At 72.8% G+C, this 115,343-nt stretch carries 89 protein-coding genes and 1 tRNA gene (1 of these 90 cut by a window edge); 40 read left to right on the top strand and 50 right to left on the bottom strand.

The features are described from left to right. The 3 genes in view from DB32_RS22395 to DB32_RS22385 are tightly spaced (at most 2 nt apart) and all read right to left on the bottom strand, a layout consistent with a single transcriptional unit that may run on beyond the window. A protein-coding gene (locus DB32_RS22395) for a translocation/assembly module TamB domain-containing protein (RefSeq protein WP_053234683.1) crosses the window boundary here: on the bottom strand, positions 1–4,558 show its 5' portion. The gene continues 194 nt to the left of window position 1, outside the view; only the first 4,558 of its 4,752 coding nucleotides appear in the window; its start codon is at positions 4,556–4,558; its stop codon lies beyond the left edge, outside the window. A gap of 1 nt (position 4,559) precedes the next feature. After that, entirely contained in the window at positions 4,560–7,724 is a 3,165-nt protein-coding gene (locus tag DB32_RS22390; RefSeq protein WP_053234682.1) for a BamA/TamA family outer membrane protein, read from the bottom strand. 2 nt (positions 7,725–7,726) lie between these two features. Beyond that, complete coding sequence (locus tag DB32_RS22385; RefSeq protein WP_053234681.1) at positions 7,727–10,231, bottom strand: HEAT repeat domain-containing protein; 2,505 nt, start codon at positions 10,229–10,231, stop codon at positions 7,727–7,729. Positions 10,232–10,407: 176 nt separating this feature from the next. On the opposite strand from DB32_RS22385, the gene DB32_RS22380 reads away from it, so the two are divergent. Next, entirely contained in the window at positions 10,408–11,346 is a 939-nt protein-coding gene (locus DB32_RS22380; protein ID WP_053234680.1) for an alpha/beta fold hydrolase, read from the top strand. A 52-nt stretch (positions 11,347–11,398) separates the two neighbouring features. Here DB32_RS22380 and DB32_RS22375 read toward each other — a convergent pair whose 3' ends face one another. The 3 genes from DB32_RS22375 to DB32_RS22365 all read right to left on the bottom strand — a co-directional run bounded on the left by DB32_RS22375 (position 11,399) and on the right by DB32_RS22365 (position 15,597). After that, positions 11,399–13,465, bottom strand: a complete 2,067-nt coding sequence (locus DB32_RS22375; RefSeq protein ID WP_157069287.1) for a S9 family peptidase — start codon at positions 13,463–13,465, stop codon at positions 11,399–11,401. 74 nt (positions 13,466–13,539) lie between these two features. Beyond that, positions 13,540–14,544 carry a hypothetical protein gene (locus DB32_RS22370; RefSeq protein ID WP_157069286.1) on the bottom strand — a complete coding sequence of 335 codons (1,005 nt, stop codon included), beginning with the start codon at positions 14,542–14,544 and terminating at the stop codon, positions 13,540–13,542. A gap of 108 nt (positions 14,545–14,652) precedes the next feature. Then, the gene (locus DB32_RS22365) at positions 14,653–15,597 is read right to left on the bottom strand and encodes a transglutaminase family protein (RefSeq protein ID WP_075097594.1); all 945 of its coding nucleotides are present in this window, start codon (positions 15,595–15,597) and stop codon (positions 14,653–14,655) included. Positions 15,598–15,683: 86 nt separating this feature from the next. On the opposite strand from DB32_RS22365, the gene DB32_RS46960 reads away from it, so the two are divergent. Next, positions 15,684–15,908, top strand: coding sequence for a hypothetical protein (locus DB32_RS46960; protein WP_157069285.1), 225 nt, complete (start codon positions 15,684–15,686; stop codon positions 15,906–15,908). 152 nt (positions 15,909–16,060) lie between these two features. Further along, on the top strand, positions 16,061–16,390 hold the full coding sequence (locus DB32_RS22360) for a hypothetical protein (RefSeq protein WP_053234677.1): 330 nt from the start codon (positions 16,061–16,063) through the stop codon (positions 16,388–16,390). A 107-nt stretch (positions 16,391–16,497) separates the two neighbouring features. Here DB32_RS22360 and DB32_RS22355 read toward each other — a convergent pair whose 3' ends face one another. From DB32_RS22355 to treY, 10 genes are all read right to left on the bottom strand, one after another. Next, positions 16,498–16,956, bottom strand: coding sequence for a DUF2383 domain-containing protein (locus DB32_RS22355; RefSeq protein ID WP_053234676.1), 459 nt, complete (start codon positions 16,954–16,956; stop codon positions 16,498–16,500). Between the two features lie 63 nt (positions 16,957–17,019). Continuing rightward, the gene (gene glgX / locus DB32_RS22350; RefSeq protein ID WP_053238910.1) at positions 17,020–19,128 is read right to left on the bottom strand and encodes a glycogen debranching protein GlgX; all 2,109 of its coding nucleotides are present in this window, start codon (positions 19,126–19,128) and stop codon (positions 17,020–17,022) included. A gap of 220 nt (positions 19,129–19,348) precedes the next feature. Beyond that, entirely contained in the window at positions 19,349–19,615 is a 267-nt protein-coding gene (locus tag DB32_RS49625; RefSeq protein ID WP_053234675.1) for a hypothetical protein, read from the bottom strand. A 40-nt stretch (positions 19,616–19,655) separates the two neighbouring features. Further along, on the bottom strand, positions 19,656–20,660 hold the full coding sequence (gene ligD, locus DB32_RS22340; RefSeq protein ID WP_053234674.1) for a non-homologous end-joining DNA ligase: 1,005 nt from the start codon (positions 20,658–20,660) through the stop codon (positions 19,656–19,658). A gap of 17 nt (positions 20,661–20,677) precedes the next feature. Further along, positions 20,678–21,628: a non-homologous end joining protein Ku gene (gene ku, locus DB32_RS22335; RefSeq protein ID WP_053234673.1), complete on the bottom strand. Its 951-nt coding sequence runs from the start codon at positions 21,626–21,628 to the stop codon at positions 20,678–20,680. 50 nt (positions 21,629–21,678) lie between these two features. Continuing rightward, complete coding sequence (locus DB32_RS22330) at positions 21,679–21,894, bottom strand: hypothetical protein (protein WP_157069284.1); 216 nt, start codon at positions 21,892–21,894, stop codon at positions 21,679–21,681. A gap of 18 nt (positions 21,895–21,912) precedes the next feature. Continuing rightward, entirely contained in the window at positions 21,913–23,172 is a 1,260-nt protein-coding gene (locus DB32_RS22325; protein ID WP_053234671.1) for a DNA topoisomerase IB, read from the bottom strand. Positions 23,173–23,375: 203 nt separating this feature from the next. Next, positions 23,376–23,774 carry a hypothetical protein gene (locus DB32_RS22320; RefSeq protein ID WP_053234670.1) on the bottom strand — a complete coding sequence of 133 codons (399 nt, stop codon included), beginning with the start codon at positions 23,772–23,774 and terminating at the stop codon, positions 23,376–23,378. 58 nt (positions 23,775–23,832) lie between these two features. Beyond that, positions 23,833–24,099: a GlsB/YeaQ/YmgE family stress response membrane protein gene (locus DB32_RS22315; protein WP_053238909.1), complete on the bottom strand. Its 267-nt coding sequence runs from the start codon at positions 24,097–24,099 to the stop codon at positions 23,833–23,835. A 161-nt stretch (positions 24,100–24,260) separates the two neighbouring features. Then, complete coding sequence (gene treY / locus DB32_RS22310; protein WP_083457629.1) at positions 24,261–27,083, bottom strand: malto-oligosyltrehalose synthase; 2,823 nt, start codon at positions 27,081–27,083, stop codon at positions 24,261–24,263. Between the two features lie 44 nt (positions 27,084–27,127). Here treY and DB32_RS22305 point away from each other — a divergent pair, with 44 nt between their 5' ends. Both DB32_RS22305 and DB32_RS22300 read left to right on the top strand, forming a co-directional pair. Continuing rightward, positions 27,128–27,460, top strand: a complete 333-nt coding sequence (locus tag DB32_RS22305) for a PilZ domain-containing protein (RefSeq protein ID WP_157069283.1) — start codon at positions 27,128–27,130, stop codon at positions 27,458–27,460. A gap of 43 nt (positions 27,461–27,503) precedes the next feature. After that, positions 27,504–27,971, top strand: a complete 468-nt coding sequence (locus DB32_RS22300) for a hypothetical protein (RefSeq protein WP_053234667.1) — start codon at positions 27,504–27,506, stop codon at positions 27,969–27,971. 70 nt (positions 27,972–28,041) lie between these two features. Here DB32_RS22300 and DB32_RS22295 read toward each other — a convergent pair whose 3' ends face one another. Further along, positions 28,042–29,016, bottom strand: a complete 975-nt coding sequence (locus DB32_RS22295) for a cation diffusion facilitator family transporter (protein WP_053234666.1) — start codon at positions 29,014–29,016, stop codon at positions 28,042–28,044. On the opposite strand from DB32_RS22295, the gene dnaG reads away from it, so the two are divergent. Then, on the top strand, positions 28,951–30,984 hold the full coding sequence (gene dnaG, locus DB32_RS22290) for a DNA primase (RefSeq protein ID WP_169791514.1): 2,034 nt from the start codon (positions 28,951–28,953) through the stop codon (positions 30,982–30,984). The genes DB32_RS22295 and dnaG overlap by 66 nt on opposite strands. Before the next feature lie 108 nt (positions 30,985–31,092). Beyond that, positions 31,093–33,090, top strand: a complete 1,998-nt coding sequence (rpoD, locus tag DB32_RS22285) for an RNA polymerase sigma factor RpoD (RefSeq protein ID WP_240481237.1) — start codon at positions 31,093–31,095, stop codon at positions 33,088–33,090. Positions 33,091–33,217: 127 nt separating this feature from the next. Here the strand turns inward: rpoD and DB32_RS22280 are convergent, their stop codons facing one another. Next, positions 33,218–33,571 carry a four helix bundle protein gene (locus DB32_RS22280; protein WP_075097592.1) on the bottom strand — a complete coding sequence of 118 codons (354 nt, stop codon included), beginning with the start codon at positions 33,569–33,571 and terminating at the stop codon, positions 33,218–33,220. Positions 33,572–33,728: 157 nt separating this feature from the next. On the opposite strand from DB32_RS22280, the gene DB32_RS22275 reads away from it, so the two are divergent. Both DB32_RS22275 and DB32_RS22270 read left to right on the top strand, forming a co-directional pair. Beyond that, positions 33,729–33,802 (top strand) — tRNA-Ile (locus DB32_RS22275). A gap of 110 nt (positions 33,803–33,912) precedes the next feature. Next, the gene (locus tag DB32_RS22270; protein ID WP_053234663.1) at positions 33,913–34,614 is read left to right on the top strand and encodes a zinc ribbon domain-containing protein; all 702 of its coding nucleotides are present in this window, start codon (positions 33,913–33,915) and stop codon (positions 34,612–34,614) included. Positions 34,615–34,676: 62 nt separating this feature from the next. On the opposite strand, the gene DB32_RS22265 is transcribed toward DB32_RS22270, so the two are convergent. From DB32_RS22265 to DB32_RS22255, 3 genes are all read right to left on the bottom strand, one after another. Further along, a complete protein-coding gene (locus DB32_RS22265) occupies positions 34,677–35,102 on the bottom strand; it encodes a hypothetical protein (RefSeq protein WP_053234662.1) in 426 nt (141 codons plus the stop codon). A gap of 4 nt (positions 35,103–35,106) precedes the next feature. Continuing rightward, the gene (locus DB32_RS22260; protein ID WP_053234661.1) at positions 35,107–36,027 is read right to left on the bottom strand and encodes a branched-chain amino acid transaminase; all 921 of its coding nucleotides are present in this window, start codon (positions 36,025–36,027) and stop codon (positions 35,107–35,109) included. A gap of 98 nt (positions 36,028–36,125) precedes the next feature. Continuing rightward, entirely contained in the window at positions 36,126–39,851 is a 3,726-nt protein-coding gene (locus DB32_RS22255; protein ID WP_157069282.1) for a serine/threonine-protein kinase, read from the bottom strand. Between the two features lie 185 nt (positions 39,852–40,036). On the opposite strand from DB32_RS22255, the gene ruvX reads away from it, so the two are divergent. From ruvX to cysC, 4 genes are all read left to right on the top strand, one after another. After that, a complete protein-coding gene (gene ruvX / locus DB32_RS22250; RefSeq protein WP_169791513.1) occupies positions 40,037–40,531 on the top strand; it encodes a Holliday junction resolvase RuvX in 495 nt (164 codons plus the stop codon). 92 nt (positions 40,532–40,623) lie between these two features. Next, positions 40,624–41,673, top strand: coding sequence for an endolytic transglycosylase MltG (gene mltG / locus DB32_RS22245; protein WP_053234659.1), 1,050 nt, complete (start codon positions 40,624–40,626; stop codon positions 41,671–41,673). Beyond that, positions 41,670–42,704, top strand: a complete 1,035-nt coding sequence (locus DB32_RS22240) for a DUF72 domain-containing protein (RefSeq protein ID WP_053234658.1) — start codon at positions 41,670–41,672, stop codon at positions 42,702–42,704. Before mltG ends, DB32_RS22240 begins: the two co-directional genes overlap by 4 nt. After that, the gene (gene cysC / locus DB32_RS22235; protein WP_053234657.1) at positions 42,701–43,309 is read left to right on the top strand and encodes an adenylyl-sulfate kinase; all 609 of its coding nucleotides are present in this window, start codon (positions 42,701–42,703) and stop codon (positions 43,307–43,309) included. The genes DB32_RS22240 and cysC overlap by 4 nt, the downstream gene beginning before the upstream one ends. A gap of 19 nt (positions 43,310–43,328) precedes the next feature. On the opposite strand, the gene DB32_RS22230 is transcribed toward cysC, so the two are convergent. Further along, positions 43,329–43,721 (bottom strand): VOC family protein, encoded by a 393-nt coding sequence (locus DB32_RS22230; protein WP_053234656.1) that lies wholly within the window; start codon positions 43,719–43,721, stop codon positions 43,329–43,331. Positions 43,722–43,793: 72 nt separating this feature from the next. On the opposite strand from DB32_RS22230, the gene DB32_RS22225 reads away from it, so the two are divergent. After that, positions 43,794–44,609 (top strand): TetR/AcrR family transcriptional regulator, encoded by an 816-nt coding sequence (locus DB32_RS22225; protein ID WP_053234655.1) that lies wholly within the window; start codon positions 43,794–43,796, stop codon positions 44,607–44,609. A 76-nt stretch (positions 44,610–44,685) separates the two neighbouring features. Further along, complete coding sequence (locus tag DB32_RS22220; RefSeq protein WP_053234654.1) at positions 44,686–45,783, top strand: hypothetical protein; 1,098 nt, start codon at positions 44,686–44,688, stop codon at positions 45,781–45,783. A gap of 49 nt (positions 45,784–45,832) precedes the next feature. Here the strand turns inward: DB32_RS22220 and DB32_RS22215 are convergent, their stop codons facing one another. After that, the gene (locus tag DB32_RS22215) at positions 45,833–46,588 is read right to left on the bottom strand and encodes a sterol desaturase family protein (RefSeq protein ID WP_053234653.1); all 756 of its coding nucleotides are present in this window, start codon (positions 46,586–46,588) and stop codon (positions 45,833–45,835) included. Between the two features lie 204 nt (positions 46,589–46,792). Between DB32_RS22215 and DB32_RS22210 the strand changes: the two genes are divergently transcribed. Beyond that, positions 46,793–47,647, top strand: a complete 855-nt coding sequence (locus tag DB32_RS22210; protein ID WP_053234652.1) for an MBL fold metallo-hydrolase — start codon at positions 46,793–46,795, stop codon at positions 47,645–47,647. A 38-nt stretch (positions 47,648–47,685) separates the two neighbouring features. Next, on the top strand, positions 47,686–49,146 hold the full coding sequence (locus DB32_RS22205; protein WP_053238906.1) for a sigma-54-dependent Fis family transcriptional regulator: 1,461 nt from the start codon (positions 47,686–47,688) through the stop codon (positions 49,144–49,146). Between the two features lie 4 nt (positions 49,147–49,150). Here DB32_RS22205 and DB32_RS22200 read toward each other — a convergent pair whose 3' ends face one another. From DB32_RS22200 to DB32_RS22180, 5 genes are all read right to left on the bottom strand, one after another. Then, on the bottom strand, positions 49,151–50,548 hold the full coding sequence (locus tag DB32_RS22200; protein ID WP_053234651.1) for a phospholipase C: 1,398 nt from the start codon (positions 50,546–50,548) through the stop codon (positions 49,151–49,153). Between the two features lie 18 nt (positions 50,549–50,566). Beyond that, a complete protein-coding gene (locus DB32_RS22195; protein WP_053234650.1) occupies positions 50,567–51,103 on the bottom strand; it encodes a hypothetical protein in 537 nt (178 codons plus the stop codon). 65 nt (positions 51,104–51,168) lie between these two features. Beyond that, positions 51,169–51,798: a hypothetical protein gene (locus DB32_RS22190; RefSeq protein WP_053234649.1), complete on the bottom strand. Its 630-nt coding sequence runs from the start codon at positions 51,796–51,798 to the stop codon at positions 51,169–51,171. Positions 51,799–51,879: 81 nt separating this feature from the next. Next, complete coding sequence (locus tag DB32_RS22185; RefSeq protein ID WP_157069280.1) at positions 51,880–56,496, bottom strand: Lhr family helicase; 4,617 nt, start codon at positions 56,494–56,496, stop codon at positions 51,880–51,882. After that, on the bottom strand, positions 56,493–57,269 hold the full coding sequence (locus DB32_RS22180; protein ID WP_053234648.1) for an Fpg/Nei family DNA glycosylase: 777 nt from the start codon (positions 57,267–57,269) through the stop codon (positions 56,493–56,495). Before DB32_RS22180 ends, DB32_RS22185 begins: the two co-directional genes overlap by 4 nt. Here DB32_RS22180 and DB32_RS22175 point away from each other — a divergent pair. Genes DB32_RS22175 through DB32_RS22165 form a run of 3 tightly spaced genes read left to right on the top strand, consistent with a single transcriptional unit; the run spans position 57,246 to position 59,670 of the window. After that, a complete protein-coding gene (locus DB32_RS22175; protein WP_157069279.1) occupies positions 57,246–58,535 on the top strand; it encodes a M28 family metallopeptidase in 1,290 nt (429 codons plus the stop codon). The two genes, DB32_RS22180 and DB32_RS22175, sit on opposite strands and share 24 nt — an antisense overlap. Beyond that, positions 58,532–59,083 (top strand): GNAT family N-acetyltransferase, encoded by a 552-nt coding sequence (locus tag DB32_RS22170; RefSeq protein WP_053234646.1) that lies wholly within the window; start codon positions 58,532–58,534, stop codon positions 59,081–59,083. The genes DB32_RS22175 and DB32_RS22170 overlap by 4 nt, the downstream gene beginning before the upstream one ends. A gap of 11 nt (positions 59,084–59,094) precedes the next feature. Further along, positions 59,095–59,670, top strand: a complete 576-nt coding sequence (locus tag DB32_RS22165; protein WP_053234645.1) for a hypothetical protein — start codon at positions 59,095–59,097, stop codon at positions 59,668–59,670. 96 nt (positions 59,671–59,766) lie between these two features. Here DB32_RS22165 and DB32_RS22160 read toward each other — a convergent pair whose 3' ends face one another. From DB32_RS22160 to DB32_RS22145, 4 genes are read right to left on the bottom strand one after another with little or no spacing between them, the layout of a single operon-like run. Further along, positions 59,767–60,261 carry an endonuclease V gene (locus DB32_RS22160; protein ID WP_053238905.1) on the bottom strand — a complete coding sequence of 165 codons (495 nt, stop codon included), beginning with the start codon at positions 60,259–60,261 and terminating at the stop codon, positions 59,767–59,769. A 7-nt stretch (positions 60,262–60,268) separates the two neighbouring features. Next, a complete protein-coding gene (locus tag DB32_RS22155; protein ID WP_053234644.1) occupies positions 60,269–63,118 on the bottom strand; it encodes a TIGR03960 family B12-binding radical SAM protein in 2,850 nt (949 codons plus the stop codon). A 60-nt stretch (positions 63,119–63,178) separates the two neighbouring features. After that, complete coding sequence (locus DB32_RS22150) at positions 63,179–63,571, bottom strand: response regulator (RefSeq protein WP_240481236.1); 393 nt, start codon at positions 63,569–63,571, stop codon at positions 63,179–63,181. Further along, positions 63,568–66,474 (bottom strand): PAS domain-containing sensor histidine kinase, encoded by a 2,907-nt coding sequence (locus DB32_RS22145; protein ID WP_053234643.1) that lies wholly within the window; start codon positions 66,472–66,474, stop codon positions 63,568–63,570. Before DB32_RS22145 ends, DB32_RS22150 begins: the two co-directional genes overlap by 4 nt. A 189-nt stretch (positions 66,475–66,663) precedes the next feature. Between DB32_RS22145 and DB32_RS22140 the strand changes: the two genes are divergently transcribed. Continuing rightward, on the top strand, positions 66,664–68,334 hold the full coding sequence (locus tag DB32_RS22140; RefSeq protein WP_157069278.1) for a sensor histidine kinase: 1,671 nt from the start codon (positions 66,664–66,666) through the stop codon (positions 68,332–68,334). 3 nt (positions 68,335–68,337) lie between these two features. On the opposite strand, the gene DB32_RS22135 is transcribed toward DB32_RS22140, so the two are convergent. The 3 genes from DB32_RS22135 to DB32_RS22125 form a co-directional block, all read right to left on the bottom strand. Beyond that, a complete protein-coding gene (locus tag DB32_RS22135) occupies positions 68,338–69,657 on the bottom strand; it encodes an esterase/lipase family protein (RefSeq protein WP_053234641.1) in 1,320 nt (439 codons plus the stop codon). Positions 69,658–69,842: 185 nt separating this feature from the next. Continuing rightward, positions 69,843–71,252, bottom strand: a complete 1,410-nt coding sequence (locus tag DB32_RS22130) for a hypothetical protein (protein WP_053234640.1) — start codon at positions 71,250–71,252, stop codon at positions 69,843–69,845. Further along, positions 71,245–72,510 carry an alpha/beta fold hydrolase gene (locus DB32_RS22125; RefSeq protein ID WP_053234639.1) on the bottom strand — a complete coding sequence of 422 codons (1,266 nt, stop codon included), beginning with the start codon at positions 72,508–72,510 and terminating at the stop codon, positions 71,245–71,247. The genes DB32_RS22130 and DB32_RS22125 overlap by 8 nt, the downstream gene beginning before the upstream one ends. Before the next feature lie 163 nt (positions 72,511–72,673). On the opposite strand from DB32_RS22125, the gene purN reads away from it, so the two are divergent. Beyond that, positions 72,674–73,324, top strand: a complete 651-nt coding sequence (purN, locus tag DB32_RS22120) for a phosphoribosylglycinamide formyltransferase (protein ID WP_053238903.1) — start codon at positions 72,674–72,676, stop codon at positions 73,322–73,324. Continuing rightward, on the top strand, positions 73,306–75,117 hold the full coding sequence (locus tag DB32_RS22115; RefSeq protein ID WP_169791512.1) for a M20/M25/M40 family metallo-hydrolase: 1,812 nt from the start codon (positions 73,306–73,308) through the stop codon (positions 75,115–75,117). Before purN ends, DB32_RS22115 begins: the two co-directional genes overlap by 19 nt. Positions 75,118–75,121: 4 nt before the next feature. Here the strand turns inward: DB32_RS22115 and DB32_RS22110 are convergent, their stop codons facing one another. Continuing rightward, positions 75,122–76,159, bottom strand: coding sequence for a YkgJ family cysteine cluster protein (locus tag DB32_RS22110; protein ID WP_053234637.1), 1,038 nt, complete (start codon positions 76,157–76,159; stop codon positions 75,122–75,124). A 64-nt stretch (positions 76,160–76,223) separates the two neighbouring features. Between DB32_RS22110 and DB32_RS48420 the strand changes: the two genes are divergently transcribed. Then, positions 76,224–77,606: a hypothetical protein gene (locus DB32_RS48420; protein ID WP_053234636.1), complete on the top strand. Its 1,383-nt coding sequence runs from the start codon at positions 76,224–76,226 to the stop codon at positions 77,604–77,606. A gap of 16 nt (positions 77,607–77,622) precedes the next feature. After that, complete coding sequence (locus tag DB32_RS22100) at positions 77,623–79,452, top strand: SEL1-like repeat protein (RefSeq protein ID WP_053234635.1); 1,830 nt, start codon at positions 77,623–77,625, stop codon at positions 79,450–79,452. A 551-nt stretch (positions 79,453–80,003) separates the two neighbouring features. On the opposite strand, the gene DB32_RS22095 is transcribed toward DB32_RS22100, so the two are convergent. After that, on the bottom strand, positions 80,004–82,607 hold the full coding sequence (locus DB32_RS22095) for an Hsp70 family protein (RefSeq protein ID WP_053234634.1): 2,604 nt from the start codon (positions 82,605–82,607) through the stop codon (positions 80,004–80,006). A gap of 106 nt (positions 82,608–82,713) precedes the next feature. Between DB32_RS22095 and DB32_RS22090 the strand changes: the two genes are divergently transcribed. After that, complete coding sequence (locus tag DB32_RS22090) at positions 82,714–83,793, top strand: polysaccharide lyase family 20 protein (RefSeq protein WP_053234633.1); 1,080 nt, start codon at positions 82,714–82,716, stop codon at positions 83,791–83,793. A gap of 4 nt (positions 83,794–83,797) precedes the next feature. On the opposite strand, the gene DB32_RS22085 is transcribed toward DB32_RS22090, so the two are convergent. Together DB32_RS22085 and DB32_RS22080 are read right to left on the bottom strand one after the other, a co-directional pair. Next, positions 83,798–84,178: a hypothetical protein gene (locus DB32_RS22085; RefSeq protein WP_053234632.1), complete on the bottom strand. Its 381-nt coding sequence runs from the start codon at positions 84,176–84,178 to the stop codon at positions 83,798–83,800. Beyond that, complete coding sequence (locus tag DB32_RS22080) at positions 84,175–85,440, bottom strand: hypothetical protein (RefSeq protein WP_157069275.1); 1,266 nt, start codon at positions 85,438–85,440, stop codon at positions 84,175–84,177. Before DB32_RS22080 ends, DB32_RS22085 begins: the two co-directional genes overlap by 4 nt. Before the next feature lie 66 nt (positions 85,441–85,506). Here DB32_RS22080 and DB32_RS22075 point away from each other — a divergent pair, with 66 nt between their 5' ends. Continuing rightward, on the top strand, positions 85,507–87,378 hold the full coding sequence (locus tag DB32_RS22075; protein WP_053234630.1) for an adenylate/guanylate cyclase domain-containing protein: 1,872 nt from the start codon (positions 85,507–85,509) through the stop codon (positions 87,376–87,378). Positions 87,379–87,381: 3 nt separating this feature from the next. On the opposite strand, the gene cheB is transcribed toward DB32_RS22075, so the two are convergent. The 8 genes from cheB to DB32_RS22035 form a co-directional block, all read right to left on the bottom strand. Continuing rightward, positions 87,382–88,431 (bottom strand): chemotaxis-specific protein-glutamate methyltransferase CheB, encoded by a 1,050-nt coding sequence (gene cheB / locus DB32_RS22070; RefSeq protein WP_053234629.1) that lies wholly within the window; start codon positions 88,429–88,431, stop codon positions 87,382–87,384. After that, positions 88,428–89,237 carry a CheR family methyltransferase gene (locus DB32_RS22065; protein WP_053234628.1) on the bottom strand — a complete coding sequence of 270 codons (810 nt, stop codon included), beginning with the start codon at positions 89,235–89,237 and terminating at the stop codon, positions 88,428–88,430. The genes cheB and DB32_RS22065 overlap by 4 nt, the downstream gene beginning before the upstream one ends. Continuing rightward, complete coding sequence (locus tag DB32_RS46955) at positions 89,234–91,588, bottom strand: HEAT repeat domain-containing protein (RefSeq protein WP_053234627.1); 2,355 nt, start codon at positions 91,586–91,588, stop codon at positions 89,234–89,236. Before DB32_RS46955 ends, DB32_RS22065 begins: the two co-directional genes overlap by 4 nt. Beyond that, on the bottom strand, positions 91,585–94,137 hold the full coding sequence (locus DB32_RS22055; protein WP_053234626.1) for a methyl-accepting chemotaxis protein: 2,553 nt from the start codon (positions 94,135–94,137) through the stop codon (positions 91,585–91,587). Before DB32_RS22055 ends, DB32_RS46955 begins: the two co-directional genes overlap by 4 nt. Continuing rightward, positions 94,127–94,564 (bottom strand): chemotaxis protein CheW, encoded by a 438-nt coding sequence (locus DB32_RS22050; protein WP_053234625.1) that lies wholly within the window; start codon positions 94,562–94,564, stop codon positions 94,127–94,129. The genes DB32_RS22055 and DB32_RS22050 overlap by 11 nt, the downstream gene beginning before the upstream one ends. Then, positions 94,561–96,609, bottom strand: coding sequence for a chemotaxis protein CheA (locus DB32_RS22045; protein ID WP_053234624.1), 2,049 nt, complete (start codon positions 96,607–96,609; stop codon positions 94,561–94,563). The genes DB32_RS22050 and DB32_RS22045 overlap by 4 nt, the downstream gene beginning before the upstream one ends. Beyond that, positions 96,606–96,986, bottom strand: a complete 381-nt coding sequence (locus tag DB32_RS22040) for a response regulator (protein ID WP_053234623.1) — start codon at positions 96,984–96,986, stop codon at positions 96,606–96,608. The genes DB32_RS22045 and DB32_RS22040 overlap by 4 nt, the downstream gene beginning before the upstream one ends. Before the next feature lie 96 nt (positions 96,987–97,082). Beyond that, the gene (locus tag DB32_RS22035) at positions 97,083–98,678 is read right to left on the bottom strand and encodes a response regulator (protein WP_157069274.1); all 1,596 of its coding nucleotides are present in this window, start codon (positions 98,676–98,678) and stop codon (positions 97,083–97,085) included. Positions 98,679–98,858: 180 nt separating this feature from the next. On the opposite strand from DB32_RS22035, the gene DB32_RS22030 reads away from it, so the two are divergent. From DB32_RS22030 to DB32_RS22020, 3 genes are all read left to right on the top strand, one after another. Continuing rightward, complete coding sequence (locus tag DB32_RS22030) at positions 98,859–99,824, top strand: acetyl-CoA carboxylase carboxyltransferase subunit alpha (RefSeq protein ID WP_053234621.1); 966 nt, start codon at positions 98,859–98,861, stop codon at positions 99,822–99,824. After that, complete coding sequence (locus DB32_RS22025; RefSeq protein ID WP_083457621.1) at positions 99,824–101,017, top strand: PrsW family intramembrane metalloprotease; 1,194 nt, start codon at positions 99,824–99,826, stop codon at positions 101,015–101,017. Before DB32_RS22030 ends, DB32_RS22025 begins: the two co-directional genes overlap by 1 nt. 134 nt (positions 101,018–101,151) lie before the next feature. Further along, entirely contained in the window at positions 101,152–101,973 is an 822-nt protein-coding gene (locus tag DB32_RS22020) for a carboxypeptidase-like regulatory domain-containing protein (RefSeq protein ID WP_053234620.1), read from the top strand. Here the strand turns inward: DB32_RS22020 and DB32_RS22015 are convergent. Then, positions 101,960–102,481, bottom strand: a complete 522-nt coding sequence (locus tag DB32_RS22015) for a hypothetical protein (RefSeq protein WP_053234619.1) — start codon at positions 102,479–102,481, stop codon at positions 101,960–101,962. The two genes, DB32_RS22020 and DB32_RS22015, sit on opposite strands and share 14 nt — an antisense overlap. A 202-nt stretch (positions 102,482–102,683) precedes the next feature. Beyond that, positions 102,684–103,565 carry an alpha/beta hydrolase gene (locus DB32_RS22010; RefSeq protein ID WP_053234618.1) on the bottom strand — a complete coding sequence of 294 codons (882 nt, stop codon included), beginning with the start codon at positions 103,563–103,565 and terminating at the stop codon, positions 102,684–102,686. 60 nt (positions 103,566–103,625) lie between these two features. Here DB32_RS22010 and DB32_RS22005 point away from each other — a divergent pair, with 60 nt between their 5' ends. The 3 genes from DB32_RS22005 to DB32_RS21995 are packed head-to-tail and all read left to right on the top strand — an operon-like array spanning position 103,626 to position 105,609. Then, the gene (locus DB32_RS22005) at positions 103,626–104,339 is read left to right on the top strand and encodes a M14 family metallopeptidase (RefSeq protein ID WP_053234617.1); all 714 of its coding nucleotides are present in this window, start codon (positions 103,626–103,628) and stop codon (positions 104,337–104,339) included. Continuing rightward, entirely contained in the window at positions 104,336–105,352 is a 1,017-nt protein-coding gene (hemB, locus tag DB32_RS22000; protein ID WP_053234616.1) for a porphobilinogen synthase, read from the top strand. The genes DB32_RS22005 and hemB overlap by 4 nt, the downstream gene beginning before the upstream one ends. Positions 105,353–105,357: 5 nt before the next feature. Beyond that, complete coding sequence (locus DB32_RS21995; RefSeq protein WP_053234615.1) at positions 105,358–105,609, top strand: hypothetical protein; 252 nt, start codon at positions 105,358–105,360, stop codon at positions 105,607–105,609. A gap of 30 nt (positions 105,610–105,639) precedes the next feature. Here DB32_RS21995 and DB32_RS21990 read toward each other — a convergent pair whose 3' ends face one another. Then, positions 105,640–106,359, bottom strand: a complete 720-nt coding sequence (locus tag DB32_RS21990) for a hypothetical protein (RefSeq protein ID WP_053234614.1) — start codon at positions 106,357–106,359, stop codon at positions 105,640–105,642. Between the two features lie 71 nt (positions 106,360–106,430). Between DB32_RS21990 and DB32_RS21985 the strand changes: the two genes are divergently transcribed. The 7 genes from DB32_RS21985 to DB32_RS21955 all read left to right on the top strand — a co-directional run bounded on the left by DB32_RS21985 (position 106,431) and on the right by DB32_RS21955 (position 114,781). Continuing rightward, on the top strand, positions 106,431–107,411 hold the full coding sequence (locus DB32_RS21985) for an FKBP-type peptidyl-prolyl cis-trans isomerase (protein ID WP_083458542.1): 981 nt from the start codon (positions 106,431–106,433) through the stop codon (positions 107,409–107,411). Between the two features lie 359 nt (positions 107,412–107,770). After that, entirely contained in the window at positions 107,771–108,616 is an 846-nt protein-coding gene (locus DB32_RS21980) for a fatty acid desaturase family protein (protein ID WP_083458541.1), read from the top strand. Between the two features lie 16 nt (positions 108,617–108,632). Next, entirely contained in the window at positions 108,633–109,640 is a 1,008-nt protein-coding gene (locus tag DB32_RS21975) for a fatty acid desaturase family protein (protein WP_240481235.1), read from the top strand. Positions 109,641–109,644: 4 nt separating this feature from the next. After that, the gene (locus DB32_RS46950; RefSeq protein WP_053234612.1) at positions 109,645–110,439 is read left to right on the top strand and encodes a hypothetical protein; all 795 of its coding nucleotides are present in this window, start codon (positions 109,645–109,647) and stop codon (positions 110,437–110,439) included. A 53-nt stretch (positions 110,440–110,492) separates the two neighbouring features. Further along, on the top strand, positions 110,493–111,383 hold the full coding sequence (ybgF, locus tag DB32_RS46945) for a tol-pal system protein YbgF (protein WP_053234611.1): 891 nt from the start codon (positions 110,493–110,495) through the stop codon (positions 111,381–111,383). A gap of 2 nt (positions 111,384–111,385) precedes the next feature. After that, positions 111,386–112,558, top strand: coding sequence for a LysM peptidoglycan-binding domain-containing protein (locus DB32_RS49120; RefSeq protein WP_157069273.1), 1,173 nt, complete (start codon positions 111,386–111,388; stop codon positions 112,556–112,558). Positions 112,559–112,882: 324 nt separating this feature from the next. Beyond that, positions 112,883–114,781, top strand: coding sequence for a sensor histidine kinase (locus tag DB32_RS21955; protein ID WP_053234609.1), 1,899 nt, complete (start codon positions 112,883–112,885; stop codon positions 114,779–114,781). Positions 114,782–115,343 lie beyond the last annotated feature (562 nt).

Below are 115,343 nucleotides of genomic sequence, written 5' to 3'. Positions count from 1 at the left end.
CGTCGGGGATGATCGCGTCCGCGTTGAAGCCCGCGCGGATGCGCGTGTCGCCGAGGTTCGCGCCCGTCTCGATCGCGATGAGCGGGAACGCGTCGCCGAACTGCTCGCGCAGGCCGAGCGTGAGGATGCCCGCCGCGATGCCGGTCACGACGCGCGCCGCCTGCTCGGTCGCCGCCTGCGTCTGCGCGCCGGTGTCGTCGCCGAGCGTGCGGCGACCGCTCACCAGCAGCGCGATGATCTCGCCCTGATCGCTCGTCTCCGTCGACGAGAACTCGATGCTCAGGTTGCTCAGCGTGCCGCCCGCCGTGACCGTGATGCTCGCGCCGCCCGCGCCCGGCAGCTCGTAGACCGCGACGAGATCCACCTGGGGATCGAGCTCCTCGGTGCCGCCGAACACCAGCGAGCCACCCTGCACCTCGAAGCGCTTGCCGAACACCTCGAAGTAGCCGCGCTCGAGGTTCGCGATGCCGCCGACGTAGAGGTTCGGATCGAGGTAGCGCACGTCGAGGTGCGCGCTCACCTGCACCGCGAAGTCGTTGCGCCGTACCCAGAACGGATCGCTCGCGTCGACCGAGAGGTGCACCGGGTATCCCGGGCCCGCTTCCATGCTCAGCTCGCGCGCCTGGGTGCCGATCACCAGCAGGTCGGGGTGCTCCTCGAGCGACTGCACCGCGCCCGCCATCTGCTCGGGCAGTCGGATCGTCAGCTCCTCGGTCGTGACCGTGCCCTCGAGCCCGTCGCTCTCGATCGTCACGCGGGTGTCGCCGCGCCCGCTGATCGTCGCGAGCACCGCGCCCTCGCGGCGCACCGGGAACTGCGCGGGTCGCACGTCGAGGTACGCGTACGTCGGGAGCAGCCCGCGCAGCCCGATCTCGCCCGATACCTCGAGCGTGCCCTCGCCGTCGCGCGCGAAGAGCGCCTCGCCCTCCGGGATCGTCACGCGATCCCCCGCGAAGCGCAGCGCGCCGCGCACGTCGACCAGGTGCTGGCCGAGCGGCACCACGCGCACGCGCCCCTCGCGAAGCGACACGCCCCCCGCGACCTCCAGCGTCTCCCACGGGCCGTGCGCGACGAGGCGCCCGTCGGCGATCACGTCCGACTCCGCGATCTGCGGGATCAGCGCGAGCACCGGCTCGAGGTGCGCGTCCGCCATCAGCATCGTGAGATCGAGATCGCGATCGAGCAGCACCTCGGGCACGACGCTGCCGATCGAGAAGCGCAGCGGCACCGAGCCGCGCACCACGACCTCGGTGTCCTCGGGCAGCTCGGTCGAGCCGCACTCGGCGAACGGCGTCGTGAGCCGGCCCTGCGCCGCGATGATCGCGCACGCCTCGGCGCGCTCCTCCTCCGACGTGCCGCCGATCCGCGCCGCCGCGAGCACGTGATAGGGCATCGTGCCCTGGCCGCCGTCCTCGCCGTGCGCGACGCGCAGCTGGGTGATCTCGAGCCGCGCGTCGAGCTGCGGCGAGTCGCCGAGCACGTCCTGCACGATCACCTCCGCGGTCGCGATGCCCGACGCGCGACCGCACGTCCACGGCACGTGCTCGAGCGGCATGTCGAGCAGCTGCACAAGGAGGTCGGGCTGCGGCAGCGTGAACGCGCCGTCCGCCAGCCAGTCGTCGAGCGGCGTCTCCGCTTCCGCGCGACCGAAGGCGATCATGCGGCCCTCGCTGAACCCGCTGAGATCGATGCGCGTCGTGCCCTCGTGCAGCGTGCCCTGGAGCTGCACGATCGGGCGCAGATCGCGCGCGCAGGGATCCTCGAGCGGCGCCTCGACCCACTCCATCGTGCCCGTGAGCTCGGCGCGCGCGGGCTGGCCGTCTCCGCCCGCCGCGGAGAGCGCGAGCGCGCCGACGACGCCCGCGGGGACGCGACGCTGCAGCGGGCGCGGCCAGCTCGAGAGCAGCCGCGGCGCGATGCGCGCGGCGAAGCTCCACGGCTGGTCGCTCAGCGTGCGCAGGAACGCCGGGAGATCCGCGGGCGGATCGTCCATCGAGATCGGCACCTGCGCCTCGACCATCGCGAGCTCGCCGGTCGTGTCCGCGAGCCACACGCGCTGCACCGTGAGCTGATCACCGACGAGCGCGAGATGGATCTTCGCGCGCAGCTCCGACCATCCGGGCAGCGCGAAGCGGTCGAGGATGATGACGCCGGGATCGATGCGCGGCTCGGCGACGGTGCCGCCGATGCGCACGTCACCACCGATGCGGCCGGTGATGCCGAGCGCCTGGAGCTGCTCGCCGAGGAAGGGCGTGAGGAACGCGAGGTTGAGGTGACCGGCGTAGACGTGGAGGCCGAACTCGGCCTCGCGCGCGAACCGACCGGGATCGGTGAGCGCGGCGAAGGGCACCGCGATCGGGCCCTCGACGCCGAGCGTGCCGCGGGTGCCGAAGTCGCCCTGCACGTTCGTCGTGAGCACTCCGTCCGAGTACGCGAGGTCGTACGCGATGTCGGTGTTGCGCACGCGATCCCAGCTGAGGTCCTCGACGCGGCCGCGCAGGGTCACGTCGGGATCGCGCAGCGGGCCCTCGAGCTCGAGGTGCCCGCTCGCGGTGCCGCGCAGGGTCTCGAGGCCGCCGCCGACCAGCGCGCCCACGCGCTCGAGATCGAGCCCCGCGACGTCGACGCTCGCGGTGCTCGGGCCGCCACCGGTCGCGATGCGCGCCTCGCCCGCGAGCCGCTGTCCGCTGCCCTCGATCTCCGCGCCCTCGATCGACACCGCGCCGCGATCGATGCGCACGGTGCCGATCGCGCCGCGCATCGGGCCGAGGCCGACGTCGAGCGCGGCCTCGGGCACGTGGATCTCCCAGCGCTCGCCGTGGCGATGGACGCGCGCGTCGACGTCGAGCGCGCGCACGTCGCGACCGCGCGAGCTCCACTGGAGCACGTACTCGCTCGGGCCTCCGTCGATGCGCGCGTCGACGGTGCCGAGATCGCGCCCCGCGATCGCGACGCCTTGGCCGTCGACGTCGAAGTGCGCGATCGGTCGCGCGAGCTCGCCGTGCGCGCGGCCGCGGATCACGAGGCTGCTCGCGCGCACCGTGCGGTAGCGGAACCCGCGGAGGCGCAGCTGCGTCGTGAGCGCGAGGTCGGTGCCGCGCGGCCCCGACTCGACGTCGAGCGTGCCCTCGGCCGCGCCGTGCAACCCGGGCACGAAGTCGGCGACGTTGGGATCGCCGCCGAGATCCTCGACGTCGATGCGCGCGTGCACGTCGAGGCTTCCGTCGAAGCCGACGCGCCCGTGCCCCTCGATCACGCCGCCGAGGTGCGGCGCCTCCACGCGATCGATCACGACCGCGTCGGGCTCGATCGCGCCCTCGGTCTCGAACGCGGGCACGAAGATCCCCGCGACCTCGAGCGGGTGCGCGGTGACGCGGAAGCGCGCGCGCTGCGGCGCCGCGGGATCGCGCGCGACGTCGACGTGCATCGTGCCGCCGATCGCGATCGGTGGTGCGCTCGGCACGAGCTCCTGGAGATCGAAGTCGGTGGTCTCGGCGTCGATCGCGAAGTCCTGCTCCTGCGCGATGCGGCCGTGCACCTGGAGCGGCCCGGCGTCGTGGGTGATCCACGCGTCGAAGCGCAGATCCGCGACCGGGCCCTGCATGCGCGCGTCGCCGCGCATCGTGCCCGCGAGCTGCTCGGTGCCCGGGATGCCCATCTCGTGCAGCGTCTCGAGGCCGAGCTGATCGACGTGGACCTCGAGGTCCATGTGCATCGGCGTGTCCTGCGGGCCGGGCAGCGTGGGATCGGGCGCGTCGGGGCGCGTGAGCGAGAGGCGCGCGCGCGCGCGATCCTCGCCGCGGTGCGCGCGCATGTACGCGCGCATCCCGACGCGCCAATCGGTGTCGAGATCGAGCGTCGCGTGATCGACGTGGGTGACGCCGCCGTACGGGCCGGTCATGCGGCCCTCGAGGTGGTGCACGTTCACCACGACGGTGCGCGCGATCTCGAGCCGGCCGCGCGCGTCCGCGCCCTCGACGTGCAGGTCCTCGTAGTTCGGGAGATCGCCGCGGATGTCGGCGCCCACGACGTGGAGGCCGTCGAGCACGATCGGGATCGCCGACGCCGGGCCGCCGCGATCGGGGCCGGGGCTCGCGGGCTCGAACGCCTCGAGGAGCGACACGGTCTCGCCCTCGGCGCCCGAGACGTAGAGCTCGATCTCGACGTGATCGGCGCGCGCCGCGAGGAAGTGGATGCGCCCGCCGAACAGGATCTCGCGGTAGTTCGGCCAGATCTGCAGGCGATCGACGCGGATCACGGCGCGGCCCTGAGGATCCCGGAGCACGACGTCGCGCGCGATGATGCGATCGGTGTCGAGCTGCTCGATGGTGCCGACCTCGAGATCACCGCGCAGCGCGCCGCTCGCGAGCCGCTCGATCAGCTCGCGCGCCACGAGGCGGGTGCGGCCGGTCAGCGAGTGCAGCGCAGCGCTGACGACGAGGCACGCGACGAGGACGAGCGTCCACCCGAGCCCGCGCAGGAACACGATCGGCGCGCGACGGAGCGCGCGCACGAAGAGCGAGCGCTCCGGAGGCTCGGTGCGGCTCGCCTCCGTCATCTCAGAAGGCCTCGCCGATCGTCAGGTGGATCGCGCCGGGGAAGCTGAGGTCGCCGATGTCGATGACGGGGATCGGCGTGCAGCCGTCGTTCTGATCGTCGCTCTGGCAGAACCGGCGCGGATCTTCGCCGCCGACGTACTGCAGGGCGTCGGGACGGAACGCGATGTCGAAGCGGAGCGGGCCGACGATGGTGCGGTATCGGATGCCGAGACCGAACGCGAGGTTCAGCGCCATGAAGTCGAACGCGTCGCGCGAGACGTTGCCGACGTCGGTGAAGAGCACGAGGCCGAGCTCGGTGGTGATCGGGAAGCGCAGCTCGAGCGAGCCCTCCCAGCGGTACGTGCCGCCGGAGATGATGATGGGACGATCCTGCGGGCCGCCCGGCACGTAGGTGCCGCGCACCTTGATCTCGTCGCGGCGCACGTCGCCGAGCAGACCGGGCGGGAAGCCGCGGTTCGAGATCGAGCCGCCGCCCTGGAGCTGCTGCGAGAGCGGCCCGAGCACGTCGAGGTCGTAGATGTCGTCGACGCCGTCGTTCCGGAAGTACGTGTCGCCGATGAACATCGCGCCGACCGCGAAGCGCGCGGCGAGCACGATGCCGAGGCCGAGCGGGACGTAGCCGCGGCCCTCCGCGGTGATGCGGAAGTAGTCCCACGACGACACGCCGCCGAAGCCCGCCTCCTGGAGGCCCACCGAGAAGAACGCGCCGAGCGAGGGATTGCGCGGATCGTCGCGGAGATCGAGGGTCGCGATCTGCTCGAGGAAGAGCACGCGCGTGCTCTCGCGGCGCGACGCGTACTGGAGGTTCTGGCCCTCGTCGGGCACGAAGAGGTTCCCGCGGATCGCGCTCGAGACGTAGAGGCGCCCGTCGAAGAACGTGCGCTCGAGGCCGATGCGTCCGTCGAGCTCGTGCCGGAAGAAGCCCCACAGCGGGATCGGGCCGTAGTCGTGGGTGAGCCCGGCGAAGAGCGCGGTGCGGGCCTCGATGAACGCGGGCCAGCGCACGGTCACGCCGATGCGGTTGCCGAGCGTGGGGCCCTCGCCGGCGTCGCTGGTGACGCCGGGAAACTGCGCGGGGAAGATGAGCCGCGGGCGCTCCTCGAGGCGCACCCGCAGCATGTTGCCGAAGAGGTTGCGCCACTCCGCGACGAGCAGGAGGTGGATGTCCCACTGCTGCAGCGCGATCTGGTTGACGGTGGTGACGCCGCCCTGCGACTGGTTGCCGAAGCTGAGCGTGTCGCCGGCCTGGATGCCCACGCCGAGACCGAAGCGCTCGAGGCGGCCCGCGGACACGCGGATCTCGAGATCGACCGCGCGCGCGCCGTCGGGCACCGAGGTCGGCGCGTCGGTGCAGTACGGCGTGGAGGGCGGCGAGACCGCGGTGTCGGGCGACGCGTTGAGGCCGGTGTCGGTGTCCTCGGTGGCCGAGGAGATCACCGCGGCGTCGGGCGCGTCGTCGGCGGGCTGCTCGTCGGGCGGCGGCGGGTCGGTCGCTTCGGGCGAGGCCTCGGACGCGGGCGCGTTCGGATCGGGCGTCTCGCTCGTCGGCGCGACGTCCTCGGCGGGCTGCTCGGGGGCCGGCGCCGGCGCGGTCTCGGCGGCGCCGGTCGGCTGATCGTCGCGCGGCCTCGCTTGGTCCTCGGCGGCGCGCTCGGCCTCGGCGCGCTCCTCCTCCATCGCCTCGAGCGTCGTGTGGCGGATCTCGACCGAGCCCATCGTGCCGAGCGCGAAGATCGCGCGCTGCGCTTCCTCGATCTCGCTCAGCCGGAACTCGTCGCCGGGAGAGAGGTACGTCGCCGCGAGGATCGGCCCGGGCGGCAGCTCGCCGTAGCCCGTCACGCAGATGCGCCCGAGCACGCCGCGCGGCCCGGTCTCGATGCGGAAGAGCAGGTACGCCTCGTGGCGCGCGGTGTTGAGCTTCACCTCGCCCTCGACGCGCGCGTCGGGATATCCGCTGTCCGCGAGCACGCGCACCATCGCGCGCTTGGTGCGCTCGTAGAGCGCCTCGTCGAAGGGCATGTCGCGGCGCAGCTCGAGCGCGGCGCGCAGGCGCAGGCGCAGCGACTCCTCGATCTCGCGCTCGCCGCGGAGCGTCACGCGCGCGACGCGCACGGGCTCGCCCTCGTCGACGGTGATCGAGACACGCACCTCGCAGCCGCGCGTGTCGTCGGCGACGCACGAGGAGGGCTCGCGGGTCGCGACGGTGCCGCCCTCGCCGAGCGCCTCGACGGGCTCGACGCGGCTCGCGACGACGCGACCCTCGTAGTAGCCGCGCGCGCGCAGCCAGCGCTGCACGCGGAGCATGTCGCGCTCGAACACGCTCGCGTCGAAGAGGGGCCAGTCGGTCCACGGCCACGAGAAGAGCTCGACGCGCAGTCGATCGCCGTCGAAGGGCGGCTGCCCGCACTGCAGCGAGGAGGACGTCACGATGTCGAGCGCGAACGTGCCGCGCTCGCGCGTCCCGAGGCACGCGCGCAGCGCGGCTTCGTCGAGATCCTCGAGGCCCTCGATGTGCACGTCGGAGACGCCGTAGCGGCCGTTCGGGATCACGCCGACCGTGACCTCGAAGGAGAGCGACACGCCCAGCGTGAGGAGGAGATCGACGTCCGACTGCGCGCCCTCGCCGAAGAGCCCGAGCACCGCGCGCGCGTAGAGGCCCGCGGAGACGGGGCGCACCAGCGAGAGCTCGTACCCGAGCGCGAGATCGATCGCGAGCTCGGGCCCGTGCCACGCCATCGCGCCGACGTGCGCCGAGATCCAGAGGCTGCCCGCGGCGCTGCCGCCCGACTGGTCGAGGTACCCGCTCTCGTCGTCGACGAGGCGGAGGCGGCCGCCGATGCCGCCGTGCACGAACGTCGCGCCGGGGATTTCCTCGTCCGTGCCGTCGGGGAGCAAGCGCGGCGGCCCGAGGGACCACATGTGCCCGCCGCCGACGATCAGCTCGAGCGCGAACGGGCGCGCGAGCTGCCAGTCGACGCCGCCCCACACGAACAAGCCGGCGCCGCGCAGCCCCGCGTCGTCGGGCGCGAGCAAGCCGATCGCCGGTGTCGCGAACGCGGGATCGAGGTGGAGGTTCCACTCCGACGAGTCGGCGCGCGCGACTGGGACCGCGGCCAGGAGCGCCAGCGCGAGGCCGAGCGCGAATCGCTGCAGGGCGGCGCGCATCGTCAGGGCTCGAGCGGCAGGCTGGCGGGACGGTCGAGGGCGAGCGCGCCGCGCGGCACGCCGTCGAGCTGGATGCGTCCGAGGTCGTCGGTGCGCGTGACCATCACGCTGCCGTCGGGGAGGCGGAGCGCGAGCGTCGCGCGGCGCAGCACGTCGCGCCCGTCGGCGCTCCACGCGATCACGTCGGCGCGATCGTCGGGGGCGGGCAGCGCAGGCGCGCGGCAGGCGTCGCGCGCGGTGCTGGGGATCGGATCGCGCGCGCAACGAGCGAGCGCCTCGCGCGCGCGGTCCGCGTCGATCGTGCCGCGCTCGGCGGCGGCGTGGGCCCAGCGCGCGGCAGCGGCGCGCACCACCGCGGCGTGCCCGGGCGCGAGCCACGCGATGGGATCGGCGCCGTCCGCGCACGCACCGGCGCCGAGCGCGGCGCGCGCGATCGCGGCGTTCGCGCGGATCCACGGATCGCGCGAGCGCGCGAGCGAGCAGGGCACGGCTTCGTGCTCGCGGGTGAGCACGCCCCGGCGCGCGAAGCGCGCGATCGCGAACGAGGCGGCCGCGGAGCGCGGCCACGCCATCGAGGGCGTCTCGCCGGCGAGCCACGCGAGGCTCGCCGCGTCGCCGTGCTCGCCCAGCCGCGAGAGCGCGACGAGGCCGGCGGCGTCGTCGCGTCGCGCCGCTTCGATCACGGCGCGTCGCGCGCCCGGCGCGTCGATCGACGCGAGCGCGGCGACGATCGGCGCGCGCCGGCCCGGCGCCGCGGCCTCGAGCATCGCGATCAGCGCGGGCTCGAGCGCGGCGTCGGCGGGCATCGCCGCGAGCGCCGCCGAGGCGAGCTCCGGATCGGGCGACCGCGCGAGCTCGAGGAGCGTCGCGCGCACGTGCTCCGAGGACGCCGCGCCGAGCGCATCGTTCGCGCGAAGACGCCGCGCTCCTGCGCCGATCGCCACGAGCAGCGCCTGGCGATCGACCGGCGTCGTCGCGACCGCGCGCGTCGCGAGCGTGCCGATCACGTCGTCGCTCGCGGACGCGCCGATCGCGCGCGCGGCGGCGTGGCGCACGCGCGCATCGGGCGCATCGAGCAGCGGGATCAGCGACGACGCGCCCTCGGGCGCGCCGATCGCGCCGATCGCCTCGACCGCGGCGAGGCGGACCGCGTCGTCGCCCTCGAGCGCACGGTGGAGCGATGGCAGCGCGCGCGGTGCGCCGATCGCGCCGAGCAGCCGCGCGATCGACGCGCGCTCGGCCGCGGGCGCCGTGCGATCGAACGCCTCGAGCAGCGGATCGGCGGCGCGCCCGTCGGGGCCGCGGAGCGTGGTCCATCGGGCGAGCGCGTCGATCGCCGCGCTCCGGAGCTCGGCCGCAGGCGCGCGGAGCCGCTCGAGGATCGGCAGCAGCGCGTCGTCGCTCCCGGTCGCGCCGAGCGCCGCGAGCACGCGCGCCGCGTCGCCGCGGCCGTCCTCGAGCGCGCGCGTCAGGGCGGGGGCCGCGGGCGCGAGCGACACGTCGGGCGCGAGCTCGAGCATCGTGCGCGCGAGGGCGTCCACGCTCGATCGCGCTTCCGCCGCGTCGAGCGCCTCGGCGAGCGCGGGCACCACCTGATCGTCACCGCGCGCCGCCCGCTGGCGCAGCGCCTCCGCGGCGATCGGCGCGAGGGCAGGGCGCGCGAGCGCCTCGACGAGCGTCGTGCGGGCGCGCGCGCTGGGCAGTCGTCCGAGCGCGGCGGTCGACGCGCGCGCGATGCGCTCGTCGGGCACGCTCACGCGCAGCGCGAGCGCGTGCGCTGCGTCTTCGTCGCCGATGCGCGCGAGCGCCGCGATCGCAGCGAGCTGCACGTCGGCGCTGGTGTCGTCGAGCGCCTGCACGAGCGGCGCGATCCCGCGCGGATCGCCGAGATCGCCCAGCGCGGAGGCGACCGCGGCGCGGACCTCGGGCGCGTCGTCGCGGGCGCGGGCGACCAGCGGCACGATCGCCCGCCCGTCGCGCAGCGCGACGAGCGCATGCACCGCGGCGATGCGCACGTCGGGATCGCCGTCGTCGAGGCGCGCGACCAGCGGGACGATCGCCTCGTCGCCGCCGATCGCCGCGAGCGCGTCGACCGCCGCGCGCCGCACGTCGGCGCGTGCGTCGCCGAGCGCGCGCACCAGCGCGGTCACCGCGCTCGCATCGCCGATCGCGCCGAGCGCCTCGGCCGAGACCGCGCGCAGATCGGCGTCGGGATCCGCGAGCCACTCGGTCAGCCGCGGCACCGCCGCGACGACGCGCGCGTCGCCGACCGCGCGCACCGCCTCGACGCGGACCTCGCGCTCGCGATCGTCGAGCGCTCCGAGCAGCGCGTCGCGCACCTCGTCCCCGGGGAGCCGGGCGAGCGCGCGGAGCGCCTCGATGCGCTCCGCCGCCTCGGGTGACCCGAGCGCACGCCGCAGCCGAGCCGCGCGCCCCTCCCACTCGAACCCGAGGTGGAGCAGCGTCGCGAGCGCGAGCAAGAGAGCGAAGCAGCGGCGTCCGAGCACCGTGCGAGGGTTGTAGCGCGCGAGCCGCCTCGCGCGCGAGGGAGCCCGCCCACGCGCGCCCCTCGTCTCTCCGATCGCAGCCGGCCGCGACACCCGCCCTCACATGGGCACGGGCCTCGACGTGGCGAGCCTGGCGCTCTCGCGAGCGCGCGGCCCCGCGGCTACGCTCGCGCACCATGCACCCCGCGCTGACACGCTTCCCCGCGATCGACGTCCCCTCGAACGGCCTCCGCTTCCGCGTGCACACCGCCGGCGAAGGCGATCGTGTCGCGCTGCTCCTGCACGGGTTCCCGGAGAGCTGGTTCTCGTGGCGCGATCAGATGCCGCTGCTCGCGCGGCTCGGGTATCGCGTCTGGGCGCCCGATCTGCGCGGCTACGGCGGCACCGAGAAGCCGAAGGACGTGCGCGCGTATCGGATGGAGACGCTGCTCGACGACGTCGCGGGGCTGGTCGACGCCGCGAAGCCGCGCGAGCTGCTCCTCGTCGCGCACGACTGGGGCGGCATGGTCGGCTGGGAGTTCGTGCGGCGGCGGGTGCGTCCGGTCGACCGCTTCGTCGCGCTGAACATCCCGCACCCGGTGCTCATGCGGCGGGCGCTCCGGAGCAACCCGCGCCAGCTCGCGCGCAGCTGGTACATGTTCATGTTCCAGCTGCCGTTCGTGCCCGAGTGGTACCTCGCGCGCGGCGATTACCGCGCGATCAAGGGCGCGTTCATGTCGATGGCGATCGATCGGAAGCGCTTCCCGAAGGAGGTGCTCGACGTCTATCGCGACAACGCCGCGCAGCCGGGCGCGCTGCGCGGGATGCTGAACTGGTACCGCGCGGCGCTGCGGCATCCGTCGCCGGCGAAGGGCGCGGCGCGCGTGATCGAGACGCCGACGCTGATGCTCTGGGGCGAGGAGGACAAGGCGCTCGGCAAGGAGCTCACGTTCGGCACCGAGGATCTCGTCCGCGATCTGACGGTCCGCTACATCCCGGAGGTCTCGCACTGGGTGCAGCAGGAAGCGCCCGAGACGGTGAACGCGATGCTCGAGGCGTGGCTCACCGGCAAGCAGGTGCCGCAGGCGTGGGAGGTCGCGCGCGCGTCGGGCGGCGAGGCGTTCGCGAGTCGGTGAGAGGGACGGCCGAGCACGTGCACGTACGTGCACGTGCTCGGCCGTTCGGCGATCAGCGCGCCGCGAGGTGCTGCTCGAGGAACATCACCGCGAGCTCCGTGAACACGTCGCGGTTCTCCTTCCTCAGGAAGCCGTGCCCCTCGTTGCGCGCGAGCATGTACCAGACGTCGTGCCCGCTCTCGCGCACCGCGCGCACGATCTGCTCGGCCTCGCTCGCGGGGACGCGCGGGTCGTTCGCGCCGTGCGCGACGAAGAGCGCGCTCTGGATGCGATCGACGCGCGAGATCGGCGAGATCTGCGACAGGAACTCGCGCATCTCGGGGTCTGACTCGTCGCCGTACTCGACGCGGCGCAGGTCGCGCCGGTACGCCGCCGTGTTCTCCAGGAACGTGACGAAGTTCGCGATGCCCACGATGTCGACGCCCGCGCGCAGTCGATCGCCGAAGTGCACGAGCGACGCGAGCACCATGTACCCGCCGTAGCTGCCGCCGTAGACGGCGGCGCGCGAGGCGTCGAGCTCGGGCTGCTGCGCGATCCAGTCGAGCAGCGAGCCGATGTCGCGCACCGAGTCCTCGCGGCGACGCCCGTCGTCGAGCGCGAGGTAGCCCTTGCCGTACCCGTCGCTGCCGCGGACGTTCGGGACCAGCACCGCGATGCCCGCCTCGCTCGCGAGGAACTGCACGATCGGGATGAACCACGGGCGCGACTGCGCCTCGGGGCCGCCGTGGATGTAGACGACGACGGGCGCGCGCTGACCCTCGGGCACGCCGCGCGCGCGGTAGTAGAACGCGGGGATCTCGCGGCCGTCGAAGCTCTCGTAGTGGATCAGCGAGGGCTCGACGGAGGCGCTCGCGTCGAGACCGCCGATCTCGCTCTCGGTCCAGCGCTCGAGACGACGGCGGCGGAGGTCGAGCACGTACGCGTCGGTCGGCGTCGTCGGCGTGCCCATCGAGACCGCGACCACCGGCGCGCCGCGCGCCGCGACGAGCGACGCGACCACGCCGCGCGGCGTGCCCTCGATCGCCGTGATGCGGCGCGTGCGCGTGTCCATCGTGCGCAGCACGGAGATGCCGTCCTCGTTCGTCGAGAAGACGAGCGTGCGCCCGTCCGCCGAGAGCACGACGTCCTCCACGTTCCACGGGATCGCGCGCGAGAGCGGGCGCCACTCGCTCGACGGATTCGCGAGGTCGACCTCGTAGAGCTCGACGAACTCGCTGCCGCGATCCGACGCGACGTAGGCGCGCTGCCCGCTCGCGTCGAACACCGCGGCGCGATCGGCCGCGACCACGCCCTCGGGCGAGACGCGGCGCACCTCGCGCGTCGCCACGTCGAGCACGTGGATGCGCGAGTCGGTGATCGACACGTACTCGAGCAGCAGGATGCGCGCGCCGTCGCGCGACCAGTCGAGCAGGTGCCAGTCGCCGGTGCGCTCCACGAGGAGCTGGCCCGGCGCGCGGCCGTCGCCGATCCACACGTCGATGTCGCGCTCGTTGCGCGCGTTGCTCGTGTACGCGAGGCGGGCTCCGTCGTGCGAGAACAGGAAGCCCGGGTGGCGGTGCGTGCCGTCGGTGAGCAGCGTCGAGCGTCCGGTGCGGCGATCGAGGCGATACAGCTGGTAGTTCTCCGAGCCTCCGACGTCGGCTTGGTAGAGCACCGCGCTCTCGTCGTTCGGATAGAACGCCGCGGCGCGCACGGGCTCTTCGCGGAACGTGAGCTGGTGTCGATCGCCGAGCGGCGCGCTCACCTGGTGCACCTGCGCGGTGTCGGCGAAGCGCGTGGTGATCAGCAGCGAGGAGCCGTCGGCCGCGATCGACTCCGCGGTCGCGGCGCGCGTCTCGAGGTACTGCTGCAGGCGCGTGTGCAGCGCGGGCGGGATCGCGGGCGTGCCGTCGAGCACGACCATCGCGCTCGCGTCGGCGGTCGGCGTGGTCTCGCCTCCGGTCTCGGCCGCGGGCGTGGGCTCGGGCGCGGGGTCCTCCGCGGCGGTCGTCGCGGTGGTGTGCGTCGAGGGTGGGCACGTCGCGCCGCAGCCCGCGATGGTCGTCGCGAGGAGCAGCGCGAAGAGGGCGTGTCGGCTGGCGCGCGGCCGGTACGCCGCGAGGAGTCGTGTGCTCGTCATGTCGCGCGCGACCATAGCGCGCGCGTCACGAGTCCGGGGACCTGGACTCGGAAGTCCAAGACCTGGACTCCCGCTCAGGGCGCCGCCTGCGCCACCTGCGAGAGCGCCATCAGCCCGAGCATGCGGCGCAGCTCCTCGGTCGTGAGGTGCGTCCCGAGCGCGACCTGGGTGCCCTGCACCGCGACGGTCGCCTCCTCGAGCGGTCGGTGCATCCCGATCGCGCGCACCATCATCTGCGACGCGTAGTAGGCGCGCTGCTGATCGAGCCACGCCTGCGCCGCGCTCGCCTCGGCCTCGCTCGCGAACTGCGCGTCGATCGCGATCACGGCGCGTCCGTCGGCGCCCTCGTCGACGAGCACGTGCGTGCGCTGCGGCGGGGTCGGATAGCCCTCGCGCGCGGGGAGCGGCACGCCGACGAGCATCGTCGCGATCTCCGCCTCGCGCATCGACGTGAGCTGCGGCTCGATCGCCTCTTCGCTGCCCGCGGGCCGGCGCATCGCGTGGTCGCGCGCGACCGACGCGATGCGCTCCAGATCGTCGTCGGGCGCGAGCACCAGCTCGTGCGGCGCCGTGATCACGAGCGAGTAGGGGATCGTGGTGCGCTCCATCGGCCACGCGATCGCCGCGAAGCCCCCGACGTCGCGCCACGCGGGCTGGAGGCCGCGATCGACGGCCATCGCGAGCAGGCGCTGTCGCACGTCGGCCTCGGTGTGCGGGTGTCGCAGCACGACGACGCGACGATCGGTGTAGACGGCGTCGCCGCCGACCAGGATCGCGTCGAAGTCCTGCACGGGATCGACGCCGGAGCTCCCCGCGAGGCGCTGCCAGGTCGTCGTCGCGCGGATCGCGGACGCGATGTCGAGCGCGAGCGGCGAGCGCCGCACCCGCGACATGTCGAGCCGCGCGATCACCTTGGTGCCCGCGGGCAGGAAGCTCGGCGGCGGCCCGCTCGGTCCGCGCGCGACCTCGGTCTCGCTCCCGCTCGTCGCTTCGCTCGCGGGCTCCTCGGCGGAGCCACCGCCGCAGCCGACGAGGATCGCGAAGAGCACGAACGAAGCACGCAGAGTGGCTCGCGTCATGGCGAGCAGGCTAGCAGCACGCGTCGAGGCGAGCCGACCGCACCTGCTCGTGCGAGCAGGCGAGACCGACGTCGTCCGACATCGAGGCTCGGGCTCGGACTCGGCTCTCTATCCTGCCCGCCGCGGCGCGATCTCTTCCTCCGCGCGCCTTCCGGGCAGGCGCCGCGCGCCCGACTCGTCGACGTCGCGCATCGCGCGCACTTGCACGTCGACCTCCATGCCGATCGCATCGCCCGGGAAGCCGATCCACGTGCCCGTGATCGGCGCGAGCGACGCGGGGTCCCGCGCGACGGCGACCCGCACGAGGTGCGCGTTGCCGACGCGGCCGTGTGTCGGATCGAGCTCGATCCATCCCGCGCCCGGCAGATAGACCTGCACCCACGCGTGCGTCGCGCCACCGCGCGGCGCGGGGTCCACGTCGCGGCTCGGGTCGTACAGGTACCCGCTCACGAAGCGCGCGGCGAGACCGAGGCTGCGACACGCTTCGATCACCAGCAGCGCGAAGTCCCGACAGGCGCCGACGCCGCGCGAGAGCGTCTCGATCGGCATCTGCGTGCCCTCTTCGTCGCGCGGCTCCCAGCGCAGCTCGTCGTGGACCGCGCGCACCATGCCCTCGAGCAGCTCGAGCGCCGGCGTGTCGCCGCTCGCGCGCACGAAGCGGCGCGCCCACGCGTCGATGCGACCCTCGGGGTCCGGGTGATGACGCGCCATCGAGCGCTGCAGATCGGGCGCCTCGATCGCCGAGTAGCTCACCGGGAGCTTCACCGATGCGCACGCGAGCTGGGCTGGCGACTCCTCGCCCGCGTGCTCGACCTCGAGCGTGCTCTCGATGACCAGCGTGCGCGCGCGTTGCGCGAACGTCGCGTGGGCGACGATGTTGCCCAGCGCGTCCTCGCTCCAGCGCAGCGACGCCCCGGGGATCGCCTGGATGCTCGCGCGCAGGACCCGGAGGTCGGGGCCCTCCTTCGGCCGCAGCAGCAGTCGGTGGGGCCCGAAGGAGACCGCGCGCGCGTAGCGGTACACCGTCCGGTGCTCGATCCTGAACCGCCTCATCCGCTCTGTTCTCCGAGCCACGCGTCGTTCGCAGGTCGCGTGCCGCTCGCCTCGTGCGCCTTCGCGCCCCGTGAACGCGGGCGAAGGTGGCATCCACCGTGCACCCACACGCCCGGCTCGAGGCAGCCGAGGAGCCGTGGATGAAGGCCTGGATCGCCGTGTTCGTCGCCGCCGCGCTGATCGCCGCATTCTTCGGATTCGCGGGGATCGTCGAGGGAATCGGCGCGCTCGCGGGGGCGCTGGCGGTCGGCTTCGTCGTGCTGACGATCATCGCGCTGCTCTCGCCGCCGCGGCCACGTCGGGAAGCGTGACGGGGCGAAGCGCCTCGTCGCGGTGATGCGCGCGTGGCGGCGCGGACCATCGCCACGTGTGAGCCCGTGGCGGCCGCGACGACTCGGGCGAGACCACGAGACACGGACGGGAATCGACGAACGAACGAACGAACGGCGAAGGAGGCACTGCTGTGAGGATCGACCTCGCTGACGACCCTGGGATCGACATCGAACGCCACGACGCGCCGGACCCGGCCGTCCTACGCGCGCTCGCGGCGGCGCTGCGCTCGCTGAGCAAGGGCGGGCGCGAGAGCGTCTACGAGGTGGACGTGATCATGCGCTGCTCGCCGGTGCCGCCGTGGCGCGTGCACGCGGCGTTCTGGTGGTGCGTCGATCGCGGATGGCTCACGCCGGCGTCGCGCGAGCCGGACGCCTTCGTGGTCGCCCCCGGCGCGTGGAGCGCGCTCGAGAGCGGAGCGTTCCAGCGAGAGCCGTCGCCGATGTTCGTCGCGCAGGCGTGACGACGAGCCGGCGCAGAAAGAAGAAGGGCCGGACGCGAGGCGTCCGGCCTTTTTCGTTCTCGCCTCGGCTGCGCGAGCCGTGCTCGTGCACGGCTGTCGCGGCCTCCTCAGGGGAGCATCCGCTTCAGCCGGCTGATCACCGCGTGCGTCCTGAGCTGCTCGGGCAGCAGGTACTGCTCGACCAGGATCTTCCCCTCGCGCGAGAGCGCGCCGAGGTCGCGCTGGTAGTCGTTGCGCCCGTGATCCTCGCCCTGCTCGAGCACCGCGATCGCCGCCTTCGGGCCGAACGCCTTCGCGCCGCCCTCGATCATCTTCACGAACGCGCCCCACGGCCCCGAGCTCTCCGCGGCCGTGCCGCCGCGTCGCTGGATCTCCTCGCGCAGCCGCATCACGCGATGCTCGTGCGAGCGCATGCAGTCGCGTAGCTCGGCCGCTTCGGGGAGGCTGCCGAGGCGATCGATGACCTGCCGGTAGGTCTCGACCGCGCTGATCTCACCGCGCAGGAACGAGTTCAGCTGATCGATCTCGTTGCCCGCGGTCGTGCGCGTCACCTGCACGTTCTGCATCGCGTCCTCCTTCGCTTCTGACGTGTTTCGACACGGGGCTGCGGTGCATCGCGCGTGCCCGCGTCACGCGCTCGATCGCGGCCGCCGGAAGAGCTTCAGCGATCGCCCGACGAGCTTCGTGACCTCGCCCGGCGCGCGCTGCTCCTGCGCGCCGTCGTTCGTCGTGTCGACGAGCAGCTCCCACGAGCGCTTCGTGCCGACGTCGGCGACCCTGAAGTCGAGATCCGCGCCGCTGCCGTTGAGCAGGAGCAGGAGATCGTCGTCGAGCTGCGGATCGCCGTTCTCGTCGACCGCGCCGACGCCCTCGCCCGCGAGGAACACGGCGAGGCTCGACGTGACCGGGTTCGCCCAGTCCTCGTCGCTCATCTGCGCGCCGTCGTGCCGGAAGAACATGATGTCGTGCACGTCGGTGCCGCGGATGCGGCGGCCGCGGAAGAAGTCCTCGCGGCGCAGGTTCGGGTGCTCGCGGCGGATGCGCAGCACGCGCTGCGTGAACGCGAGCAGCGCGCGCCCCTCGTCGTCGAGGCTCCAGTCGATCCAGCTGATCTCGTTGTCCTGGCAGTACGCGTTGTTGTTGCCGCCCTGGGTGCGCGCGAATTCGTCGCCCGCGACGAGCATCGGCGTGCCGCACGAGAACGCGAGCGTGGAGAGCAGGTTGCGCATCTGGCGCGCGCGCAGCGTCTTCACGCTCGCGTCGTTCGTCTCGCCTTCGGCGCCGCAGTTCCACGAGTGCTCGTTGTCGTTGCCGTCGCGGTTGTCCTCGCCGTTCGCCTCGTTGTGCTTGTGGTTGTACGAGACGAGGTCGCGCAGCGTGAACCCGTCGTGCGCGGTCACGAAGTTGATCGACTGATAGGGCGCGCGACCGTTGCGCTCGTAGAGATCGCTCGATCCCGTGAGGCGATAGCCGAGGTCCGCGGCGATGCCGCCGTCGCCGCGCCAGAACGCGCGCAGCGTGTCGCGGTACTTCCCGTTCCACTCGGCCCAGCGCACCGGGAAGTGGCCGACCTGGTAGCCGCCCGCGCCGACGTCCCACGGCTCCGCGATGAGCTTCACCTGCGAGAGCACCGGGTCCTGGTGGATGATCGTGAAGAAGCTCGAGAGCTGATCGACCTCGTGCAGACCTCGCGCGAGCGCGCTCGCGAGGTCGAAGCGGAACCCGTCGACGTGCATCTCCTCCACCCAGTAGCGCAGCGAGTCCATGACGAGCTGCAGCGTCTGGGGATGACGCATGTTGAGCGTGTTCCCCGTGCCCGTGTAGTCGAAGTAGAAGCGCGGATCGTCGGGCACGAGCCGGTAGTACGTCGGGTTGTCGATGCCCTTGAACGACATCGTCGGCCCGAGGTGATTGCCCTCCGCGGTGTGGTTGTAGACGACGTCGAGGATCACCTCGATGCCGGCGCGGTGGAGCTGCTTCACCATCTCCTTGAACTGCCGCACCTCGGTCGCGAGGCCGTCGCCGGAGCGATAGCGGACGTCGGGCGCGAAGAAGCTCAGCGTGTTGTAGCCCCAGTAGTTGCGCAGCCCGCGATCGACGAGGAACCCGTTGTCGGTGAACGCGTGCACCGGCATGAGCTCGACCGCGGTGACGCCGAGCTTCTGGTAGTGCTCGACCATCGCGGGGTGCGCGACGCCGAGGTACGTGCCGCGCACCGGGTCGGGGATCTCGGGGTGGCGGAACGTGAGGCCCTTCACGTGGGCCTCGTAGATGACGGTCTGCGCGAACGGCGTGCGCAGCGGCGCGTCGCCCTCCCAGTCGTACTGCGAGTCGCACACGACCCCGAGCGGCGCGCCGTTCGCCTCGTTCTGCGAGGGCACGAGGTCGCGATCCTTGTGCAGCAGATCGAACGCGAAGAGCCCCGCGTCGCGCCGCTCGAGCCCGTCGATCGCGCGCGCGTACGGATCGAGCACGCGCACCTTCGGGTTGAAGCGCAGCCCGCGCTTCGGATCGTACGGGCCGTGCACGCGGAACGCGTAGCGCTGGCACGGGCTCACGCCCTCGACGTACGCGTGCCACACGAACGCGGTCTGGTAGCGCAGCGGGACGCGCGTCTCGTGTCCCTCGGGGTCGACGAGGCAGAGCTCGACCGCCTCCGCGTTCTCCGAGTAGATCGCGAAGTTGGTGCCTGCGCCGTCGAACGTGGCGCCGAGCGGGTAGGGCGATCCGGGCCGCACGCGGCGCTCCGCGGGGGTCGGCGGAGCGGGTGAAAAGACGACGTCTCCGGGGTCCTTCGCGATCACGTGGTGAGCTCCATCCTGGGCCCCGCGCCAACGGGGGGGCGGAGGGCGGATTGCAGCGCTCGTGCCTCGCGAGAAACGAGCCACATGCGTGCTCTGGTGCGTCACCGAGTGGGGCGCGTGGCCTCGATGGGAGGCGAAGCGCCCCAAGCGCGAATCAACGCTGACTCGACTCGCGCAATGCTGCTCGAAGCGCCCGGAGCTCCGCCACCAGCCGCGGCATGTCTTGACGGGCGTGGGCGATGAAGTCGTAGTCGGCGTCCGAGGCGCCCGACATCTCGATGTCATCGCTCGCAGTGCGAATGAAGCTGGAGCCTGCCAAGTGATCGCGTCCTTCGACGAACGCGGTCCACGGCCCGGGGGTGGCCGCTGCGCAGCGGTGCTCGATCTCGTCGAGCTCGGTTTCGGTCAGTGTGTCGGTCACGGGCCATGCGTAGCGGACCGACGTGCGCCGGTCCCGTCGCTCAGCGACGACGCGCGCGCCCCGTCGTCGTGGTCGCGCGCTCTCTCCGCACGTCGCTCGCGCGCTTGTCCTCGCGCATTCCGAGGAACGCGGGGTGGCGCAGCTTTCCGTCGCGCGTCCACTCGGTGTAGCGGACCTCGGCGACGAGCTCGGGGCGGATCCACGTCGCGCCCTTCTCGCGCGGCGGATCGATCACCGGAGGCTCCTCGACGCGCAGCGGGATCATGCGCTCGTAGAGCTCCTCGAGCGTGCGCGAGTCGAACCCGGTGCCGACCTTGCCGGCGTAGCGCAGCGCTCCGTCGCGCTCGGCGTCGACGGTGCCGAGGAGCAGCGAGCCGAAGCGCTGCCGCGCGCCCTTCGGCGGCGTGAACCCGACGATCACGAGCTCCTCGCGCCGCTGGACCTTCACCTTCTGCCAGTCGAGCGATCGCCCCGAGACGTACGGGCGATCGAGCCGCTTCGCGATCAGGCCCTCGAGCCCGAGCTCGGCTGCGGCATCGAGGAACGACGCACCGCCGCCGCGCACGTGCTCGGCGCGCCGCACCATCCCGCGCGAGGTCTCGGGCAGGACGCGCGCGAGCCGCTCCTTGCGCTCGATCAGCGGCAGCTTGCGCAGATCCTCGTCGCCCTCGAAGAGCAGATCGAACACGAAGTACACGAGCCCCTCGCGCCCGCCCTGCTGGAGCGACTCGAAGCGCGTGCGCCCCGCCTCGTCGATCGCGCAGAGCTCGCCGTCGAGGATCGCGCGCTCGATCGGCAGTCGCGAGAGCGCGGCGCACACCGGCGCGAAGCGCTCGTTGAACGAGAGCCCGTTGCGCGACACGAGCCGCACCTCGCCGTGATCGAGGTAGGCGAGCGCGCGATACCCGTCGAACTTGATCTCGTGGAGCCACGCGTCGCCCTCGGGCGGCTCGTCGACGAGCGTCGCGAGCTGCGCGTCGACCTCGGGCAGCGCGCCGCGCTTGCTCGTGCGTCGCGAGGTCGTCGTCGAGAGCGCGCGCGGCATCGCGTTCCTCTACGGCGTCACGCCGCGCGACCCTTCTTCTTACCGGTCTTCTCGTCGCCCGTGCTCTCGAGGCTCTTGCGCAGCAGCGCGACGAGATCCGAGGCCTTCGCCGGCGCCTCGCGCTCGGTCGGGTGGCGCACCTCGGTGACCTTCCCGCTGCGCGCCTTCTCCTCGATCATCTGGAGCACGGCCTCGCGGTAGTCGTCGGTGTAGCGCGCCGGATCCCAGTCGCTGCTCATGCGCGTGACGAGCTCCTCGGCCATCTCGAGCTCGCGGTCCCCGACCTTCAGCGACGAGAGATCCTCCTCGGGCAGGTCGAGCCCCTTCGGCGATCGCAGCTCGTGCGACCAGCGCAGGATCTCGAGCACGAGCGCGCGCTTGTGCGGATAGACCATCGCGAGGTGCTGCCGCGTGCGGATGACCACCTTCGCGATGGCGACGCGGTTCGTGCGCACCAGCGCCTCGCGGAAGAGCGCGTACGCGCGCTCGGCGCGCTTGAGCGGCGCGAGGTAGTACGGCTTGTCGAACCACACCGGCTGCACGGCCTCGCGCTCGACGAAGTCGACGATGTCGATCGTCTGCGTCGCTTCGACGTCGGCGGCCTGCATGTCCTCGTCGGTGATGACGACGAACTCGCCCTTCTCGACCTCGTAGCCGCGGACGATGTGCTCCCACTCGACCTCTTCGCCCGTCGTCTTGTTCACGCGCTTGTAGCCGATCGGATCGAGCGTGCGGTCGTCGAGCTGGTGGAAGCGCAGCTCCTGCGTCGCGCTCGCGGTGTGGAGGCTCACCGGGATCTGCAGCAGGCCGAACCCGATCGAGCCGGTCCACAGCGCGCGCGGCACGCCCTTGGCGCCGCCCTCGGCGCTCGCCGGCTCGTCGTGCGCCTTCGCGGTGCGCGCGGCGGTCTTCGAGCTCGCGCGCTTGGTCTTCGTGGTGGTGCTGCTGCGGGTGCGTCGGGTCGCCATGTGCTGACTCCGGAAAGCGGATTCGAAAGGACGACGAAGCAACTTCGCGATCAGACGCCGCGCGGGGGCGGCTCGATCGTGGGCAGGCGCGGATCGCAGAGCGGATCGTCGACGCGGGGCTGCTGCGGCGAGGGGACCGGCGGGCCGGGGTCACCCGGGTTCGGCGCGTCGGGATCGTTCTCCGGCGAGTGCGCGGGATCGACCGGCGAGGGCGGCGGAGGCTGGACGTCCGCGGCGGTCGCGTGCGTGGCTCTCGTGGTCTGCATGACCTCGCGGATTCGCAATCACCGATCCACGGAGTGTGCACGAGTGGATCGAGGGCGAGCGCCACGTGCGAGGCGGCGTGCCTCGCGATCGGTCGCACGCGGAGCGCGAGGGCGCGTCGTTCGCGACGCCGTCACGCGCGCCGCGGCGAGCGCCGGCGCGACCTTCTTCGACCGCGCGCGCACCGTGCCGTCGACGTGCAGCCGGCGCTGGAGGAACGCGAGCACGGCGGCCTCTTCGGGGCGCAGCCCGTGCGCGACGGGCTCCTTCACGCGCGCGAGCGAGCGCTCCATCGCGACGAGCAGCGCACCGTCCTTGTGCGCTTCGACGACGAGCGGGTGCACGTAGCACTTGCGGCAGACCGCGGGCGTGTTGCCGAGCACCTCGGCGACCGCTTTGATCGCCGCGACGACCTGCTTCTCGACCGAGCGCGGAGGCGCCTCTCCGCTGCAGATCCGCCGCAGCGCGAGGCCGGCGAGCACGGTCGCGGACCACGTGCGGAAGTCCTTCGCGGTGAACGCGTCACCCGCGGCCTCGCGCAGATACTCGTTCACGTCGTGCGAGTGGATCGCGTGCAGCGAGCCGTCCTCGGCGCGGTACTTCAGGAGCACCTGTCCGGGCAGCTCGGCGCACTTGCGCACCACGCGCGCGACGCGCGGATCGCGCACCGACACGAAGCGCTCCTTGCCGCTCTTTCCGCGGAAATGGAACGCGATCTCGTCGCCCTGCAGCTTCACGTGGCGGCGCGTGAGCGTGGTCAGACCGTACGAGTGGTTCTCGCGCGTGTACTCCTCGTTGCCCACGCGGATGGCGGTGGTGTCGAGCAGCCGCACCGCGGTCGCGAGCACGCGCGCGCGGGACAGCTCGCGCTGCGCGAGGTCGGCGGTGACGCGCGCGCGGATGGTCGGGAGCGCCCGCGCGAAGTCGAGGATCTTCTCGAACTTCGTCGCGTCGCGCACGTCGCGCCAGCGCTCGTGATAGCGGTACTGCTTGCGCTTTCGCGCGTCGCGGCCGGTCGCCTGGATGTGCCCGCGCGGGTCGCGGCAGATCCACACGTCGGTCCACGCGGGCGGGATCCGCAGCGCGTCGATGCGCGCGAGCGTCGCCTCGTCCTTCACGTCCTTTCCTGCCGGATCGACGTAGCGGAAGCGGCGCGGCGAGCGCGTGGGGAGCCGGCGAATGCCGGGCTGCTCGTCGCTGACGTAGTGCAGGCCGGCGGAGCGCGCGGACTCCACCGCGTCCGCGAGGAGCTGCGCGGCCTCGGAAGGGTGTGCGCCCATGACGTAGGGCGCATCGCAGCGGACGTGCCACCGAGAGCGCGGCGCGTCGTGCCTCGCCAGGGCGCACCGCGACGCGCGTCGCCCCGCACGCGGTACGGAATCTGCTCGATGGCGCCCCCGCAGCGTGCCCGTCGCGGTGGCGGCGCGCGCACGAACGAATCGAACGAAGGAGAGCGTGAGATGGCCGGAGCGAAGAAGACTTCTCAGCAACGCGGCTCGGCACGTCGCGCCGCGCGCACGATCAGCGCCTCGAAGAAGACCGCGAAGCGCGGCACCGCTGCGACGAAGCGCGCGCCGACGAGCACCGCGAAGCGCGCGGGCGCGACCAAGCGCGCCGCGACCGGCACCGCCAAGCGCGCCGCGACCGGCACCGCGAAGCGCGCCACGACGAGCACGCGCAAGCGCGCGACGACGAAGCGCGCGGCGACGGCGACCACGCGCACCAAGGCGAAGAGCGTGCGCGGCGCGGTCAAGAGCGCGGTGCGCAAGGTGTCGGCGGCGGCGGGACGCGCGAGCTCGCGCTCGAAGCGCACGTCGCGCAGCGTCGCGAAGAGCGCGCGGATCTGAGAGCGCCCGAGCCCCTTGCGTCGAGACCGGCGCAAGGGGGCTGCGCCGAGCACGCCGTCGTGGCCCCGGCCACGGCGGCGCTCGCGCGTTCGATCAGGTGGCGAGGCGGCGCGAGCCCATGCCGACGATCGCGAGCACGATCAGCGCGCCCACGACGCTGCCGATGAAGCTCGCGGGGTGCAGCGCGAGCACGGTCTGCCCGACCAGCAGGTTGCCCACGAGCCCTCCGATGAACGCGCCCACGATCCCGAGCAGCGTCGTCGGGACGAGGCCCATCGACTGCCGTCCCGGCATGATCGCGCGCGCCATCAAGCCGACGAGCAACCCGAACGCGATCCACGTGAGGACGAGGACGATCATCGTGTGGTGACCCCTTCCGGTCGCGCCGTGATCGCGCTCGATCACGCGGAGGACCCCGCGCGCCTACCGAGCAACCGCAGGGCCATCGCGACGCGGCTCGGAACGCGCGAGCGCGCGCGCCGTGGGCGCGGCGCGATGTCGCGCGTGTGGCGCGCGGTGCATCAGCTCCCGACGCGCTCGAGCACGGCGCAAGGCAGCACCGCGAGCACGTCGGCGAGGCGCAATCCGTCCTGCGCCTGGTGCGTGCGTCCGGTGAGCACGTCGGCGAAGCGCATCCCGTCCGCGAGCGCGTCGCCGCGCACCCGGCGCTCGCCCCACGCCTCGCCGATCGGCGCACTCTCGCCCGCCAGCGCGAAGGGCAGGCGCGTGGTGATCGCGAGGTGCACGCGCTCGTCGAGCACCCGCGCGAACGCGACGGTGTGCTCGTCTCCCGTGAGCGCGACGTACGCGCCGCGCAGGTAGAGCTCACGCTCGCGACGTCGCGCGTCGAGCGCGCGATGCGTGACCCAGAGCTTCACGCGACCGTCCTCGGGCGCGCCGAGCAGCGCCTCTGCGAGCGCCTCGGGATCGCGCGCGCCGCGCAGCTCGGTCAGCGCCTCGCGCAGCGTGTCGAACGCGACCGGTCGCCGATTGTCGGGATCCACCAGCGAGAGGTTCCACGCCTCGGAGCCCTGATAGAGATCGGGCACGCCGGGGCTCGCCGTGCGCAGCACGACCTGCGCGAGCGAGTTCGAGATCGCCGCGCTCCGCATCGTCGCGAGCAGCCCCTCGAGCTCCGCCACGAACGACGCGTCCTCGAGCAGGCGCTCCACGAACCGCTTCGTCGCGCCTTCGTACTCCGCGTCGGGACGGATCCACGACGAGAGCTCCTTCGCCTCGCGCAGCGCCTTCTCGACGAAGCCGAGCATCCGGTCGCGAACCGCCGCGCGCTCCTCGCGCACGTGCGGCCACGCGCCCACGAGCGCCTGATAGACGAGCATCTCGTCGCGCGGCACCGGCGCCACGCTCCCGTCCTCGAGCTGCGTGCGCTTGTCCGCATGCGCGCGCGACCAGCGCGTCACCGCGTGCCGCCACACGTCGGGACGCTCGGCGAGCACCGCGAGCCGCGCGCGCGCGTCCTCGCCGCGCTTGGCGTCGTGGGTCGACGTCGTCGTCATCGAGGCCGGCCATCGCTCGAGCCGCTCGAGGTTCGCGCGGTGGAAGTCCTCGACGGACACCGCGGGCGCGCCGGGCTCCGCGCCGACCTCGTTCGCGGCGAGGAACGGCACGTAGCGATAGAACGCGGTGTCCTCGATCGCCTTCGCGGTCGCCGGGCCGGTGAGCTGCTGGAAGCGCATCACGAGGTGCGCGCGCGTGCCGCCGGGCTCGAGCGACGGATCCATCAGCAGCTGCTCGAGGAAGTCGAACGCATCCGCGACGCGCTCCGGGCTCCGCTTGCGGGCGCGCCGCAGCGCGCGGTTGATGAGCGCGTCGTCGTCGCGCTCGCGCGCGCCGTCCGGACGCACGTACGAGCGATAGGTGGGGAACGCCGCGATCGTCTCTTCGAGCGCGACCGTCAGCGCGCTCGGCGTGAGATCGCACCACTGTCGATCGGCCGCGGCGAGGCGCTCGAGATCGTCGGCGAGCGCGCGCACCTCGCTCGCGAACGTCGTGCGCAGCACCATGCGCTTCGACACGTACGAGTGCTCCTCGAACGAGAGCCCGTCGCCCGTGAAGCGCCGATAGAACGCGAGATTGCGCGCGACGCCGCGCGGATCGACGAGCACCCCCGTGAAGATCCGCGCGGTCTCGTATCCCGTCGTGCCGTCGATCGCCCAGCCCGACGGGAGCTTCTCGTGCTGCGCGAGGATCTTCTCCGCCACGACCCAGATCGCGCGTCCGTCCTCGCCTCGCGCGCGCGCCGCGCCCTCCTGCAGCGCGACGAAGTACCCCGCGGGATCGGCGAGCCCGTCCGTGTGATCGAGCCGCACTCCGTCGACGAGCCCGCGGCCGATCCAGGACAGCAGCGTGCGGTGCGCGGCGTCGAACACCTCGGGCCGCTCCATCCGGATCGCGGCGAGGTGATCGACGTCGAAGAAGCGCCGGTAGTTGATCGACTCGAGCGCGAGGCGCCACGCGCTCGGGCGATAGACCTGCTGCTCGATCATCGCGTGCAGCGCGTCGAAGCTCGCGGGATCGCCGGGCGAGCCGTTGTACTCCGCGACCGCAGCGTCGATCGCGCCCGCGATCTGCGCATCGTCCTCGATCGCCTCGGCGAGCGCGCGATCGAGCTCGCGTGCGCGCCGCGCCGCCTCGGGATCCGCCTCGCGCGGCCCCGGCAGCTCCGCGAGCGCACGCGCGATCTTCGCGAGGCGCGCGCGCGACGGATCGATCTCGGGCAGTCGCTCCACCGCGCTCGCGACGACCGGCGCGAGCGTCGACGGCGCGAGCGGCAGCGCGCGCTCCCAGTAGTCGAGCCGCACGTGCCCGCCGTGCCGCGCGAGGCGCAGCTCGCCCTTCTCGAGCACGCGTCCGTACATGTCCCCGAGGACCGGCAGCAGGATGCGGCCCTCGAGCCCGATCCGCGGCGGCGACCACTCGACGTCGAAGACCGACGCGGCGCTCGACCCGCGCCCGTACGTGAGCAGGTCCTGCCACAGCGCGTTGCGATCGCTCGCGACGCTGACGTGGTTGGGCACGAAGTCGACGATCACGCCCATCCCGCGCGCGTGCGCGTCGCGCGCGAGGGCCTCGAGGTCGCGCTCGCCGCCGAGCACGGGATCGATGCGCTCGTGCGAGACGACGTCGTAGCCGTGTGTGCTCTCGGGCTCGGCCTCGAGGATCGGCGAGAGATAGACGTCGGTCACGCCGAGCGCCTCGAGGTAGTCGAGCAGCGCGCGCGCCGCGCGCAGATCGACGCCTTGCCGGAGCTGGATTCGATAGGTGGAGAGCGGGACGCGCATGAGCGGTGCCCACCACCTGGGCACCAGGAGGCGCGATCCCATGCCCTCGCGACTGCGATACGCTCTGGTGCTCGGGGGAGGTGGCGATGCAGGAGCGACGCGAGCACGAGCGTCACGCGGTGTGGTTCCCGATCTCGGTGAGCAGCGCCGACGGATCGGGCATCGCCATCAGCTACGACGTGAGCTCGGGCGGGCTCTTGATGGCGTGCCCGGGGCGCATCGAGCCCGGCGCGGAGGTCACCGTCACGTTCCGCCTGCGCGAGGGCACGCCCGAGCAGAGCGCGCGCGGGCGCGTGCTGCGCGTCGAGGAGAACCAGCCGGACGGTCCGTGGCGCTGGCGCATCGCGGTCGAGTTCGAGCGCGCGGTGCCCGAGATCGAAGGGCTGCTGGCGCGCTCGCCCGCGGTCGCGACGGCCTGACCTCGCCAAACCTGGATCGCGGCCACAGGCTCTGGTCCGCTCGATGTCCGACCGCTCGCGCTACCACCTGCCCACCTTCGGCGCCGTGCACGTCCCCACGCGCGCGCCGACCGTCGACGAGGCGCGCGCGTCGCTCGGCGGCCGAGCGTCGACGTCGCCCGAGGCCGGCGCGCTCGTGCAGGTGATCGAGGCGTCGTCGCGCGTGTCGGGCGTGATCGTGTTCGCGTCCGCCGAGGAGCGCGACGTGTGGATCGGGGAAGGGCGCTTGCGTCGTGTCGCGCGCTCGAGCTGCGTTGACGCCGAAGGACCGATGGATCCCGCGCTCGCGCCGGTCGCGGCCGATGCCTCGCGGTTCGCCGCGCTCAGCGAGGGCACGCGCGTGCGCTACCACGATCGCCGCGGCGTCGCGCACGAGGGCACGCTCGTCGAGAAGTGCCGCTACGGCGCGCTCGTGGAGTCGAGCGCCGGCCGCGTGCTCGCGGTGAGCTTCCGTCGCATCGAGCGCGCGTGACCTAGCCGCACGACGTCCAGCATCCGACGATGCCGGCTCCGCTCCGATGCCGGCACCGGCCAGCGGGCTGCTACGGTTTCGACGCGCGCCGCGTCAGCGCGCTCACCGGCACCAGCTCGCTCTCGCGCGAGGGCGCTTCGGGCTGCACCGTCACGTGCTGGATCCCGTGCACCTCGTGGATGCGCGACGACACCTCCGACGCGACCTCCACGCCGTGCGCGCCCGGCACGAGCACGACGTGCACCGTCACCGCGTCGAAGCCTTCCTCGATGCGCCACGCATGCAGGTCGTGCATGTCCGCGACTCCGCGCGTCTCGCGGATCGTCCGCTCGAGCGCGTGCACGTCCAGCCCGGCGGGCGCGGCCTCCATCAACACGCGCGTCGCCGCGCGCACCAGCCGCCACGACGCGATCGCGATCAGGATCGCGATCAGCAGCGAGCTCGCCGCGTCCGCCCACGTCCAGCCGAGCCAGATCACGGCCGCGCCGGCCGCCATCGCCGCGACCGAGCCCGCCGCGTCCGCGAGCACGTGCGCGAGCGCGGCGCGCACGTTCACGTTCGCCGTCGTGCGCCCGCGCGAGAGCACCCACGCGCACACGAGGTTGACCGCGAGGCCCACGGTCGCGACGACGAGCATCCACCCGCCCTCGATCGGCTGCGGCGTCGCGAAGCGCCGCATCGCCTCGACGACGACGAGCACCGCGCTCGCCGCGAGCGCCGCGGCGTTCGCGAGCGCGGCGAGCGTCTCGGCGCGACGGAACCCGAACGTGCGCTCTCGCGTGCGCGGTCGCTCCGCCATGCGCTGGGCTGCGAGCGCCAGCGCGAGCGCGCCCGCGTCGGAGAGCATGTGCCCTGCGTCCGAGAGCAGCGCGAGGCTGTTCGAGACCACGCCCCCGACCGCCTCGACGATCATGAACGTGGCGGTCAGCGCGAACGCGATCCCCAGCGCGCGCGCCGGCGCCGAGCGCATCTCCGCCGCGTGGTCGTGCCCGTGATCGTGCGCGTGGTCGTGATCGTGGTGGTGGTGATCGTGGTGGGCGCCCACTCGACCGATCCTATTGCCCCGCGCCCCGCTCCGCGCACGCGCACGGGCGCTCGCTCACGCGCGCCCACCTCGTCCCCGTTGCTGATCACGCATCCATCCACCAGAGTCCCCGGTCGCGTGATCGCAGACGACAAGATCGCGGAGATCCGCGAACGAACCGACGTCGTCGCGCTCATCGGCGAGTACGTCGCCCTCAAGCGGGCGGGCGCGCAGTTCAAGGGGCTCTGCCCGTTCCACTCCGAGAAGACGCCGTCGTTCCACGTCCATCCGGAGCGCCAGTTCTTCCACTGCTTCGGCTGTCAGGCCTCGGGCGACGCGTTCGCGTTCGTGATGAAGCTCGAGGGCCGCAGCTTCATCGAGGCCGCGCGGATGCTCGCGGAGCGCGCGGGGATCGAGATCGCCCCCGAGGACGCGCGCGAAGAGGCCGCGCACCGCCAGGCGCGCCAGGAGCGCGATCGCCTGCTCGCGTGCACCGAGGCCGCCGCGGGCTTCTTCGTGAAGATGATCGACGAGCACCCGCTCGGCGGCATGGCGCGCGACGCGATCCTGAAGCGCAGCGTGACGCTCGAGACCGCGCGCACCTACCGGCTCGGATACGCGCCGCACGGCTGGGATCACCTCGCGCGCTTCCTCGCCGAGCGCGGCTTCTCGGCACGCGACGCGGAGAACGCGGGCCTCATCGTCCCGCGCCGCAGCGGCGACGGGTACTACGACCGCTTCCGCCATCGGCTGATGTTCCCCATCGCCGACGTGCACGGGCGCATCGTCGCGTTCTCCGGCCGCATCCTCGATCCCCCGCCGAACGATCCGCCCCGCGAGGGCCAGGACCCGCCCGCGAAGTACGTCAACTCGCCCGAGGGCCCGCTCTACAAGAAGGGCGAGCTCCTCTTCGGCCTCCACGAAGCGCGCGTCGATCTCCGCCGCGAGTCGCACGCGATCCTCTGCGAGGGCAACTTCGACGTGCTCGCCGTCCACCAGGCGGGCCACAAGAACGTCGTCGCGCCGCTCGGCACCGCGTTCACCGCGATGCAGGCGAAGCTCCTGCGCCGCTACGTCGCGAAGGTCACGCTGCTGTTCGACGGCGATCGCGCAGGGCGCAAGGCAGTCGCCGCGGCGCACCCGCTGCTCTCGGGCGAGGCGCTCGTGACGAAGGTCGCGTCGCTCCCGCCGGGCGAGGATCCCGACAGCTACGTGCGCGCGAAGGGCCCCGAGGCATTGCGCGACCTGATCGCGGCCGGCCTGCCGATCGTCGAGCACCTGATCGAGTCGTCCGCCGCCGACGCCGGTGCCGATCCCGCGGCGCGCGCTGCCGCGATCGAGTCGCTCGGCCCGGTGCTGATGGCGATCCGCAACCCGGTCGAGGCGCGCCTGTGGGTCGAGCGGATCGCCCAGGCGTTCGAGATCCACGACCTGGAAGCAGTTCGGCGACAACTCCGCAAGGGAATTCGTCAGCCGACGCGAAAGCCCACCCAAGGGTCCCCCCCCGACACCGCTCCGAAGCCCCCGTCGCCTCCTCCCGAGTACCCGGAGATAGAGAAAGATGTCGTCGGCGCGATGCTCGATCACCCTGGCCTCCTGGGATCCAGTGAGGCCGCAATGCTCGACGCCCTTTTGACGTCCGAAGATCTTCGGGCCATTCTTCGCCACGCGGCGCATCTGGTGGGCTCGCGTGGGGTGGTGGACGCTGCGGCGCTGCTCGCCTCGATCGGGGAGAGTCCGGCCCGCACTTGGCTCGAGGAGCGTTTGTCGGTCCAGACCTTCGATGCAGCAGGCGCCGAGTCGTTCCTCCGGACGGCATTGCCGCATTTGCGGAAGCGCCGCATCGAGCGGGAGCTGCGAGCGCTCGCGCCGCTGATCAAGCAGGCGCTGGTCCGTGGAGACGTGGAGCGCGCGACCGAGCTGATGCGACGTCGCGACGAGCTCTATCGCATGGCCGCGCAGCCGCAGCCGAGCGCCGAGAAGAGTTAGTTCGAGGGGCCGTGCTCACCGTGGGGGAGAGAGCGCGGCGACGAGGGACGGGGACGCGAGGACGATCGACCAGGGACCCGTGAGCGCGGGCACCACGAGGTGAAGATGGTGGAGAGGAACGGGGCGTCGGGGCGCAAGCCGGCGAAGGCGAGGGATGCGAAGTCCCAGGACGCCGAGGCGGACGACGACGGCGAGGAGTTCGAGCCTCGGGCTTCGAGCCTGCCTCCGCCTCCGAGCAGCGGCGGTCGCCGTCTCCTCGGTCGCGAGCGCAAGGAGGTCCAGGCGCTGCTCGACAAGGGCCGCAGCAAGGGCTTCCTCACCTACGACGAGGTGAACGAGGCGCTGCCGCCGGAGATGGTCAGCTCCGAGCAGATCGACGACCTCATGATGCTGCTCGGCGACGAGTCGATCGACGTCGTCGACAGCGCGAACGAGGGCAAGGCGACCGCCGCGAAGGCGCGTCGCGAGCGCCCCGACCGCGAGGTCTCGGGCGTCCAGCGTCGCCCCGAGGCGTCGGACGACGACGACGACGACGACAGCCCCGCGCCCGAGCGCCGTCAGGCCACGTCGGCGGCGCCGCCGAGCGTCGACGACGCGATGAACACGAAGAGCAACGACCCGGTCCGCATGTACCTGCGGAAGATGGGCTCGGTCTCGCTCCTCACGCGCGAGGGCGAGGTCGAGATCGCGCGTCGCATCGAAGAGGGCGAGAACAAGGTCTTCGAGGTCATCCTCTCCTCGAAGGTCGGCCTCGGCGAGGTCATCGAGCTCGGCGAGAAGCTCAAGAAGGGCAAGATCCGCGTCCGCGAGATCTGCAAGGAAGAGGAGACCACCGAGGAAGGCCAGGAGGTCGACGAGGAGGAGTGGAAGAACCGCGTCGTCCGCCTCATCGACAAGGTCAAGCGCCTCGAGGGTCAGCACCAGAAGATCAAGGAAGAGCTCGAGGCTGCGAAGAAGGTCAGCGACCGCGCGCGGAAGCAGGCCGAGCAGCAGATGGACAAGATCCGTCGCGAGCGCTTCGACACGCTGCGCGAGCTGCGCCTGAACCGGAAGCAGATCGACCGGCTCGTCAACACGATCAAGGGCTTCGTGCGCCGCGTCGAGCGCGCGGAGACGCAGATCAACGAGGCCGAGCGTCGCGCGGGCGGGCTCACGGAGAAGGCGATCCGCCAGGCGCTCCGCGAGATGCAGGACAACGCGGCGACCGCGAAGCGTCTCTCGAAGAAGATCGGCGCGGAGCCCGATCAGCTGAAGGAGATCCTCGAGGAGATCGCGGAGGCGCGTCGCGGGATCAAGAAGGTCGAGGAGGAGCTCGGTCTCCCCGTCGACAACCTGCGCGCGACGTACCGCGAGCTGCACGAGGGTGAGCGCGACGCGGAGAAGGCGAAGGCGGAGCTCGTCGAGGCGAACCTTCGCCTCGTCGTGAGCATCGCGAAGAAGTACACGAACCGCGGCCTGCAGTTCCTGGATCTGATCCAGGAGGGCAACATCGGATTGATGAAGGCGGTCGACAAGTTCGAGTACCGCCGCGGCTACAAGTTCAGCACGTACGCCACGTGGTGGATCCGGCAGGCGATCACGCGCGCGATCGCCGATCAGGCGCGCACGATCCGCATCCCGGTCCACATGATCGAGACGATCAACAAGCTGATCCGGACCTCGCGTTATCTCGTCCAGGAGCTCGGCCGCGAGCCGACGCCGGAGGAGATCGCCGAGAAGATGGAGATGCCGCTCGACAAGGTCCGCAAGGTCCTGAAGATCGCGAAGGAGCCCATCTCGCTCGAGACTCCGATCGGCGAGGAGGAAGACTCGCATCTCGGAGACTTCATCGAGGACAAGTCGGTGGTCAGCCCGATCGAGGCGGTCATCAACATGAACCTCGAGGAGCAGACGCGTCGTGTGCTCAAGACGCTGACGCCGCGCGAAGAGAAGGTCCTCCGCATGCGCTTCGGCATCGGCGAGAAGAGCGACCACACGCTCGAAGAGGTCGGTCAGGACTTCGAGGTGACGCGCGAGCGCATCCGTCAGATCGAGGCGAAGGCGCTGAGGAAGCTGAGGCATCCCTCGAGGAGCAAGCAGCTTCGGTCGTTCATCGAGAACAACTGAGCGAGCGAGAAGGAGCCCCGGGGTCGAGAGACCGCCGGGGCTTCGAGCTTCTGCGAGCGGTGGAACAGCCGTGCACGAGCACGTGGCACGTGCACGTGTACGAGTCACGACGCGGCGTCGCGGCGGGTCAGGTCTCGGTCGGCGCCGCGCCCATTCGAGTCAGCATCGCGACGACGCGTCGGACGAGCTGCTTGGCACTCTGCGCGCGTTCCGGGCGTGTGTCGGGCAAGCGTGCGAAGACGTCGAAGAGCGCGCCGCATTCCATCGCTGATCCGCGGGCGATGGTGAAGCAGCGTCGTCGATCCTTGAAGTCGTGCCGCCCGACTCCCTCCGCGATGTTGAGCGGCACCGAGAGCGCCGCGCGACGGAGTTGATCCGAAACGGGGCCATAGCCGCGCGGGACCTGCGAAGCGATGACGAGCGCTTCGGAGAGGAGATCGAGCGAGACCTGATAGGCGTCCAGCTTCTCGTAGTCGAGCATGAGGCGCGTATCGACCCGTGATGCGGAGCGCTGCGCCGCCGACCGCGTGAGCCGCGTCGTGACTCGTCCACGTGCACGTGCCACGTGCTCGTGCACGGTTGTTCCACCGCCGCCGACTCGCTAGAACCTGACGCGCTCGAGAACCTCTCGAGCGGACGGGCCCATAGCTCAATCGGTCAGAGCTCCCCGCTCATAACGGGGCGTGTCCTGGTTCGAGTCCAGGTGGGCCTACTGTCGATCGCGTCGTCCGCACCTCGGGGTCGGCGGCGCCCGACTTGCTTCCGACCGCGAAGAGGGGTACACGCCCGGGCCACGAGGAGCGGACGACTTTGCGGGAACAGTTGAGGGCGCTGGTCAAGCTCGCGGAGATCGATTCCCAGGCCCGTGGAATCGATGATCGACTGAAGGGCATCCCGGCCGAGCTCGACGAGCGCCGCGCCGCGGTTCGCGCCCTCGAAGCACTGGTCGAGCGTCAGCGCTCGACCATCACCGAAGCCGAACGCCTGCTCGCGCAGCAGGACAACGACATCGCCTCGCGCAACGACGCGCTCTCGAAGGCGAAGGGGAAGAGCGCGAAGGCGCGCACGATGCGCGAGGCCGAAGCGGCCGAGCGCGAGCTCGACTCGATCCGCAAGTCCATCAAGGACGGCGAGACCGAGAAGGAGCGGCTTCGCGAGAAGATCGCGCAGATCACCGCGGCGCTCGCGGATCCGACGAAGACGCTCGACGAGCAGAAGGCCGAGCTGGCCGCGTCGGAGGCCGCCGCCGAGACGAAGCTCGGAGAGCTCCGCGCAGAGCGCGAGCGCGTGGTCGCGGGTCGCGACGACTACGCGAAGAAGATCGACAAGCAATACATCCGCCTCTACGACCGGCTGCGTACCAAGCTGACGCCTGCGGTCTGCGAGGTCGTCGGCGAGACGTGCGTCGGCTGTCGCATGCAGATGCCGCCGCAGCGCTTCATCCAGCTACAGCGCGGCACCGAGATCATGCAGTGCCAGATGTGCCAGCGGATCGTCTTCCACAAGGACGTGCTCGGCGACTGAGCGCGTCTCGCGCGACGAGCGAACGAACGCCCGTGACCGCGAGGTCGCGGGCGTTCTTCTTTCTACGCTCGCTCGCGCGCCGCGACGACGAGCAGCGGGACTCCCGCGAGCGCGATCGCGATGCGCGCTGCGACGAACACCTGCTCGCCGAAGAGCGCGCTCTCGCGCGTCATCAGGTAGTCCGTGAGCAGGCCGTCGGTGAGCACCACGAGCGACCACGCGATCGACGCGACACCGGTCGCGATCGCGAACGTGCGCGCGCGTGGTCTCGCGCTCCACGCGCCGGCGATGCCGATCGCCGCGAGCACGATCGCAGTGGGCACGAACATCAGGCCCCACGAGTGGTGCGTGATCCCGGTGTGCAGCAGACGCTCGTCGCCGCCGGTCGTCGCGACGACGACGTGATGGAACGGCTGCGTGAGCGCCCACGCCGCGACGAGCGACGCGAGCGCGACCACGAGCGAGAGCGCGCGGCGGATGCGGGTCACGCGCTCAGACGTACGTGAGCCACTCCGCGACCGGCGGACGAACGCCGCGCACGACCTCGAAGTAGCGGTCCTGCACCTTCTTCGTCAGCGGGCCGCGCGCACCGGCGCCGATCTGTCGGTCGTCGATCTCGCGCACCGGCGTCACCTCCGCTGCGGTGCCGCACATGAAGACCTCGTCGGCGATCCAGAGCTCGTCGCGCGTGATGTCGCGCTCCTGCACCTCGAGGCCGAGATCGTCGCGCAGGATCGTCAGCAGTGTGTCCCGCGTGATCCCGCCGAGGATCGATCCGCCGTACGGCGCGGTCGCGACGACTCCGTCGCGCACGAGCCACACGTTCTCGCCGGTCGCCTCGGACACGCGGCCCTGCGCGTCCAGCATGATCGCTTCCTGGTAGCCCGCGGCGATCACCTCGCGCTTCGCGAGCACGCTGTTCACGTAGTGGCCCGAGACCTTGCCCTTCGACATCAGCATGTTGATGCCGGGGCGCGTGAACGAGCTGACCTTCGCGCGGATGCCCTTCGCGAGACCTTCTTCGCCGAGGTACGCGCCCCACTTCCACACCGCGATCGACACGCGTGTCGGGTTGATCGCGCCGAGGCCCATCGCGCCGTCGCCGAGGAACACGAGCGGGCGCAAGTAGCAGCTGCTGAGGCCGTTCGCGCGGACCGTCTCGATGCACGCATCGACGATCTGATCCTGCGTGTACGGCATCGGGATCGTGCAGATCTTCGCCGAGTCGAAGAGGCGGCGGACGTGCTCGCGCAGCCGGAAGATCGCGGTGCGCCCGTCGTGGGTCTCGTAGGCGCGGATGCCCTCGAACGTTCCGAGGCCGTAGTGGAGGGTGTGCGTGAGCACGTGGACCTGCGCGGCGTCCCAGTCCACCAGACGCCCGTCCATCCAGATCTTCGCCACCCGATCCACCATCGCGCTGCCTCCTCGGAGACGGGCGTTCTAGCAACCGACGATGGGCGCTCCAAGGTCCTTTTCGCGCAGAACCCAGGGCCTGCGAGCGACGCGATGCGTCACGCGACGTCGTCGCTCGAGAGCCACGCGTGCTCGGGGAGCGCATCGAATGCAGCGCGCCAGTGCGGATCGTCGATGCGCGCGGCGCGCGTCGCGAGGCGCGCGCGTGCTTCGGTGAGCGCGGCGCGCGCAGCGTCGTGATCTCCGCGGGCGACGAGCGCTGTGATGCGCGCGCGAGCGATGACGCCGTGCGCGATCTCCGGTGCGCCGGTGAGCGCGAGCGATCGCCACGCATCGTCGGCGAGGTTGCACGCGGCGTCGACGTCGCCGCACGCGAGCGCCGCGCTCGACGCGGTCGCGGCCGCGTACGCGCGCGTCGTGGGCGGGATGGGCGCGGCGAGCGCTTCGTCGGCGAGGCGGCGTGCTCGCTGCGCGTCGCCCTCCGCGAGCGCGACCGTCGCGAGCAGGTTGCGCGCGAAGCCCTGATTCACTCCGTCGCCCGCGGCATCGGCGCGCACGATGCAGCCCTCGAGCTCCGCGCGCGCTTCGGCGAGGCGCCCGCGACGCGCGAGCGCGAGCCCGAGCACGCCGCGCGCGTACGCGACGAGGAAGCCCGCGCCGTGCGTCTCGCCGGCGTCGACCGCGAGCCGCGCGGCATCGAGCGCTTCGTCGACGAGGCCGAGGCCGAGGCTCGAGTACGCGACGTCGATCCGCGCGAGCCCGAGCGCGCCCGCATCACCGGCGCGCTCGGCGTGGCGCGCGGCGCGCTCGGCATGGGCGCGCGCGGCCGCGGGATCGCCGTCGCCGAAGCGCGCGCGATAGACGCGCACGAGCTCGATCCACGCGAGCGTGCCCGGGTCGCGCTCGGGGTCGTCGATCCGCGCGAGCCGCGCGAGGATGGGATCGGCGATCGCGATCTGCCCCGCGCGATAGAGCACGATCGCCGCGATCGCGTGGGCGCGCACCTGCACCGAGCGCGCGTCGTCGGGGAGCTCGGCCGTGATGATCTGTCCGATGATCTCGGCCGCTCGCGCGATCGGGAGCGCGCTGCCCGCGAAGAGCAGCGCGGACGCCGCGCGGCTCCACAGCGGGCTCCCCGGCGGTGCTCCGCTCATGACCGCGCGCGCCGCGTCGTGAAGCTCGGCGAAGCGCCCGCTCCACGCGAGCGCCTCCACCTCGATCATCGCGATCGAGCCGACGCGCTCGGCGGCACCGAGCGCGAGGGCGCGACGTGCGTGCTCGACCGCGCCTTCGAAGTCGCCGCCCTCGAGCGCCTGCTCGCCCGCGCGCTCGAGCCACACGATCGCGAGCGTCGGCTCGCTGCCGCGCTGCAGGTGCTCCGCGAGCAGCGTCGCATCGTGCGCGCCGCTGCGCTCGAGCCACGCGGCCGCGAGGCGATGACCGAGGCTGCGATCCTCGTCGGTGAGCATGTCGTACGCGGCCTCGCGCACGAGCTCGTGGCGGAACGAGAGCTCGCGATCGCGCGCGAAGCCGGTGCCGCGCTGCTCGAGGACCTCGTGCTCGACGAGCTCGCGGAGCGCGTCGTCGATCGGATCCGTGGTCCCGAGGAGCGCGATCACGCCGGCGAGCGGCGCGTCCCTCCCGAACACGCTCGCCGCGCGCGCGAGGCGGCGCGCCGGGCCCGAGAGCGACTCGAGGCGGACCTGGAGCATCGCGAGCACCGACTCGGGCAGCGCGTCCTCACCCGGCTGCTGCGCCACGCGCCGCAGGATCTCCTCGAGGAAGAGCGCGTTGCCCGCGCAGCGCTCGACGACGCGCGCGACCAGCGCCGCGGGCGCGTCGTCGCCGAGCACGCTGCGCGCGAGGCGCTCGCACGTGCGACGCCCGAGCTCACCGAGGCGCAGCTGCGACGCGCCGCGCTCCGCCCAGAGCGCGGGGAACTGCTCGTGCACCTCGGGGCGCGCGAGGCCGAGCACGAGCACCGGGCGCTCCGCGAGCGCGCGCAGCGCGCCGTCGAGCAGGCGAATCGAGGGCAGATCGGCCCAGTGCAGATCCTCGAGCACGAGCATCAGCGGGCCGCGATCGCACGACGCGGCGAGCAGGTCCTGGAACGCGCGGCGGAGCTGATCGCCCATGCGCATCGGGTCCTGTCGCGCCGCGGCGAGGAGCGCGTCTCCGGCGTCGTCCGGGATCCGCGCGCCGACGAGCTCCGCGAGGAACGTCGCGGTGCGCGCGCGATCGGGCTCGGGCATCGCGCGCGCCGCCCATTCGGCGATTCGCTCGCGCTGCGCGGTCACGTCCTGCGCGGCGTCGATGCCGAGCACGCGTCGCGCGATGCGCGCCGCGAGCTGCCACGCCGATCGCCGGCCCACGCTGTCGGCGCGCGCGGGCACCACCGCGACGTCGCCGCGCGCCTCGACGCGCATCACGAGCTCCGCCGCGAGCCGCGACTTGCCCACGCCCGGCGGGCCGGTGACGAGCACCACGCGCGCGACGCGCGCCTCGATGCACTCGTCGAGCGTCGCGTCGATCATCGCGAGCTCGCGCTCGCGACCCGCGAACGGCAGGCGCGTGCCGAGCGCGCGCCCTTCGTCGGGACGCGCGACGTCGCGCATCGCGCGGAGCTCGAGCCCCGCCTCGTGCTTCGCGACCTCGAAGCGCGCATCGAGCAAGCCCGCGGTGGCGTCGTCGATCGCGACCGTCGCGCCGCGGGTGTCGCGCAGCAGAGCCTCGGCGCGATCGCGCGCCTCGCCGAGGAGCGTCGACGCCGCGAACACCGCGCGGCCCGTCGCGATCGCGATCGGCGACTCGGGGAGCACGGCTTGGAGCACGAGCGCGCATCGCGCCGCGCGCGCCGCGAGATCGGTCGCGGTGCTGGTCCCGCGCAGCGTGACGAGCACGTGATCGGACAGCCACTCGGGCTCGACCCCGAGCGGACGCAGCGCGGCGACGACGGCGCGGCGCGACGCGGCGCGCGTGATCGATGCCAGCACCACGGAGACGAGCCGCTGCTCGTCCTCGCCGAGCACCGCCGTCGCGAGCGGCAGCTCGTGACGCGGCAGCGCGGGCTCGAGCGCGTCGAGCGCGGCGGCGACCTCGCGCGCGTCGAGCGGACGGCGCGCGGGATCACGATCGAGCATGCGCGCGACGAGCGCGAGCAACGGTCCCGGGAGCCCCGGTCGGACACGGTCGAGCGGCTCGTAGCGGCCCGCCGCGAGATCGACGAGGACGTTCACGATCGCGTCGCCCGGGAACGCGGGGCGATGCGCGAGACAGCGATAGAGCACGCAGCCCAGCGCGAACACGTCGGCTCGCGCGTCGATCACGAGCTCGCCGCGCGCCTGCTCGGGCGCCATGTACCCCGGCGTCCCGATCAGCGCGCCGGTGGCGGTGACGCGATCGCCGAGCCCGTGCCGCGCGATGCCGAAGTCGAGCAGCTTCGGCCCGTGCTCCGTGAGCATCACGTTCCCGGGCTTCACGTCGCGGTGCACGATGCCGCGCGCGTGCGCGACACCGAGCGCGTGCGCGATCGCGGCGACGAGGCGCACCGACTCGATCACGGTGAGCTCGCGCTGCGCGAGCCGCGCCTGGAGCGTCTCGCCTTCGACCCACTCCATCGCGAGCCACGCGTCGCCGCGCTCGGTCGTCCCGTGCGCGACGTATCCGACGATCCCGGGATGCGTGATGCCCGCGAGCAACACGTGCTCGCGCACGAAGCGATCACGATCGGCATTCGTCGTGACCGCGATCAGCTTCAGCGCGACGTCGCGACCGGTGACGCGATCCCGCGCGCGCCACACCTCCGACATCGCGGTCGACGTCACGTGCTGTCGCAGCTCGAAGCGTTCGTGCTCTTCCCGTGCGACCACCGTGCCGTCCGCGGCTCGAAACGCGCGAATATACCAGAGCCGACGGAGCGCGCGCCTTCGACGCGATGGCCCCGATCGCGCGCGCCCGGGCGCGCTGACCCGACCTCGTCGGACGGGCGGGACGGACGTTGGCCAGCTGCGTGCGTCGCTGGTACACCGACGCGCGAGGGCGTTTGCGACGGCTCGGCATCGATCCCGGCACGCGGCGCGTCGGCGTCGCGGTCGCCGACGACGAAGGGATGCTCGCGTCCCCGCGCGACACGATCGAGCACGTGTCGGACGAGGCGACCGCGCGCGCGATCGCGAAGATCGCCGAGGAGGAGGACGCGGGCGAGATCGTCGTCGGCCTGCCGCTCGGGCTCGACGGTCGCGAAGGGCCGTCGTCACGCCACGCGCGATCGCTGGCACGCGCGATCGCGAAGGCGAGCGGTCGTCGCGTGGTGCTCTGGGACGAGCGCATGACGTCGCAGGCTGCGCATCGCGCGCTCGCGGCCGGTGGCGCGTCGAGCCGTGATCGGCGCGGCAAGGTCGATCGCATCGCCGCCGCGCTGTTGCTCGAGTCGTACCTCGAGGCCCAGCGCGCGAAGGCGGCGCGCGAGGCACGCGCACGTCGCGAGGACGACGAGGATCCGTGAGCGCGCGCCGAGCCGCAGGACGAGGCCCGCGGCGCGGGTCGCGGGCAGGGCGCTCCTCGGAGCCGCGTGCGCTGCGCGTCGCGTCCTTCGCGTTGCTCGCGCTCGTCGGCGTCGCGGTCGCGGCGATCGCGGCGATCCTGATCGTCTATCCGAAGCAGCGCGCCTCGGGCACGGGTCGCGCGACCGAGATCACGATCGCCTCCGGCGAGCGCTTCGGCGATCTCAACGCGCGGCTCGCGAGCGCGGGTGTCGTCGAGCGCCCGTGGCTCTTCGCGATCTACGCGCGCCTCGTCGGCGCGGACGAGCACCTCCGCGTGGGCACGGTCGTGCTCACCGACGACATGAGCCCGCGCGAGGTCGTCCAGCGCATCGCGCACGGGTTCGGCACCGCGTCCGTCGAGGTGCTCGTCCCCGAGGGCTTCCATCGCTACGACCTCGCGGCGCGGCTCGATCGCTGGGGCGTGTGCTCCCGCGACGCGTTCCTCGAGGCGACCGAGGATCGCGCGCTCCTCGACGAGCTCGAGATCCCGGGCCCGACCGCCGAGGGGTACCTCTTCCCCGACACCTACGAGCTCTCCGAGGGCATGGCCGCGCACGACGTCGTGCGTCGCATGGTGACCAACCATCGGCGTCGCACCACGCCGGTCCTGCGCGAGCTCGCGTCGGGGCTCGCCGAGCTCGAGCGCGATCTCCGCTGGAGCGCGCACGAGGCGATCGTCCTCGCGTCGATCGTCGAGCGCGAAGCGGTCGCGCGCGAGGAGCAGCCGATCATCGCGGGCGTGTTCCTCAATCGCCTGCGCGATCCCACGTTCGTGCCGCATCGGCTCGACGCCGATCCCACCGTCTCGTACGGCTGTCTGGCGTTCCCCGATCTCGCGCCTTCGTGCGCGGGGTTCCGCGGTCGCATCAGCCGCGCGATGACCCACGATCCCGCGAACCCGTACAACACGTATCGCCGCGAGCAGCTCCCGCCCGGGCCGATCAGCAACCCCGGGCTCGACGCGCTGCGCGCGGTGCTCGCGCCTGCGCGCCACGACTACCTGTTCTTCGTCGCGCGCGGCCGAGGTCGGCACGCGTTCAGCCGCACGCTCGGCGAGCACAGCCGCACGACCGCGCGCGTGCGCGACGCACAGGGCGAGTGATCGTGCACCGCAAGGGCACGCAGCTCGATCTCTTCGGGGCCGAGACGCCGCCGCCTGCGCCCGCTCCGCGCCCGATCGCGCCGCCGCGTCCTCGTCGCGGCGAGCTCGATCCGATCCCCGCGCCCGATCCGACGCTCGTGTCGATCGCGTCGCGCCTTCCGCGCCACGTGCGGCTCGGCACCTCGAGCTGGACCTTCCCGGGATGGGCCGGGCACGTCTATCGGCGTCGTTATCCGAACGAGCGCGTGTTCACGCAGCGCTCGCTCGAGGAGTACGCGCGCTTCCCGCTCTTCCGCACCGTCGGCATCGATCGCAGCTTCTGGGCGCCGATCCCCGAGCACGAGCTCGAGTCCTACGCGGCGCAGCTCCCGGATGGCTTCCGCTGCGCGATGAAGGTCTGGGAGGAGATCACGACGGTCTCGTATCCCTCGCACCCGCGCTACGGCGCGCGCGCCGGGCAGCTCAACCCGCACTTCCTCGATGCGCGCGTGTTCCGCGAGCTGATCGCGGAGCCGGTCGCGCGCGCGTTCGGACGTCACCTCGGCGCGTTCGTCCTCGAGATCCCGCCGCCGCCGAAGCTCCCGCACCGACCGACGTTCGAGCGCCAGCTCGCGCGCTTCTTCGAAGAGGTGCCGCGGCAGTTCCACTACGCGGTCGAGCTGCGCGACAAGCGCCTCCTCACGCGACGGCACGTCGAGCTGCTGCGCGCTCACGGCGCGAGCCACGTGTGGAACCACTGGTCGCGCATGCCGCCGATCTCGGTGCAGCGCGACATCGCGGGCGCGCCGCTCGGTCCGATCGCGATCGCGCGGCTCATGCTCCCGCAGGGCGCGCGCTACGAGGAGCAGAAGGCCGCGATGGAGCCCTTCGACACGCTCGTCGCGCCCGATCCCGAGATGCGCGACGACGTGATCCGTCTCGCGCGCGAGTGCGAGGACGCGGGCGCCGAGCTCTACGTGATCGTCAACAACAAGGTCGAGGGCAGCTCACCGTGGACGGTGCGCGCGCTCGCGGAGAGATTGGCTCGATGAGCGGATCGGATCGCAACCTGACGTGGCACGCGGGCGAGGTGAGCGCGTCGGATCGTGCGCGCGCGCTGGGGCACGGCGCGGCGACGGTGTGGCTCACCGGGCTCTCGGGCTCCGGCAAGAGCACGCTGTGCCGCCGCGTGGAGCGCACGCTCGTGGAGCGCGGCGTCGGCGCGTACGTGCTCGACGGCGACAACGTGCGCATGGGGCTCAACGCGGACCTCGGCTTCGGCGCGAAGGATCGCGAGGAGAACATCCGGCGCATCGGCGAGGTCGCGAAGCTGATGACCGACGCGGGCCTCGTCGTGCTCACCGCGTTCATCTCGCCGTTCCGCGCGGACCGCGCGCGCGTGCGCTCGATCGTGCCCGCGGGGCAGTTCCTCGAGGTCCACGTCGCGACGTCGATCGACGAGTGCGAGCGGCGCGATCCCAAGGGCCTCTACGCGAAGGCGCGCCGTGGCGAGATCCGCGACTTCACCGGGATCGACTCGCCGTACGAGCCGCCCGACGCGCCCGAGCTCGTGGTGGGCCACGACGGAGTGAGCGCGGACGTGAACGCGGCGCGCATCGTCGAGATGCTCGAGATCCGCGGGATCGTCCCGCGGTGACGCGCGCCGCGCTCGGTGCTCACGCCTGCGGCGGATCGACCCACTGCACGAGCTGCAGGATCACGCCGTTCGGATCCTGGACCTGGAAGTACCGCTCGCCCCACGCCTCGGTCTCGATCGGCGTGACGATCGGGGCGCCCTCCGCGCGCAGCCGCGCGTACTCGCGATCGACGTCGTCGACGACGAATGCGACGAGCAGTCCGTCGGCGCGCCGGCCCTTCATCGACTCGGGCTTGAACGAAGCGAGCCCGGTCCGGAGGAAGATCAGGTTGAACCCCGCATCGCGCCGCGAGAGCGACACGAAGCCGTCCGCCGCCATGTCCTCGGTGAACCCGAAGTGCTTCTTCACGAACTCCGCCGACGCGAGGACGTCGTCGACGTTGAGCGAGACCGCCGAGCGAGTGATCTGCATGCCGTCTACCTCCGTACGCCGTACGCTATACGGTGTACGGAGATGTTCGGCAAGGGCGCGAGGAGGGGGCTGATGGCGCGCGAGCGCACCGGTGCGGGCGATCCTGCGCGCACGCTCGAGCTGCTCTGGCGCGCTGCGCGCGAGCCCGACGCCCCGCAGCGCGGGCCGCGTCCGACGCTGTCGATCGACGCCGTGATCGACGCGGCGATCGAGCTCGCCGACGCCGAAGGGATCGACGCGCTCAGCATGCGCGCGCTCGCCCAGCGCTTCGGCGTCGCGCCGATGGCGCTCTACACGTACGTGCCCGGCAAGGCGGAGCTGCTCGATCTGATGGTCGACCACGCGTACCGCCGGATGGCGCGCAGCACGCCGCGCGAGGCCTCGTGGCGCGCGCGGATCGCGGCGGTCGCGGACGACAACCTCGCGCTGCATCGACGGCATCCGTGGCTCGCGCGCATCGCGACCCATCGGCCGCCGCTCGGGCCCGGGGTGATGGCGAAGTACGATCACGAGCTGCGCGCGCTCGAGGGCACCGGGCTCGACGACGTGGAGATGGACGCGGCGCTGACGTTCGTGCTCGGTTTCGTCGCGTCGTGCGCGAGCGCGGCGGCCGACGAGCGCGCGGCGGAGCGTGAGAGCGCGATGGCCGACGAGACGTGGTGGGCGGCGCACGCGCCGCTCCTGGCGCGCGTGCTCGACGCGACGAAGTTCCCGGTCGCGGCGCGCGTCGGCGCGGCAGCCGGCGAGGCACACGGCGCGGCGTACTCGCCCGATCACGCGTACGCGTTCGGGCTCGAGCGCGTGCTCGACGGGCTCGAGGCGCTGATCACACGGCGCGCGTCGGGGACGTCGGCGACGCCGAAGCGCTCGAAGCGCCGTCGCACCTGACGAGTCACACGCGGCGCGATCGAGACGGCGCGGCGCGTGTCGTGCGATCCTCCTCGTCACGCGAGAGGGGGTGGGGATGCGCGACGGACGGGCGATCGGGATCGCGACCTGGCTGGTGATGTGCGCGTGGACGGCGGGCTGCGACGGCGGCGGGAGCCTCACGCTGGACGAGTACGGCGCGGAGTCGGCCGAAGCGACCTGCGCGACGATCGAGCGCTGCTACGGACCGGATCTCGTCGAGGCGCTCGCAGGGCCCGACTGCGTGGGCAGCGCGCGGCGCACGCTCGAGCAAGCGTCGCTCCCGCAGATCGAAGCGGCGATCGCGGCGGGCACGGTGCAGTACGACGGCGCGGCGGCGCGCGAGTGCGTCGACGCGGTCGCGGACGCGTCGTGCGCGGCGATCGATCGCGCGTCGCTCCCGGCATGCGACGACGCGTTCGTCGGCACGGTCGCGGCCGGCGGCGCGTGCGCGCTGAACGAAGAGTGCGCCGGAGACGCGTTCTGCCGCATCGAGCTGATGTGCCCGGGCACGTGTCAGGCGCGCGTCCCGAGCGGCAGCGCGTGCGAGGGCGACGACGACTGCCAGGCCGCGCTGCGCTGCCTCGGGGGCACGTGTCGCGCGCCGGCGGGCGACGGCGCTGCGTGCGGTGGCGGCACCGGGATCCAGTGCGCGGCCGGCCTCGTGTGCCTCGGCCAACAGGATCCCAGCGCGACGATGCCCGACGGGGTGACCGGGCTCTGCCGCTCGTTGCCCGCGACCCAGACCGCGGCGATCGGGACGGCGTGCAATCCCGACGACGGTCCGCTCTGCGTGAGCGGCGCGTCGTGCGCGCTCATCGGCGTGACCGGCGGGACCACGCCGGTGTTCGAGTGCGTCGCCGCGTCGAGCTCGGGCGGCGCGTGCAACCTCGGGTTCCCCGATCCGTGCCCGTTCGATCACGTCTGCGAGGGCGTCACGCTCGCGACCGGCGACTTCGAAGGGACGTGCGTCGCGCTGCCGGGGCCGGGCGACGCGTGTCCGGGCGGCCGCTGCGCGCGTGACGCGTGGTGCTCGAGCGGGACGTGCCGCGCGGTGCAGAGCGTGGGCTCGGCGTGCGGCAGCGACGCGGACTGCTTCTCGGGGTTCTGCGACGGCGGGACGTGCGCCGAAGGCGTGCTCTGCACGGAGCGCTGACGTCGAGACTGGCACTCTCGAGGTCGAGAGAGTGCCAGTCTCCATTCTCTCAGCGCAGGACGCCGTCGGGGATCTCGCCCGACTTCTCGGCGACCTCGGGGTCCTTCCACGTGCCCATCAGACGATCCCAGAACGTGAAGAACTGCCCGTAATTGTAGTCGTAGTACCAGTGGTGCAGCGTGTGGTGGCCCGTGTAGTTGATCCACTTGAACCGCACGAACGAGACGCGGTCGTGGATCATCACCGACCACACCGACACGAAGCTCACCATCACCAGGTAGATCGGCCCGTAGAGCGGGAAGATGAAGCCGAAGAGGTGATGCGGGAGCGCCTGCAGGAACGAGTCGAGCGGGTGGAACGCCATGCTCACCCACGACGTCGTGACGCGCCACTCGTGGTGGTACTTGTGGAGCCAGTGATAGCCCCTGTCCGTGTGCAGCCAGCGATGTGCCCAGTAGATGCACGTCTCGGTGAACACGAGATAGAGGAAGAAGCTCGCGATGAGCCAGCCCCAGCCGTACTCGCCGATGTCCCAGTAGATCTGGCTGTGCCCGCTCGCGATGAGGATGTGGAACGGCATCATCAGCACGACGTTGCCGATCGTGCCGATCACGCCCCACTTCTGCGCGTTGCGATTGGCCTGCTGGTCCGGGAGGTACGTCGGGTGGAAGCGCTCTTTGCCCCAGACGAAGAAGATCAGATAGCTGAGGCCGGACAGCGTGAAATAGAGCGTGAGACCCGCGACAGTCAGGAAGACGAACTGGTTCAGCGGAGTCTCTGGGATGCCGAGCAGACGCAGGATCATGGCGGCCGAGACTACGACCGAGCGGGGGGATCGGTCGAGCCGCGTCGGGCCTGCGCCGTGAGAGAGCAGGGTGCGCCGTATCGATGCTCCAGGATGGCGCGGCGCGCGCGGATCATCGTTGTTTCGTCAACGGATCGCGCGCGGCACGCGCATCGCAATCGACGCTTCACGAGGCGTGACCGAGCCCTCGGGAAGGCGGCGGAGATGGGCATCGACATCCGGTTCTGGGGCGTGCGCGGGAGCATCGCGTCGCCGGGCCCGCGCACCGCGGGCGTGGGCGGCAACACGAGCTGCGTCGAGGTGCGATGCGGTGATCGCGTGCTCGTGCTCGACGTCGGCACGGGCGCGCGCGCGCTCGGGGAGCGGCTCGCGCGCGAGGGCGTCGAGGACGTGCAGGTGCTGCTCTCGCACCTGCACTGGGATCACATCCAGGGGCTGCCGTTCTTCGCGCCGGCGTGGATCCCGGGGCGGCGGGTGACGGTGCGCGGCGCGCCTTCGACGTCGACGCCGGGGCTCTCGCTCGAGGGCTCGATCGCCGCGCAGATGATGCCGCCGCACTTCCCGGTGCGGCTCGAGGACATGCGCGCCACGATCGGGTTCGAGGAGATCGCGATCGGACGCGACCTCGCGCTCGACGACGTGAGCGTGCGCGCCGCGCGCCTCGCGCACCCGGGCGGCGTGCTCGGATGGCGCATCGAGCACGCGGGGCGCAGCGTGGTGTACGCGACCGACACCGAGCACGTCGCGGGCGGCGAGCCCGACGCCACGCTCGTCGAGCTCGCGCGCGATGCCGACGTGCTCATCTACGACGCGATGGACACCGACGCGGAGCACGCGGCGCGCGTCGGGTGGGGCCACTCGACGTGGCGCGCGGGCGTGGCGGTGGCGGACGCGGCGCGGGTCGGGCAGCTCGTGCTCTTCCATCACGATCCGCAGCGCGACGACGAGGCGGTCGAGGCGATCGAGCGCGCTGCGGCGGAGCGGCGCCACGGCACGATCGCGGCGCGTGAAGGCATGGTGATCGGGCTCGGAGGGAGGCGCGAAGCGAGGGCGGCGTGAGCGCGTACGACGAGCGCGCGTCGTATGATCCGCGCTCGATGACCCGGCTGTCGCTCCTCGTCGAGCTCGCGTCCACCCTCGCGCGCGAGATCGATCTCGACGCGTGGCTCGCGAGCGCGGCGCACGCCCTCGCGTCGGCGATGAGCGCGGAGCGCGCGTCGATCTGGCTCGTCGACGCGGAGGAGGGCGACCTCGTGACGCGCGTCGCGGTGCTGCCCGAGGTGCCCGCGCTGCGACAGCGCATCGGCGCGGGCGTGGTCGGCACCGTCGCGCGCAGCGCCGAGGTGCTGCGCATCGACGACGCGTCGCGCGATCCGCGCTTCGATCCCAGCGCCGATCGCGTGACCGGGTTCACCACGCGATCGATCCTCGCCGCGCCGATCCGCGAGGACGCGAGCGCGCCGGTGCGCGGCGTGGTGCAGGTGCTGAACGCGAGCGCCGGGTCGTTCGACGCGGAGGACGCGGCGTACCTCGAGGTGCTCGGTCGCGAGCTCGGTCGCGCGCTCGCGATGACGACGCTGCGGCCCGACGACGCGAGCGGGCCCGGGCTCGTGCTGCGCGGTCCGTTCAACCGCATCGTCGGCCGCGGCGCCGCGATGGAGGCGGTCTACGAGCGCGTCGGGCTCGCGGCGCAGACCGACGCGACGGTGCTGCTGCGCGGCGAGACGGGGACCGGCAAGACGCTGCTCGCGCGCGCGATCCACGTGAACTCGCCGCGGCGCGACGGGCCGTTCGTGACGGTCGACTGCACGACGCTGCCGCCACAGCTCGTCGAGAGCGAGCTCTTCGGGCACGAGCGCGGCGCGTTCACCGGCGCCGATCGACGGGTGCGCGGACGCGTCGAGATGGCGAGCGGAGGCACGCTGTTCCTCGACGAGATCGGCGATCTTCCGCCGGAAATTCAAGGAAAACTGCTGCGTTTCGTGCAGGATCGCGTGTTCGAGCGCGTCGGTGGGCGCGAGACGCTGCGCGCGGACGTGCGCTTGCTCTGCGCGACGCATCACGACCTCGAGCGCGCGGTCGACGAAGGGCGCTTCCGGCGCGACCTCTACTATCGGATCCGCGTGCTCGAGATCGAGGTGCCGCGCCTCGCGTCGCGCGGGCCCGACGAGATCGAGCGGCTCGCGCGGCACTTCGCGGATCTGTACGCGAAGCGGCACGGACGTCCGGAGCCGCGCTTCGAGGAGGACGCGATCGACGTGCTGCGCGCGCACGCGTGGCCCGGCAACGTGCGCGAGCTCGAGCACTGGATCGAGAGCGCGCTCGTCCTCGCGCCCGACGGAGTGATCCGGCGATCGCGCTTCCCCGCGCAGCGTGGCGGCGCGGAGCCGAAGCGCGAGGCGCGCGACGCCGTCGTGCTCGCGCCGAACCAGAAGCTCGACGACGCGATGCGCGAGTACGTGCGCGCGACCGTGCAGGCGCTCGGCGGAAACCGCAGCGAGGCCGCGCGCCGGCTCGGTGTGTCGAGGAACACGATCGCACGCGCGATGCGCGGCTGAGCGCTCAATCCTCGGGGAATGCGGCGCGGCACGCGGCGAGGCGCGCTTCGTCGATCGGTGCCTCGGCGAGCTGGGGCGGCGTCTCGAACGCGGCGTTCGAGAAGTCGAACATGTCGAGCAGCGGCCACGCGTTCGCGTCGCGCGCGCTCATCGCGGGCAGCAGGTAGCGCGCCTGCAGCAGGCGCACGACGCTCGAGAGATCGGTGACGCGATCGGACACGTGCGCGGGGCGCGAGTAGGGGCTCACGACCACGAGCGGCACGCGGAACCCGAGGCGATCGAAGCCGCCGGGCTGATGCGAAGGACCGAGCGCGGGCGCGTGATCACCGGGCGGGCACGCCTCGGGCGGAGGCACGTGATCGTAGAAGCCGCCCCACTCGTCGTAGGTGAGGATGATCGCGGACTCGCGCCAGATCGGGCTCGCCATGATCGCGGTGACGATCTCGCGGATCCACGCCTGACCGTTCTGCACGTCGGCGTGCGGGTGCTCGTCGTGCGCGTCGATGCCCTGCGCGAAGTCCCACGAGGGATCGATGTACGTGACCTCGGCGACGTCGCCGCTCGCGAGATCGGCTGCGAAGTGGTCGTACGAGCGGATGCGCGCGCGCTGCGCCGGCGCGAGCGCCCAGTGCGGATAGGCGCCGTACACGAAGGGCACGGTCTCGTAGTAGATGCGCCACGACACACCGGCGCGATCGAGCTGCTGGTAGATGATGTGATCGCCTTCGGCGGGCAGGTTCTCGCGCGGGACCGGATCGTTCGAGACGAGGCCGAACGACGTGCCGCTCAGGTAGTACTCGCGGTTGACCCACGTCGGCCCGAGCATCGAGCAGTGGTGGTGATCGCTCATCGCGAACGTGCCGTAGAGGTCCCAGTAGAACGGCAGATCGGAGCCGTCGTACCAGCCCATCGCGCGGCGCCCGTCGGGATCGTTCTGGCGCACGAAGCCGTCGTTCGCGCCGCCGTTCCACTGCGTGTGACCGGCGTTCCAGCTGTGGCCGGTGTCGACGGTGCAGTACTCGGTCTGGTGGAACGTGGAGACGGGCGTGCCGCTCGTGTCGGGGTTCGTCGCGCCTTCCGCGGGGAGACCTTCGACGCCGGGCATCGTGCCGAAGTAGTGATCGAACGAGCGGTTCTCCTGCATCAGCAGGAACCAGTGGCGGATCGGGATGTCGCCGCCGATCGGGTGCTCTGCGCCGATCGTCTCCCACGGCATCGCGCCGCGCGCGAACGCGCAGGATGCGCGCCCTGCGGCGGCCTCGCTCTCGGGGATGCGCTCGTAGGGACCGGCGTCGTAGGGCGGGCGGTACGCGTCGACGCCGGCGTCGATCGGCGCAGCGGCGTCGTCGTCGCCGCACGCGAAGAGGAGCGCTGGAACGAGAAGGAGCGTCGTGCGTCGCATGGTGGCCTCGTCGTCGGATCAGAAGGCGCGGAGATCGAGCTCGTCGCCGAGCACGAAGTCGTTCGCGTCGGCGGTCGAGTGGCAGTGGTTGCAGCTCAGCAGCGCGCCGCCTTGCGGCGCGGTGTAGCCGTCGCCCATCGGCGGGCTCTCGCCGCGCCACGAGATCGTGGGCACGCGGACGCCGTCGTCGCCGAGGTCGAGGTGGAGCTCGAAGAACTCCCAGCCGCGCGCACCCGTCGGGTTGTACGCGGCGCCGCGCTTCACCATCGCGTGCGCTTCCCAGCGCGCGTCGTCGCCGCCGCGCGTGACGCGGACGATCATCGTGCCGACCGGGAACGCGCGCGCGCCCTGCGGCGGTCGTGCGCTCAGGTAGACGGTGCTGACGCCGCCGGGGTGGATCGGCGGCACCGAGTCGGGACCGCGATCGAACGCGAGCCAGCGATCGAAGTGCGCGAAGTCGGCGTCGGCGGCGACGTGCTCGCGTGGGGCCTCGGACGCGCGCGTGCCGCACGCGACGAGCGCGAGCGCGAACAACGCGGTGCCGGGGCGAGCCATCCGCCGCGATGATGCGTCAGATCGCTGACCCGTTGGTCACGGTTGTGCGACAAGCGTCACGCGACTCAGCCGACCGGCATCTTCGGCAGGCCGAGGCGCACCGAGAGGCCCTGCTCGTCGACCTCGAAGCGCTCGATCACCAGCGCGTCCATCACGAGCGCGGCGGCCGGCGCGCTCTGCGACGCGGCGCGCACCGCGGGGCACGTGCGCAGATCCACGCGCAGCTTCTCGCCCTCGCGATCGACCATCGCGCCCGCGTCCACGCCGCCTTCGGTCGGCGGCAGGAACGGGCCCCACACCGCGCGCGCGACGAGCGCGGCGATCATGCCTGCGACGTCGCGCAGCTTCGCGTCGCCCGCGGCCTCGGGCGGATCGACGGCGAACACGATCTCCTTCGCGCCGCGGGGCGCGAAGCGCGCGCTCTCGGGGATCAGCGCCGCGGCGATCGCGCGGCCGGACTCGAGCTCCGCGGTGATCTCGATGCGCCCGTCCCGCGTCCGCACGCTCGCGGCGCTCACGGTGCCGGCGCGCAGGACGGCGCGCGCGAGCTGGCGCTCGGGGATGCGCGCGCGTCGATCGCGGAGCTCGCGCAGCACGTCGCGCGCCTTCGCGAAGGGCGTGTTGCCGAGGGCCTCGCGCGCGCTGGCGGCAGCGTCGCGCACGCGGCTACGGAAGCGATCGAGACGGTCCCCCATCGAGCCGGCGGACCCTAGCACGCGCGTGCGAGCGAGACCCGGTGGTCTCGGCGCTCGGGAGGGACTGGGCCCAACACCGCTTCAATCGTCGTCGAGATCGGCGTCGTCACCCTCGTCGACGTCCGCCGTCGCGAACGGCTCGACCGGCATCGGCACCACGCGCGAGGGCATCACCGGCATCGCGCTGCGCTTGAGATAGCCGTGCAGGCCGTGCGTGAAGCCTTCGTCGCGCAGCGCGCCGACGATCGGTGAGCCGTGCGTGGGCTCGCCGTCGACGCTCGCGATCAGGATCGCCTTGCGACGTCCGCTCTCGACGAGCTCCGCGAGCGCACGCGCGATCGCGCGGATCGCGTGGCCGCGCTCGGGCTCGGCCTCGGGCAGGAACGTGATCAGGCTGCGCTCGGTGCGTCCCATCCACGCGATGGGCCGACCTTCGCGGAGCACGACCTGGGCGCCGCTCGCGCGCTGCGGGCGCGCAGTCGCGCGCGTCTCGGGCCACGGGAGCGCTGCACCGTAGGGCTGCGCGGGATCCGTCGCGGCGATCACGAACGTGCGCGCAGGCTCCGCCGGATCGCGATGCGCACGCAGTCGATCGTCGGCGCCCGGCAGCGCGAATTGCGCCGCGCCGAGGCCCGCGACGAAGAAGCCGCGCCGCACGCGCCCAGCTTCCTCCATCGTGCGCAGCACCGGGTACACCGCGCCGAACCCACCGACCACGCCTTCGCGCTGCACGCCCTCGCGCGTGACCACGCCGTGTCGCTCGAGCAGCGTGCGCGCGAGCGCGGCGCGTCGCTCGGTCTCGCTCGGTCCCGCGATCGACGGGAGCAGGGACCAGCGTCCTTCGCTGCCCGGCGGGCCCACACGACGCGCGGCTTGGAAGCGCGAAGGACGACGTCGATCGCGCTTGCTCGCAGCGCTCGCCGCGCCGAGCGAGCGCAGCGGCGCGAGCGTGTCGTTCGTCACCTCGCCGGACCACACGAGATCCCAGAGCGCGCTCAGCGCGTCCTGCGGGAAGCCGCCGACCTCGCGCGCGATCTCGGCGAAGAAGAGCGCGCCGCGCCGCGAGAGCACGTCGCGCACCTTCGCGGTGAGCGCGCCCTCGGCGGGCACCGGCGGAGGTGCGAGCAGCGGGTACGAGCTCGCGAAGTAGATCGCGACGCGCCCCACGCCCGGCGCGAGCGGCTCGACGCCGCGCCACACGACCTCGCCCGATGCGCAGAGCTGATCGAGATCGCCTTGTCGATATCCGTCGACGCGCGCGGGCAGGATCTCGCGCTCGAGCACGTCGGCGGGGACGGGCGCGCCCTCGAGCTGCTCGATCGCGCGGAAGAGCGCGTCGACGCCGCGGCGCGGACCACCGCCCGATGCGGGCGCGATGCCGTTCCACTCGAGCAGGAAGCGCGTGTACGCCGCGGGCTCGACCGGCTCGATCTCGGCGCGCAGGCGCGCGAGGGAGCGGCGCTTCACCGAGCGCAGCACCTCGGCGTCGCAGAGATCGAGGCCGCGCGCGCCGGGCACGAGCTCGCCCTCGATCAGACGACCGCGCGCGATCAACCGATCGATCGCGGCGCGCACCGGCGCGATCCCGAGGCCCCATCGCGCGGCGAGATCGCCGGCGCGGAACGGCCCGTGGGTGCGCGACCAGCGCGAGACGAGATCACCGAGCGGATCGGCGACCGGCTCGAGGAACGCGGCGGGCGTTCCCGGCGGCGGAGGCACGCCGAGCGCATCGCGCAGGCGTCCTGCGTCCTCGATCGCCGCGAGGCGCGCGCGGCCGCCGATCGTGACCTCGATGACGCGTCGCTCGCGCAGCAGCTCGGCGATCAGCGCCTGACTGCGAGCGCGCGCGCTCGCTTCGTCCTCGTCGGGGCCGTGCACGCGCATCGCGATCTCGTCGCGATCGAGATCGCCGAGGAGCAACAGCAGATCGTGCACACCGTCGGCGCCGGTGATCGCATAACGACGATCGAGGCGCTGGAGCTGGTGCTCGAGCGCGGTGATCGCATCGGGATCGAGCAGCTCGCGGAGCTCCACGCCGCCGAGCAATTCACGCAGCTGCGCCGCGTCGACCGTGAGCGCCTGGGCGCGTCGCTCGGCGAGCGGCGCGTCGCCCTCGTACATGAAGTTCGCGACGTACGAGAACAGCAGCGACGCCGCGAACGGCGAGGGCTGCGCGGTGTCGACCGTCACGACGTGCACTCGGCGATCGGCGATCGCGCGCAGAAGCTCGAGCACGCCGGGGAGATCGAACACGTCGCGCAGGCACTCGCGGTACGTCTCGAGCAGGATCGGGAACGAGCCGTAGCGCGACGCGACCTGCAGCAGATCCGCGGCGCGGCGGCGCTGCGCCCAGAGCGGCGAGCGTCGCCCCGGATGACGTCGCGGGAGCAACAGCGCGCGCGCCGCGCACTCGCGGAACCGAGAGGAGAAGAGCGCGGTGCTGCCGAGCGTGCGCACCAGGAGGTCCTCGACCTCGTCGGCGGTGGGCAGCAGCTGATCGATCGTCGGAGGTGCGTCGCTCTCGGGGAAGCGCAGCACGATGCCGTCGTCGGACCAGACCGCCTCGGTGTCGATGCCGAGCTCGGCGCGACAGCGCTCCATCAGGCACGTCGCGAGCGGCGCGTGGACGCGCGCGCCGAAGGGCGACATCAGGCACACGCGGTGATCACCGACCTCGTCGACGAAGCGCTCGACGAGCAGCGTGCGATCGGAGGGCACCTCGCCGGTCGCCTTCGCCTGGTCCTGGACGAAGCGCACGAGGTTGCGCGCGGCGCGCTCCTCGAGGTCGTGCTCCGCCATCAGCTTCGCGATGCCGTCGTCTTCCTTCGCGCGCGCCAGCGTGCGCGTCAGCGCGCCGATCGCGGTGCCCAGCGCGGCGCTCCGTCCGAGCGACTCACCGCGCCAGAACGGCATCTTCCCGGGCTCGCCGGGCGCAGGCTCGACCATCACCCGGTCGTGCGTGATCTCGACGATGCGCCACGAGGTCGCGCCGAGGAGGAAGACCTCTCCTTCGCGCGCCTCGAACACCATCTCCTCGTCGAGCTCGCCGACGCGACGCGACGTCTTCCCTTCGCCGCTGCCCGCGAGGAACACGCCGTAGAGGCCGCGATCCGGGATCACGCCCGCGTTCACCACGGCGAGCCGCTTCGCGCCTTGTCGCGCGCGGATCTGACCCGTCACGCGATCCCACACGATGCGCGGGCGCAGCTCGGCGAACTCGTCGCTCGGATAGCGCCCCGCGAGCATGTCGAGCACGCCCTCGAAGTGACCGCGCGAGAGCTCGGCGAACGGCGCGGCGCGGCGCACCATCGTGAAGAGCGCAGCCTCGTGGATCTCGTCGCTCGCGACGATCGCGACGAGCTGCTGCGCGAGCACGTCGAGCGGGGAGCGCGGGTACGCGGTGGGCTCCACCTCGCCGCGACGCATGAGGCGCACCGCGGCCGCCGACGCGAGCAGGTCGGCGCGGTGCTTCGGGAACACCACGCCCTCGCTGGTGCCGCCGACGTGGTGCGACGCGCGCCCGATGCGCTGCAGGCCCGCGGACACGGTGGGCGGCGTCTCGATCTGGATCACGAGATCGACCGCGCCGAGATCGAGGCCGAGCTCGAGCGACGATGTCGCGACGATGCAGGGGAGGGCGCCCGACTTGAGGCGCTCCTCGATCTGCTGGCGCTGCTCGCGCGCGACCGAGCCGTGGTGCGCGAGCGCGATCTCGTCGCCGGCCACGTCGTTCAGCGCGGTGGCGAGGCGCTCCGCCAGACGGCGCGAATTGACGAAGACCATCGTCGAGCGATGCGCGCGGATCAGCTCGACGAGCCGCGGGTGGATGCTCGGCCAGATCGAGCGTCCTTCGGGCGTCGGCGGTCCGCCTTCGAGCGGGCCGCGATCGTTCGCGCTCCCGAGGCGGCTCATGTCGTCGACGGGCACTTCGATCGTGAGCGCGAGATCCTTCTTCGCGCTCGCGTCGACGATGCGCACCGAGCGCGCGCTCCACTTGCCCTCGTCATCGAGCTCGCCGCCGCCGAGGAAGCGCGCGATCTCGTCGAGCGGGCGCTGCGTCGCGGAGAGCCCGATGCGCTGGAGCGGCTTCGTCTGGCCGGCGCGCGCACGCACCTCCTCGAGGCGCTCGAGCGTGAGCGCGAGGTGCGCGCCGCGCTTGGTGCCCGCGATCGCGTGGATCTCGTCGACGATCACGGTCTCGATCGACGTGAGCGTCTCGCGCGCGTTCGACGTGAGCAGCAGATACAGCGACTCCGGCGTGGTGATCAGCACGTCGGGCGGACGCCGCGCGAGGCGCGCGCGCTCGTCCGCGGGGGTGTCGCCCGAACGCACGCCGACCTCGAGCCTTCGGAACGGGATGCCGAGCCGCTCGGCGGTCGCGGTGATGCCCGCGAGCGGCGCGCGGAGGTTGCGCTCGACGTCGACCGCGAGCGCCTTCAGCGGCGAGACGTAGAGCACGCGGCAGCGCTGCTTCGGCGCGGGCTCGTCCGCGAACGTCGCGCGATCGATCGCGAAGAGGAACGCCGCGAGCGTCTTGCCCGAGCCGGTCGGCGCGAGGAGCAGCGTGGACTCGCCGCGCGTGATCGCGCCCCAGCCCGCGCGCTGCGCGTCGGTGGGCGCCGGAAACGACGCCTCGAACCAAGCGCGCGTCGCGGGGTGGAACGCCGCGAGCGCGTCGGTGCTCTTCTTCCTGCTCAAGCGGGGGCCTCGACGCGCGGAGGCTGACAGCGCGCGCACCAGTACGTCGAGCGGCGCATGTCGCCCTGGCGCTCCATCGTGATCGCGTGCGCGCACCGCGGGCAGGGCTCGCCCTGGCGCCCGTACACGCGCTGCGGGCGCGTGCCGCGCGCGAACCCACCGCGCATGCGGCGCTCGGCCGTCGCCAGGAGCGCGCGCAGCTCGTCGTCGCCGAAACGCGCGACCGGCGCGAACGGATCGAGCCGATGCTCGAAGAGCAGCTCGCTCTTCCACACGTTGCCGATCCCCGCGATCGCTCGCTGATCCATGAGCGCCACGCCGAGCGGCGCGTGATCGAGCGCACGCAGCCGTCGCATCGCCTCGTCGGGATCGAAGCTCGTCGCGATCGGATCGGGACCGAGCCCTGCGAGGTGCGGATCGCGATCGACGTCGCTCGCGCGGATGAGCCGCACGATCGGCGCGCTCCAGCACATCGCGATCGCGCCGTCGACCTCGAGCACGACGACGACGTTCCCGGAGACGCCGGGCACGCGCTCGCCCGGCCCGTAGCCGCGCCACACGCCGTTCATCTTCATGTGCGTGTGCAGGACGAGCCCGTCGTCGAAGCTGATCAGCAGGTTCTTCCCGCGCGCTTCGACCGACTCCACGCGCTTGCCGATCACCGACGTCACGCGCTCCCCGCGACGCGGGAGATCGAGCGCGCGCACGAGCCGTCCCGCGAGGAGCGGGCGCAGCCGGAGCGCGGTGCGGTGGAGGGTGTCGCCTTCGGGCACGCGGACTACGACGTGTGGGGCTCGCGAGCCGCGGTTTCAAGCGGGGCGACGCGCCACTCTCGACGATGCGCTGTCAGGAATCGGACGGGGCACACCGAGCCCGTGAAGCGCGCCGTCATCGCAGCGATCGTGTTCGCCGCGGCCTCGACGGCCACGGTGCATCCGGCGTCGCCCTCGCTGGCCGCCGGGGCCGCCGTCGCGGAGGATCCGCGTCGCGTGCGAGTGAGCCATGCTTCGTCGATGCGCGAACTCGTGGACGAGCTGTGCTCCGATCGCTGCGCCGGGCGCGCGGCCGGGACCGAGGGTGGCCGCATCGCGCGCGGCGTCGTGATCGACGCGCTGCGCACGGTCGGGCTCGACCCGTTCGAACAGGCAGTTCCCAAGGCGCGCGGCGCGAACGTGCTCGCGACGATCCCGGGCGAGATCGATCGCTACGTGATGGTCGCCGCGCACTACGACCACCTCGGCACGGTGGGTCGACACGTCTATCGCGGCGCCGACGACAACGCGGCGTCGGTCGCGATTCTGGTCGACGTCGCGCGCCGGCTCGCCGCGGCTCGCCCGATGGGCCGCGGCGTCATCATCGCGGCGTTCGACGCGGAGGAGCCGCCGTACTTCCTGACCGCGGCGATGGGCTCCGAGCACTTCGCGCGGCACCCGACGGTGCCGCTCGAGCGCATCGACATGATGGTGTGCCTCGAGCTCGTCGGACACGCGCTCGGCGACGCGCACCGTCCCAGCGAGGTGCGCCGCACGATGTTCCTGCTCGGCGCGGAGCGCAGCGAGGGCACGCTGACGCACGTGCACGCGCTCGCGCGCACCGAGCCTGGTCTGATCATCCGGCCGGCCGATGCCGAGGTCATCCCGCGCCTCAGCGACTACGCGGCGTTCTGGGAGCGCGAGCGTCCCTTCGTGCTGCTCACCGGCGGTCGCTCGCGCCACTACCACACGCCCGACGATCTCCCGCAATACCTCGATTTCGCGCGCATGCAGGCGACTGCGGCGTGGATCGAGCGCTTCGTGCGCGAGCAGTGCGCGCGGCACGAAGCGCCCTTCGTGTTCCGCGATCGACGGGACGACGCGACGACGCTCGACTCGATCGGCGATCTCCTCACGCCGCTCGCGACCGTGTCCGACGTCGCGGCGATGGGCGCGCAGATGGCGCGCTCGCTGCGCGCGCGGGTGCGACGTGATGGAGCGCTTCCGCACGACGCGCGCGGCCAGCTCGAGCAGCTCGTCGCGGGCATCGAGAGCTCGTTCGCGTGAGCGCGTCGATCACGATCCGATGTGCGACGGATGACGATCTCGCTCGCATCCAGGAGATCGTGCGCGAGGCCGACGCGCGCTTCGCGTCATCGCCGCACCCCGAGCTCGCCGACGGATCGACGATCCCGCCCGACGTGGCATCGCGCGCGACGAGCGAGCAGCGCCTCCTCGTCGCGGAGCTGGGCGGGGTCGTCGCGGGGCTCGTCTACCTCGGGCGCATCGAGGGCGAGCTGTGCATCGGCCAGGTGAGCGTCGCGCTCGACGCGGGACGTGTCGGCGTCGGGTCGGCGCTCGTGCGCGCGGTGATCGATGCTGCACGCCGGCGCGGTGAGCCGTCGATCGTCCTCAACACCCAGCGTGACGTGCCGTGGAACGCGCCGTTCTTCGCGCGGCACGGCTTCGAGGTGATCCCGCGCGACGCGTGGGGCCCGGGGCTCGTGCGCGTGAGCGACGCACAGTCCGCGGACGGCCTCGACTGGGCGACGCGCGTGCACATGCGGCTCGTGCTCGCGCCTGGTGCGAGTGCCTCGGCGCGACGTTCGTCCTAGGCTCGCCGCGAATGGCGGGTCCGACCACACAGCTCGTTGCGCGCGTCGTGTCGATCGTCGGGCACCCCGTGGTCGTCGTGCCGTCCGCGATCGTGCTCGCGACGACCGGGCAGGCCTCGCTCGCCGAGGCGGGCGCCGTGCTCGGCACCGTGCTCGTGGCGATGGCGGTCATCGGCGCATACCTCGCGCACGGCGTGCGCACCGGACGGCTCTCGCACATCGACGTCTCCCGCCGCGAAGAGCGCGGGACGTTCTATCTCGTGTCGATCCTCGCGACGGGCGGCGCGGCGCTCGCGCTCAATGCGGGCGGCGCACCGCGCGGGGCGGTGATCGGCTGCGCGTGTGGCTGTGCGGTGTTCCTCGCGGGCAGCGTCGCGAACCGCGTGATCAAGGCGTCGCTCCACACCGCGTTCCCGATCCTCGCCGCCGCGATCGCTGCCCCGCCGATCGCGCGCGCCGCGTTCCTGGTCGCGGCGCTCGCGATCGCGTGGTCGCGCATCGCGCTCGGGCGGCACACGGCCCGCGAGGTGATCGCGGGCGGTGCGATCGGGGCCGGCGCCGCGCTCGCTTTCCTCGCGCTCGCGTGAGCCGCGCCGCGTCGGGCCGAACGCAGAACGCCGTGGTCGCTGGAGCGAGCCGAGGGCTGCTACGACCACTGCGACTGCCTCGGCGAGTAGCGCTCCTCACGCGTCGCGCGCGACGCGGTCCACGCGCGCGAGCAACGTCGGCATCCGATACGCGCCGTGCATCGCGCGCACCTTCGCCGCGGCATCGGTCGCGTCGATGCCGATCGCGCTCACGTAGAGCGGGCTCTTGCTCTCGCCGCGGCACACCTCGATCGCGCGCGTCGCCCCGCGGTACTCGGTCTTCGCGACGCCGACGACCGGGATCGTGCCGCCGAGCGCCTCGTACAAGCGCGCGCCGAGCCCTGGCCGATCCTCGTCGAGCCACACCTGCCCGTCGACGATGACCACCTCGATCGGCACCGTCACGCGCGCGAGCACCGCGCGCAGGCACGGCAGCTCGCGCAGGTAGAACTTGCCCGGCTCGTACGGCGCGACCTCGTCGATGCGCACCACGTGCTCCTCGCGCGTGGTCGAGGACGTCCACTCGTCCGCGACCACGCACGCCGCGATGGCCTCGTGATCGCGATAGTCGACGTCGACACACGCGATCACGGGGCGCTCACTCGGCGTCGCCGCCAGCTTCCACGACCTCGCTCGCCACGTCATGCGCCTGGATGGTGCGCTTCACGCGCACCGCGTCGAGGTCCGTCGGATCCGCGCGTCGCCCGTCGCGCATCGCGAACAAGCCCACGCGCACGAGCCGATGGGGCACGTCCTTCTCGCCGAGCACGGCCTCGATCACCTCGCTCGCCTTCGCGGTGCCCTGGCCCGTCATCGAGATGCGCATCCGCAGCGGCACGAGCGCACCGCCGAGGCCCGCCGCTTCGAGCGCGTCGGCGCCTGCGCCGATCGCGAGCTCGAGGAGGTACTTCGCGACGTCGACGTCCTTGCCGATGCCCTCGATGATCCGCCGCACGACGAGCGATCCGGCGCGCGCCGTGTCGGTCCGCGCGCGCAGCGCATCGAGGTCCGACAGGCCGCGCTCCGCGAGCCATGCGTGCGGGATCGCGGCGACGTACTCGGCCTCGTCGATCACCTTGTTGATGCCCGCGTCCTGTCCGCCGAGCGCGCGCACGGCGAGGAACTCGAGGCCCGCCTCGCTGACCGCGTTGAGCCGCTCGACGAGCCCGTCGAGCGAGAACGCGACGTCGCCGTCGAGCTTCAGGTCCACGTACTCCGCGAGGCTCGCGATGCCGAGCGAGAGCGCGGGGCCGAACACCATGTCGGGCCGCGGATGGAAGCCCTCCGTGTACCAGAGCGGCATCTCCACGCGGCGCAGGATGCGCGGCAGCACGCGCACCAGGTCGAGGTGCCCGCGGTACGCCGCGAGCCCGACCTTGCGATACGCGAGACGCACGCGCATCGGCGCGCCCTGCACCTGCTTCGGCGGCGGACGCATGTGCTTCGGCAGCACCTTCGGCGCGCCGGGATCGCGCGCCTCGCGCGGCGCGGGACGCTCGTCCGCGCCGAGCTTGCGCAGGAAGACGAGGCGCTCCTCGCGCATCTGCCCGAGGTCGCACGCGACGCCGCAGTCGTAACAGACGAGTCGCTTCCGGTCGGCCTCCGCGTCGACGAGGTTCGTGTGGTGCACGAACGCGCCCGCGACCTTGCCGCACGGCGGGCTCAGCCGGTTCGAGAGCGCCTTGCGGTACTCGCGCAGCAAGAACCCGTCCTCGAGCCCGACGTCGAGGTGATCCCACGGCAGGCGCGCCGTCACCGGGATCGTCCCGAGGAAGCGCGCCGGCTCGATCCCGTGCTGCTCGAACGCGCGCTGCCACGCGCCGAGATCGAGGCGCTCCTCCCACGAGTCGAAGCGCGCGCCGTGGCGGTACGCGGTCTCGATCACGTCGCCGAGCGTGCGATCACCGCGCGCGATGACGCCCTCGAGCCAGCTGCCCTCCGAGTCGTGCGTCTTGAGCTTCACGCCGCCCGCGCGCGCTTCCTCGCGCAGCCAGGACTGCTTCACCTCGACGAGGTCCTTCGCATCCATCGCGCACCACTGGAACGGCGTGTGCGGCTTCGGGACGTGGATCGACACCGAGACCGTCACGTCGGGCCCGCGTCCGCGCTGCACCTTGCGACCGACGTCGCGCGCGCGTGCACCGGTCTGCACGATGCCGCGCACGTCCTCTTCTTCTTCGGTCGGCAGACCGATCATGAAGTAGAGCTTCATCTTCGACCAACCGCGCGCGAACACGCGCTCGGCGGTCGTCATCAGCTGCTCTTCCGTGATGTTCTTGTTCACCACGTCGCGCATGCGCTGCGAGCCCGCTTCGGGCGCGAACGTGAGGCCGGTGGCGCGCACCTTCTTGATCTCGTCGAGCAGATCCTCGTCGAGCCCGTACGCGCGCAGCGACGAGACGGAGAGCGCGACCTTCTCCGCCTCGAACTTCTTCATCACCGCTTTGACGAGCGGGTGGATCGCGCTGTAGTCCGCGGTCGACAGCGACGTGAGCGACGCCTCGTCGTAGCCGCCGTCCTTCACCGCGCGCGTGATGGTGTCGAGGATCGACTCGGGGTCGCGCTCGCGAACCGGGCGGTAGATCATGCCCGCCTGGCAGAAGCGACATCCCTCGGTGCATCCGCGCGCGATCTCGACCGAGACGCGATCGAACACGCTCTCCGTCGCGCTGACCGGGCCGCCCGACGGGAACGGATAGTCGTTGAGGTTCGCGACCATCGCGCGCTTCACGGGGAAGGGCAGCGTCGGATCGCTCGGCTTCGACACGACGCGCACGCCGGTCTCGGGCTCGATCTCGGTCTCGTAGAGCGCGGGCACGTAGAGCCCACCGCCCGTCTTCGTGCTCACGCGCACGAGCTCGCGCAGCCGCTCGCGGCGCGGCACGCCCGCGGCCTTGAGCGCGGTCCACGTGAGCATGATCTCGGGCGTCTTCTCCTCGCCGTCGCCGATGACCGCGACGTCGACGAAGGGCGCGAGCGGCTCGCAGTGCGTCGCGACCGGACCGCCGACGATCACCAGCGGATCGTCCTCGCCGCGATCCGCCGCGCGCAGCGGGATCCCGCCGAGCTCGAGCATCAGCAGGATGTTCGTGAACGTGAGCTCGAACTGCAGCGAGAAGCCGACGACGTCGAAGTCGCGCAGCGAGCGCGCGCTCTCGAGCGAGCGCAGCGGCTGACCGTGCGCGCGCAGCTCCGCCTCCATGTCGCTCCACGGCGCGTAGCAGCGCTCGGCGAGCAGCTTCGGGTGCTCGTTGACGATCCCGTAGAGGATCTTGAAGCCGAGGTGGCTCATCCCGATGTCGTAGACGTCGGGGAACGCGAGACAGAGGCGCGCGCTGACCGCGCTCCAGTCCTTCCGCACCTCGCCGTGCTCGCCGCCGACGTAGCGCGACGGCTTCTGCACGCGGTCGAGGAACGAAGCGTAGGGATGCTCGCGGGGAGGGCTCATGGGCGGTCGGTTGTCATGGGGTCTCGGCCGGATCTGCGCAATCCGACGACCTCACGGCCCTCACGCGGGGTGCGCGATCGCGCGCTGGACCGCGTCGAGCAGCTCGTCGAGCTCGAACGGCTTGTGCAGGAACCCCGCCGCCGCGATCGATGCCGTGCGCTCGGTGCCGGGATCGAGCGCGGACACGAGCACGACGGGGATCGACGCGAGCGCCGGCTCGCGCTCCATCTCCTCGCGGAACTGCCAGCCGTTCATCACGGGCATCATCAGATCGAGCAGGATGAGGCGCGGGCGGAGGCCGGCGCGCAGCGCGTCGAGCGCCTCTCGCCCGTCGCGCGCGCCGCGCACCGCGTGACCCTCGCTCTCGAGCACCTGCACCATCGTGTCGCGCACGTCGGCGTCGTCCTCGACGACGAGGATCGGCGCGTCGCTGCTCTCGACGTCCGCGCTCACGCCGCCGTTTCCTGACCTGCGGCGTGGCGAGGCAGCGTGACGGTGAAGGTCGTGCCCGCGCCGGGATCGCTCTCGACGTCGATGCGTCCGCCGAGCGCGTCGACGATGCGGCGCACGAGGTAGAGCCCGAGGCCGAGGCCACCGTACTGCCGCGTCGAGACGGCGCGCGCCTCGAGCGAGAAGATGCGCGCGCGGCGATCCTCGGTGATGCCCGCACCTCGGTCGCGCACCCGGAGCCGCGCGACGTCCTCGTCGCCTTCGACCGCGACCTCGATCGGCTTGCCCGCGCCGTGCTTGATCGCGTTCGAGAGCAGGTTGCCCACGACCTGCTCGAGGCGGAACGCGTCCCACTCGCCCGGGATCGCGACCGGCGCCGAGAGCAGCACGCGCGAGCCGGCGCGCGCGAGTCGATCCGCGAAGCGCGCGACCACGGTGCACACGATCCCCGCGAGATCGACCCGCTCGATCGCGAGCCCGATGCGCTCTCGCGTGAGGCGCGAGGGATCGACGAGATCCTCGACGACCACGGCGAGCTTCGTCGCGAGGCGATGCACCGCGTCGAGCGAGCGCGCGAGCCGCTCCGGCGCGAGACCGCCGGGGCGCAGCGTCGATCGCTGCATGCTCTCGACCTGCATCTTGAGCAGGCTGAGCGGGATCTGGAGATCGTGCGACGCGACCACGAGGAAGTCGTCGCGCGCGCGCAGCGTGGCCTTCGCGTCCTCGTGCAGCTGCGCGTCGTCGATCGCGAGCGCGGCGCGCGTGCCGTAGTCCTGCGCGAGCGCGATCTCCGCGTCGGCGCGCCACTTCGACGGCGTGCCGGTCTCGATCAGCGAGAGCGCGCCGATCGTCCTGCCGCGGGCGCGCAGCCCGATCGTCGCGATCCCGCGCACGCCGAGGATGCGCGCCGCATCGGCCCCGGCGTCGCTCGAGAGCCCGAGCAGCTCACCGACGCGCTCCGGCGAGACGTCGATCGCGACGTCCGTCTCGCCCTCGCCGAGCGCGCGAGCGAGCGGCGATCCCGGCACGACGCGCGGCACGTCGCGCGCGATCGCGCTCGCGATCCCCGCCGACGCGTCCGCGGCGGTCGCGACCGCGGCGCGCCGTGCCGATCCGTCACCCGCGACGAGGTGCAGCACGCTCCACGACGCGAGCCGCGGCAGCGCGGCGCGCGCGGCGGCGCGGAGCGTCTCCTCGAGATCCTCGGGATCGACGAGCGCGCGGCTCGCGTCGGCGGTGAACGCGAGTCGCTCGCGCGCTGCGTCGGCCTCCGCGCGCGCGCGGCGCTCGAGCGCGAGCAGGCGCGCGCGCTCTTCCTCGGTGCGCTTGCGCGCGGTGATGTTCTCCACGATCGCGAGGAACACCGGCGGCGTCTCGGTCCGCGAGAGCCGGATGCGCGCCTCGACCGGGTAGCTCGTGCCGTCCTTTCGCACGTGCTCGGTCTCGAGCACCACGTGATCGCGCTCGCCCGTGCGCAGCGGCTCGAGGAGCTGCTCGAGCGCGGCGGCGCTCGGCGCGCGCCAAAGCTCGGTGATCTTCGCGCCCCGCAGCTCCGCGCTGCGGTACCCGAGGTTCCGCAGCGCGCTCGCGTTCTCCTGCAACAGCACGAAGCTCGCGGCGTCGAACGCGTAGACCTCGATCGGCGCGTCATCGACGATCCGGCCGAGCCGCGTCGTGACCTCCTCGGCGCGCCGCACCTGCGTCACGTCCTGCAGCGCGAGCACCGCGACGGCGGGCTCGGCGTGCGCGGCCGGCAGCAGCGCGCCGTGCACGAGGAGCTCGCGCCGCCCCGCGGCCGTGCTCGCGGCGAGCTCCACGCCCTCGAGCCGCTCGCCGCGTGCGATGCGCGCGATCGGCGTGTCGCGCTCGGGAAGCGGGCGGCCGCGCAGGTCCGTGCACACGATCGTGCTCTCGCCTTCGCGCGCGAAGCGCCCCGCGGCGAGGCGATCCGCGGCCTCGTTCGCGAACGTGATGCGCGCGTCGCTCGGCTCGACGAGGACCAGCGGGACCGGCGCGAGATCGAGCACGCGCTCGAGCCGCCGCTGCTCGGCGAGGGCCTCCGCGGAGCGCTCCTCCGCGCGCTCCTGCGCGTCCTGCGCCGCGTGCCTCGCGGCGACGTCGGCGCGGCGCTGCTTCAGCTGCCCGTGGACCGCCTGTCCGAGCTTCCCCGCGGCCCCCAGCACCAGCACGAGCTGCAGGATCGCGGCGTCGCCCTCGATCGCGATCGTGAACACGATGAAGAGCGCGCCCGCGGAGATCGCCGCGACGAGCGGGCTCCATGCGGGCATCGGGAGATCGTGCTCCTGCACGTCCGAGTACCACGCCCACGCGAGCATCCCCGCGCCGTGCGCCGCGAGCGCGATCGCGACGAGCAGCGGCATCTCGACGCCGTAGCGCTCCAGCATCGGCACCGACATCGAGAACGCGAGCATCGACGCGAGCGCCAGCCCGAGCGTCAGCGCGCTCGCGATCGCGACCGCCGCGCGCGCTCGCGATCGCGCGGCGAAGAGCGCGATGCTCGCGCCCTGCGCCGCGAGGCACGCGGCGGTCCCGAGCGCGAGCTCCATGTACGGCGCGGCGATCGCGGCGCGATCGCCCTCGAGCAGCGCGTCGAGCGACCGGAACGTCGCGAGCGCGCCCACGCTGGCGAGCGCGACGCCGCCGATGCCCGCCGCGAGCCGCGCGCGGGCCGGACCGAGCATCGCGAGGCTGCTCGCGCCGAGGAGCAGCAAGCACGCGACCGCCGCGATCGACGGGCGTCTCCCGAGATCGAACGGCTGGAGCAGCAGGTCGAGGTCGAACGCGTGGCCCAGCGCCCCGAGCACGCCCGCGCCCAGCGCGACCAGACCGGCCGCACGCGCGAGGGGATCCCACCTCGTCGTCCGAGTCGCCTCCGCGGAGCGCATCGCTGCGAGCCGGCACGAAGCAGGCGTCGTGCCCCACGTCACGGCCACGTACGCGTGGAGCGAACGACGAGCGCGCGAGGCAGCGCGCTACGTCTGACGAATCTCGTCGCTGGCGCGCCGGCGATCGCACGCGCGATCCGTGTAGCCGGTGTCTGCGGGCGCTACGTGACGATCACGTGGGAGCGTCGGATGGCTCGCGCAGTCTCGCTGGCGTCGATCGTGGACCAGCTCCCTGCCGCGATGGTCGTGTGGGACGGGCGAGGTCGCGTCCGCGACGCGAACCGCGCGTTCTACGCGATGCTGGGCCACCCGAGCGATCCGCCGCCGGAGCTCGACTACTGGAGCATCAGCGCGGGCGCGCAGAAGCAGTGGGAGCTCAATCGACTGCAGGCGCGGCGCGGTGAGCCCTACGACAAGGAGCTCATCACCGCGAGCGGCGAGCGCATCTCGGTGCGCGTGACCGGCGGGCTCGTCGGCGAGGAGCCGGACGGCGACGTGCTCTTCGCCGCGACGATGGTGCGCACCGGCGACGGGCGCCTCGGGTCCGAGGAAGAGCACGAGCGCACGATGCGGCGCCGCAACGAGCTCTACCTGCGGCTCGCGACGAGCCTGCTCGCGGCGCGCGGCGATCTCGCGGGCGCGATCCGCGAGGTCACCGAGGCCGCGGCGGAGGCGATGGGCGTGAAGCGCACCTCGGTGTGGCTCTACGATCCGAGCCGCACGAAGATCGTCTGCCAGGATCTTTTCGAGGTCGAGCAGGCGCAGCACTCCGCGGGGGCCGAGATCTTCGCGTGCGATCACCCCGACTACTTCGAGGCGCTCGCGGAGGATCGCGCGATCGTCGCGGACGACGTGCAGACGCACATCGCGACGCGCGAGCTCGCGCCGGAGTACCTGCGCCCGCTCGACATCGTGTCGATGCTCGACGCGCCGGTGCGGTTCTGCGGGCAGCTCGCGGGCGTGCTCTGCTTCGAGCACTGCGGCGCGGCCCGCCAGTGGGACCACGACGACGTGCAGTGCGCCGCGTCGATGGCCGACTTCGTGGGGCGCGCGCTCGAGGCCGCGGAGCGCGTGCGCGCGGAGCAGGAGCTCCAGCGCGCGAACGAGGAGCTCGAGCGGCGCATCGTCGAGCGCACCGAGGCCGTCCACGCGCGCGACGAGTTCCTCTCGATCGCCTCGCACGAGCTGCGCACCCCGCTCACGCCGCTGAAGCTGCAGATGCAGCTCCTCGCCGCGGCCGCGGACCGCAGCGCGTGGCTCCCGAACACGAAGGACATGCTGCGCTCCTCGCTGCGCCAGGTCCGGCGCCTCGAGGATCTCGTCTCGACCTTGCTCGACGTCACGCGCGCGAGCGCCGGACGCCTCGAGATGAAGCCCGCGCACACCGACCTCGCGGTGATCGCGAGCGAGGTCGTCGAGCGCTTCCGCGCTGCGGGCACGACCGGTGGCTCCACGATCGCGCTCTCGATCGAGCCGCGCTCGATCGAGGGCACGTGGGATCCGCTTCGCGTCGATCAGGTGCTCACGAACCTGCTCTCGAACGCGATCAAGTACGGCGAGGGACGCCCGATCGACGTGCACGTCGTCGGCACGCCCTCGACCGCGCGCATCGAGGTGCGCGATCACGGCATCGGCATCGCGGAGCCCGACCTCGAGCGCATCTTCGAGCGCTTCGTGCGCGCATCGTCGGCACGCAGCTACGGCGGGCTCGGCCTCGGCCTCTACATCGCGCACCAGATCGTGAGCGCGCACGGCGGGACCATCGTCGTCGCGAGCACGCCGGGGCAGGGCTCGACGTTCGTCGTCGAGCTGCCCCGGCGGCTGCGCGCGCCCGCCCCCGAGGTCACCGTGCACGCGTAGCGCTCACTCCGAGCTGCGGAGGAGGCGCGCCGCGTCGACGTAGAGCCCGCGCGTCTGCGAGAAGTCGTGCCGCAGATCGAGCAGCCCGAGCATGTCCCAGTGATCCCACCCGCGTCGGCGCTCGACGAGCTGCCAGACGCCGCTGCGGATCGTGCCGTCGAAGCGCGCGACGACGTCGGTCGACGCCGCGTGCGGCCCGTCCATCGCGAGCGTGTTCACGATGCCGTCGTTCTCCCAGAGGCTGCGCGCGTCCACGCCGGCGACCTGGTAGTTCCCCATGAACGCGGTGAAGCCCCAGAGGAAGAGGTTCGTCTCGCTCATCGGCCGGTGATGGCCCGCGAGCGGGATCGGCAGCGACGTGTGGTTCGACCACGAGAAGTAGACGACGTCGGGCCGTGCGCGCGCCCAGCGGTTGAGCTCCGCCGCGCCGTCGAGCGAGAGGTCGTAGAACGCGGTGTCGAGGTTGTCCGCGTCGAGCATCGTGTGCGTGATGCGCTCGAAGTACGCGGTGAGCGGCTCGCTCGCGGCGCGCGGCGCGAGCCCGAACTGATCGAGCTTGAAGTCGTAGAGCCCGCTCGCGCCGAGCGTGTTCACCGCGACCGCGAGCCCCGCGATGAGCCCGTTCGGGTTCAGATCGTTCTGCAGCGCGTGCGCGAGCGTCGATCCGTCGTTCGCGCCCGAGAGCGTCGCGACGCCGTGCACCCACTGCGGCCCGCCGCCCGCGAAGAGCGGCGAGAGCGGCGGCTCGCCGTCGGGGCACTCGCCCGCGGGGCATGCCGCGCGCTCCGCCCCGTCGCCGTCGGCGAGGAGCGCGATCAGCACGCGCGCGGTCTGCGATCCCTGGCTGTGCGCGATGACGTTCACGCGCTGCACGTCTCCGTCCGGGCCGACCTCGCCGAGGCCCGGCAGGAGCGCGTCGTAGGTGCGCCCGAAGCGCGCGTGTCGATGCTCGCGCGAGTGCGCGACGCCGTAGTCGACGGTGCCGCCGACGAGCTGCGCGTACATCTCTGCCGCGCGATCCCAGTTGCTCGAGAGAGGACCGACCGCGACCGTCACCGTGTCGAACCCCTCGGCGCGCAGCTCCGCCTCGAGGTCGCGGGTGCCACCGAAGTGCTTCCAGCCGAGCAGCTCGTCGCGGCCCCACCCGAAGAAGCCGTGCAGCAGCACGACCGGGTTGTGATCGAGCGCGCCGACCGCCGCGTCCCCTCCGTGCAGCGCCGCTCCCGGCGCCTCCTCCGTGCCTCCGCCGCTGCCCCCTCCGCAGCCGGCGATCAGCGAACAAGCCAAGAGCGTGTGCCACCCCTTCCCACGCAAGCCGAGCATATCGAGCCTCCTATTCCAGACGGACCGCTCCCCTCGCGCGCGCTCCATGCGCGCACGTCACCTCGCGCGCGCGACCGACGCCGCGCGCACGAGACCCCTGTCGAGCGCGCGGGATCCGCGCGCACGAGTGCCTACCGAGCGCGCGCGAGGCGCGCTCGGATTCGTTGGAGCTCCAACGATCTCGACTACGACGCTTCGTGCACGATCGGCGGCGGCTCGTCGCTGCGGAAGCGCGAGACGTCGCGCGTCGCGTCGAGGATCCGCGCGCCGCGCCGCGACACCAGCAGCGCCTCGGTCGCGGCGAGCATCTCGCGATCCGAGAGCACGCGCCGCTCGTGCAGCGCGCCGATCAGCAACATCCCGATCTCGCGCACGATCGACGACGCGTAGTCCTGCTCCCACACCGCGTGCATCGCGCCGCGCACCGCGCGCGCCTGCTCGTCGTAGAGCCGCTTCAGCTCGCCGTACGTGATCATCGGGTCGCGCTCGATCGCGTCGTTCGCGGCGTGCACGGTCTCGTCGTACGCATCGACGATCGAGTCGTGCGACTCGCTCCAGAAGCGCGGCCCCGCGACGCGGTTGCCCGCCTCCTCGCGGCGCAGCTGGTACGCCGCCTGGAACGCCGCGCCGGTGCCCGAGCTGCCGAGCACGACCGTCACGTAGAACGCGTGCGGGATCGCCACCGCGCGCTGCGCGATCGCCTCGAGCGCGATCGCCGCCTCCGACGACGCGAGCCGTCGCTCGGGATCCTCGCCCTCGAGGATCACCTCGAGCGCGAAGCGCGAGAGCGGCGCGTGCAGGAACCGCGAGCAGCGCTTCGCGAGCGCGATCGCGAGCTGCCGCTGCTCCTCCGGCACCGAGCCGTGCAGCACGTAGCGACGCCGCGAGAAGAAGAGCTCCGCGTACGTCGGCCAGTGCAGCAGCCACCCCGCGTACGCCGAGAGCGCCTCGCGCAGATCCGCCGCGACCGCGAGCTGCCGCTTCGCGACGTCGCGTTTCGGGATGCGCGCGAGCGACTCCACGAACTCGCGCTCCATCCCGTCGAGGTAGCGGAGCAGCGCGCGCAGGTACGGCACGACACCCCACTTCTCGGGATCGGGATCCGGCGTCGACGGCGCGCCCGCGCCGAGCATGTAGTCGGTCGGAGTGACGAACGCGACGGGCGCCGCGATCGACTCCTCGAACTGCGTGACCACCTCGCACTCCGCGATCGCGCGGCTGTACGGCATCGCCTCGATCGCGCGATCCCCGAGCGCCGAGAGCGCGGCGCGCTGTCGGGGCGCGGCGACGCGTCGCGCGAGCTCGCGCTGCAGCGTGCCGCGGATGGTGCGCATCTCGTCGTCGGTCGCGCCGAGCTCCGCGAAGTACAGCTCGAGCGCGGTGGGATCGCGCAGCACCGTCTTGCCCTGGAGGAAGTTGCGGAACGTCATCGCGCTCGCGGGGCGCCCGCGCTCCGTCGCGTTCGCCCAGTACGCCTGCAGCACGGCCTCGCCGAGCGCGTGGTAGCCGAGACGGCTCGTCTCGAAGCGGCGCGCGAACGTCCTGCGGATGCCTTCGAGCGTGGTGAGATCGTCGCGTTCGCCGGGGCTAGACATGTCGTTCCTCGGAGGCGGGGTCGGTCGTCGTCAGGCCCTCGCGCATGCGGCGCTCCAGCCGTGCGCGCGAGCGCTGGCGCCGTGCTTCGTGCTCGGCGCGCGCGCGGGCTTCGCTCACCGCGCGCTCGAAGTGGGGGCTCAGCGCGTGGAGGTCGTCCGTCGCGCTGCGCGAGAGGTTGTGGTGGCCGGGCACCATGCACGTCGCGATCGCGCCCTGCGCGCTCCGCAGCCGCGCCAGCGCGCGCTCGATCTGCCCACGGCACGCGCTCGGCGCGAGCCAGCTGTCGTCCTCGCCCCAGAGCGCGAGCGCCCACGCGAGCTCGTTGTGGACGAGCGAGCGCGCCACGAAGCGCGTGAAGCGCACGAGCTCCACCTCGCTCGTCCGCTGGAGCAGCCCGAACTCGCCGACCTGTCTGAGCGCGGAGTCGACGCCCTCGTGGTCGTCGAGATCGCGCAGCGTCCACGAGAGCGTCTCGTCGTCGGCCGCGCGCAGGTCGGCGAGGATGTACGCGGTGATCGCGAGCTGCAGCGCGCGCACCACGCGCGTCGCGCAGCGCACGAGCCACGTAGGCACGACGCCGCGCTCCACCGCGTCCGTGTACGCCGTCGCGAGCGCGCCGAACCCCGCGATCGTCTCGACGATGCGCGGCAGACGCCGCGGCCGCGCGAGCGGCGGTGAGAGCGCGACGCACGACACCGCCTTGCGCTTCTCGTCGGCGATGCGCGCCGCCGCCTCGAGCGCGAGCGCGCCGCCGCGGCTGAGCCCCACCAGCACGAAGGGCCCGCTCGACGCATCGATCAGCGGCTCGATCGAGGCCCAGATGCGCGGGCTCAGCGTCGCGAGATCCTCGTACGCGAGCGGGTCCGACGGACCGTCGACGACGAAGTGCCGCGGCGCGCGCAGCGCGGGGCACGCCCGCACGAGCCGCGCGATGCCGGGCAGCGGGCCGTGCCGCGTCTCGCCGGTCCCCACGAAGTGCAGGACGATCATCGAGTCCACGCAGCGGAGCGGCTCGGAGGGCGCACCGTCGAGCCAGCGCGGATCGATCTCGTGCACTCCGTCCGCGACGCGTCGCAGCGGCGACGGCCGTGGATCGCTCGCGCGTGCGCGACGCGTCGCTTCGCGCACCGCGCGCAGATGGCGCAGCCGCACGTGCGGCGCGCAGCGGACCAGGCCCCACACCGCGCGAGCGCTCTGCCACGCGAGCCGCGACCACGACAGCGCAGGCCGCTCCCCTTGTGCCGACGAGGTGCTCATCAGCGTTCCCTCCCCCTGCGAAGCGGAATCTAGATGATCCGTACAACAGTTGGAAGATCAAATTATACGATTCATATTTCGCGCCGCGCGCGACGTGTTCACCGGTCGCGCGCCGTCGCCGTCGCTGGCGACCCCGGGGCTCCTCTGCTCTCATGCGCGCGCGATGACCCTCGACCTCGCCGTGCTCGTCTCCGGCCGTGGCTCCAACCTCCGCGCGATCTGTGCGGCCATCGACGCGGGGCGCTGCGACGCGCGCATCGCCGGCGTGCTCGCGGATCGCTCGCAGGCCGACGCGCTCGCGTTCGCGGCCGAGCGCGGCATCCCGACGCGCGTGTGTCGTCCCAAGGATCACGCGTCGCGCGAGGCGTGGGACGCGGCGCTCGCCGACGAGGTCGCGTCCTTCGCGCCGGGCCTCGTCGTGCTCGCGGGCTTCATGCGCATCGTCGGGCCCGCGATGCTCGCGCGGTTTCCGTACCGCATCGTCAACGTGCACCCCGCGCTGCTCCCCGCGTTCCCCGGCACCGACGGACCCGCGCAGGCGGTCGCCGCGGGCGTGCGCCTCAGCGGGTGCACCGTGCATCTCGTCGACGCGGGCGTCGACACCGGGCCGATCCTCGCGCAGGCCGCGGTGCCGGTGCTGCCGAGCGACGACGCGAGCACGCTCCACACGCGCATCCAGGCGCAAGAGCATCGCGTCTTCCCCGCGGTGATCGACGCGATCGCGCGCGGATGGATCGTGCCCGGCGCGCGCCCGAGCTTCGCGCCGAGCTGTCCGTTCGGCGAAGGAGCGCTGGTGTGCCCCGCGCTCGTGTGATCGCGCTCGCGGCGCTGCTCGCGTCGTGCGGCTCGAGCGCGCCGCCGGTCGCGCAGCCAGTCGCCGTCGTCGATCCCGCGGACGACGCGTGGACGCATGCGTGCGACGCGGGCCCGGTGCGCGAGCGCCTCGAGCGCTTCCGCCAGCTCGATCTCCAGCGCGCGCGAGCGCGCGGTGAGGTACGCACCGTCACCGCGCTCGAGGCGTGGTGCCCGCGCGGGTGCGAGCGCGGGCCGATCGCGCCGCTCGATCAGGACGCGCGCGCGGTCGCGATCGATGCCGCGCGACGCGCGATCGAGCGCTGCGGCGAGCGCGACGCGATCGCGCTGACCACCGAGCTGGTGCGCTTCCAGACCGTCGCGGCGATCGCGCCGCCCGCGAGCAACCCCGAGCACGCGCGCCTCGCGGCGTGGCTCGCGCGGTGGAGCGAGGACGCGGGGCTCGCGTTCCGCGTCTCGGGCGAGCACGACGCGTGGGAGATCGAGCTCGCCGGACAGCGCGACGAGCGCGCGCTCTCGTACGTGTTCCACGCCGACGTGGTGCCGGTGAACGAGCCGCCGAGCGTGATCGCGAGCGATGCCGTGCCGAGCGGATGGACCGTCCCGCCGTTCGAAGCGCGCGTCGTCGACGGGCGCCTCTACGGCCGTGGCACCGAGGACGACAAGGGGCCGATCGCGGCCGGCATGATCGTGCTCGCATCGCTGCGCGACGCGGGGATCGCGCCCGAGGCCGGATCGATCGTGCTCGCGCTCGGCACCGCGGAGGAGCACGACTGGGAGCCGATGCGCCGCTACGCCGCGAGCGCGCCGCGCGCGCGTCACGTGGTCTCGGTCGACGCGTCGTACCCGGTCGTCGCGGCGGAGAGCGGGTTCGTCGCGTGGGGGATCGTGGTGCCCGCGATCGAGCTGCGACGCACCGAGCGCCGCGCCGTCGCGCTCGACGCGCGCGCGGGGCTGTTCCTCACGCAGATCCCGGACGAGGCCGAGCTCGTGGTGCGCCCGCCGCGCGGCGTGGCGATCGACACCTGGATCGAGAGGGCGCGCGAGGCCGCGCGGATCGAGCTCGAGGCCCGCCGCGAGCCCGCGTATCGGATCGACGTCGACACGATCGAGCGCGAGGGCGAGCGCGTCGTGCGCATCGTCGCGCGCGGTCGCTCCGCGCACTCGTCGGTGCCCGAGGAGGGCCACAACGCGCTGTGGCTGCTCGCCGGGCTCGCGTCGCGGCTCGACCTCGCGCCCGGCGCGATCCCCGGCGCGCTCGCGATCGTGCGCGCGCACTTCGACGGAGATCACTTCGGAGAGCGGCTCGGCGTCGGCTACGAGGACGACTTCATGGGCCCGCTCACGTCCGCCGCGACGCTGCTCCGCACGAGCGCGGACGGTGGCGTGACGCTCCAGGTCAACATGCGCCGCCCGCGCGGCCCGAGCGCCGACGAATTCCGCGCGCGCCTCGACGCCGCCCTCGAGCGCGTGCGCGCCGAGCACCCGAGCGTGCGTGCGACCGACGACGTGCACGTCGGCGATCCCCACGTCGCGGATCTCGAGGGCGAGCTCGTGCCCACGCTGTTGGCGGTGTGGCGCAGCGCGCGCGACGAGCCCGGCGCGATGCCGATCTCGATCCGCGGGGGGACCTACGCGCGCTTGTTCCCCGGCGCGGTCGACTTCGGTCCTTCACTGCCCGGCCATCGCTACGCGGGGCATGGCGCCGACGAGCACATCGGGCTCGAGGCGCTGCACACGACGACGCGGATGCTCTTCGACGCCGCGCTGCGCCTGACCGGCGAGACCGACTAGCGCGCTACCGCGCGAGCCCCACGCGCCGCCGCGCGAGCAGGCAGTTCGCGCTGCCGACCGTGAAGTCGCGACACGTGCGCGGCCGATCGTCGTACACGCGACACGCGTAGCGCGCGCGCTCGCTGCCGTCGCCCTCGAGCGCCGGGCAGCGCCCGCCGGGGCGCGGGATCTCGAGCACGTCGTCGCGCACCACCACGAGCTCGGGGTGGCGTCGCGCGACGCGCTCGCGCCCGTGCAGCAGCAGCGTGTCGAACGCCTCGCGGCAGCACGCGCCGCATGCCTGGCAGTCGAGCGTCGCGAGCTCCCAGCGCTCGCACGCCGATGACGACGCGCGCGTGGGACGCTCGGCCTGCAGACAGCGCCTGCCGGTGCCGTGACGCGCCGCCCACGCGCAGGTCCCACAGGTCTCGTGCTCGCCCGGCGTCCCCGCGGCTGCCAGCGGGAGCTCGGTCGTCGGATGCCGCGGTCGCGCCGGCTCGACCCGCGACCACGACGAGCCCGGCGCGTGCGCGCCGTGCGCCGCGGTCGCATGCGCGATCGCCGCCGTCGCGTGCAGCGCCTCGAGCAGGTGCGGCGCCCACGGCCGCTGCGTGCTGCGCACCGACGCGAGCCGCGCGAGCGGCACCGAGGGGTCGTCTTGGGGCGCGAGCGGGTCGGGCCCCAGCGCGTCCCAGAACAGCCGGAAGTCCGTCGTCGGCGCGAGCACGCCCGCGAGCCCGAGCGGCCGCGTGAGCAGCGCCTGCAGGCGCAGGCACGCGTGCTCGCGCACCACGTCGCGGTCGCTCTCGTTGTCGAGCCCCCAGTCGGGCTGCTCGAACGACTCGGGGCCCTGCACCAGCGAGTGGCAGAGCTCGTGGAAGATCATCTGCGCGAGCGAGTCGTCGGCATCGAGCTCGGGCGGCGTCGCGATCGCCAGCGTGCCGCGCCCGTCGGTCGTCGCGTACGCGCCCTCGAGCCGCACCACGCGCAGGCCGATGCGCTCGGCGCAGGTGATCCAGACACGGTCGAGAGGGTCCTCGTAGCGGTGCGTGACGGCGCGCATCGAGCGGCGGTGGGGAAGAGGGCTGTCATAGCACCGCGTCCGGTCGTGTACCTTCGCGCGTCGGATGGGCCTGCTCTCGGATCTCGGCCTCGGCGCGGCGCGCTCGCTCCGCACACGCCTCGGCGCGCGCGGCGCGCTGCGCGTGCTCTCGCCGATGATCGCGAGCAGCGATCCGAGCCCCGCGCGCGCCGCCGCGATCGTCGTCGCGCTCGAGTGCGCGGCCGAGGTCGGCGACGCGGACGCGCTCGAGTCGCTCGCGACGTGGTGGGCCGTCGAGCACGTCGGCGCGCGCACCGCCGACGTCGCCCCGGTGATCGCGTCGCTGCTCCGCACCTCGAAGCCGCTCGCGCGCGTGCTCGCCGACGCCGAGGTGCTCCGCCGCGATCACCCGCTCTCCCGCGCGCTCCGCGCCGTGGTGCACGAGCAGAGCGGCGCGCTCGACGACGCCGCGGCGGACTGGCGCTCCGCCGCGAGCGAGGCCGAGCGCGCCGGAGATCCACGCCGTGCGCGCGCGGCGCGCGTCGAGCTCGCGCGCCTCCTCGCGCGGCAGTCGGGCCGCAAGCTCGACGCGGCGCGCGTGGCCTCGTCGATCCCCGAGGACGACGCCGGCGCGCGCGAGCGCCTCGTGCTCGCGATCGCGCGCCTCGGCGAGACGGGGCGGTACGCGCGGGTGCGCGGGCTCGACGCGCTGGTCGAGCTCGCGTCGCAGCGCGACGAGACGATCGCGCGCGCCGCGATCCGCGCCGCGTGCGCCCACGCCGACGAGTCGGGCGCGGCGCTCACCGGCGTCGAGCTCGAGCGCGTGCGCAGCGCGGCCGCGAAGTGGCCCGACCCACACGAGCGCGCCCGTGTGCTCGCCACGCTCGACGCGATCGCCGCGACGGTGGACACCGACGACGCCGCGCGCAGCGCCGCCCTGGTGCGCGCCGCCGCGGTCGACGACACGACGCGCGCCCAGCTCGAGCGCGCGCGCGCCGTGCTGAGCGGCGGCGCGGTGGGCCCGCGGCCTTCGCGCGACGCGGGCACGTGGTGCGCGCTCGCGGTGATCGCATCGCTGCGCGCCGGCCGTGACGACGACGCGCGCGATCGGGTGCGCGAGCTCCGCGCGATCGGGGTCGGCGACGGTGAGCCCGCGGCGTGGACCGCCGCGTGGTGCGCGCTCGCGCGTCCCGCGACCCGCCCCGACGCGATCGCGCTGGCCGAGGCGCTGCTCGCGACGCGCGGCACGCCGCCGCGCGGCTTCTTGCACATCGCGTCGCACCTCGAGCACGCCGGCGCCGAGACGCTCGCGCTCCGCGCGATGGCGCGCGCCCACGAGCAGCGCGAGCCCGGCGCGAAGGAGCGCCGCATCGAGGCCCTGGTCCGCGCGGGATGGCGCGCGTGGAGCGAAGGTCGCCGCGACGACGCACGCGAGCACCTCCTCGAGGCGCGCGCCGCGCGTGGGTGAGCGGTACCCTTCGAGCGTGCGCGTCGCCGTCCTCTTCCTTCTCCTTCTCGTCCCATCGCTCGTGCGCGCGCAGGCGCCCGACGCCTGCAGCCCCGAGGATCCCGACGCGTGCGCCACCGCGGGCCGCGCGTACGAGGAGGGCACCGGCGTCGCTCGCGACCTCGCGCGCGCCGCCGATCTCTACCGCCGCGGCTGCGCGAGCCGCCACGCCGAGTCGTGTCGCCGCCTCGGCGCGATGCAGCTCCTGGGCGTCGGCGTGCCCCAGGATCCCGCGCAGGCGCGCGTGCAGTTCCAGACCGCGTGCGAGGCCGGCGACGCGCAGGCGTGCTTCGATCTCGGGCGCATCATCGAGCGCGGCATCGGTCGCGAGGCGGACTTCACGCGCGCTCGCGGGTTCTACGAGCGCGGCTGTCGCCAGGGCCACGGCGCGTCGTGCACCCACGTCGGCCGCATGCTCTCGGGCAGCAGCGGCGCGCGCGAGCTGCGCGAGTCCGCCGCGCTGCTCGAGATGGGCTGCGCGCTGAACGACGCGCCCGCGTGCACGCTGCTCGGGTGGATGCACGCCGAAGGGCGCGGCGTGGCCCGCGACGCCGCCCGCGCGCTCGAGCTCTACGAGCTCGCGTGCGATCAGGACGACGCCGCCGGCTGCGAGCAGCTCGGCGCGATGCTGCGCGAAGGGCAGGGCGTCCCCGCCGATCCCCGCCGCGCCGAGCGCTCCCTCCGCCGCGCCTGCGACGCGGAGCGCGCGCCTGCGTGCAACGACCTCGGGTTGTTGCTCGAGGAGGCGCGCGGCGGCGCCCAGGCCGCGCCGTTCTTCGAGCGCGCGTGCGAGGGCGGCGAGCTCGTCGGCTGCGTGAACCTCGGACGCCTGCACGACGAGGGCGCCGGCATCCCCGCCGATCCGACGCGCGCCGCCGCGCTCTACGATCGTGCGTGCCGCGGCGGCGATGGCCTGGGCTGCGTCAGCCTCGGCCTGCTGCGCGAAGAAGGGCGCGGCGCGACCCGCGATCTCGAGGCCGCGGCGCGCCTCTTCCGCGACGCCTGCCAGCGCCACGAGCGCCTCGGCTGCATCCACCTCGGTCGCATGCACGACGACGGTCGCGGCGTCGCGCGCGATCCCGCGGAGGCGGTGCGCCTCTTCCGCCGCGCGTGCGACGAGGGCGATCTCTACGGCTGCGCGAACCTCGGCTGGATGCTCGAGCGCGGGCGCGGCGTGCCCGCCGACGCCGCGCGCGCCGCCGAGCTCTACGGTCGCGCGTGCGACGGCGGTGATCTGCTCGGCTGCGCGAACCTCGGCGCGCTGCACGAGGACGGTCGCGGCGTCACCCGCGACCTCACGCGCGCGATCGCGCTGTACACCCGCGCCTGCGACGGCGACGAGCTCTACGGCTGCACGCTGCTCGGCCTCGCGCACCGCCACGGCACCGGGGTGGCGCAGGACGATCGGCGCGCGCTCGAGCTCTTCACGCGCGCGTGCGACGGCGGCGATCTGCGCGGCTGCAACGCGCTCGGGTACCTGCGCGAGCGCGGCCTCGCGACGGCCGCCGACGTCGGCGCCGCGGCGCGCCTCTACCAGCGCGCGTGCGACGGCGGCGTCGCGCCCGGATGCACGAGCCTCGGCGCGCTCTACGTGCGCGGGGAGGGCGTCACCCGCGCGCCGGCGCAGGGCGCGGTGCTGTTCCGCCAGGCGTGCGACGCGGGCCACGCGCTCGCGTGCAGCAACCTCGGCGCGCTGTACGAGAGCGGCACCGGCGTCGCGCGCGACGCGCGGCTCGCGACCGAGCTGTTCCGCCGCGCGTGCGCCGGCGGCTACGCGGCAGCGTGCGAGCGCCCCGGCGCGCGCTGACGCCCGGCGGCGCAGGAAGCGCGGCGCCGGGCACAGGGTGTTCGGTGTCGCGGACAGGTCGCGCGGCGTCGGGCACAGGAAATCGGCGTCGGGGACAGGAAATCGGCGTCGGGGACACGAAATCGGCGTCGGCGACAGCTCGCGCGGCGTCGGGGACAGGACAGCGGCGTCGGCGACAGCTCGCGCGGCGTCGGGCACAGGACAGCGGCGTCGGCGACAGGTCGCGCGGCGTCGGGCACAGGACGGCGGCGTCGGCGACAGCTCGCGCGGCGTCGGGCACAGGACAGCGGCGTCGGCGACAGCTCGCGCGGCGTCGGGCACAGGACAGCGGCGTCGGCGACAGCTCGCGCGGCGTCGGGCACAGGACAGCGGCGTCGGCGACGGCTCGCGCGGCGTCAGGCACAGGACAGCGGTGTCGGGGACAGCTCGCGCGGCGTCGGGCACAGGACAGCGGCGTCGGCGACAGCTCGGGCGGCGTCGGCGCGAGCGGGACGGTCTTTGCGACGGGTCGGGCGGTGGTTGCGACGGCGCGCGCAGCGTCCGCGCGCGTCTCAGCGCCGCTCGGTCACCACCCCGATCGACGGCAGGCGCTCGACCGCGTTCTCGATGCGCTCGAGCTCCGACGCGATCCCGTCGAGGGCGCGCCGCGTGTCCTGCGCGCCCTTCGTCTCGCCGAGCTTCTCGAGGGGCTCGCGCACCTTCGTGCGCAGCGCGCCCATCAGCCGATCGCGCTCCGCGAGCTGCAGCCCGCGCACCTCGTCGGCGCGCGACGGAACGAAGTCGCTCAGCGAGCGCTCGATCGCGACGCTCCACGCGACCAGCCCCGCGACCCGCCGCGCGAGGTACGTCGGATCGTCGAGCCGCTGCGCGCCGAGCTCCTGCGTCTGCGCGGTCTCGAGCAGCGCCTGCGTCTCGTTGTAGACGCGGCGCCACGCGACCGCGTCGCTCGTGTCCCACGCGGCGCGGCCGCGCGCGTCGAGATCCTCGATCCGGCGCTCCCACGTCGTCGCGTCCATCCCGAGCAGCGCGCCCTGCGCGCGGTAGACGGTGCGGCGCAGCGCGTCGAGCACGTGCTCGAACCGGTGGAGCGGCGGCGACAGCTCGCCACCTCCGGCGGTCTTGAACTCGTCGATCAGGTGGCGCAGCTGCGTCGCGAGCGCGGAGAGCTTGTCGGGATCGGTGCCCACCACCTCGCGCAGCCCGGCGGAGAGCGGCTCGGCCTCGCGGCGGAACGCGTGCGCGTCGCGTCCCCACAGACCGCGCGCGACCTCCTCGCTCTCCGCGAGCAGCGCTTCGATCTCCTCGGCGCTCGCCGGCGTCGCGGCCGCGGGCTCGACGCGCGCCCAGAGCTCGCGCCCGGCGACCTCGGCGCGCGCCTCGAGCCGCATCGCTTCGTCGCACTTGAGCTCGAGCGTCACCGGCGTGCCCACCGGCAGATCCGCGGGCACCTCGAGCATCAGGGTCTTGATCGGAAGCCGGTTCTGGAGGAGGCGCAGCACCACCGCGCCGCTGCGATCCGACGTCGCGAGCTCGTGCGTGGTCGAGAGCGGCAGGCCCGAGCCGCGCGGGATCAGCACCTTCCGCTCGCGGCGCCCGGCGCGCAGCACCTCGAGCGCGATGTCCTTCGCGACGACCGAGGGCTGGCTGAGCGCGCTCGCGCGCGGCTTGAGCTCGCCGCGATAGAGCGCGAAGGGCAGCGACGCGAGCGCGCGGCCCGACGCGTCGCGCGCCTCGACGCGCGCGGCGTTCTCCTCCTCGCCGCCGAGCGCGCACTCGACGCGCACCGCGGCGGGCACGCTCGCGAGCTCCGCGCGTCCGAGCTCCGATCCATCCGCGCTCACCACGCCGAGCTCCGCGGTGCCCTCCGGCGCGCGCTCGAGCTCGAGCCCGACCCGGAGTCGCTCGCCGCGCCCGACCAGCGGCGTCGTGAAGCGCGCCTGCATCGCGTCGTCGCCGATGCGCAGCCCGCCGAGCTGCGCCGCGTGCACCGCCGCGCCGAGCGCGACGCAGGTGTCGACCTGGTCCTGCAGCGGCTGGACGCACTTGCTCTTGCCGGAGCACAGCGCCTCGGTGACGCGACGCACGACCATCGGCACCCGCGTGGAGCCGCCGACGAGCACGACGTGATCGACGTCCGCGAGGCCGACGCCCGCGACCTCCTTGCTGCGCGCGAGCGCGCGCTCGCAGCACGCGATGGTGGTCTCGACGAGATCGCGGATCGCCTCTTCGTGCTCGGCGCGCCCGAGCTCCATCTCGATCGACACGGGCTCGCCCGCCTGATCGATCAGCACGTCGGTCTTCGAGAGGTGCACGACGTCGCTCGTCGAGAGCGACTCCTTGACCTCCTGCGCGACGTGCACGAGCCGCGCGAAGCGCGCGGCGTCCTCGGCGCTGCCGCGCACGTCGAGCTCGAGCGCGTAGCCCTTGTCGACGAGCATGCGGCGCAGCCGCTCCGCGAAGCGGCGATCGAAGTCGTCGCCGCCGAGGAAGTTGTCGCCGTCGATCGCGAGCACCTGGTACTCGCCGCCGAGGCAGCGCAGCACCGAGACGTCGAAGGTCCCGCCGCCGAGGTCGTAGACGAGGAAGTTTCCCCCCGGGGGGGCTGCGCGCCCCCCCTGTCGACCCCCCGTCCCGTCGCCGAGCTGGCTCTTCCACGTGTGATAGATGGCGGCGGCGGTCGGCTCCTGGAGCACGGCTGCGACCTCGAGCCCCGCGAGCTCGCCGGCGCGACGCGTGGCCTCGACCTGCGGCGCGTCGAAGTACGCGGGCACGGTGATCACGGCGCGCGCGATCCGCACCTCGACGTCGCCCGAGCGCGCCTGGAGATCCTCGCGCATGCGCTCGCGCAGCTCGGCGAGGATCTTCGACGAGATCTCCTCGGGCGTGAGCTCGTGCGGGCCGACCGCGACCTTCACCGCCTGGCCCATGCGCCGCTTGATGGACTCGATGGGGCCCGGGGTCTGACCGCGCCGCGCGCGCGCCGCGCGACCGACGACGAACGCCTGCGCCTTCGGGTCCCACGCGACCGCGGAGGGCACGGTGCGCCGCCCGAAGCGATCGGCGTAGACGAGGATCTCGCGCTCGCTGGGCTCGAGCAGCGCGATCTCCGAGTTGGTCGTGCCGAGATCGATGCCGACGGCGCGATCGACGAACATGCGAGCTCTCTCCTGTGCGAGGGAAGCGGAGCATCGCACGCGCGCGGCGACGATGCGCGCAGCGAGCGTAAGGGAGATGCGCGCCGGCGCTCGCTAGAGCTGGGTGATGCACACCCGGCACTCGCGCGTGCTCGTCGCCGTCGTCGCGCTCGTGATCTCCACCGCCTGTGCGCCGGCTCGCGAGGCGGTGTCGCCCGACGCCGCGCGCGCGCTCGATGCCGCGACCGCGCCCGATGCGCAGCGCAGCGATGGGGGCGCGCGCGAGTCCGACGCGGCGCTCGATCCCGACGGCGGTGCGCGCGACATCGACGCGGACGCGCCCGATCCGATCGAGCGCTGCACCGGAGGCGACGACGAGGACGGCGACGGACGGATCGACTGCGCCGACGAGGACTGCGGCACCGACGCGGCGTGCGAGGCCGCGCCCGATCTCGTGGCGGACTGGGAGACCGGCGACCGCACGCAGTGGGACGGCCCGCTCGGCCGTGATCCCGACGCGCAGATCCAGGTGGTGAGCGACGTCGTGCGGCAGGGGCGCTACGCCGCGCGCTTCCAGGTGCGCCCGGGCGATCGCTATCGCACGACGAGCGGCGAGCGCGCCGAGGTGCACCTCTGGGACTATCGGCGCGAGCGCGAGGGCGACACCTTCTACTACGCGTGGTCGACGCTGTTCCCCGAGGGATGGCGAGCGCCGGAGCGCTGGGGGATCGTGATGCAGTGGCACGCGCACACGGACATCTCGCCGCCGCTCGCGTTCGACGCGGGCGCGAACGAGCTCGACCTCGTGTTCAGCTCGGGGAACATCGACAGCTGGTGGCCCGCCGAGTACGAGGAGAGCCATCGCGTGCTCGACGCGCTCTCGCCGGGGCGCTGGCACGACTTCATCGTGCGCATCGACTTCCGCGCGGACACGAGCGGGAGCGTCGAGGTGTGGCACCGGCTCGAGGGCGAGGCGGAGTTCGAGTCGGTGCTCGCGGTGCGCGACGTGCCGACGCTGCAGTGGTCGACCGACCAAGGGCGGATCCACGAGGGCTACGCGCAGCGCTGGGGCGACGGCTGGGTGAGCGGCGTCTGGGTCCAGCACGGGCTCTATCGCGCGGCGAGCAGCGCCACCGACGTCGTCTATCACGACGGGTTCTGCCGCGGGACGAGCTACGCGGCGGCGCGCGGCTGCTTCGACGAGTGATCGATCAGCGCCGGCCGAGCGGATCGGTCGGCGACGGCGGCGCGAGCAGCGCGCGCTCGTCGTCGGTCGGCGGAGGGAGGGCGGCGCGGGCGCGCGGGCGGGCGATCAGATCGGGCAGATCGAGCGGCGCGTCGGACGCGATCGGCGCGGCGCGGCGCGGCGGCGTGCCCATCGCGGCGCGCGACTCGGGGAAGCTGTCGAGCGCGGCCGTCAGGCGACGCAGCGGGTGCAGCGTGAGCTCTTCCCAGGCAGCGCGGATCGCGGCGCGCTCGTCGGCGTCGGTCGTCTCCTCCGCGAGCTCGCGCAGTCGCTCGGTGATCGCGACGGGCCCTCCGCGCGGGTCGATGTCGAAGCGCTCGAAAGGGCTCTTCTTGATCGTCGTCATCGCGACCTCGCGAGCTTCTCGCGCGCGGCGGGCAGGCGCGACAGCTCGGGGTGGATCTCCTCGGCGCGCGTGATGTCGCGCTTGGCGTCCTGCCAGGAGTCGGCGGCGCGCAGGACGGAGGGCCCCTCGAGCCTGCGCTCGGCGCGCGCGCAGAGCAGATCCGCGAGCACGAGCCGCGCGTTGCGCAGCGTCGGGCACAGCGCGTAGCCGCGCTCGGCGAGGCCGATCTGCGCGTCGAGCGTGGGCGCGAGCTCGGCGCGGAAGACCAGCACCTGCGCGCACTGCGCCGCCCACGCGAGCTCCATCGGGTCACGCTGGATGCGCATCGCGAGCGAGTCGCTCGGCTGCTCGAGGGGCCGCAACACGAGCCGCAGGTCGTCCCATTTGCGCGCGCGATAGAGGTCCCACGCGAAGCGCGGCAGCTCGCGCACCACGAAGCGCTCGACCTCGACCTCCTCGCCCGCCCAGCGCCACGCATCGCGCGCCCGCTCGAGCACCGACGCGACCTCGATCGGCTTCCACTCGCGCGCGGCGAGCTCCTCGATCTCGATCGACAGCGGCGCGAGCATCGTGTGCACCAGCTCGCTGCGCAGCCCGAGCGCGCGATCCTGCGCGCGATCGGCGAGCGCTCCGTCCGCGCCGGCGATCGCGACGACCTCGCTCGCCCGACCGAGCACGCGCAGCGCGATCGCGGCGCCGCCGCGCCGCGCGTCGATGCCCTCGCGCGCGATCGCGGCGATCACGTCGAGCCCTCGCATCGCGGCGGCGTCGACCGCGCGATCGATCTCGCCGGCGGGGAGCGCGCCCGCGATCACGTCGAGCGCGAGCTCGCGCAGGTAGGTCTGCTCGCGCCCGAGCGCGATCCAAGTCGCGCCGATCAGCATCAGCGCGTGCTCGAGCGTCTGGCGCGCCGCGCTCGTGCTCACCGCGTCCCGCGCGATCGCGTGCTCGGCGCGCGCGCGGTGGAAGAGCGCGAGGTGGTGCACCAGGGCGGGCGACCAGCCCTCGAGCCGCGAGGGCTCGAGCCGCACGAGCAGCGGCGCGGCGTTGCCCGACTCCGCCGCCGCGATCGCGTCGCGCGCGTCGGCGCGCTCGCGCAGGAGACGCACCATGCCGGACGCGCGCGGATGGAGCGGCGTCGCGCCCGGCGCGGCGCGCGCCCAGAGACGCTCGAGCACGTGCTCGTCCTCGATCCGAGCGAGCAGGGCCTCGTCCGCGGCGCGCCACACGTCGCGCACTCTAATCGGTGTCCCGGGCGGCACGCTCGTCGCTATTTACTCGGCCCGGCCGTCCCGATAGCATCCGACTCGCCCAAGCCGTTCAACGCGATGCCTCGACTGACGATCATCGGCCCCGAGGGGCGGCAGGAGGTGGAGCTCCAGGCGCACAACACGCTCGGACGCCACCCCAACAACACGGTCCAGGTCCTCGATCGCATCGTCTCGAAGGAGCACTGCCACATCGACCTCGTCGATGGCCGCTACCTCCTGCGTGATCTCGGATCGCTGAACGGCAGCTACGTCAACGGCGAGCGCATCGGGGAGCGCGTCCTCAGCCCGGGCGACGAGATCATGCTCGGCTCGACGCGGCTGATCTTCGACGCCGAGGGCGCGACGCGCGCCGCTGCCGGTGGGTACTCCGCGGCCGCGCGCGGTGGGTCGGGCCCGATGTCCGCGCCGCCTCCGCCGATGGGCTCGCCGGCGCCGTGGCAGTCGTCACCGCCGCCGCACCAGCAGCCGGTCGCGCAGCCGCAGCACGCGATGCCTCCGCTGGGTTCGCCGCAGCAGGGTCTGCCGCAGCAGGGTCTGCCGCAGCCCGCGTGGGCCCAGCCGTATGCGCCGCCGCCCGTGCCTGGCGCGCTCCCGGCGGTCCCGCCGCAGAACCTGTCGAAGGTCACGATCGCGCCGGGCATGGTCGAGAGCCACATCCGGACGAAGCTCGCGCCGCTGCTCGAGCAGTCGTTCCTCCCGGAGAAGCTCGTCCCCGACGTCGATCACCTGCGGCGCGACTACGAGAAGCTGCGCGTGAGCTACGAGCTCGCGCGCGCGATCGGCGCCGAGCTCGACATCTCGAAGGTCCTCAACAAGATCCTCGAGGCCGCGTTCCAGCTGCTGCCCGCCGATCGCGGCGTGATCCTGCTGTACGGCGACGATCGTGTGCTGCAGCCGCGCTGCGTGCGCACCCGCGCGGGCAACCAGGACCCGAACGAGCAGGTCCTGATCTCGAAGACGATCGTGGACCAGGTCGAGCGCGACAAGGCCGCGGTGCTCTCGAGCGACGCGACCGTCGACTCGCGCTTCCAGGGCGCGCACTCGATCATCATGCAGGGCATCCGCTCGAGCATGGCGGTCCCGCTGCTCCACTCGACGGAGCTCTTCGGGATCATGCTGCTCGACTCGCAGATCGCGACGAACGCGTTCACCGAGAAGGACCTGCAGCTCTTCCAGAACGTCGCGAACCAGGCGGCGATCGCAATCCAGAACTCGCTGTTCGCGCGCAAGCTCGAGCAGGAAGCCGTCACGCGCGAGCGCTTCCAGCGCCTGCTCTCGCCGCAGATCGCGCAGCAGGTCCTCGACGGCAAGGTCGAGATCAAGAAGGGCGGCGAAGGTCGTCGGACCACCGTGCTCTTCAGCGACATCCGCGGCTTCACGTCGATGAGCGAGAGCGAGTCGCCGCAGCTCATCGTCGACATGCTCAACGAGTACTTCGAGCTGATGGTCGAGGTGATCTTCAAGTACGAAGGCACGCTCGACAAGTTCGTCGGCGACGAGGTCATGGCGCTCTTCGGCGCGCCGGTCGGTCATCCCGACGACGCGACGCGCGCGGTGCGCACCGCGATCGAGATGATGGACGTGCTGAACGAGCTCAACCGGCTGCGCATCGGGCGCGGCGAGCCCGAGATCAAGATCGGCATCGGCATCAACACCGGTGAGGTCGTCGCGGGCTACCTCGGGAGCAGCAAGGCGCTCGAGTACACGGTGATCGGCGACACGGTGAACACCGGCGCGCGCCTCTGCAGCCTGGCGAAGGCAGGCGAGATCATCATCTCGCACAACACGTTCGAGGAGATCGGCGACCAGTTCGAGTGCGTCGAGCTGCCCGCGACGAACGTGAAGGGCAAGAGCCAGGCGCTCAAGATCTACAACGTCGTCGGCGAGAAGAAGGGCACCTTCTCGAGCGAGCGCACGCGCCCCGCCTGAGCCTCAGGGCTCCTGCGCGACGCGCGCGACGATCTCGGCGGCCATCGCGTCGATCGGCACCTCGGCCGCAGCGAGGCCGGCCTCGGCGACGCTGCGGGGCATGCCGTAGACGACGCACGTGCTCGCGTCCTCGACGATCACCTGCGCGTTGGCCGCGACGAGGTCGCGCGCGCCGGCGAGGCCGTCGTTGCCCATCCCGGTGAGCACGACCCCGAGCACGTCGGCGCCGAACACCTTCGCGGCGCTGCGGAAGAGGACGTCGACCGCCGGACGGTGCGGCGTCTCGAGCGGGAGCACGTCGAGCGCGCAGACCACACGCTCGTCCTCGCGCACGATCGACAGGTGCATGCCGGCGCGGGCGACCACCACGCGGCCGGGGACGAGCTCGAGGCCGTCGCGCGCCTCGAGGACCTCGAGCGGGCTCGCCTCGTCGACGCGCGCAGCGAATGCCTCGGTGTACCCGACCGGCATGTGGAGCACGACCGCGATCGGCACGGGGAACGACGCGGGGAGGGCGGACAGCACGCGCGTGATCGCGCGCGGGCCACCGGTCGACGCGCCGAGCACGAGGAGCTTCGTGCGCGCGGCCTGGGGCGCGACGACGATCGGTGTGACCGGCGTCGCCGTGGCGGCGGGGTGCACCTTCGCTTCGGCGGCGAGCAGCACGGCGCGCTCGACCGCGCCCGCGAGCTCGTAGAGGCGCTCGGTGGCGAGCGCCGTCGGCTTCTCGATGGTCGTGATCGCGCCGAGCTCGAGCGCCCTCACCACGAGATCGCTCTCCGACGCCGAGCTGCTCACGACGACGACCCGCGGCGCGTCCACCGCAGGCATCGCAGCGAGGACGCCGAGGCCGTCGAGGTTCGGCATCACGAGGTCGAGCGTGATCACGTCGGGGCGGAGCGTCGCGATCTTCTCGAGCGCGTCGATGCCGTCGCGCGCGGCGTCGACGACCTCGATGCGATCGCTGCGCGAGAGCACGTCGCGCAGCACCTTGCGCGCGAACGCGGAGTCGTCGCACACGAGCACGCGGACCTTGCGGTGCGGAGCGCTCATGAGGTCACGCCGTAGAGGAACACGCCGCCGCGCTCGACACACTGGAACATGCTGCCGAAGCGCAGCAGCGACTCCGATGCGCCGATCAGGAGCTCGCCGCCGGGCTGGAGGGCGCGCGCGAGCGAGCTCGCGACGCGCTGGATCTGCTCGTCGTGGAAGTAGATGAGCACGTTGCGGCAGACGATCGCGTCGAAGCGCCCGAGCGCCGCGACCGCGGCTTCGTCGACGAGGTTCACGCGGCGCCAGTCGATGCGCGCGCGCAGTCGCTCGTCCACGATCGCGCGATCGCCGTCGACCTGGATCCACGGAGGCATTCCGTCCGGCACGGCGCGATGCGCGCGTCGCGTGTGCTCGCCGCGTCGAGCGCGCTCGAGGGCGCGCGGGCTGATGTCGGTCGCGACCAGCTCCACGCGATCGAGCACGCCGGCGCGATCGAGGAGGATCGCCATCGTGATCGGCTCCTCGCCGGTCGCGCATGCGGCCGACCAGATGCGCACCTGCTCGCCGCGCCGCGCGCGCTCGATCAGCGGCTCGAGCAGCACCTCGAGGCCGCGCGCCTCGCGGAAGAAGTACGTCTCACCGACGACGAGCGCGTCGATGACGCGATCGAGCACCTCGCCGTCCGGGTCGTCGTAGCGCAGCGCGTAGTAGAGCTCGAGGAGCGTGGGGTAGCCCTCTTCGGCCGCGTGATCGGCGAGCTTCTGCTCGAAGAGATCGCGGTCGCGCTCGGAGTAGTGGAGGCCGGTGCGCTCTTCGACGAGGCGCGCGAGCACCGTCAGGATCTGCTGCGGAGCGCGATCGGTCATCGTCGTGCGAGCCCGTGCGCCGCGAACCGGCGCACCTCGGCATCCGGATCTCGCGAGAGCGCGCGCTCGAGCTGCGCGGCTGCCTCGCGGGGCGCGATCGCGGCGAGCGCCGCCGCAGCCGCGCGGCGCGCCTCGACCGACGTCGTGGCGAGCGCGACGCCGAGCGCGGCGCGCGCGTCCTCGCGGTTCATGCGTGCGAGCGCGGCGGTGAGGCGCGACGCCGTCGCGGCGTCGGCGTCCTCGAGCAGCTCGAGCATCGCGGGGATGCGTCCTCTCGCGGGGGTCGAGAGCGCGGCGAGCGTGAGCTCGCCGAGCGGCTCGTCGCGGTCGAGCTCGATCAGCGCGCGCGTGGTGTCGCGACCGTCGCGCGTCGCGAGCACGCCGAGCGCCGCGGCGCGCGTCTCGGGGTCGCCGGTGCGGACCGCGCGCACGAGCGCGGCGAGCACGTCGTCACCCTCGAGCGAGCCGAGCGAGGAGAGCGCGATGATGCGCGTGGCGGGATCGGCGTCGTCGCTGGCGGCGAGCAGCGCCGCGCGCGCGTCGGGCGGTCGCGCGATGCCGAGGCCCACGAGCGCGGCGCGACGCAGATCGGGATCGGCGGAGCGCGCGGCGTCGAGCAGCGCCTGCGACGCGCGCTCGCCGGGAAGGCGCGCCAGCGCGTCGATCACCGCGATGCGCACCTGGCCGGCGGGATCGCCGAGGTGCGCGACGAGCGCGTCGATCGCCGCCGTCGCGCCGAGGCGACCGAGCGCCTGACACGCGAAGTAGCGCGGCCACGGCGCCTCGTCGTCGAGCGCCTCGACGAGGCGCTCGACGGTCTCGTCGCTGCGATCCAGGTCGCCGAGCGCGCGCAGCGCAGCGGCGCGGACACGCGGGCGCGGGCTCCGGCTCGCGTCGAGGAGGGCCGAGCGCGCCTGCGGATGCTCGACGTACGCGAGGCTCGAGAGCGCGAGCTCGGCGATGCGATCGTCGGGCTCGGCGACCGCCGCGAGCAGCGGGGCGAGGGCGCTCGGCCAGCCGAAGTACCCGAGCAGGCGCAGCGCGGCGCGCCGGACGCGCGGATCGGCATCCCGCGTGGCGGCGATCGCGAGGGGCTCGGTCGACGCGTCGCCGAGCGCCTGGATCGCGGCGAGCGCGGCCTGCGCGACGCGCGCGTCGGGATCGGCGACGAGCGCGAAGAGCCGCGGCACGACCTCCGTCGCGCCGGCACGCGCGAGCGCGGCGCACGCGATCGCGCGCACGTCGGGGCGCGGATCGTCGAGGCACGACGCGATCGCCGACGCGTACTCGGTGCGCGCGACGATCTGCGGGACGACCAGGGCGCGCAGCTCGCTCGACATCCGCGGCAGTGCGTCGACGAGGCTGCGCTCCGCGGCGCGGCCGATGCTCGCGAGCCCCTCGGCGGCGGCGCGCGCGACGCGCGGGTCGTCGTCCGCGAGCAGATCGATCAGCGGCGGGGCACCGTCGTCGTCGCCGAGCCAGCCGAGCACGCGCGCGAGCGCGACGCGAGCCTCGGCGTCGCTGCCCGCGAGCGCCTGGGCGATCTGTCCTGCTGCGCCCTCGTGCTCCGCGAGCTCGGCGCGGATCGCCTCGATCGCGCCGGGCGCCGCGCCGAACCGGTCGTGCAGGCGATCGATCGCCTCGACCAGCGCGATCGCAGCGACGCGCGCCATCGACGTGCTGCGTGCGACGAGGCGCCGCGCGAGCGCGCCGACCGCCGCGAGATCGCCGTGACGCGCCAGGGCACGAGCAGCCTCGGGGCCGCAGAGGGGATCGTCCACGAGCCGCTCGAGCGGCGGGATCGCGCGTGCGTCCCCCGAGCGCGCGAGCACGTCGATCGCGGGGTACACGCGGAAGAAGCGACCGCTGCTCGCGGCTTCGATCACCGCGTCGAGCCCGGCGCCGCCGCCCACGCGACCGAGCGCCTCGAGCGCCGCGACCGCGACGTTGTCGTCGGGGTCGGAGACGCGCTCGGCCATCGCGGGGATCGCGACCGCGCTGCGCCGACGACCGAGGACCTGCAGCGCGTCGCACACCACCGCGGGCGGCGCTGCGTCGGCGAGGGTGAGCATCGCGGCGTCGACGTCACCGCTCGACGCGGCGAGCGCGTCGACCGCCGCCGCGAGGCGCGCCTCGCGATCGCGCCGGCTCTTCAGGATCTCGACCAGCGGCGCGACCGCGACGTCCCCGGCGCGCGCGAGCGCCGCGACGGCCGCGCGCCGCACCGGCCACGTCGGCGCATCGAGGCACGCGACGAGCTCGCCCAGCGTCGCGGGCAGCTGCGACGCGAGCTCGTCGACCTCGGCCGCGCGCGCGCGATCGGCGGCCGAGAGCGCGAGACGAGAGGTCACGCGTGCCCCGTGCCGCGGTGGACGCCGCTCCCCGGACCGCCGCTCTCCGTCGAGACGGCCGCGGCCAGCGTCGAGACCGTCTCGTTCTGCTCCGCGACCAGCTCGCGGACGCGCGAGACGCCCTCGGCGATCTCCGCTGCGCTCGACGCGAGCGTGCGCAGCCCCGTCGCCTGCTGCGCGGTGACGCCGACGATCTCTCTCGCGCGCTCGCGCATCGTGCCGAGCTCCTTCGCGATGCTCGAGCTCACGCTGCCCTGCTCGATCGTCGCGCGCGCGACGGTGGTGATGTCGCGGCTCTGGCGCGTCGCCGCGGCGGCGAGATCTTCGAGCGCGCGGCTCTGCTCCTCGACGGCGCGCGCCGTCTGCTTCGCGATGCGCCGCACGTCGTCGCCGCCCTTCGCGAGCGACGACGTCGCCTGGCTCTGCTCCGACGCGGCCCGCGTGATCGACTGCGCGAGCCGCGCGACCTCGCGCGCCGTCGACTCGATCTCCTTCGTCGCGCGGGACTGCTCGTCGAGGGCGCGGGCCGTCTGCACCGCGTCCTTGCGCGACGCGTCCATCGCCTTCGCGATCTCGCTCGCGCCGCGGGCCTGCTCGCCGAGCCCTCCGATCGTGCGCTGCGTCGCGGTCGCGACCTCGGCCGCCGCGGCAGCCGTCGCGCCGATCGATTTGCTCTGCTCCGCCATCGCGGAGGTCGTCCGCTGCGCGAGCCCGCGGAGGCGGTTCGCCGCGCCCGCGAGCTGCGTCGACGCGGCGGCCTGCTCCTGCGCGGCGACCGCGACCTGCTCGGCCGTCGTCGTGAGCTGCGCGTTCGCGCGCACCACGTCGCGCAGGCGGCGCGCCTGATCCGCGGTCGCCTCGGACGTCTGGCGCGCCATCTTCCGCAGCTCGTTCGCGTCGCGCGTGAGCGTCTGCGTCGCCTGGACCTGCTCGTCGGCCGCGTTCGCGATCGTGCGCGCGTGCTCGCTCGTGCGCTGCGTCGCGCCGACGACCGCCTGCACCGCGCCCGTCTGCTCGGCCGCGCCGCGCGCGAGATCGCGGACTCCGCCGCCGAGCTCCTCGACACCGCCGAGGATCGTCGCCAGCGCGCGCTCGGCGTCGCCCGCGAGCGACGCCCCTTCGTCCGCCGCGCGCAGCCCGTCGCTCGACGAGCTGACCGCGTCGCGCGCCGTGCTCTGCAGCTGGCGGACGATCTTCGCGATGTCCGCGCTCGCCGCGGCCGCGCGATCCGCGAGCGCGCGGATCTCCTCGGCGACGACCGCGAACCCGCGACCGTGCTCGCCGGCGCGCGCCGCCTCGATGCTCGCGTTCAGCGAGAGCAGGTTCGTGCGATCCGCGATGACGTTGATCGTCTGCACGATGTCGCCGATCTCCTCGGCGCGGCGGCCCATCTCCTTCACGACCCCCGCCGACTCCGCGATCGAATTGCGGATCCGGCCGAGCCCCGCGATCGACTTCGCGACCGTCGCGCCGCCTTCGCGCGCCGCACCGCCCACGCGATCGGCGGTGATGCGCGCGCTCTCCGCGACCTGCGCCATCCGGCGCGTCGACGTCTCGAGCTGCCCCGCGGCCGTCGCGCTCGTGGCGGCGAGCTGCTCGATCTGCTCCGCGCCGCGCGCGGACAGCTGCGCCGTGCGCGCGAGCTGCTCGATCGCCGTCGCGCTCGCGTCGACGACGCTCGCGTTCTTCTGCGCGGTCGCCGCGACCTCTTCGACCGACGACGCGATCTCGTTCGTGTTCGACCCCACGTTCGCCGCCGATTCCTGCAGCGCGCGCGCGTGATCGGCGGTGCTGCGGATCGAGCGCGCGAGCTCTTCGGTCGTCGTGCTCGTCTGGTCGACCGCCGCCGCCATCTCGGCGCTGTCGCGGGCGACCACGGCGAGCGCGTCGCCGACCGACGCGACGGTCGTGCTGACCTCGCCGATCCGCGCGCCCACGCCGCGTGCGTCGGTCGCGAGCCGCGTGATCCCCGCCGACATCTCGGCCGCGGTCGCCGCGACCTGCTCGACCGATGCGGCGCTCGTCTGACCGCGCGCCGTGATGTCCGCGACCGTCGCGCTGGTCTCGCTGGCGCTCGCGAGGAGCTGCTCGCTCGCCGCCGCGAGCTCCTGCGCGTCGCTCGCGACGCTCTTCACCGAGCGTGCGGTCTGCTCGAGCGTCGTCGCGGTCGCGTCCGCGGACTGCGCGAGCGACGCCGCGTCGGCCTCGACCTTGCGCACCGACGCCGCGACCTCGGAGAGGCCGCTCGCCGTCTCCTCGCCGCTCTTCTGGAGGCCGCGCGCGAGATCACCGACGTTCGCCTGCGAGCGCGAGAGCTCCTCGGCCGACACCGAGGCGCTCTCGATGCCCGTGGCGACCGCCTCGATCGCGGCGCGCACCTGGTCGCCCGCCGCGGCCCGCTCGCGTCCCGCGCCCGCGATCTGCTCTGCCGAGACCTCGATGCCGCGCCCGAGCTCGGAGGTCTCCGCGAGCGCGCGCGCGATCGCGCCGAGCTGCCCGAGCGCCGCCGCGGCGTACGAGGTCCCGTTGTCCGTCTGCTCATTCGCCATCGAGCCGCTCCTCGCCGACCACCCGGTCGAGATCGATCAGCATCACCATGCGCCCCGCGACCTGCGCGATCGCGCGCACGAAACCCGCGCTCTGCGCCGCTACCATCGGCGGCGGCGGCTTGAGCTGCTCCGGCGCCAGCCGCGCGACCTCGCGCGCCGCGTCGACCAGCAGCGCCACCGCGCGCTCGCCGCGCTGCGCGACGACCACGCGCGTATCGATCGTCCGCTCGCGCACCGGCGCGTTGAAGCGCACGCGCAGATCGACGACCGGCACCACGCGCCCGCGCACCTGCACGATCCCCGCGACGTGCGCCGCCGCGTTCGGGACCGGCGTCGCGCCGTCGTACGACTCCATCTGGAGCACCTCGTCGGCGGCGATCGCGTACTCCGCATCGCCGACGCGGAAGAGCACGTGCAGCACGCTCACGTCCGCACCTCGCTCGGCTCGAAGGAGCGCACTTCGGCGCTCATCCGCGAGAGCAGCGCCACGAGGTCGACGACCAGCGTGGGCCTGCCGTCGCCGAGATCGGTCGCGCCGGTCACGCCGGGCACGCGCAGCAGCGGATCTTCGAGCGGCCTCACCACGACCTCCTGCTGGCCGATCGTGCGATCGATCGCGAACGCGATCGCGTCGCCGTCACGCCGTACGACGAGCGCCTTGGGGCGCTCGGGATCGGAGCTCGACAGGCCCAGCGTCCGATCGAGCCGCACCAGCGGCACGGGCTCGCCGCGCCGCTCGATCAGCGCGACCGTCGAGGCACCGTGCACGCGCGGCGGCGCCGAGACGTGCGTCGGATCGACCTCGATGATCTCGTCGATCGTCGCCATCGGGACGACGAAGCGCTGCGCGCCGCACTCGAACGTGAGCACGTCGACGATCGACAGCGTGAGCGGCACGCGCGCGGTGATCGTCGTGCCGCGCCCGGGCGTCGTCGTCATCGCGAGATCGCCGCCGAGCTCCTCGACGACGATGCGGCGCACCACGTCCATGCCGATGCCGCGTCCGCTCGTCGTGCTCACCTGATCGCGCGTCGAGAGCCCGGGCCGGCAGAGCAGCTGGAGGAGCGCCGCGTCGTTGTTCGGCACCTCGACGCCCGCGCGCGCGGCGACGCGCTCCGCGTCGATGCCGCGTCCGTCGTCCTGCACGATCAGCGCGATCTGCCCGGTGCCGCGCGTCTCGAACGTCACGCGGAGAAGACCTTCCTCCGGCTTGCCCGCCTGCCGTCGCTCCTCCGCCGGCTCGATCGCGTGATCGACGGCGTTGCGCACGAGGTGCACGAGCGCCGGGAAGAGCCGCTCGGCGACCGCCTTGTCGAGCTCGGTGCGCCCCGCGTCGAGCTCGAGGCGCACCGCCTTGCCCGTCGCGCGCCGCAGCCCGCGGACGACCAGCGGCACGCGCTCCAGCACCTCGCTCGCGGGCACCATGCGCAGCTGCAGCACCGCCGCGCGCATGTCGCGCAGCTGCCGCGACTGCTCGCGCAGGACGATCTGCAGCCCTCGCACGTCCGCGCCGCGCGAGGCGAGCGCCGCGATCTCGCGCGCGAGCACGCCACGCGAGATCACGAGCTGCGCGAGCCGCTCCAGCGCCTCGTCGAGCCGCGCGACGTCGACGCGCACCACGCCGCGGCGCTGCACGTCGTCGCGCTCGTCGTCCTCGATCGCCGGGATCGGCGCGACCTGCGGCTCGGGCGCCGGCGCGCTCGCCGCGGGCTCGCCCACGATCTCGATCGAGCCGGCATCGACGCCGACCGCGCGCACGACCTCCTCGTCGGATGCGTGCGTGAGCACGAGCAGCGCGAACGTGAGCCCGGCCGGTGCCTCCGCGCTCCGCGGCGCCGACACCGGGACGACCTTCACGATCTCGGAGATGACACCGAGCCGCTCGCGGACGGTGTTGATGTTCGTGCCCGCCGCCGCACGCTCGGGCGACGGCGCGAAGCGCACGCACAGCGCGCGCCGGCCACCGGCGATGCCGCGCTCCAGCGTGTCGCGCTCGAACGCCGCGATCTTCGCGTTCACCACGGGATCGAGCGCGAGCCCGCCGGTCGCACGCGCGACCGGCAGCGGCGTGCGGACCTCGTCGAGCGCGTCGAGCGCCGAGAGCAGCGCGCTCGGCGGCGCGGGCACCGGGCGATCGCTCGCGAGCGCGCGAACGCGCTGCTGGATCGCGGCGACCGCCTGCAGCATCACGTCGATCGCGCCCTCGGGCACGTGCCCGCCCGCGCGATCCGCCGCGCGCAGCGACGCCTCCATCCGGTGCGCGATCGCGACGATCGGCTCCACGCCGACCATCGCGGAGAGCCCCTTGATCGTGTGCAGCGCGCGGAACAGCTCGCGCACCGCGCGCAGCGTCGGCTCCCCCGCGCGCAGCGCGGCGTCGAGCGCGAGGAGCTGCGTGTTCGCGTTCGCGAGGTGCTCGTCGACCTCGTCGAGGTATGCGTCGAGGAACTCGCGCAGATCGACGCGGCTCACACGCCCTCGGCGGGGCCGAGCAGAGCGCGCGTCTCCGCGAGGATCTCCTCCGGCGAGAAGGGCTTGACCATGAACCGCGACGCGCCCGCCTCGAGCGAGCTCGCGCGCGACCCTTCGTCGCCGCGCGTCGTCACCACGATGATCGGCAGCGTCTTGAGGTGATCCTGCCCGCGCACGAACTCGAGCACCTCGATGCCGCCGATGTCCGGCATGTTGAGGTCGAGCACGACGAGCTCGAAGCGCTCCATCGAGAGCCGCTCGATCGCCTCGAGGCCGCTGCCCGCGTGGGCGAACACGGCGCCGGGCAGACCTCGCAGGCACGCGACGACCATGTCGCGCATCACCTTGCTGTCGTCCACCACGAGGATGTTGGCCACGCTGACCTCAGGTCTCGAGGGCTCTCATCGAGCCGGTCCGGGGAAGGAAGCGACGAACGCGGAGCGCGCGATCGTCGAACGCTCCCGCGCGCGCGGTCAACGTTCCGGCGGAGGAGCCTCGGGACGCCGAACGAGCCTGCGGATCACCGAGAGCAGCTCGTCGATGTCGAGCGGCTTCGGCACGTGCACCTGGAAGCCCGCGGCGAGCGCTTCCCAGCGATCCTCGTCGCGCGCGTGCGCGGTGAGCGCGATGGCCGGTACCCACTTCGCGCCGAGCCGCGCGCGCACCGCGCGCATCAGCCCGTAACCGTCGAGGTTCGGCATCGAGACGTCCGACACCATCAGGTCGGGCACCGATGTCTCGAGCAACGCGAGCGCCGCGGCCGCCGACGACGCGGTCTGCACCGACGCGCCCGCGCGCTCGAGCGCGACGCGCAGGAGCTCGAGCCCGTCGGGATCGTCGTCGACGACGAGCAGGTGCAGCCCGCGCGCGTCGTCGCGCACCCGCGGTACCTCCGTCGCGTCCGGCCGCTCGTGCATCGTGTGCGCAGGGAGGTGGATCTCGAACGTCGCGCCGTGGCCCGGACCGGCGCTGAACGCCTGCACGCGGCCGCCGTGCAGCTCCGTGAGCTGCCGGACGATCGCGAGCCCGAGGCCGAGCCCGCCCTGCTCGCGCGTCGTCGTCGAGTCCGCCTGGCGGAAGCGATCGAACACGTGCGGCACGAGCGCGGGATCGATCCCGATGCCCTCGTCGCGCACGCGCAGGCAGACGTCGTTGCACTCCTGCGCGAGCGTCACCTCGATGCGACGGCCCGCCGGCGTGAACTTGATCGCGTTCGACACGAGGTTCCACGCGACCTGCTGCACGCGCGCGGGATCGCCCCAGATCATCAGCCCGCGGTCGACGCGCTGCTCGATCACCACGCCCTTCGCCGCGGCCGCGGGACGCAGGCTCTCGATCGCCTGCTCGACCTCGTCGGCGGCGTCGAGCGTCACGCGCTCGAGGCGCAGCTTCCCCGCGATCACGCGCGAGAGATCGAGCAGGTCGTCGACGATGCGCGCCTGCGCGCGCGCGTTGCGCTCGATCGTGTCGAGCGCGCGCTCGGAGCGCGTCGTGTCGAGCGTCCCCGAGCGCAAGAGGCGCGACCATCCGAGGATCGCGTTGAGCGGCGTCCGCAGCTCGTGCGAGACCATCGCGAGGAACACGTCCTTCGCGCGGTTCGCGGCTTCGGCCTCGGCGCGCGCCTCTCGCTCGCGCACGAGCAGCGTGGCGATCTCGCGCTCCGCGCGCTCGGCGCGATCACGCAGCTGCTTCGCGCGCACGAGCGTCGCCACGCGCGCCAACAGCTCGGCCGCGCTCGCCTGCTTGCCGACCCAGTCGTCGGCGCCCGCGGTGAGCGCCTCGAGCATGTCCTGCTCGTCACCGGTCGACGTGAACACGAGGATCGGCAGCCCGAGCGTCGCCTCCTGCGTGCGCAGGAACCGGCACACCTCGATCCCCTGCACGCCGGGCATGTGCCAGTCGAGCACCAGCAGATCGGGCAGCTCGCCCGTGGCCGCGCGCTCCAATACGCCCGCGCCGTCGCTGAAGAGCACGACGTGGTAGGTCGCGGACAACGTGCGTCGAACCGCCTCGGCTTCGATCGTGACGTCCTCGGCGACCCAGACGGTCGGCCGTGCTCCCTCGGTCATGCTCACGTGCGCGGCGTCGTTCTTTCCGACGCGTCGGTGCACCAACGAGCAGACGAGCGCCGATCCCAGTTATCGGCCCAGATTCGGGGACGTCAACATCCTCGCGCGGGCGATGTGCCCGGGGGCACGCACGACGCTTCGCCCCGCGATCCAGGGCTGCTAGCATCGGCGCCTTCCGGCATGGCCCATCTGGATTTCGAGAAGCCCATCGTCGAGCTCGAGGATCGTATCCGTGAGCTCAAGCTCTACGGCGTGCGCGAGCAGGGGTTCGAGTCGGAGCTCCGCAAGCTCGAGGAGCGCGTCACCACGCTGCAGAAGGAGATCTACGACGAGCTCTCCGTCTGGCAGAAGGTCCAGCTCAGCCGACACCCCGATCGCCCGTATTTCCTCGACTATCTCGAGCGCCTCTTCGACGACGTCGTCGAGCTCCACGGCGATCGCGCGTTCTCCGACGATCCGGCGATCGTCTCCGGGTTCGCGCGCCTCGACGGCAAGAGCGTCGCGGTGATCGGCCACCAGAAGGGCCGCACCACGAAGGAGAAGCTGCGCCGCAACTTCGGCATGGCGCACCCCGAGGGTTATCGGAAGGCGATGCGCATCATGGAGATGGCGGATCGCTTCCGCCGCCCGGTGCTCACGTTCATCGACACGCCCGGCGCGTACCCCGGCATCGGCGCGGAGGAGCGCGGGCAGAGCGAGGCGATCGGACAGTCGCTCCTCGTGATGTCGCGCCTCCGCGTGCCGGTGATTGCCACGGTGATCGGCGAGGGCGGATCGGGCGGCGCGCTCGCGCTCGGCGTCGCGAACCGCGTGCTGATGATGCAGTTCGCGACGTATTCCGTGATCACGCCCGAGGGCTGCGCGTCGATCCTCTGGCGCGACGGAACGCGCGCGGCCGAGGCCGCGGTGCAGCTCAAGCTGCTCGCGGGCAACGCGCGCGAGCTCGGGGTCGTCGACGAGGTCGTCACCGAGCCGACCGGCGGCGCCCACCGCGATCCCGACGACGCGGCGCGGCGCCTCGGCGCGTCGCTGCGGCGCCACCTCGCGGAGCTCGGCGCGATGGACGGCGCTGCCCTCGTGGAGCAGCGCTATCGCAAGTTCCGCGCGATGGGCGTGATGCACTCCCTCTCGCCGACGGACAGCTGATGCACCCGCAGCACTCGCCGGCGCCGGTCGCTCCCGGTCACGCGAATCGCTCGCTGCCGAGCACGCACATCGAGGACCCGTACCGCACGCGCAAGATCGTCGGCGGGATCCTGTGGTTGCTCGGGCAGATCGTCGGCTTGGCGCTGCTGGTGATGCTCTTCGTGCTCCTGCCCGCGCTCTCGGCGAACCCCGGGCAGGCGTTCTTCGGCATGGCGGTCGGCGCGTCGCTCGCGTTCCCGGCGATGTGCGTCTACCTGACGTTCCCGCGCCTGCTCGATCGCTACGACCCCGAGCCGTTCTACGCGCTCGCTCTGTGTCTGCTCTGGGGCGCGTGCGCGGCGTGCGGCTTCTCGGCGCTGATCAACTCGGGCGTCGACGCGGCGGTCGCGTCGGTCGCGGGCGCCGAGTGGGGCAACACCGTGGGCGCGGTCGTGTCCGCGCCGCTCGTCGAGGAGTTCTGGAAGGGCATCGCCGTCGTCGGCGTCTTCTACTTCCTGCGCAACGAGTTCGACGGCGTCGTCGACGGGATCATCTACGCGACGTTCACCGCGATCGGCTTCGCCGCGACCGAGAACGTCATCTACTACGCGAACGCGCTGAGCGAGGACCCGCAGGCGCTCGCGTTCACGTTCGTCATCCGCGGCGTGATCGCGCCGTGGGGCCACCCGCTCTACACGTCGATGACGGGCATCGGGCTCGGCATCGCGCGCGAGAGCCACCGCACCTGGGTGAAGCTGCTCGCGCCGCTGATGGGCTACGGCGGCGCCGTGTTCCTCCACGCGCTGTGGAACGGCTCGGCGACGCTCGCCGACGCGATGGGCGCGTCGGGCATCTTCCTGCTGCTCCTGCCGCTCTGGCTCGTCTTCGTCGCGGCGTTCGTGATCATCGTGATGGTCCTCGTGGTGCGGCGCGGTCGGATCATCCGCGAGCACCTGCTCGACGAGGTCGCGCTCGGGCACCTCTCGCAGAAGGAGCTCGACCTCGTGTGCTCCGCGTTCGGCGGGCTCGTCGCGTGGTTCCGCAAGGGCGGCAAGGGCACGGAGTTCGTGCGCGCGGTCGCGCGCCTCGGGCTCTCGAAGTGGCACACCGCGCGCGCGGTCCGCGGTCAGAACAAGACGTTCTCGATGGACTTCATCCTCCCGCTGCGCGCGAAGATCCGCGAGCTGCGCGCGCAGGGCGCCTCGCCCGCCTGACGCGCGAGGTGTGGCGAGCGCGCGCGACGGTCGTGGCGCGCGTGTGACGCCCGATCGAGGACGTGGTCCGCGTACGCGCGAAGGAATCCGCGTCGGCGCGCGGTTCGCAATCGTGCACGCCCAGGGAATTGGTGATGCACAAGGGTGGGGCGCTGGTCGCGGGAACGCTCTCGTTGCTCGTCGCCGCGTGCGGCGACGGCGGCGGGACGACACCGCCAGTCGATGGCTCGGTGCCGCTCGTCGGCGACGACGCGGCGGTGACCACACCGCCACCGCCGCCTCCACCGCCGCCGGGGCCGATCGACTGCGCGGCGGGCGGGGTCGCGTCGTTCTCGGGCACGGTGCAGGCGCTCGCGGATCGCGCGGCGATCGCGGGCGCGCGGGTCTGCGTGCTCGAGCACCCCGAGATCCCGTGCGCGACGACGAACGCCGCGGGCTTCTATCTCCTCGCGTGCGCGCCGATCGGCGACGCGGCGATCTCGTTCGAGGCCGACGGCTTCGCGAGCGGCGTGTGGCTCTGGCGCGGCGTCGCCGGGGACCCGACGGATCTCTCGGTGCTGCTCGCGCGCAACAGCGAGAACACCGGATACCTCTCGCCGACCGGCGTGACGTACCCCGACGGGTCGAGCGCGCTCGTGACGATCGACGCGAACGGCGCCGTCGAGGGCCTGACCGCGCGGCTGCGATCCGGCAGCGGTCACGGCGCGTTCTACAGCGCGGACGACGGAGGCCGGATCGATCCCTCCGCCACGTTTCTCGAGGACGAGAGCGAGCTCGTGTTCTTCGTCGCGCGCCCGTGGGAGGGCTGGAGCGAGCTCGAGATCGAGCTCGTCGCGCCGGGACGCACGTGCTCGCAGACCGACGGCGCATGGCAGGCGCGCGATGGCGCGGTGAACGCGGTGCGGGTGCCGGTGCGGCCGGACACCGAGACCGTGATCTGGATCACCTGCGAGTGATCACGACGAGCGCACGCCGGCGACCGCCGAGCGTGTCGCCGACGCGACGGAGCAGCGCGTGCGCACGCTCGTGGTGTCCGCGTGGATCGACCTCGAGCAGCGCGTCGATTGGCCCGCACGCGATCGCCTCGATCCCATCGACCTCCGACGCGAGCCGTGCGCGGAGCTCGGCGTGCGTCGGCGGGACGAGCTTCGCGGCTTCGGTGAGCAGCCAGAGCAGCTCGTGCAGCTCGCGCAGCACGCGGAACGCGTCGTCGCGCTGCGGCGCGTCGGCGAACGCGCGCGTGACGCGCGGCCCGGCGCCATAGCAGTCGAACGCGGCGCACCCCGAGAAGCCGCGCACGACGAGCTGATCGTGGATCGCGCAGCGATCATCCGTGCACAGGTACCGGCAAGGCTCGCCGGCGCCCTTGTCGATCGCGAACTCCTCGGACGCGTCGAAGGGCAGGGCAGTGCAGCACAGCGCGGCGCACGCGCTGCAGTCGGCGACGAGATCGGAGCGGCGCATCGAGGCCTCGCGGGCGCACGAGGACGCACCGGCGCGTCTCGCGCGCGGTGGGCCCCGGCAGCGTGGAGAGCGACGAGCGGAGAGGCGCGCATGCGCGCGCCGGCTCGTCGCGATGGAGACGGAACGAAAACGCCAGCCGGAGGCTGGCGCGTGCGGGAAACGAAAACGCCAGCCCGTGAGGGCTGGCGACTCGAGGACCCTATCAACGCGTCGCGCGACGAGCAAGCGCGTCGTGGAGCAACGCCTCGATCTCCGGGATCCGCTCGAACGAGCGCGCGACCATCTCCTCGTGATCCGCGCCCTCGATCGCGACGATGCGCGCGCGAGAGAGCGCGCGCGTGATGCGTCGCGCGTCGTCGATCGGCGCGCGCCGATCCGCGCCCCCCGCGAAGACGAGCACCGGCACGTCGCGATCGATCGCGCGCGCGCTCGCCTCCGGGCGGATGCGATCGAGCTCGGGCATGACGACGCGGGCACCGAGGAGCAGCGCGCCATACGCGAGACCGTCGAGGAGCGGCGGCAGATATCGCTCGGTGCGCCGCGCGACGGCGTCGCGCAGATCGGCATACGGCGCGACCAGCACGAGCCCGTCCACGCGCGCGCCGAGCTCCGCCGCCGCGAACACCGACGCCGCGGCGCCGAGCGACGCGCCGAGCAGCACGACCGGCCGCGAGGGCTCCTCGCGCTCGAGGTGCTGCACCGCCGCGATCACGTCGCGCCGCGCGCTCCATCCGACGTCGTTGACGTCGCCCTCCGAGTCGCCGTGCGCGCGCACGCTGATCGCGAGCACGTCGTGCCCGCGCGACGCGAGCGCCTGTGCTTCCTCGATCATCGCGGAGCGCGCGCTGCCGTTCCCGTGCGTCACCACGATCGCGGCGCCGTCGCCGCCCTGGAGCTCCCACGCACCGATCGCGACACCGTCCGACGCACGCAGCCGCAGCGCTCGCGCGCCGTCCGGCGTCGGCTCCTCGAACCGCGCCCGCGCGCGCCGTGTCAGCGCCACGGCCGCGCCGATCCCGCTGCCTGCCCAGAGCACCGAGAGCACGCACAGCGCGATCGCGCCTCGCACCACGTTGCGTCGCATCGCTCGTACTCTCCGCGCTCCATGCCGGATGTCGAACCGCGAGCTACGCTGCGCCCTCCGATGGCCCGGCTCTCCGCAGGTCTCCACGAGCTCGCTCCGAACGTCTACGCCCACGTCTTCGACGCGAACGCCCCCGGGCCCACCGCGCTCGTGCAGGCAGGCATCCACGGCGACGAGATCGCCGGCGTGCACGCGCTCGAGGAGCTGCTCGAGGACGGCATCCGCCCCGCACGCGGCCGCCTGATCGTCGTGCCGGTGATGAACCCCGCTGCGTACCGCGCGCGTGTCCGCGCGTGCCCTCCGCGAAGAGATTGGGCAGGCCTCGATCTCAACCGACAGTTCCCCGGCGACGGCGCCGCGCCCGAGCGCGAGAAGCGCCTCGCGCGAACGTTCATGGATCTCGTGGTCGAGGAGCGCCCCGCGATGGTGTGCACGCTCCACGAGAGCCAGAAGCGCTACCACCCCGACGTGAAGCCCTCGTTCGGCCAGACCCTCGTCTACGGCGTCGATCCGATGCCCGCGACGATCGGCCGCGTCGTCGATCGTCTCAACGCATCGCGCGCCTCCGACGACGAGCACTGGGCGCCGCAGTACTACCCGGTCGCGACCTCGTCGACCGAGGTGATCGTCGACGCGATCGGCTGTCTCGGCGTCTGCGTCGAGACGTGGATGGGCTTCGATCTCGCGCGCCGTGTCGCGATGCAGCGCGAGGTCGTGCGCCTCCTGCTCGACGACGTCGGCGTCCTCCCCTTCAGCCCCGGAGAACAGGCATGAGCACGTTCGGCGCGTTCCCCCGCACCCGGCTTCGCCGCAACCGTCGCGACGCGTGGAGCCGCCGCCTCGTGCGCGAGTCGCACCTCTCGGCGAGCGATCTGATCTGGCCGGTGTTCGTGCACGAAGCGCCCGAGGCCGAGACGCCGATCGTGTCGATGCCCGGCGTCGCGCGTCACTCGATCGATCACCTCGTGAGCGTCTCGCGTCGCGCGTACGACGCGGGCGTTCCTGCGATCGCCGTGTTCCCGGTGATCGACCCCGCGAAGAAGACGCTCGACGGCGAAGAGGCGATCAACCCCGAGAACCTCGTGTGCCGCGCGGTGCGTGCCGTGAAGGAAGCGTGCCCCGAGCTCGGCGTGATCTGCGACGTCGCGCTCGATCCCTTCACCACGCACGGCCAGGACGGCCTCGTGCGCGACGGGTACGTGGTCAACGACGAGACCGTCGCGGTGCTCGAGCAGCAGGCGGTCGTGCAGGCCGACGCGGGCTGCGACGTGATCGCGCCCTCGGACATGATGGACGGCCGCATCGGTCGCGTGCGCGACGCGCTCGATCGCGCGGGGCACCAGAAAGTGCGCGTGCTCTCGTACGCCGCGAAGTACGCCTCCGCGTTCTACGGCCCGTTCCGCGACGCGGTCGGCAGCAAGGGCAACCTCGGCAAGGGCGACAAGCGCACCTACCAGATGGATCCCGCGAACCTCGACGAGGCGATGCGCGAGGTCGCGCTCGATCTCGAGGAGGGCGCCGACATGGTCATGGTCAAGCCGGGCATGCCGTACCTCGACGTGATCCGCCGCATCAAGGACGAATTCGGCGCGCCGACGTTCGCGTACCAGGTGAGCGGCGAGTACGCGATGATGCGCGCCGCCGCGCAGAACGGCTGGCTCGACTGGGATCGCGTGATCGTCGAGAGCCTCGTCTCGTTCAAGCGCGCGGGCGCGGACGCGATCCTCACCTACGCCGCGCTCGAGGTCGCCGAGCGCCTCGCGCGCGATCCCTACGAGCGGAGCTGAGCCCGATGCAGCCTTACCTGTTCGACGTGCTCGCCGATCCCGAGACGCACGGTCCGCTCTCGCGTGCGGGCGACGACGATCTCGCCAAGCTGCGCACCGCGATCGCCGAGCGTCGCGCTCGCCGCCGCGACGGCCACGCGGTTCCCTCGTTCGAGGGCGCGTTCCTCACGACGGATCGCAAGGCAGCCTACCTCGTCGAGGACGGCGTCCCGAACTTCGTCATCGACGAGCGCGTCGAGCTCGACAGCGCGCTGTGATCGCGCGGGGGCGCCGCGCCGCTCGGGCGATCAAGCGTCGCCGCGGAAGCGCGCGAGCACGAGGTCGAGCAGTGGCTCGATCCCTTCCTCGCGACGCAGCGTGACGAGCGGCACACCCGCGTCCTCGAGGCCCGGCAGCACCGCGCGCGCCCAGCCGCTCTCCGAGCCCCACACCACCGGCATCGCGCTCACCGGCACACCCCGCAGCATCGCGGTCAGCGCACGCGGCTCCACCGCGGCGGGGCTGGTCGCGTCGATCAACACGATCAGCGGTGAGTACGCGAACACCGCTTTGCGGAACGCCGCTTCGTCGACCACCGCCACCGCGTACACACGATCCTCGCCGAGGCACGCCGTGAGCCGCTCCGCGAACGCTTCGCTCGCGCCGAGCACCACCACCGGCACCGGCTTCTGCACGACCGCCATCTGCGTCGTCGCCGTCGGATCGCTCTCGCCCCACGCCTCGTGATCGACCTCGACGTCCACCGCGACTCCGTCTCCCTCGATCGCGCGCGCGAAGAGATCGTCGATGATCCGCAGGATCTGCGACGCGTCCTCGGGCCGCACCTTGCGACGCACCGCCTCCGCGAGCGCCTGCTCCGCGAACGAGCGCGTCTCCTCGAGCGACCGAGGTGGCTTGCTCCCCGAGATCTCCAGCGCGTCGAAGAGGAGCGCCGTCGCGATCTCGGGTGCGACCACGCCCTCGAGCGCTTCGCGCAGCAGCACCATCTCGGCTCGGGTCGCGCTCATCTCCGCGCGAGTATGACACCGCGTAGGGCACGCTCGACAAGCCCGACGTGCTCGGGTACGACGGCCTCGCAATGAACGGCACGCACGGGATCCGCGCCCTCTCCATCGCTCTCGCGCTCGCTGGTGCGAGCACCGCCGCGCTCTCCGCGTGCGATCGCGACGAGCCGCAGTTCCGCCCCTCGAGCAGCGAAGGCGCGGCCGCGCACGGCGATCCGCACGCCGCGCGCGACCCGCATGCGGCGCGCGATCCGCACGCCGATCCGCATGCCGATCCGCACGCGCGCGCCGCGCGTCCCGAGCCCGAGGAGCCCGAGGGCCTGCCCGCGCCCGCCGACGTCGCCGCTGCGCCCGCGGATGCCGAGCGCACCGCGTCGGGCCTCGCGTCGAAGGTCGTCCAGCGCGGCACCGGCAGCGATCACCCCGGCCCGCGCGATCGCGTGACCGTCCACTACACCGGCTGGACCACCGACGGCCGCATGTTCGACAGCTCGGTGACCCGCGGCGAGCCCGCGACGTTCCCGCTCGATCGCGTCATCCCCGGCTGGACCGAGGGCGTGCAGCTGATGGTGCAGGGCGAGAAGCGCCGCTTCTGGATCCCCGCGAACCTCGCGTACGAAGGTCGCCCCGGCCCGCAGGGCACGCTCGTGTTCGACGTCGAGCTGCTCTCGTTCGAGCGCGCGCCCGAGCCGCCCGCGGTCCCCGAGGACGTCGCAGAAGCGCCGCGCACCGCGCAGCGCACCGCGTCGGGCCTCGCGTCGCGCGTCCTGCGTCCCGGCACCGGCACGCGTCATCCCAGCGAGACGAGCCGGGTCGAGGTCCACTACAGCGGCTGGACCACCGACGGCCAGATGTTCGACAGCTCCGTCACCCGCGGTCAGCCCGCGCAGTTCCCGCTGAACCGCGTCATTCCCGGCTGGACCGAGGGCGTGCAGCTGATGGTCGAGGGCGAGAAGCGTCGCTTCTGGATCCCCGCGAGCCTCGCGTACGAAGGACGCCCCGGGCCCCAGGGCACGCTCGTGTTCGACGTGGAGCTGCTCCGCATCCTCGACTGATCGTCCTCGCGGTCCTCACGCAGAAGAAGAGAGCCGAGCACGCGGTCTCCGCGGCTCGGCTCTCGTGCGTTTTGGCGCTCCGTGATCTGCGCCGATTGGCACCCTGACTGGCACGCACCCGTGTGTGCCAGTGCGCCAACTGGGCACGATTCGTGTGAATCTCACTCACGCTGCGAGAACGGCAGTGCACGTCCCGGATGGTCGTGCGCGCACACAATTCGCGAAAACCCCTCTCGTTCCCGATGCGTGACCTGCGGAACCGGATGTGCTAGTCGGGTCGCCGCTTTGCTGCCCGTTAGGGTAGGGTGCGGGCACTGGACGCGCGCTCGTGCGCGCCATCGGAGGGGGAGCTGCTCGTCGTGAACGTCATCGCCACCACGCTCACCACGCTGCCCTTCGCGCAATTCAAGCGCTCTCCGAACTTCTACTTCGTCTACGACGCCGCCTACCTCGTGTGCGCGCTCGCCTTCGTCGCGGCGCTGCACGCGATCGGCTGGCGCTCGCCGGTCCAGGAGTTCGCGTGGTGGCTCCCGCTGCTGCTGCCGATCGCGACCTACGTCGTGATCATGGCGCACGTGTTCATCCACAACGCGTCGCACGGGAACTTCCCGAAGTCGATCAACCGCATCGTCGGTGAGATCTGCGGCGTCGTCGTGCTGACGAAGTTCGCGTCGTGGGAGATCGTCCACCGCCGGCACCACCGCTACTCCGACGATCCCGAGCGCGATCCGCACCCCGCCGAGCGGCACTACTGGCGCTACGCGATCAACACGCTCATCAACGTCGAGAAGCAGCTCCAGCAGCAGTACTTCGATCTCTACGGCGACACGCCGGAGACGCGTCGCCACGAGAAGATCCGCTCCGCGCTCTCGTTCATCAGCGGCGTCGCGCTGATCTTCGGCTGGCTCACGCTGCTCGGCGCGCCGGTGTTCTTCGTGCTGTACCTGCCCGCGTTCTTCTTCGCGGCGCTCTTCGTGATCTTCTTCAACTGGGCCGGGCACAACGCGCACGAGGCGGACGGCCCGATCGAGCCCGCGAACCTCGATCACGGGATCTTCTGGATCCTCAATCGGATCTTCTTCGGCATCTTCTATCACGGCAATCACCACAAGATGGCGATGCTGTTCAACCCGATGCACATGCCCGTCCGCGCGCGCAGCGAGTCGACCGCGCACGGCGAGCGCGACGAGGCGGAAGCCGCCTGAGCGTCACGAGGGAGCGATGTCGGTCGTGAGCGCCACCGAGGAGCACGCCCAGGCGAAGCCGGCGCGCCGCGCAGAAGAAACCTGGCTCCTGCACCACCGCGCGGATCGACGGCAGATCGGGATCGTCGTCGTCTACTGGGCGCTGCTCTTCTCGATGTGGCTCGTGCCCGCGTGCCGCAACGTCGTCTTCCTCGCGCTCGCTTGTTACTTCTCGTTCCTCAACGCGGTGGTGATCCACAACCACCTGCACAAAGGCATCTTCAAGTCGAAGACGCTCAACCGCGCGTTCCGCTGCGTGCTGAGCTTCGGCAGCCTGTATCCGGCGAGCGCGAACATCGCGTCGCACAACCTCGTCCATCATCACTTCGACGACGACGGACAGCCGGACTGGGCGGATCCCTACGAGTACTACCAGCGCACCGCGCGCTTCTCGTGGCCGCTCCTGAACCTGATCCACTTCCCGAACGTCGTCGGGCCCAACACGTTCAACGGCGTCTCGCGCTGGGCCACGACCACGCGCCAGAAGGACTTCCGCCGTCAGTACCTGATCGAGCAGGTGTTCGCGTTCGGGCTCACCGGCGTGCTCTTCGCGCTCGACTTCTGGACGACGCTGTTCTTCATCCTGATCCCGCAGCTCTGGGGCGCGCGCGGGATCCTGCGCATCAACCTGATCCAGCACGACGGCTGCGACACGAAGAGCGAGTGGAACCACTCGCGCAACTTCGTCGGCCGCTTCTTCAACTGGATCATGTGCAACAACGGCTATCACACGATCCATCACAACCGCGCGGGGCTGCACTGGTCGGTGCTGCACGAGGTGCATCGCAAGGAGTGCGCGGGCCGCGTCGATCCCGCGCTCGACGAGCCGAGCATGACTTGGTACCTCGTGCGCACCTTCGTGCTCGGCATGTCGCGCTCGATCGATCGCGATGCGGCCCAGCAGCGCGAGACGGAGATCGCCGCGGTGCTCGCGCCGCGCGCGGAGCGTCTCGCGGAGGCCGAGGCCGCGAGCCTCGCGGAGTGATCGCGTGACCCCGCTCGATGCGCTGCCCTACGAGTGGCTCGGCCTGCTCGCGCTCGGGATCCTCTGGGTCAACACGCTGCTGATCGCGGCGGCGGCATGGCAGCAGCGGAGCGCGCTCGGCGCGATCCGCGCGACGATGATCGCAGGGCGTCACGACGGGACGTTGGTGAGCGGCATCGTCGAGGAGGGGCGTGGGCCCGAGGGTGCGATCGCGATGCGCCACGTCGAGCAGATGGGGCGCGCGCTGACGATCTCGGGGCCCGATCGCATCCTCTTCACGGAGCGCGCGGTCGACGAGGAGATCTTCGGCGGCGTGGTGCGCACCGACGCGGGCGAGACGCTCGACGTGGAGGCCGCGCGCGGCGAGTCGATCGAGATCTGGCTGCGCGACGACGCGCCTTCGGCGCGTCGCGACGCCGACTTCGAGCGCGCGTGGTCGCGCGCGTCGACGAACAAGGGCTGCGTGTCGACCCTCGAGCAGCGCATCGAGCGCGGCGCGCGCGTCTGGTTGCACCGCGGCGCCGACGGAGTCCTGCGCATCGCGGCGCTCGATCCGGTCGCGGAGTGCACGCGCAAGCGCGCGCTGCTCGCGGGCTTCGCGGTGCTCACCGTGCTCTCGTGCGCGGTGGTGAGCCTCATCGCGTGCTGGCCGCCGGCGCTCGGGACGATCAGCACGATCGGCGGCGTGCTCGGAGTCGCGTACTTCCTCGCGATCCAGCCGCTCGGCACCGCGGTGCGCGACGCGGCGCGCATCCCGCCGGAGCGCCTCGTGACCGGCGTCTGGCAGCGCCCCGCCTGAGCCGCGCTCGCTTTTCTTGCCCGGCGTCGCGGCGGCTTTCTACGATCGCGTCGATGCGCCATCGCCGTCTGCTCGCCGTCGCCGCGCTCCTCGTGGGGTGCGGGGGCGCGCCTGCCGCTGCATCGTCGTCGACGACGGCGGAGGCGCGCGCGGACGAGGAGCGCATCCGCGCGCTCGAGGCCGACCTCGCGTCGCAGCGCGCCGAGGTCCAGGACCTGCGCACCGAGCTCGAGGCCACGCGCACCGTCCCGCGCGACACCGTGACGATCGGCGGCGATCGCACGCGCCTCGACACCGCCGCGATCTCGCCCGAGATCCACGTCGAGATCGAGCCCGGCGGCGACGACGAGCGCGCGCCCGAGGGCGAGGCGATGTCCGCCGGCGCGCGACTGGTGCTGCGCCTCTACGGTCCTCCGCGCGCCGCGATCCCCGGGCCCGCCGCGCCCCCGATCGTGCCGCCGCCTCCCGAGATCGCCGCGCTCGGACGTCTCCCCGTGATGACGACGCCCGAGGTCCCCGCGATCCCCGATCACCCGGTGATCGTCGCGCCGCGCGTCGACCCCGAGCCGCGCGAGGACGATCCGATCGTGCGCACGTACCGCGCCGCGCTCGCGCTCGTCGAGGCGCGCCGCTGGGACGACGCGCTCGCGAGCCTGCGCGCGTTCGCCGACGCGCATCCATCGCATCCCTACGCGGACAACGCGCTCTTCTGGCAGGGCGAGATCGCCTTCGCGCGCCGCGAGTACCGGCGCGCGATCGAGCTCTGGAGCGCGCTCCTCGTCCGTTACCCCGAGGGCAACAAGGTGCCCGACGCGCTCCTGCGCATCGGCGTGTCCTACGAGCGCCTCGGCGACCTCGAGCGTGCGCGCGAGCACTTCCGCCGCGTGCGCGAGCAGTACCCCGACAGCGTCGCGGCGCGCTTGGCGTCGCGGGAGGAAACGTGATCATGCGCCGCACGATCGAGCGCGTTCTGCTGCTCGGCGCGCTCTCCGGCGCGACGTTCGTCGCCTCGCCCGAGCGCGCCCGCGCGCAGGACGACGACTACTGGGTCGACGTCGGCGACGACTCGCGCTCACCGCGCAGCCGTGACCGCGGGGGCCCGAGCTCGCTCGACGAGGCGACGCGCAGCGGGCAGGGCATGCGGCTCGGGCAGATCGCCCCCCGCGAGATCCCGCCGAGCTACGCCGTCCGTCGCGGCGACACGCTCTGGGACATCACCGGGCACTTCTACGGCAACCCGTACGAGTGGCCGCGCGTGTGGTCGTACAACCCGGAGATCACGAACCCGCACTGGATCTATCCCGATCAGTCGGTGCGCCTGCTCCCCGAGGGCACGCCGACGACGATCGCGGCGCCGACGCGCGGCTCGCGGGTCGTGGTGCGGCGCGGCGTCGAGACCGGCACCGTGTTCCTGCGCGAGCAGGGCTGGCTCGACGAGGACGCGCTCGAGACCGCCGGCGTGATCGTCGGCTCGCCCGACGATCACATGATGCTGTCGCCGTTCGACCAGGCGTACGTGCGCTTCGATCACCTGCCCGACGGCCAGAGCGCGCCGCAGGGCGAGTACACGATCTTCCGCGCGATCGAGGCGGGACAGCGCACCGAGGGCGAAGAGGGCACGCTCGTGCGCATCCTCGGCGCGCTCCGGATCGACTCGTGGGACTCCGAGCGCCGCACCGCGCGCGCGACGATCGTCGAGGCGCTCGATCCGATCGAGCGTGGCTACCAGGTCGCGGCGCTCCCGCGTCGCTTCGAGGTCGTGCCGCCCGAGCGCTCGGAGATCGATCTCGACACCGAGATCGTCGCGACGCTGAACCCGACCGAGCTCGTCGGCGATCAGCAGATCGTGTTCGTGCCCGTCGGCGAGGAAGCAGGCGTGCGCGTGGGGCATCGCTTCTTCGTCGTGCGCGCCGGCGATCGCTGGCGCGAGGAGCTCGCGGAGTCGCAGCGGCAGGCCGCGACGATCGATCCGCCCGCCGAGCCCGAGGAGTACCCGGACGAAGTGATCGCCGAGGCGCGCGTCGTCTCGCTGCGCCCGAACAGCGCCGGGCTCCTCGTCACCCGCGCGACGGTGCCGATCTCGATCGGCGATCGCGCGCAGCTCCGCCGCGGGTATTGATTGCGAACGCGCGCTCGCGCTGACGCTCGAGCGCGCTGCAATCAATGCTTTCTACCCGGAGGGTTCGTGCGGCGAACCCTCCCCCGACCGGCGGAGCCGGATCGGGTCCCCCTCCCGCCCGAAGCGCTCTCGACGCGGAGCGTCGACGCGCGACGCTCCGCGTCTCCGCTATCGTTGCGAACGCGCGCTCGATCGCGCGCACGGTGGGCTCGACGCGCGCGTTCGGGTCCACGCTCGAATGCGCGATCGCACGCTCGTTGGCACCCGCGTGCGAGCGCGCGCGTCCGTTGAAACTCGTGCCTCATCCGTGGGAGGCTGTCGCGGATGCGCGACGAGAACGGCCGAAGGCGCCCTCTCGCGACCCCGTCCGAAGAGATCGCGGGTCTGCGGGAAGCGCTCGCCGTGGAGCACGCGCGACTTCGTGCGTTCCAGGACATCGGCGCCGCCGCGGGCGCCATGCTCAGCCTCGACGAGATCCTCGAGCTCGTCGTCGATCGCATGACGCAGGTGCTCGAGGCGGATCGCTCGACGATCTACCTCCTCGAGGACGACGGACAGCAGCTCGTCTCGCGTGTCGCGCAGAGCTTCGGCGGCGCCGGCGCGCCGCGTGATCCGCTCGCGAGCGCCGAGCGCCACGAGATCCGGCTCGCGGTCGGCGAGGGCATCGCGGGCTGGGTCGCGCGCAGCGGTCAGCCGCTGAACATCGTCGACGCGTACTCGGACAAGCGCTTCGATCCCACGTGGGATCGCATCACCGGCTACCGCACGCGCAACGTGCTCTGCGTGCCGATGAAGAACCGGCTCGGGCGTCCGCTCGGCGTCGTGCAGGTGCTCAACAAGCGCTACGGGCACGCGTTCGACGCGGACGACGAGGCGATGGCGAGCGCGCTCGCGGCGCAGGCCGCGGTCACGATCGAGAACAACAAGTTCTTCGTCTCGACGATCCAGAAGAACATGGAGCTGCTCGAGACGAAGCAGCAGCTCGAGCGGAAGGTCCGCGAGCTCGAGGCGCTCATGGAGATCTCGATGGCGTCCGCCGGTGCGACGCGCCTCGACGATCTCCTCCGCATGGTGCTCGATCGCGCGGTGCGCGCGGTCGACGCCGAGGCGGGCTCGATCCTGATCGCGAACGAGAGCAGCGGTGATCTCGAGTTCCGCTGCGCGGTCGGCGGCGCGCCCGACAAGGTCACGCGCATGCGCATCCCGCGCGGCACCGGGATCTGCGGCTGGGTCGTCGAGAACAAGCTCCCGCGCGTGGTGAACGACGTCGATCGTCACTCGTCGCCCGACGGAGTGCGTCACTACCGCGACGTGTCGGATCGCGTCGGTTACCACCCGCGCTCGGTGCTCGCGGTGCCCCTCGTCTGGGAGGACGGCGAGGGCGCGCTCGAGCTGCTCAACAAGAACGCGGGGCGCGACTCGTTCACCGAGGACGACGTGCGCCTCGCCACGGTGATCGCGAGCCATGTGTCGACCGCGATCCAGCTCGCGAACGCGCGCGAGCGCCGCGACAAGCAGGAGCGCCTGTCGACGATCGGCCAGCTGCTCTCGGGCGTGCTGCACGACCTCAAGGCGCCGCTCACGGTGATCGCGGGCTACGTGCGCGAGCTCGTCGCGGAGGACGATCGCGCGATGCGCGAGCGCTTCGCGCAGTCGGTGCTGAAGCAGATCGAGCTGATGAACGCGATGACGCGCGAGACGCTCGCGTTCGCGCGCGGCGATCGCTCGCTCTGGGTGCGGAAGGTCTACCTGAAGAGCTTCTTCGAGGAGCTGCGCGATCAGGTCGCGCGCGAGCTCGAGGGGCGCGGCATCCGCATCGATCTCGAGCTGCTGGATCGCGGCGTCGCGAGGTTCGACCAGCACAAGATCCAGCGCGCGGTGCACAACCTCGCGCGCAACGCGGCGGAGGCGATCGGCGCGCCGAACGCGCGGCGTCGCGGGGGCACGTTCACGATCCGCGTGGAGCGCCGAGACGACGACGCGCTCCTGATCTCGTGCCGCGACGACGGCCCGGGCATCCCCGAGGAGATCCGCGAGCGCCTGTTCGAGAGCTTCACGACGCACGGCAAAGAAGGCGGAACGGGCCTCGGCCTCGCGATCGTGCGCAAGGTGGTCGACGACCACGGCGGCACGATCGAGGTCGAGAGCGAGCCGGGCCGCACCGTGTTCCGCATGACGCTCCCGCAGCACGAAGACGCCGCGCGCGAAGACGCTGCGGCCTGACGGGGTCGGGGTCCGGGTCGCTGTCGGGAGCGGGCTCCGGGCAGCGCTCGGGATCGGACTACGGGCTCGAGTCGAGATGGGAACTCGGGGGGCGGACGGCCTCCGCGCTCGAGTCGAGATGAGAATTCGCGGCCCGAGGCCCTCCACGTTCGCATCGAGATGAGAATTCGGGGCCCGAGGCCCTCCACGTTCGCATCGAGATGAGAATTCGGGTGTCGAGGCCCTCCACGTTCGCATCGAGATGAGAATTCGGGGGTCGAGGCCCTCCACGTTCGCATCGAGATGAGAATTCGGAGGTCGAGGCCCTCCACGTTCGCATCGAGATGAGAATTCGGGGGCCGAGGGCCTCCGCGTTCGCACCGAGGTGAGCCAGCGCTCCGCCCCTCCCTCCGACACCCTCTCGCCCGGCCCCTCCGCTCCGCGGAGCGTCCGTGCGAGACGATGCGGCATCCAGGCGCGCCCCAAATCGGCTCCAGTCGCGCGGCTTTGCCGCGCGCTGCTACGCGCGAGCGTCCGAGCCGCGCGAGCAGCGCGGATCGGTCGCGAGCCTCCTCAGCCTCCC

This window comes from Sandaracinus amylolyticus, from assembly GCF_000737325.1.
Classification (GTDB): Bacteria; Myxococcota_A; Polyangia; order Polyangiales; family Sandaracinaceae; genus Sandaracinus; species Sandaracinus amylolyticus.
Note: the sequence above shows the minus strand (reverse complement) of the source record. Positions and strands in the feature narration are given on the sequence as shown.

Bases quoted from the DNA above. Each gene is read 5' to 3' on its own strand.
- DB32_RS22390 (WP_053234682.1), bottom strand. From the start codon at position 7,724: ATGCGCGCCGCCCTGCAGCGATTCGCGCTCGGCCTCGCGCTGGCGCTC.
- DB32_RS22380 (WP_053234680.1), top strand. From the start codon at position 10,408: ATGCACCCCGCGCTGACACGCTTCCCCGCGATCGACGTCCCCTCGAAC.
- DB32_RS22375 (WP_157069287.1), bottom strand. From the start codon at position 13,465: ATGACGAGCACACGACTCCTCGCGGCGTACCGGCCGCGCGCCAGCCGA.
- DB32_RS22370 (WP_157069286.1), bottom strand. From the start codon at position 14,544: ATGACGCGAGCCACTCTGCGTGCTTCGTTCGTGCTCTTCGCGATCCTC.
- DB32_RS22365 (WP_075097594.1), bottom strand. From the start codon at position 15,597: ATGAGGCGGTTCAGGATCGAGCACCGGACGGTGTACCGCTACGCGCGC.
- DB32_RS22355 (WP_053234676.1), bottom strand. From the start codon at position 16,956: ATGCAGAACGTGCAGGTGACGCGCACGACCGCGGGCAACGAGATCGAT.
- ligD (WP_053234674.1), bottom strand. From the start codon at position 20,660: ATGCCGCGCGCGCTCTCGACGACGACCTCGCGACGCACGAGCAAGCGC.
- ku (WP_053234673.1), bottom strand. From the start codon at position 21,628: ATGGCGACCCGACGCACCCGCAGCAGCACCACCACGAAGACCAAGCGC.
- DB32_RS22330 (WP_157069284.1), bottom strand. From the start codon at position 21,894: ATGCAGACCACGAGAGCCACGCACGCGACCGCCGCGGACGTCCAGCCT.
- DB32_RS22325 (WP_053234671.1), bottom strand. From the start codon at position 23,172: ATGGGCGCACACCCTTCCGAGGCCGCGCAGCTCCTCGCGGACGCGGTG.
- DB32_RS22315 (WP_053238909.1), bottom strand. From the start codon at position 24,099: ATGATCGTCCTCGTCCTCACGTGGATCGCGTTCGGGTTGCTCGTCGGC.
- treY (WP_083457629.1), bottom strand. From the start codon at position 27,083: ATGGGATCGCGCCTCCTGGTGCCCAGGTGGTGGGCACCGCTCATGCGC.
- DB32_RS22305 (WP_157069283.1), top strand. From the start codon at position 27,128: ATGCAGGAGCGACGCGAGCACGAGCGTCACGCGGTGTGGTTCCCGATC.
- DB32_RS22300 (WP_053234667.1), top strand. From the start codon at position 27,504: ATGTCCGACCGCTCGCGCTACCACCTGCCCACCTTCGGCGCCGTGCAC.
- DB32_RS22280 (WP_075097592.1), bottom strand. From the start codon at position 33,571: ATGCTCGACTACGAGAAGCTGGACGCCTATCAGGTCTCGCTCGATCTC.
- DB32_RS22260 (WP_053234661.1), bottom strand. From the start codon at position 36,027: ATGGTGGATCGGGTGGCGAAGATCTGGATGGACGGGCGTCTGGTGGAC.
- cysC (WP_053234657.1), top strand. From the start codon at position 42,701: ATGAGCGGATCGGATCGCAACCTGACGTGGCACGCGGGCGAGGTGAGC.
- DB32_RS22230 (WP_053234656.1), bottom strand. From the start codon at position 43,721: ATGCAGATCACTCGCTCGGCGGTCTCGCTCAACGTCGACGACGTCCTC.
- DB32_RS22225 (WP_053234655.1), top strand. From the start codon at position 43,794: ATGGCGCGCGAGCGCACCGGTGCGGGCGATCCTGCGCGCACGCTCGAG.
- DB32_RS22220 (WP_053234654.1), top strand. From the start codon at position 44,686: ATGCGCGACGGACGGGCGATCGGGATCGCGACCTGGCTGGTGATGTGC.
- DB32_RS22215 (WP_053234653.1), bottom strand. From the start codon at position 46,588: ATGATCCTGCGTCTGCTCGGCATCCCAGAGACTCCGCTGAACCAGTTC.
- DB32_RS22210 (WP_053234652.1), top strand. From the start codon at position 46,793: ATGGGCATCGACATCCGGTTCTGGGGCGTGCGCGGGAGCATCGCGTCG.
- DB32_RS22205 (WP_053238906.1), top strand. From the start codon at position 47,686: ATGACCCGGCTGTCGCTCCTCGTCGAGCTCGCGTCCACCCTCGCGCGC.
- DB32_RS22200 (WP_053234651.1), bottom strand. From the start codon at position 50,548: ATGCGACGCACGACGCTCCTTCTCGTTCCAGCGCTCCTCTTCGCGTGC.
- DB32_RS22195 (WP_053234650.1), bottom strand. From the start codon at position 51,103: ATGGCTCGCCCCGGCACCGCGTTGTTCGCGCTCGCGCTCGTCGCGTGC.
- DB32_RS22190 (WP_053234649.1), bottom strand. From the start codon at position 51,798: ATGGGGGACCGTCTCGATCGCTTCCGTAGCCGCGTGCGCGACGCTGCC.
- DB32_RS22165 (WP_053234645.1), top strand. From the start codon at position 59,095: ATGGCGGGTCCGACCACACAGCTCGTTGCGCGCGTCGTGTCGATCGTC.
- DB32_RS22155 (WP_053234644.1), bottom strand. From the start codon at position 63,118: ATGAGCCCTCCCCGCGAGCATCCCTACGCTTCGTTCCTCGACCGCGTG.
- DB32_RS22145 (WP_053234643.1), bottom strand. From the start codon at position 66,474: ATGCGCTCCGCGGAGGCGACTCGGACGACGAGGTGGGATCCCCTCGCG.
- DB32_RS22140 (WP_157069278.1), top strand. From the start codon at position 66,664: ATGGCTCGCGCAGTCTCGCTGGCGTCGATCGTGGACCAGCTCCCTGCC.
- DB32_RS22135 (WP_053234641.1), bottom strand. From the start codon at position 69,657: ATGCTCGGCTTGCGTGGGAAGGGGTGGCACACGCTCTTGGCTTGTTCG.
- DB32_RS22130 (WP_053234640.1), bottom strand. From the start codon at position 71,252: ATGTCTAGCCCCGGCGAACGCGACGATCTCACCACGCTCGAAGGCATC.
- DB32_RS22125 (WP_053234639.1), bottom strand. From the start codon at position 72,510: ATGAGCACCTCGTCGGCACAAGGGGAGCGGCCTGCGCTGTCGTGGTCG.
- purN (WP_053238903.1), top strand. From the start codon at position 72,674: ATGACCCTCGACCTCGCCGTGCTCGTCTCCGGCCGTGGCTCCAACCTC.
- DB32_RS22110 (WP_053234637.1), bottom strand. From the start codon at position 76,159: ATGCGCGCCGTCACGCACCGCTACGAGGACCCTCTCGACCGTGTCTGG.
- DB32_RS48420 (WP_053234636.1), top strand. From the start codon at position 76,224: ATGGGCCTGCTCTCGGATCTCGGCCTCGGCGCGGCGCGCTCGCTCCGC.
- DB32_RS22095 (WP_053234634.1), bottom strand. From the start codon at position 82,607: ATGTTCGTCGATCGCGCCGTCGGCATCGATCTCGGCACGACCAACTCG.
- DB32_RS22090 (WP_053234633.1), top strand. From the start codon at position 82,714: ATGCACACCCGGCACTCGCGCGTGCTCGTCGCCGTCGTCGCGCTCGTG.
- DB32_RS22085 (WP_053234632.1), bottom strand. From the start codon at position 84,178: ATGACGACGATCAAGAAGAGCCCTTTCGAGCGCTTCGACATCGACCCG.
- DB32_RS22075 (WP_053234630.1), top strand. From the start codon at position 85,507: ATGCCTCGACTGACGATCATCGGCCCCGAGGGGCGGCAGGAGGTGGAG.
- cheB (WP_053234629.1), bottom strand. From the start codon at position 88,431: ATGAGCGCTCCGCACCGCAAGGTCCGCGTGCTCGTGTGCGACGACTCC.
- DB32_RS22065 (WP_053234628.1), bottom strand. From the start codon at position 89,237: ATGACCGATCGCGCTCCGCAGCAGATCCTGACGGTGCTCGCGCGCCTC.
- DB32_RS22055 (WP_053234626.1), bottom strand. From the start codon at position 94,137: ATGGCGAATGAGCAGACGGACAACGGGACCTCGTACGCCGCGGCGGCG.
- DB32_RS22035 (WP_157069274.1), bottom strand. From the start codon at position 98,678: ATGACCGAGGGAGCACGGCCGACCGTCTGGGTCGCCGAGGACGTCACG.
- DB32_RS22030 (WP_053234621.1), top strand. From the start codon at position 98,859: ATGGCCCATCTGGATTTCGAGAAGCCCATCGTCGAGCTCGAGGATCGT.
- DB32_RS22025 (WP_083457621.1), top strand. From the start codon at position 99,824: ATGCACCCGCAGCACTCGCCGGCGCCGGTCGCTCCCGGTCACGCGAAT.
- DB32_RS22020 (WP_053234620.1), top strand. From the start codon at position 101,152: ATGCACAAGGGTGGGGCGCTGGTCGCGGGAACGCTCTCGTTGCTCGTC.
- DB32_RS22015 (WP_053234619.1), bottom strand. From the start codon at position 102,481: ATGCGCCGCTCCGATCTCGTCGCCGACTGCAGCGCGTGCGCCGCGCTG.
- DB32_RS22010 (WP_053234618.1), bottom strand. From the start codon at position 103,565: ATGCGACGCAACGTGGTGCGAGGCGCGATCGCGCTGTGCGTGCTCTCG.
- DB32_RS22005 (WP_053234617.1), top strand. From the start codon at position 103,626: ATGGCCCGGCTCTCCGCAGGTCTCCACGAGCTCGCTCCGAACGTCTAC.
- hemB (WP_053234616.1), top strand. From the start codon at position 104,336: ATGAGCACGTTCGGCGCGTTCCCCCGCACCCGGCTTCGCCGCAACCGT.
- DB32_RS21995 (WP_053234615.1), top strand. From the start codon at position 105,358: ATGCAGCCTTACCTGTTCGACGTGCTCGCCGATCCCGAGACGCACGGT.
- DB32_RS21990 (WP_053234614.1), bottom strand. From the start codon at position 106,359: ATGAGCGCGACCCGAGCCGAGATGGTGCTGCTGCGCGAAGCGCTCGAG.
- DB32_RS21985 (WP_083458542.1), top strand. From the start codon at position 106,431: ATGAACGGCACGCACGGGATCCGCGCCCTCTCCATCGCTCTCGCGCTC.
- DB32_RS21975 (WP_240481235.1), top strand. From the start codon at position 108,633: ATGTCGGTCGTGAGCGCCACCGAGGAGCACGCCCAGGCGAAGCCGGCG.
- ybgF (WP_053234611.1), top strand. From the start codon at position 110,493: ATGCGCCATCGCCGTCTGCTCGCCGTCGCCGCGCTCCTCGTGGGGTGC.
- DB32_RS49120 (WP_157069273.1), top strand. From the start codon at position 111,386: ATGCGCCGCACGATCGAGCGCGTTCTGCTGCTCGGCGCGCTCTCCGGC.
- DB32_RS21955 (WP_053234609.1), top strand. From the start codon at position 112,883: ATGCGCGACGAGAACGGCCGAAGGCGCCCTCTCGCGACCCCGTCCGAA.